At 62.7% G+C, this 114,397-nt stretch carries 103 protein-coding genes, 3 tRNA genes and 4 pseudogenes (1 of these 110 cut by a window edge); 62 read left to right on the top strand and 48 right to left on the bottom strand.

Annotation, left to right across the window (positions count from 1 at the left end; genetic code table 11):
- On the top strand, positions 1–789 hold the end of the coding sequence (locus tag KBX07_RS07415) for an alkaline phosphatase (protein ID WP_255998177.1). It extends 909 nt beyond the left edge of the window; 789 of the gene's 1,698 nt are visible here — the last part of the coding sequence; its start codon lies off the left edge, out of view; the stop codon is at positions 787–789.
- A gap of 266 nt (positions 790–1,055) precedes the next feature.
- Positions 1,056–4,178 carry a translation initiation factor IF-2 N-terminal domain-containing protein gene (locus KBX07_RS07410; RefSeq protein WP_255998178.1) on the top strand — a complete coding sequence of 1,041 codons (3,123 nt, stop codon included), beginning with the start codon at positions 1,056–1,058 and terminating at the stop codon, positions 4,176–4,178.
- 116 nt (positions 4,179–4,294) lie between these two features.
- On the opposite strand, the gene KBX07_RS07405 is transcribed toward KBX07_RS07410, so the two are convergent.
- Positions 4,295–5,548: a hypothetical protein gene (locus KBX07_RS07405; protein ID WP_255998180.1), complete on the bottom strand. Its 1,254-nt coding sequence runs from the start codon at positions 5,546–5,548 to the stop codon at positions 4,295–4,297.
- 254 nt (positions 5,549–5,802) lie between these two features.
- On the opposite strand from KBX07_RS07405, the gene KBX07_RS07400 reads away from it, so the two are divergent.
- From KBX07_RS07400 to KBX07_RS07390, 3 genes are read left to right on the top strand one after another with little or no spacing between them, the layout of a single operon-like run.
- Positions 5,803–7,647: a dynamin family protein gene (locus tag KBX07_RS07400; protein WP_256023600.1), complete on the top strand. Its 1,845-nt coding sequence runs from the start codon at positions 5,803–5,805 to the stop codon at positions 7,645–7,647.
- Between the two features lie 10 nt (positions 7,648–7,657).
- Entirely contained in the window at positions 7,658–9,106 is a 1,449-nt protein-coding gene (locus tag KBX07_RS07395) for a dynamin family protein (RefSeq protein ID WP_256023598.1), read from the top strand.
- A 50-nt stretch (positions 9,107–9,156) separates the two neighbouring features.
- Positions 9,157–11,241 (top strand): Hsp70 family protein, encoded by a 2,085-nt coding sequence (locus tag KBX07_RS07390; RefSeq protein ID WP_256023596.1) that lies wholly within the window; start codon positions 9,157–9,159, stop codon positions 11,239–11,241.
- Between the two features lie 50 nt (positions 11,242–11,291).
- On the opposite strand, the gene KBX07_RS07385 is transcribed toward KBX07_RS07390, so the two are convergent.
- Positions 11,292–11,831 (bottom strand): sigma-70 family RNA polymerase sigma factor, encoded by a 540-nt coding sequence (locus KBX07_RS07385; protein WP_256023595.1) that lies wholly within the window; start codon positions 11,829–11,831, stop codon positions 11,292–11,294.
- Between the two features lie 9 nt (positions 11,832–11,840).
- Entirely contained in the window at positions 11,841–12,260 is a 420-nt protein-coding gene (locus KBX07_RS07380; protein WP_256023593.1) for a hypothetical protein, read from the bottom strand.
- A 281-nt stretch (positions 12,261–12,541) separates the two neighbouring features.
- On the opposite strand from KBX07_RS07380, the gene rplU reads away from it, so the two are divergent.
- The 16 genes from rplU (at position 12,542) to KBX07_RS07300 (ending at position 26,406) form a co-directional block, all read left to right on the top strand.
- Positions 12,542–12,847 (top strand): 50S ribosomal protein L21, encoded by a 306-nt coding sequence (gene rplU / locus KBX07_RS07375; RefSeq protein WP_005289184.1) that lies wholly within the window; start codon positions 12,542–12,544, stop codon positions 12,845–12,847.
- 12 nt (positions 12,848–12,859) lie between these two features.
- Entirely contained in the window at positions 12,860–13,210 is a 351-nt protein-coding gene (rpmA, locus tag KBX07_RS07370; protein WP_256023591.1) for a 50S ribosomal protein L27, read from the top strand.
- 108 nt (positions 13,211–13,318) lie between these two features.
- A complete protein-coding gene (obgE, locus tag KBX07_RS07365; RefSeq protein WP_256023590.1) occupies positions 13,319–14,839 on the top strand; it encodes a GTPase ObgE in 1,521 nt (506 codons plus the stop codon).
- Positions 14,840–15,952 carry a glutamate 5-kinase gene (gene proB, locus KBX07_RS07360; RefSeq protein ID WP_256023588.1) on the top strand — a complete coding sequence of 371 codons (1,113 nt, stop codon included), beginning with the start codon at positions 14,840–14,842 and terminating at the stop codon, positions 15,950–15,952.
- A gap of 246 nt (positions 15,953–16,198) precedes the next feature.
- Complete coding sequence (locus KBX07_RS07355) at positions 16,199–17,113, top strand: D-isomer specific 2-hydroxyacid dehydrogenase family protein (protein WP_256023586.1); 915 nt, start codon at positions 16,199–16,201, stop codon at positions 17,111–17,113.
- 17 nt (positions 17,114–17,130) lie between these two features.
- Positions 17,131–18,414 carry a glutamate-5-semialdehyde dehydrogenase gene (locus tag KBX07_RS07350; RefSeq protein ID WP_256023585.1) on the top strand — a complete coding sequence of 428 codons (1,284 nt, stop codon included), beginning with the start codon at positions 17,131–17,133 and terminating at the stop codon, positions 18,412–18,414.
- A gap of 206 nt (positions 18,415–18,620) precedes the next feature.
- Positions 18,621–19,187 (top strand): hypothetical protein, encoded by a 567-nt coding sequence (locus tag KBX07_RS07345; RefSeq protein WP_256023583.1) that lies wholly within the window; start codon positions 18,621–18,623, stop codon positions 19,185–19,187.
- Between the two features lie 30 nt (positions 19,188–19,217).
- Positions 19,218–19,910 (top strand): nicotinate-nucleotide adenylyltransferase, encoded by a 693-nt coding sequence (gene nadD, locus KBX07_RS07340; RefSeq protein WP_255998193.1) that lies wholly within the window; start codon positions 19,218–19,220, stop codon positions 19,908–19,910.
- Between the two features lie 58 nt (positions 19,911–19,968).
- Positions 19,969–20,436 carry a ribosome silencing factor gene (gene rsfS / locus KBX07_RS07335; RefSeq protein WP_256023581.1) on the top strand — a complete coding sequence of 156 codons (468 nt, stop codon included), beginning with the start codon at positions 19,969–19,971 and terminating at the stop codon, positions 20,434–20,436.
- A 10-nt stretch (positions 20,437–20,446) separates the two neighbouring features.
- Complete coding sequence (locus tag KBX07_RS07330) at positions 20,447–21,130, top strand: histidine phosphatase family protein (RefSeq protein WP_256023580.1); 684 nt, start codon at positions 20,447–20,449, stop codon at positions 21,128–21,130.
- Positions 21,130–21,933, top strand: coding sequence for a DegV family protein (locus tag KBX07_RS07325; protein WP_256023578.1), 804 nt, complete (start codon positions 21,130–21,132; stop codon positions 21,931–21,933). The genes KBX07_RS07330 and KBX07_RS07325 overlap by 1 nt, the downstream gene beginning before the upstream one ends.
- 139 nt (positions 21,934–22,072) lie before the next feature.
- Positions 22,073–22,765: a ComEA family DNA-binding protein gene (locus KBX07_RS07320; protein WP_256023576.1), complete on the top strand. Its 693-nt coding sequence runs from the start codon at positions 22,073–22,075 to the stop codon at positions 22,763–22,765.
- 29 nt (positions 22,766–22,794) lie between these two features.
- Complete coding sequence (locus tag KBX07_RS07315) at positions 22,795–24,402, top strand: ComEC/Rec2 family competence protein (RefSeq protein WP_256023575.1); 1,608 nt, start codon at positions 22,795–22,797, stop codon at positions 24,400–24,402.
- Positions 24,399–25,355, top strand: coding sequence for a DNA polymerase III subunit delta (holA, locus tag KBX07_RS07310; RefSeq protein ID WP_256023573.1), 957 nt, complete (start codon positions 24,399–24,401; stop codon positions 25,353–25,355). The genes KBX07_RS07315 and holA overlap by 4 nt, the downstream gene beginning before the upstream one ends.
- Positions 25,356–25,438: 83 nt before the next feature.
- Entirely contained in the window at positions 25,439–25,771 is a 333-nt protein-coding gene (locus KBX07_RS07305) for an ankyrin repeat domain-containing protein (RefSeq protein ID WP_050748870.1), read from the top strand.
- Complete coding sequence (locus KBX07_RS07300) at positions 25,768–26,406, top strand: LysE family translocator (protein ID WP_256019333.1); 639 nt, start codon at positions 25,768–25,770, stop codon at positions 26,404–26,406. The genes KBX07_RS07305 and KBX07_RS07300 overlap by 4 nt, the downstream gene beginning before the upstream one ends.
- Here the strand turns inward: KBX07_RS07300 and KBX07_RS07295 are convergent.
- From KBX07_RS07295 to KBX07_RS07285, 3 genes are all read right to left on the bottom strand, one after another.
- Positions 26,403–27,341, bottom strand: a complete 939-nt coding sequence (locus KBX07_RS07295; RefSeq protein ID WP_256023571.1) for a PHB depolymerase family esterase — start codon at positions 27,339–27,341, stop codon at positions 26,403–26,405. The two genes, KBX07_RS07300 and KBX07_RS07295, sit on opposite strands and share 4 nt — an antisense overlap.
- A 123-nt stretch (positions 27,342–27,464) precedes the next feature.
- On the bottom strand, positions 27,465–27,728 hold the full coding sequence (gene rpsT / locus KBX07_RS07290) for a 30S ribosomal protein S20 (protein WP_005289234.1): 264 nt from the start codon (positions 27,726–27,728) through the stop codon (positions 27,465–27,467).
- A 166-nt stretch (positions 27,729–27,894) separates the two neighbouring features.
- Positions 27,895–28,449: a type II toxin-antitoxin system PemK/MazF family toxin gene (locus KBX07_RS07285; RefSeq protein ID WP_005289238.1), complete on the bottom strand. Its 555-nt coding sequence runs from the start codon at positions 28,447–28,449 to the stop codon at positions 27,895–27,897.
- Between the two features lie 135 nt (positions 28,450–28,584).
- On the opposite strand from KBX07_RS07285, the gene lepA reads away from it, so the two are divergent.
- Both lepA and thpR read left to right on the top strand, forming a co-directional pair.
- Positions 28,585–30,456, top strand: coding sequence for a translation elongation factor 4 (gene lepA / locus KBX07_RS07280; RefSeq protein ID WP_005289240.1), 1,872 nt, complete (start codon positions 28,585–28,587; stop codon positions 30,454–30,456).
- Positions 30,456–30,986, top strand: a complete 531-nt coding sequence (gene thpR, locus KBX07_RS07275; RefSeq protein WP_005289244.1) for an RNA 2',3'-cyclic phosphodiesterase — start codon at positions 30,456–30,458, stop codon at positions 30,984–30,986. The genes lepA and thpR overlap by 1 nt, the downstream gene beginning before the upstream one ends.
- On the opposite strand, the gene KBX07_RS07270 is transcribed toward thpR, so the two are convergent.
- Both KBX07_RS07270 and KBX07_RS07265 read right to left on the bottom strand, forming a co-directional pair.
- The gene (locus KBX07_RS07270) at positions 30,977–32,080 is read right to left on the bottom strand and encodes a CPBP family intramembrane glutamic endopeptidase (RefSeq protein WP_256023569.1); all 1,104 of its coding nucleotides are present in this window, start codon (positions 32,078–32,080) and stop codon (positions 30,977–30,979) included. The two genes, thpR and KBX07_RS07270, sit on opposite strands and share 10 nt — an antisense overlap.
- A 6-nt stretch (positions 32,081–32,086) precedes the next feature.
- Positions 32,087–34,009 (bottom strand): BCCT family transporter, encoded by a 1,923-nt coding sequence (locus KBX07_RS07265; RefSeq protein ID WP_256023644.1) that lies wholly within the window; start codon positions 34,007–34,009, stop codon positions 32,087–32,089.
- Positions 34,010–34,137: 128 nt separating this feature from the next.
- On the opposite strand from KBX07_RS07265, the gene KBX07_RS07260 reads away from it, so the two are divergent.
- Positions 34,138–35,427 carry an alpha/beta fold hydrolase gene (locus KBX07_RS07260; protein WP_256023568.1) on the top strand — a complete coding sequence of 430 codons (1,290 nt, stop codon included), beginning with the start codon at positions 34,138–34,140 and terminating at the stop codon, positions 35,425–35,427.
- 113 nt (positions 35,428–35,540) lie between these two features.
- Here the strand turns inward: KBX07_RS07260 and KBX07_RS07255 are convergent, their stop codons facing one another.
- On the bottom strand, positions 35,541–36,428 hold the full coding sequence (locus tag KBX07_RS07255; RefSeq protein ID WP_005289255.1) for a ribokinase: 888 nt from the start codon (positions 36,426–36,428) through the stop codon (positions 35,541–35,543).
- Between the two features lie 55 nt (positions 36,429–36,483).
- Here KBX07_RS07255 and KBX07_RS07250 point away from each other — a divergent pair, with 55 nt between their 5' ends.
- Positions 36,484–37,782, top strand: a complete 1,299-nt coding sequence (locus tag KBX07_RS07250) for a phosphatase PAP2 family protein (RefSeq protein WP_005289257.1) — start codon at positions 36,484–36,486, stop codon at positions 37,780–37,782.
- A gap of 27 nt (positions 37,783–37,809) precedes the next feature.
- On the opposite strand, the gene KBX07_RS07245 is transcribed toward KBX07_RS07250, so the two are convergent.
- From KBX07_RS07245 to KBX07_RS07200, 10 genes are all read right to left on the bottom strand, one after another.
- Complete coding sequence (locus KBX07_RS07245) at positions 37,810–39,201, bottom strand: ABC transporter ATP-binding protein (protein ID WP_255998208.1); 1,392 nt, start codon at positions 39,199–39,201, stop codon at positions 37,810–37,812.
- The gene (locus KBX07_RS07240) at positions 39,198–40,004 is read right to left on the bottom strand and encodes an ABC transporter permease (RefSeq protein ID WP_256003074.1); all 807 of its coding nucleotides are present in this window, start codon (positions 40,002–40,004) and stop codon (positions 39,198–39,200) included. The genes KBX07_RS07245 and KBX07_RS07240 overlap by 4 nt, the downstream gene beginning before the upstream one ends.
- Positions 40,001–40,933, bottom strand: a complete 933-nt coding sequence (locus tag KBX07_RS07235; protein ID WP_255995545.1) for an ABC transporter permease — start codon at positions 40,931–40,933, stop codon at positions 40,001–40,003. Before KBX07_RS07235 ends, KBX07_RS07240 begins: the two co-directional genes overlap by 4 nt.
- On the bottom strand, positions 40,930–42,411 hold the full coding sequence (locus KBX07_RS07230) for an ABC transporter substrate-binding protein (RefSeq protein WP_305083405.1): 1,482 nt from the start codon (positions 42,409–42,411) through the stop codon (positions 40,930–40,932). Before KBX07_RS07230 ends, KBX07_RS07235 begins: the two co-directional genes overlap by 4 nt.
- A gap of 43 nt (positions 42,412–42,454) precedes the next feature.
- Positions 42,455–43,249, bottom strand: coding sequence for a GntR family transcriptional regulator (locus KBX07_RS07225; RefSeq protein ID WP_256003070.1), 795 nt, complete (start codon positions 43,247–43,249; stop codon positions 42,455–42,457).
- A gap of 88 nt (positions 43,250–43,337) precedes the next feature.
- The gene (locus KBX07_RS07220; protein ID WP_255998213.1) at positions 43,338–44,345 is read right to left on the bottom strand and encodes an LLM class flavin-dependent oxidoreductase; all 1,008 of its coding nucleotides are present in this window, start codon (positions 44,343–44,345) and stop codon (positions 43,338–43,340) included.
- Between the two features lie 239 nt (positions 44,346–44,584).
- The gene (brnQ, locus tag KBX07_RS07215) at positions 44,585–46,015 is read right to left on the bottom strand and encodes a branched-chain amino acid transport system II carrier protein (RefSeq protein ID WP_256003069.1); all 1,431 of its coding nucleotides are present in this window, start codon (positions 46,013–46,015) and stop codon (positions 44,585–44,587) included.
- Positions 46,016–46,272: 257 nt separating this feature from the next.
- On the bottom strand, positions 46,273–47,343 hold the full coding sequence (locus KBX07_RS07210) for a phosphotransferase (protein WP_256023566.1): 1,071 nt from the start codon (positions 47,341–47,343) through the stop codon (positions 46,273–46,275).
- Between the two features lie 4 nt (positions 47,344–47,347).
- Complete coding sequence (gene treS, locus KBX07_RS07205; protein WP_255998229.1) at positions 47,348–49,105, bottom strand: maltose alpha-D-glucosyltransferase; 1,758 nt, start codon at positions 49,103–49,105, stop codon at positions 47,348–47,350.
- Between the two features lie 17 nt (positions 49,106–49,122).
- Positions 49,123–50,274, bottom strand: a complete 1,152-nt coding sequence (locus KBX07_RS07200; protein ID WP_256023564.1) for a MalY/PatB family protein — start codon at positions 50,272–50,274, stop codon at positions 49,123–49,125.
- A 1,026-nt stretch (positions 50,275–51,300) separates the two neighbouring features.
- Here KBX07_RS07200 and KBX07_RS07195 point away from each other — a divergent pair.
- Positions 51,301–51,729 (top strand): VOC family protein, encoded by a 429-nt coding sequence (locus KBX07_RS07195; protein ID WP_256023562.1) that lies wholly within the window; start codon positions 51,301–51,303, stop codon positions 51,727–51,729.
- 3 nt (positions 51,730–51,732) lie between these two features.
- On the opposite strand, the gene KBX07_RS07190 is transcribed toward KBX07_RS07195, so the two are convergent.
- Positions 51,733–53,595: an ABC transporter ATP-binding protein gene (locus tag KBX07_RS07190; protein ID WP_256023561.1), complete on the bottom strand. Its 1,863-nt coding sequence runs from the start codon at positions 53,593–53,595 to the stop codon at positions 51,733–51,735.
- A 105-nt stretch (positions 53,596–53,700) separates the two neighbouring features.
- Between KBX07_RS07190 and KBX07_RS07185 the strand changes: the two genes are divergently transcribed.
- Both KBX07_RS07185 and idi read left to right on the top strand, forming a co-directional pair.
- Positions 53,701–54,237 carry a hypothetical protein gene (locus KBX07_RS07185; RefSeq protein ID WP_256023559.1) on the top strand — a complete coding sequence of 179 codons (537 nt, stop codon included), beginning with the start codon at positions 53,701–53,703 and terminating at the stop codon, positions 54,235–54,237.
- Positions 54,237–54,782, top strand: a complete 546-nt coding sequence (idi, locus tag KBX07_RS07180; RefSeq protein WP_256023558.1) for an isopentenyl-diphosphate Delta-isomerase — start codon at positions 54,237–54,239, stop codon at positions 54,780–54,782. The genes KBX07_RS07185 and idi overlap by 1 nt, the downstream gene beginning before the upstream one ends.
- 22 nt (positions 54,783–54,804) lie before the next feature.
- Here the strand turns inward: idi and KBX07_RS07175 are convergent, their stop codons facing one another.
- Positions 54,805–56,076, bottom strand: coding sequence for a carboxylesterase family protein (locus KBX07_RS07175; RefSeq protein ID WP_256023556.1), 1,272 nt, complete (start codon positions 56,074–56,076; stop codon positions 54,805–54,807).
- A 21-nt stretch (positions 56,077–56,097) separates the two neighbouring features.
- Here KBX07_RS07175 and KBX07_RS07170 point away from each other — a divergent pair, with 21 nt between their 5' ends.
- Positions 56,098–56,262 carry a hypothetical protein gene (locus KBX07_RS07170; RefSeq protein ID WP_005289311.1) on the top strand — a complete coding sequence of 55 codons (165 nt, stop codon included), beginning with the start codon at positions 56,098–56,100 and terminating at the stop codon, positions 56,260–56,262.
- A 6-nt stretch (positions 56,263–56,268) separates the two neighbouring features.
- Positions 56,269–56,409 carry a hypothetical protein gene (locus KBX07_RS07165; protein WP_005289314.1) on the top strand — a complete coding sequence of 47 codons (141 nt, stop codon included), beginning with the start codon at positions 56,269–56,271 and terminating at the stop codon, positions 56,407–56,409.
- Between the two features lie 19 nt (positions 56,410–56,428).
- On the opposite strand, the gene malQ is transcribed toward KBX07_RS07165, so the two are convergent.
- Positions 56,429–58,576: a 4-alpha-glucanotransferase gene (gene malQ / locus KBX07_RS07160; RefSeq protein ID WP_256023554.1), complete on the bottom strand. Its 2,148-nt coding sequence runs from the start codon at positions 58,574–58,576 to the stop codon at positions 56,429–56,431.
- Between the two features lie 79 nt (positions 58,577–58,655).
- Between malQ and KBX07_RS07155 the strand changes: the two genes are divergently transcribed.
- From KBX07_RS07155 to KBX07_RS07090, 14 genes are all read left to right on the top strand, one after another.
- Positions 58,656–60,509 (top strand): long-chain fatty acid--CoA ligase, encoded by a 1,854-nt coding sequence (locus tag KBX07_RS07155; RefSeq protein WP_256023553.1) that lies wholly within the window; start codon positions 58,656–58,658, stop codon positions 60,507–60,509.
- A gap of 94 nt (positions 60,510–60,603) precedes the next feature.
- Complete coding sequence (locus KBX07_RS07150; protein WP_256023551.1) at positions 60,604–62,400, top strand: long-chain fatty acid--CoA ligase; 1,797 nt, start codon at positions 60,604–60,606, stop codon at positions 62,398–62,400.
- 98 nt (positions 62,401–62,498) lie between these two features.
- Positions 62,499–63,167: a hypothetical protein gene (locus KBX07_RS07145; RefSeq protein ID WP_005289323.1), complete on the top strand. Its 669-nt coding sequence runs from the start codon at positions 62,499–62,501 to the stop codon at positions 63,165–63,167.
- A gap of 310 nt (positions 63,168–63,477) precedes the next feature.
- Positions 63,478–64,641, top strand: coding sequence for a radical SAM family heme chaperone HemW (gene hemW / locus KBX07_RS07140; RefSeq protein ID WP_256023643.1), 1,164 nt, complete (start codon positions 63,478–63,480; stop codon positions 64,639–64,641).
- Between the two features lie 47 nt (positions 64,642–64,688).
- Positions 64,689–65,702 carry a heat-inducible transcriptional repressor HrcA gene (hrcA, locus tag KBX07_RS07135; protein ID WP_005289329.1) on the top strand — a complete coding sequence of 338 codons (1,014 nt, stop codon included), beginning with the start codon at positions 64,689–64,691 and terminating at the stop codon, positions 65,700–65,702.
- The gene (gene dnaJ, locus KBX07_RS07130) at positions 65,703–66,833 is read left to right on the top strand and encodes a molecular chaperone DnaJ (protein ID WP_256019307.1); all 1,131 of its coding nucleotides are present in this window, start codon (positions 65,703–65,705) and stop codon (positions 66,831–66,833) included.
- Between the two features lie 3 nt (positions 66,834–66,836).
- Entirely contained in the window at positions 66,837–67,544 is a 708-nt protein-coding gene (locus KBX07_RS07125; protein WP_256023549.1) for a 16S rRNA (uracil(1498)-N(3))-methyltransferase, read from the top strand.
- A 10-nt stretch (positions 67,545–67,554) separates the two neighbouring features.
- A complete protein-coding gene (locus tag KBX07_RS07120) occupies positions 67,555–68,610 on the top strand; it encodes a PhoH family protein (protein WP_256023547.1) in 1,056 nt (351 codons plus the stop codon).
- The gene (gene ybeY / locus KBX07_RS07115; protein WP_256003049.1) at positions 68,607–69,194 is read left to right on the top strand and encodes an rRNA maturation RNase YbeY; all 588 of its coding nucleotides are present in this window, start codon (positions 68,607–68,609) and stop codon (positions 69,192–69,194) included. The genes KBX07_RS07120 and ybeY overlap by 4 nt, the downstream gene beginning before the upstream one ends.
- Positions 69,195–69,200: 6 nt before the next feature.
- Positions 69,201–70,691, top strand: coding sequence for a hemolysin family protein (locus KBX07_RS07110; protein ID WP_256023546.1), 1,491 nt, complete (start codon positions 69,201–69,203; stop codon positions 70,689–70,691).
- Between the two features lie 55 nt (positions 70,692–70,746).
- The gene (gene pdxY / locus KBX07_RS07105; protein WP_255995566.1) at positions 70,747–71,619 is read left to right on the top strand and encodes a pyridoxal kinase PdxY; all 873 of its coding nucleotides are present in this window, start codon (positions 70,747–70,749) and stop codon (positions 71,617–71,619) included.
- A gap of 201 nt (positions 71,620–71,820) precedes the next feature.
- Positions 71,821–72,873, top strand: coding sequence for a GTPase Era (gene era, locus KBX07_RS07100; RefSeq protein WP_256003040.1), 1,053 nt, complete (start codon positions 71,821–71,823; stop codon positions 72,871–72,873).
- Positions 72,863–73,600: a DNA repair protein RecO gene (gene recO, locus KBX07_RS07095; protein ID WP_005289346.1), complete on the top strand. Its 738-nt coding sequence runs from the start codon at positions 72,863–72,865 to the stop codon at positions 73,598–73,600. Before era ends, recO begins: the two co-directional genes overlap by 11 nt.
- 7 nt (positions 73,601–73,607) lie before the next feature.
- Complete coding sequence (locus KBX07_RS07090; RefSeq protein WP_005289348.1) at positions 73,608–74,345, top strand: isoprenyl transferase; 738 nt, start codon at positions 73,608–73,610, stop codon at positions 74,343–74,345.
- Between the two features lie 37 nt (positions 74,346–74,382).
- Here KBX07_RS07090 and KBX07_RS07085 read toward each other — a convergent pair whose 3' ends face one another.
- Positions 74,383–74,805, bottom strand: a complete 423-nt coding sequence (locus KBX07_RS07085) for a Fur family transcriptional regulator (RefSeq protein WP_005289350.1) — start codon at positions 74,803–74,805, stop codon at positions 74,383–74,385.
- A gap of 3 nt (positions 74,806–74,808) precedes the next feature.
- Positions 74,809–75,279 (bottom strand): helix-turn-helix transcriptional regulator, encoded by a 471-nt coding sequence (locus KBX07_RS07080; RefSeq protein ID WP_256003035.1) that lies wholly within the window; start codon positions 75,277–75,279, stop codon positions 74,809–74,811.
- A 220-nt stretch (positions 75,280–75,499) separates the two neighbouring features.
- Between KBX07_RS07080 and KBX07_RS07075 the strand changes: the two genes are divergently transcribed.
- From KBX07_RS07075 to KBX07_RS07065, 3 genes are read left to right on the top strand one after another with little or no spacing between them, the layout of a single operon-like run.
- Positions 75,500–76,882: a glycine--tRNA ligase gene (locus tag KBX07_RS07075; RefSeq protein WP_256019298.1), complete on the top strand. Its 1,383-nt coding sequence runs from the start codon at positions 75,500–75,502 to the stop codon at positions 76,880–76,882.
- Positions 76,882–77,448, top strand: a complete 567-nt coding sequence (locus KBX07_RS07070; RefSeq protein ID WP_256023544.1) for a hypothetical protein — start codon at positions 76,882–76,884, stop codon at positions 77,446–77,448. Before KBX07_RS07075 ends, KBX07_RS07070 begins: the two co-directional genes overlap by 1 nt.
- Complete coding sequence (locus KBX07_RS07065) at positions 77,445–77,885, top strand: hypothetical protein (protein ID WP_256023542.1); 441 nt, start codon at positions 77,445–77,447, stop codon at positions 77,883–77,885. The genes KBX07_RS07070 and KBX07_RS07065 overlap by 4 nt, the downstream gene beginning before the upstream one ends.
- A 217-nt stretch (positions 77,886–78,102) precedes the next feature.
- On the opposite strand, the gene KBX07_RS07060 is transcribed toward KBX07_RS07065, so the two are convergent.
- On the bottom strand, positions 78,103–80,127 hold the full coding sequence (locus tag KBX07_RS07060; RefSeq protein ID WP_256023540.1) for a TPM domain-containing protein: 2,025 nt from the start codon (positions 80,125–80,127) through the stop codon (positions 78,103–78,105).
- Positions 80,128–80,209: 82 nt separating this feature from the next.
- On the opposite strand from KBX07_RS07060, the gene KBX07_RS07055 reads away from it, so the two are divergent.
- Positions 80,210–81,484: a deoxyguanosinetriphosphate triphosphohydrolase gene (locus tag KBX07_RS07055; protein ID WP_005289361.1), complete on the top strand. Its 1,275-nt coding sequence runs from the start codon at positions 80,210–80,212 to the stop codon at positions 81,482–81,484.
- Between the two features lie 92 nt (positions 81,485–81,576).
- On the opposite strand, the gene KBX07_RS07050 is transcribed toward KBX07_RS07055, so the two are convergent.
- The gene (locus KBX07_RS07050) at positions 81,577–82,554 is read right to left on the bottom strand and encodes a hypothetical protein (protein ID WP_256023539.1); all 978 of its coding nucleotides are present in this window, start codon (positions 82,552–82,554) and stop codon (positions 81,577–81,579) included.
- 283 nt (positions 82,555–82,837) lie between these two features.
- On the opposite strand from KBX07_RS07050, the gene dnaG reads away from it, so the two are divergent.
- The 7 genes from dnaG (at position 82,838) to KBX07_RS07015 (ending at position 90,051) form a co-directional block, all read left to right on the top strand.
- Entirely contained in the window at positions 82,838–84,757 is a 1,920-nt protein-coding gene (gene dnaG / locus KBX07_RS07045; RefSeq protein ID WP_255998265.1) for a DNA primase, read from the top strand.
- Positions 84,758–84,793: 36 nt separating this feature from the next.
- Positions 84,794–85,426, top strand: a complete 633-nt coding sequence (locus KBX07_RS07040; RefSeq protein ID WP_005289368.1) for a MazG nucleotide pyrophosphohydrolase domain-containing protein — start codon at positions 84,794–84,796, stop codon at positions 85,424–85,426.
- A gap of 243 nt (positions 85,427–85,669) precedes the next feature.
- Positions 85,670–86,413: a lytic transglycosylase domain-containing protein gene (locus KBX07_RS07035; protein ID WP_255995586.1), complete on the top strand. Its 744-nt coding sequence runs from the start codon at positions 85,670–85,672 to the stop codon at positions 86,411–86,413.
- 80 nt (positions 86,414–86,493) lie between these two features.
- Positions 86,494–87,771 carry a phosphopyruvate hydratase gene (eno, locus tag KBX07_RS07030; protein ID WP_005289372.1) on the top strand — a complete coding sequence of 426 codons (1,278 nt, stop codon included), beginning with the start codon at positions 86,494–86,496 and terminating at the stop codon, positions 87,769–87,771.
- Between the two features lie 89 nt (positions 87,772–87,860).
- The gene (locus tag KBX07_RS07025; RefSeq protein WP_005289373.1) at positions 87,861–88,559 is read left to right on the top strand and encodes a septum formation initiator family protein; all 699 of its coding nucleotides are present in this window, start codon (positions 87,861–87,863) and stop codon (positions 88,557–88,559) included.
- Positions 88,560–88,564: 5 nt separating this feature from the next.
- Positions 88,565–89,101 carry a DUF501 domain-containing protein gene (locus KBX07_RS07020; RefSeq protein WP_005289375.1) on the top strand — a complete coding sequence of 179 codons (537 nt, stop codon included), beginning with the start codon at positions 88,565–88,567 and terminating at the stop codon, positions 89,099–89,101.
- Positions 89,098–90,051 carry a Ppx/GppA phosphatase family protein gene (locus tag KBX07_RS07015; protein ID WP_005289377.1) on the top strand — a complete coding sequence of 318 codons (954 nt, stop codon included), beginning with the start codon at positions 89,098–89,100 and terminating at the stop codon, positions 90,049–90,051. Before KBX07_RS07020 ends, KBX07_RS07015 begins: the two co-directional genes overlap by 4 nt.
- A gap of 3 nt (positions 90,052–90,054) precedes the next feature.
- On the opposite strand, the gene KBX07_RS07010 is transcribed toward KBX07_RS07015, so the two are convergent.
- Complete coding sequence (locus KBX07_RS07010; protein ID WP_005289379.1) at positions 90,055–90,318, bottom strand: integrase domain-containing protein; 264 nt, start codon at positions 90,316–90,318, stop codon at positions 90,055–90,057.
- A gap of 92 nt (positions 90,319–90,410) precedes the next feature.
- Positions 90,411–90,483 (bottom strand) — tRNA-Asn (locus KBX07_RS07005).
- A 147-nt stretch (positions 90,484–90,630) separates the two neighbouring features.
- Here KBX07_RS07005 and KBX07_RS07000 point away from each other — a divergent pair.
- The 4 genes and pseudogenes from KBX07_RS07000 to KBX07_RS06985 all read left to right on the top strand — a co-directional run bounded on the left by KBX07_RS07000 (position 90,631) and on the right by KBX07_RS06985 (position 93,071).
- Positions 90,631–90,704, top strand: a tRNA-Ile gene (locus KBX07_RS07000).
- Between the two features lie 207 nt (positions 90,705–90,911).
- Positions 90,912–91,391, top strand: coding sequence for a hypothetical protein (locus KBX07_RS06995; RefSeq protein WP_256019289.1), 480 nt, complete (start codon positions 90,912–90,914; stop codon positions 91,389–91,391).
- A 64-nt stretch (positions 91,392–91,455) separates the two neighbouring features.
- Positions 91,456–92,649: pseudogene (locus KBX07_RS06990) on the top strand (IS3 family transposase).
- A 185-nt stretch (positions 92,650–92,834) separates the two neighbouring features.
- Positions 92,835–93,071 (top strand): antitoxin, encoded by a 237-nt coding sequence (locus KBX07_RS06985; RefSeq protein WP_144691027.1) that lies wholly within the window; start codon positions 92,835–92,837, stop codon positions 93,069–93,071.
- 205 nt (positions 93,072–93,276) lie between these two features.
- Here KBX07_RS06985 and KBX07_RS06980 read toward each other — a convergent pair whose 3' ends face one another.
- The 20 genes and pseudogenes from KBX07_RS06980 to KBX07_RS06885 all read right to left on the bottom strand — a co-directional run bounded on the left by KBX07_RS06980 (position 93,277) and on the right by KBX07_RS06885 (position 111,125).
- Positions 93,277–94,485, bottom strand: coding sequence for an IS110 family transposase (locus KBX07_RS06980; RefSeq protein WP_256023537.1), 1,209 nt, complete (start codon positions 94,483–94,485; stop codon positions 93,277–93,279).
- Positions 94,486–95,301: 816 nt separating this feature from the next.
- Positions 95,302–96,252 carry a replication protein RepA gene (locus tag KBX07_RS06975; RefSeq protein WP_099299418.1) on the bottom strand — a complete coding sequence of 317 codons (951 nt, stop codon included), beginning with the start codon at positions 96,250–96,252 and terminating at the stop codon, positions 95,302–95,304.
- A gap of 320 nt (positions 96,253–96,572) precedes the next feature.
- Positions 96,573–96,896 (bottom strand): thioredoxin, encoded by a 324-nt coding sequence (gene trxA / locus KBX07_RS06970; protein WP_099299417.1) that lies wholly within the window; start codon positions 96,894–96,896, stop codon positions 96,573–96,575.
- A gap of 94 nt (positions 96,897–96,990) precedes the next feature.
- Positions 96,991–97,605 carry a CueP family metal-binding protein gene (locus KBX07_RS06965; RefSeq protein WP_180965366.1) on the bottom strand — a complete coding sequence of 205 codons (615 nt, stop codon included), beginning with the start codon at positions 97,603–97,605 and terminating at the stop codon, positions 96,991–96,993.
- Between the two features lie 120 nt (positions 97,606–97,725).
- The gene (locus KBX07_RS06960; protein ID WP_070478530.1) at positions 97,726–98,667 is read right to left on the bottom strand and encodes a cation diffusion facilitator family transporter; all 942 of its coding nucleotides are present in this window, start codon (positions 98,665–98,667) and stop codon (positions 97,726–97,728) included.
- Between the two features lie 2 nt (positions 98,668–98,669).
- The gene (locus KBX07_RS06955) at positions 98,670–99,059 is read right to left on the bottom strand and encodes a helix-turn-helix transcriptional regulator (protein ID WP_070478528.1); all 390 of its coding nucleotides are present in this window, start codon (positions 99,057–99,059) and stop codon (positions 98,670–98,672) included.
- A gap of 140 nt (positions 99,060–99,199) precedes the next feature.
- A tRNA-Cys gene (locus tag KBX07_RS06950) sits at positions 99,200–99,273 on the bottom strand.
- A 15-nt stretch (positions 99,274–99,288) separates the two neighbouring features.
- Entirely contained in the window at positions 99,289–99,807 is a 519-nt protein-coding gene (locus tag KBX07_RS06945) for a carboxymuconolactone decarboxylase family protein (RefSeq protein WP_070478526.1), read from the bottom strand.
- 234 nt (positions 99,808–100,041) lie between these two features.
- The gene (locus KBX07_RS06940; protein WP_099299415.1) at positions 100,042–100,386 is read right to left on the bottom strand and encodes a hypothetical protein; all 345 of its coding nucleotides are present in this window, start codon (positions 100,384–100,386) and stop codon (positions 100,042–100,044) included.
- Positions 100,387–100,779: 393 nt separating this feature from the next.
- Complete coding sequence (locus tag KBX07_RS06935) at positions 100,780–101,085, bottom strand: metal-sensitive transcriptional regulator (protein ID WP_070478524.1); 306 nt, start codon at positions 101,083–101,085, stop codon at positions 100,780–100,782.
- 10 nt (positions 101,086–101,095) lie between these two features.
- Positions 101,096–103,183, bottom strand: a complete 2,088-nt coding sequence (locus KBX07_RS06930; protein WP_202032245.1) for a heavy metal translocating P-type ATPase — start codon at positions 103,181–103,183, stop codon at positions 101,096–101,098.
- Positions 103,184–103,396: 213 nt separating this feature from the next.
- Positions 103,397–104,005, bottom strand: a complete 609-nt coding sequence (locus tag KBX07_RS06925) for a YdhK family protein (RefSeq protein WP_070478521.1) — start codon at positions 104,003–104,005, stop codon at positions 103,397–103,399.
- A gap of 97 nt (positions 104,006–104,102) precedes the next feature.
- The gene (fdxA, locus tag KBX07_RS06920) at positions 104,103–104,432 is read right to left on the bottom strand and encodes a ferredoxin (protein WP_070478519.1); all 330 of its coding nucleotides are present in this window, start codon (positions 104,430–104,432) and stop codon (positions 104,103–104,105) included.
- An 89-nt stretch (positions 104,433–104,521) separates the two neighbouring features.
- A complete protein-coding gene (locus tag KBX07_RS06915; protein ID WP_070478517.1) occupies positions 104,522–105,706 on the bottom strand; it encodes an MFS transporter in 1,185 nt (394 codons plus the stop codon).
- A gap of 3 nt (positions 105,707–105,709) precedes the next feature.
- Complete coding sequence (locus tag KBX07_RS06910; protein WP_070478515.1) at positions 105,710–106,855, bottom strand: FAD-dependent oxidoreductase; 1,146 nt, start codon at positions 106,853–106,855, stop codon at positions 105,710–105,712.
- Positions 106,856–106,902: 47 nt separating this feature from the next.
- On the bottom strand, positions 106,903–107,256 hold the full coding sequence (locus tag KBX07_RS06905) for a metal-sensitive transcriptional regulator (protein WP_083290896.1): 354 nt from the start codon (positions 107,254–107,256) through the stop codon (positions 106,903–106,905).
- 67 nt (positions 107,257–107,323) lie between these two features.
- On the bottom strand, positions 107,324–107,575 hold the full coding sequence (locus tag KBX07_RS06900) for a YHS domain-containing protein (protein ID WP_070478513.1): 252 nt from the start codon (positions 107,573–107,575) through the stop codon (positions 107,324–107,326).
- An 83-nt stretch (positions 107,576–107,658) separates the two neighbouring features.
- Positions 107,659–109,927 (bottom strand): annotated as a pseudogene (locus KBX07_RS06895) (heavy metal translocating P-type ATPase).
- Between the two features lie 47 nt (positions 109,928–109,974).
- Entirely contained in the window at positions 109,975–110,916 is a 942-nt protein-coding gene (locus tag KBX07_RS06890) for a hypothetical protein (RefSeq protein WP_070478510.1), read from the bottom strand.
- Positions 110,916–111,125: a heavy-metal-associated domain-containing protein gene (locus KBX07_RS06885; protein ID WP_070478508.1), complete on the bottom strand. Its 210-nt coding sequence runs from the start codon at positions 111,123–111,125 to the stop codon at positions 110,916–110,918. The genes KBX07_RS06890 and KBX07_RS06885 overlap by 1 nt, the downstream gene beginning before the upstream one ends.
- A 434-nt stretch (positions 111,126–111,559) precedes the next feature.
- Here KBX07_RS06885 and KBX07_RS06880 point away from each other — a divergent pair, with 434 nt between their 5' ends.
- The 3 genes and pseudogenes from KBX07_RS06880 to KBX07_RS06870 form a co-directional block, all read left to right on the top strand.
- Positions 111,560–111,769 (top strand): hypothetical protein, encoded by a 210-nt coding sequence (locus KBX07_RS06880; protein ID WP_070478506.1) that lies wholly within the window; start codon positions 111,560–111,562, stop codon positions 111,767–111,769.
- A 676-nt stretch (positions 111,770–112,445) separates the two neighbouring features.
- A pseudogene (locus tag KBX07_RS11440) lies at positions 112,446–113,120 on the top strand (replication initiation protein); the annotation flags it as partial.
- 497 nt (positions 113,121–113,617) lie between these two features.
- A pseudogene (locus KBX07_RS06870) lies at positions 113,618–114,397 on the top strand (hypothetical protein); the annotation flags it as partial.

Below are 114,397 nucleotides of genomic sequence, written 5' to 3'. Positions count from 1 at the left end.
CCGGTGCGCGCCACCCGCCCGTCGCAAGACGGTCACATCTATCGTTCGTACCGCTTCGGTAACCTGCTGCAGCTGACGATGATGGACCTGCGCTCCTACCGCGATGAGCAGGCGAAAACGTTCAGCAAGAAGATTGACGCGCCGGAGCGCACCATGCTCGGCTCGGAGCAGTTCAACTGGCTCAAGGGTCAGGTCGAATCCGCCGACACCACATGGAATGTGCTGGGTAACTCGGTGATGATTTCCCGCATGGAGATCGGCCACCTGCCGAACACGACTGAGCAGAACCGTACCGCGAACTACGCCATCGACGAGTTCACCCAGTCCGCCGGCCTGGCTGTGAACACTGACCAGTGGGACGGCTACCGCGCTGAGCGCGCCAAGCTGTTCAACATTCTCACCAACACCAAGGCGCACACGCTGTTCCTCACCGGCGACATTCACTCTGAGTGGGCGCACTCCGTGCAGCACAACGGGCTGGAAATCGGCGCGGAGATGGTGTGCTCTTCGATCACCGCGCCCAATGTGGACGAGATTGTCACGCAGTACACCCGCACGTACACGCCTGAGGACAACCCGGTCACCCACCTGGTGGAGCAGGTCATGTACTCGGCGAACCCGTGGGTAAACCACGTCGACTTCGATTCGCACGGTTACGGCATTGCGCGCGTGCAGAAGGACCGTGTGATCATGGATTTCTACCGCGTGTCCAACGTCGAAGACCCGGGCGCGTCGGCGCGTCTCGCGGTTTCGCGGACATGGGTGCCGGGTCAGGGCTTCCAGCAATAAGCTTATCGACGTCTCTACCCCGCCCGGCTTCCCACCACACCCAGCTCCGTATGCCACAATGGTTGCTGAACTATATGCCTTTCGTGGCATATGAATGTTCATCAAGCTTTGTACGAGAATCGTTCACTGCGCGGAGCTGACTGTCGGCTAGAAGCTAGCAGCGCTGTGCGGCGGCGGTGGGAGAGAACCTGCTATTGGTTGTTCCCACCAGCGCCCGGCGGGGATAGTCGCTCACGCGCGGCAATTCAATAGGAGATGTTCTTTCCGTGGCTGACAGCGACGAAAACACCACCACTGAGGTGTCCTCCGCGGCGCCGGCGCAGAAAAAGACAACGAAAAAATCTGCGGTAAAATCCACCAAGAAAACAGCAAAGAAGTCGACTAAGACGGCGAGAAAGACGGCCAAGAAATCATCACGGCGTGCTGCTAAGAAGTCGACATCGAGTTCAGAGCAGCATAACGAAACGCAGGCAGCTGAACAGTCCGCTACTCCGCTGTACGACCGTTCCCGTCTCGGTGAGAAGACCCGAGTCTTCGCCTTGGCGAAAGAGCTGGGCATGTCCTCGAAGGACCTGGTCGTCGCGCTCAACGAGCTGGGCATGGTGAAGGTGGCGCAGTCCTCGTTGACACGCGCGGAAACCGAGCAGCTTCTTGACGCTTTGGAGTCCCAGCCCAGCTCCTCCGACGACAAGATCCGCGAGCGCGTCCGCAAGGATGTGGCCCACGAGATCAACCAGATCGAGGAGAAGGTCGAGGCTGATCTCGAGTCTGCCGGGGTTGCGGAACCCGCTGACGAAGACAGCGACGACACCGACGAGACGGATGACGCTGAAGTCTTGTACGACGTCGAACCTGACGTGACCCCGGCCCCGGAGGATGATGACGAAGATTCCGCCACGGGCCTCTACGCGCCGGTGTTCAAGGCGGCGCCGCGGTCGTCGCGGAGGAGGGCGAGTCGCTCGTCGGAAAGCGATGCGAAGGGCACCGAGCAGACGCAGGACGCCCCGGGCGACGCTGCCGACGCAGGATCCAGCGAGGCGAGCGAGGACAGCGAGGACTCCGGGTCCAAATCGAAGCGTCGTAGTTCGCGCAAGACCAGCCGCAAGCGCACCGAGAAGCAGGACAATGCCGAGCCCGAGCAGATCGACGAGCCGAAGGCCATCAAGGGGTCTTCGCGTCTAGAAGCGCAGCGCCGCCGTCGCACTGAGCGCCGCGAAGAAGATCGCAACCGTTCGCGCGTGGTGTCCCAGGCGGAATTCCTTGCGCGCCGCGAGTCGGTCGAGCGCACCATGGTCGTGCGGGAGCGTTCGCGTCACGACGGCCCCGGCAAAATCACCGAAGTCGGCGTCCTGGAAGATGGCCTGTTGGTGGAGCACTTCGTTGACTCCGACGACAGTGCTTCGATGATCGGCAACATTTACCTGGGGCGTGTGCAGAACGTACTGCCCAGCATGGAAGCTGCGTTCATCGATATCGGCCAGGGCCGCAACGGCGTGCTCTACGCTGGCGAAGTCGACTGGAAGGCTGCCGGCCTCGGCGGTCGCGCGCGCCGCATCGAGCAGGCGCTCAAGTCCGGTGACCAGGTGTTGGTGCAGGTGACCAAGGACCCAGTCGGCCACAAGGGCGCGCGCCTGACTACGCAGATCTCCTTGGCGGGCCGCTACTTGGTCTACGTGCCGGGCGGGCACAGTGCCGGAATTTCGCGCAAGCTTCCGGCCCCGGAGCGCAAGCGGTTGAAGGACATTCTGGTCAAGGTCGTTCCGGGTAAGGGCGGGGCGATCATCCGCACGGCCGCTGAAGGCGTGCCAGAAGAGGCCATTGCCGCGGACGTGAAGCGTCTGCACACCCAATGGCAGACCATTAGGCAGCAGTCGGAGCAGGAGAAGAAGTCGAAGGGTTCCAAACCGGTCACGTTGTACGAGGAGCCGCGTCTGCTGGTCAAGGTCGTCCGCGACCTGTTCAACGAGGACTTCCAAAAGCTTGTTGTCGACGGCAAGAAGCCGTGGAACGTGGTGAGCAACTATGTCGAGTCCGTCGCCCCGGATCTCGCTGACAGGCTCGAGCTGTTCGACCGGGGCGACCACGACGGCCAGGACGTATTCGAGGTCTACCGTGTCGACGAGCAGATTCAGAAGGCTCTGTCGCGCACTGTGTGGCTGCCGTCCGGCGGCACCTTGGTGATCGACCGGACCGAGGCCATGACTGTTATCGACGTCAACACCGGCAAGTTCACCGGTTCCGGCGGTTCGCTGGAGGAGACGGTCACGTCGAACAATATGGAGGCGGCCGAGGAAATTGTCCGCCAGCTGCGTCTGCGCGACATCGGCGGCATGATCATCATCGACTTCATCGACATGATCTTGCCCGAGAACCAGGAACTGGTGCTGCGCCGCTTCAAGGAGGCGCTCGGCCGCGACCGCACGCGCCACCAGGTCTCCGAGGTCACCTCGTTGGGCCTGGTTCAGCTCACGCGCAAGCGCTTGGGCACAGGGCTTGTGGAGACGTTCTCGACGAAGTGCGAGTGCTGCGACGGCCGGGGCATTGTGCTTTCCGACGATCCCGTCAGAGCAACCGATTCACGCGACGACACTCCGGGTCGTGGCGGCCGCCGCGGGAACCAATCCCGCCGCCGCAAGCCGGCGCAGGATCCGGCGGGCCACCCGGCAGCTCTGGCCATGCAGGGCCGTGACGATGATCCTTCTCAGGAGTCCGGGCGGGACACCGAGAATGACGTAGAGAAGGACGTGGAGCAGCTCGAAGAGCTTGCCGACGCTGTCGTGATCACCAACGACCCAGTCGAACCCATTGACACGAGCGACACAAGCGATACCGACGATTCCTCCGATGAGGACCGGCCGAAGCGACGCTCCTCCCGCCGCCGCGGTCGACGCGGCAGCGGCCGCGGCAAGGGTCGCCCGCAGCAGGAGACCACCGACACCCAGGACACGCCCGAGGATTCTTCCGGTCGGGACGACGAGGACGCGTCCGAACCGGCGAAGACGTACGAGGAAGCTGTCGAGGAATTCGAGCGCTCGCCGCGCCGCAAGCGCAACACTCGCGGCAACTCCACGTCGGATCACCGCCCGCGCCGGGAGGACTACGAGCAGGCTGAAGCGGAAGATGACCAACCGGACGATTCCGCTGAAAGCGCGCAGCCCCGCACGTCTGATCCGGGCCGTGCGCCGGAGCGCGGCTCCCGCGGTCGTCGCCGGGCGACCCGTCGCACCACGGCTGGGCGCGATACGGCACGGCAGCCGGTGAACGAGAAGCCGATGCAGCGCCAGGATCCGGCCAAGAAGTCGAGTGGCAAGGCTGCGCCGCAGCAAAGCGACCAGCCGGCCCAAACCCGCTCCCGCGGGCGTCGGCGCGCTACCCGTCGCACCAGCTAGTTGAACCGAGGAGAACCGGTGGGGGCCGTTAAATCGCGGCTCCCACTAAACGCCCGCCAATGACTGAAGCCCCCTTCCCAGCGGGAGGGGGCTTAGCCGTTAGCTAGCGGTCGTGCTTAGGCCATGTCGGTCGGTGCGTCGAAGTCGATGCCCTCGGAGTCCGGGAACTCCGGTGCTTCGTTGTAGGTGTCGATGGCTTCCTCGGTGTCGTAGTAGCCGTCGCCGGTGGTGTCGGTCAGCAGGGAGTCGCCGTAGCCGTCGCCGTCGACATCGATGATGGCCTCGTCGGTGATGCCGTCGCCGTCGGTGTCGGAGTGCTGCTCGTCGACCTTGCCGTCGAAGTCGGAGTCGACGAACAGGGTGTCGGTGATGCCGTCGCCGTCGGAGTCAACCTCCATGGCGTCGATCTCGCCATCGTTGTTGGTGTCGTAGACGATAGCGTCTGCGTAGCCGTCGCCGTCCAGGTCGACGACCACGCCGCCCTCCGGGTGAGCCTCGCTGGACATTGCCGGGTCGGTTTCGGTGGCGCGCTCCGGAGCAGCCTCCTCGTCCTCGAGGTCATCGAGGGCGATGTCGTCGGAGTCAGACGGTGCCGGTGCTGGTGCGGCAGCGCCAGGTGCCTCCTCAGCCGGTGCCTCCTCAGCGGGAGCCTCCGGAGCCGGAGCTGGTGCTTCCTCAGCCGGAGCTTCCGGAGCCGGAGCCGGTGCGCCCTGCTCAGCCGGTGCGCCCTCCGCCATGTTCTCGAAGAACTCGCGCTGCTCCTGGTTCGGGCCGGACGGGGTGCCGTCAGTGGAGTCGATCTGGCCGTCACCGTCGAAGTCGTACTCGCGGTAGTCCATCTGGCCGTCGCCGTCGGTGTCGAAGGCGAAGGAGTCGAGCTTGCCGTCCTTGTCGGTGTCGGAGAAGCGGGTGTCCATCTCGCCGTCGCCGTCGGTGTCGAACTCGACGCTGTCAGCCTGGTGGTCGTAGTTCACGTCGCGGACGGTGGTGTCCATGATGCCGTCGCCGTCGGTGTCGAAGTGCTCGACGTCGGTCTGGCCGTCTCGGTTGGTGTCCTGCGCGGCGTAGTCCGGAGCGCCGTCGCCGTCGAAGTCAACCTCGACGCGCTCGACGTTGCCGTCACCGTCGCGGTCGAAGATGCGGGTCTCTGCGACGCCGTCGCCGTCCATGTCGGCGTGGAAGGTGTCCAGGTTGCCGTCGCCGGTGGTGTCCTGGCCGCCCTGGATGTCACCGGTGTGGACGTTGCCCTCGGCGTCGGTGTATTCGAACTGGGTGGGGACACCGGTCTGCTCTTCAGCGCCAGCGTTCTGGGGTGCGTTCTGGTTCTGGGTGTTCGGGGTGTTGTTCTGAGCGTTTCCCTGGTCGGACATTGTTCGTTCCTCTCGTGTGTTGTGTGTAGTTTCGGTGGTCTTGCGGTCCGGGCTTCCCGGGCTGTTGTGACCTGACGTTCTGTCCAGTCACCTGTGTAATGCGCAGCCTATGCCCAAGGTTCCCGGAAGGTTTGAAGTTTTTCTCAAACTTTCCACCAAAAATGTCAAAACACCAGGTTAAGATCTGCTTATACCTGAGAAGATACTTCTTCTCTCCGCTGAATAATGCGCAGCAAGAGATAATCTGGGCTTAAATGGCCGTCATGGAACCGACCACTTCTCAGGCTGCTCAGCACACTGCTCAGCAGGCATCGCCGCAGCGACGAAGTCCGCGGGAATCGCTCGACCGAGCGATGGACATTGCACGTCGCTACGGCCAGAATTCTGCCGTCGATGTGGCTGAGAACCTCTTGGACGCACCTTTCCGCACGGGCACAGTCGTTGTCGTCGGCGAGATCAAGCGAGGCAAGTCCTCCCTTGTCAACGCGCTTGTGGGGCAGCGGGAGCTGTTGCCGGTGGACGTGTTGACGTCGACAAGCGCCCCGATCCGCGTCAGTGTCGCCCCGGCAGGGGAGGGGCCGATCTCCCCGCGCGTCGAACTCAACCGCGGCGACGGGCGCCAGCCCATTGACATCGCCGATTTGCCGCGCTACGTCACCATCGACGGCATGGAGGGCTCACGTAGCGGCAGCGACGACGATGAGCTGGCTACGGCAGCGTCGATCGAGTTGGAATGGCCCGCACTTGCAGGCACGACCATCGTCGATACGCCTGGCGTGGGTGGTCTTGACGAGCACGCGGTGAAGGCGTCCTTCAGCGAAGCTCACCGTGCGGGCGTGTTGCTCATGGTGTGCGATGCGTCGACGCCGATCACGAAGCCGGAGATGGACATTCTCGCCGAAGCGCGCCAGGAGGTCGGCGCCGTGATCGTCGCTGTGACCAAGACGGATAAGAACATCCGCAGGTGGCGGGCGATTGTGGAGGACAACCGCAGGCTCATCCGCGAGCACCTCGGTGCCGATGTCCCGGTGATCGGGGTTTCTAGCCTGCGCGCTATGGATTCGGTGGATATGACAGCCACGGACCCGGAGCGTGCGGAGGCGATTGCCCAGCGTAGCGGCATCGTGGACCTCCGCAACGAGATCCACCGCATGTTGAAAGACCCGAAGGCGCTGGGTCTGCGCAGCTCCATCGAATCCATCATGACCACGCTGAACGGTATTCAGAAGCAGATCGCCCGTGAGATCGAACTGAACGCGAAGCCCACGCAGGGAGTGGCCAAGCTGGAGGAGGAGCAAAAAGAGCTTGAGGAGCTCAAAGAGCACGCCTCCGAGTGGGAGCAGTTGCTCGCCCGCGATATTCAGCTCATGCGTAACCGCATCACCGACGAGCTGGATCAGGACATCGAAGCGCTGCGCAACGGATGGACGCAGCGCATCAACAAAGAGGGCATGCGCGTCCTGCGCTCGAAGCCGCAGGTGTTCACCAGCCAGATTGAGGCGGAGCTGACGGAACTGATCAGCAGCACCCTGGACAAGCAGCTCGACGGCATCAAGGAACGGGCAGAGCAGTTGTTTCCGGACCGGCCGGAAATTGTCCACTCGGTGCTCAGCGCTGCGGTCAGCTCTATTGCCCCGGAGGCCGTGAAAGGCCGTCAGGTGGACAAGAAGACGAAGGACCTGATGGATCCCTCGATGCTCACCATGGGTGCGATCGGTGCCGGCGCGTTGTCGTTCATCATTCCGTTCGCGCCGCTGGCAGGTGTGGTCTGGGTCGGTGTGAACATGAGCTTCCGTGCTCTGCGCAACGGCAAGACCCACTTGATCCAGTGGTTGCGCGAGATCACGCAGACGACGCGCATGTCCATTACCCGCCTGTTGGACACGATGATCGCGTCCGCCCGCACCGAAATGGTTCTGCGGTACCGCTCTCACCTGCGTCACCGGCAGAAAGAGGTGCAAGAGCACATTACGCAAGCCCGTAACGCCGCCCGCGAGACGGAGACGGAGCGCAAAGAGAAGATCACGCGTCTGTCCAAGAACCAGAAGATCATCGCGGGCACGATCAACGAGCTGAAGACCCACCTCCAGACTCTCTAAGGAGACCACTATGAGCCAGCCCCACCAGAACGGCGCTGAGGCGCTCAACGTTCTTCTCCGCCAGAGCATCGAGGCGCTTGGACAGGGAGGACCGCACCTCGAGCAGCCTGCAGCCGAGCTGCGCGAGTTGGTCTCGCGTCCGCCACGAGTCGCGGTCATCGGACGCTTGAAGTCGGGCAAGTCCACACTGGTCAACGCGTTGACAGAGAGCCGCATCGCGGCGACCGGGTCGTTGGAGTGCACGATGGCGGTCAGCGTCTACGACGAAGGCGCGCCGGCTCGCGCGGAGGTCATCGGTCTCGATGGCAAGGTGCAGAGCGTTCCGCTCGCCGGGGAGCCGTTGGCGGACCTGGGCCGCCCACTCGACGAAATTGATTTTGTCCGCCAGTTCATCCCGATTGCGCGTTTGGCCACGCTCGGCATCATCGACACCCCGGGTACAGCGACGCTCACCGTCGAAAACGAGGCGCGCACGCGGCGCATGCTTATCGACGGCTCCCAGGACACCAAACGAGCCTCCTCCTGGGCCGACTGCGTGGTCTTCTTGTCTGACTCCGCCCCCCGCGACGACGAACGCGCGTTCGTGGCTGATCTGGGAATGACCCCGTTGACGGTGGTGGGTGTGGTCTCCAGGGCCGACTCATTCGGCGCGGGCGCATTCGGTCAGAAGGACCCGCTGGAAGTCGCGCAGGCGTACGCGGGACGTATCGCAGAGCAAATGGGCGGCACGGTCGGCGCGATGGTCCCGTTGTCGGGTTTGCTGGCTGAATCTGCCTTGACGGGTCGGGTCACTGGTGCGGTGGTCCGCGATGTCGCAGCGCTGGCCGGCCTGGACCGCGATGCGATGCTGGAGTTTGTTGAGGCGGAGGATCCGTCGACAAGCGTGGAAGGCTTCACCGCGGACGAGCGCGACCATCTCTTGGACGTCATGGGCGAGTACGGGCTCATGTATGGCCGCACGGTGGCTGCAGAGCAGGGGCCGGCAGGGCTGCTGGAGTGGATGAAGCGAACATCGGGAATTGAGCGCTTGACCACGATCATCACCGAAGAAATGCCATATTTTGCCACTCTGCAGCGCGCAGTACGCGTTGTCGATGCCCTGGACACGCTGTCCAATGCGCCGGAGTCGCGCGACCATGCGCTGTGGGTGCAGTCCGTGCTGGAATCGCAGCCGGCGATGAAGGATGTCATGCTCTACCGCAGTTTCAAGAACACGGCGGCGGATTCGCCGAACTCAACGCTCATCCCGCGGCTGCGGGCAGCAATCCAAGGTTCCACCCCGGCACAGAAAGTCGGCTTGCGTGCCGACGCCCCACCTGAGCGCGTCATTGACGTCCTCCGCAGCGAACTCGGCGAGCTACGTGAGCTTGCTATGACCCCGCTGTCCGCCGCGGAAGATGACGCGCGCGAACGCCTGATTGTGGCCTACCAATCAGCTTGGAAACAGATGACCAGATAGCCAGCACGGGTTAGACTAATGCCCGTCTTTGTGTTTAAGGAGGAAACGGCATGGCCGGTTCGTGGAATTTAGCAATTGACTTCGGTACTTCTAACTCGGCGGCCGCCCACACGAGTCCGGCGGGCGGGGCGATCGAAGCTGTGGCGTTGAGCCACCGCTCCAACCTGATGCCATCGGCCATCTATGTCGATTCTGACAGTAAAAACGTGGTCAGCGGCGACTCGGCGCTGCTCGCCGGGCGGCGCGACCCTTCGCGCCTGGTGCTGTCCCCGAAGCGGTTTATTGATCACGAGACGATTGAATTGGAGGGTGATGATGTCCAGGCGCAGTTGGTTTTTGCTGCGCTGATCGGCGACATTGTGGACCGCGCGAAGTCTCAGCACGCTGGCGTGGATCCGGATACGGTGACGTTGACGCATCCGGAGCGGTGGTCGCACAATGCGGTGGGGAATTTGGTGGATGCGGCAGAGCGCGCCGGAATTCCGTCATCGAAGCTGCGCATGATCTCCGAGCCCCGCGCCGCAGCCATCCACTATGCCGCTCAGCAGCAAGTCCCCGCAGGCCAGCACGTGGCTGTGTTCGACTTCGGCGGCGGTACCTTGGACATCGCGGTGCTGCGCGCGGAGCACAACGGCGACTACCGCGTCGTTGCCGCGAAGGGCGACAACAGTCTCGGCGGCAGGACGATCGACAACCTTGTCTACCGCTGGGTCATTGAGCAGATCGACCACGACGACCCCGACCTGGCCGATTCCTTGCGCACCGCGCCCACGTCCGTGATGAACGCTCTGCAGGAGAACATCCGCGAAGCGAAGGAGATGCTCTCCGACACCTCGTCTGCAACCGTCACCATTTCTTCGCCGTCGGGGGAGAGGGATGTGTTGATTACTCGTGATGAGTTTAATCGTGTGATTTCTGCTCCGATTGGGCGTGCGGCTGAGATGACGCGTGCTGTGTTGGGTGAGGCTGGGGTGACGTCTGCGGATACGCCGATTTATTTGACGGGTGGGTCGTCGCGGATTCCGTTTGTTCAGGATGAGTTGGGTCGTGTTGGGCGTGTGATGCGTCTTGATGATCCGAAGACGGTTGTGTGTCGTGGTGCGTTGGTGGCGACGTTGCGTGGGTTTACGCAGCCGGCTCAGGGTGGGGGTCAGCGTTTTGTTGCTGCGGGTGCGAATCCGTTTGGCGGCCCAGCCCAACCCCCGCAAGCTGCGCAAAGCCCGCAGCGTCCCCAGGGGCAGCCTGCCCCGGGTGGTGTGAGCCGGCCGATTGGGCAAAGTGAGACGGCGCAACTTCCGCAGTCCCCGCGCCCCGGCCAGCGAGGCCAGGCTGGCGTGCCTGGTCAGCCGGGCCAGTTTGCTGGGGCCGGTGCTGCCGGTGGCGGTGGCCCGTACGGTCAGGGTCCGAGTCAGGCATCTGGGTTTGCGTCGGTGCCGTCAAGTGGTGCGGGGCAGAACAAGGGTGGCAAGGGTCCGTTGATTGCTGCTGGTGCGTTGGGTGCCGTTGCGCTGTTGGGTATTGGTGGCTGGGCGGTGACTCGTGGTGGGGATGACACTGACGGGTCGACCGAGGCCTCGTCGACAGCGCCGGGTGTCAGCGAGTCCGAGACTGAGCCCGCAGATAGTGCCACGTCATCAGCGGCGACATCAGCAACAAGCTCAACGTCTTCCGCACCCGGCTCTAAGTACATTCCAATGGGTGAGCTCATCGGTGATGATGGCTTCCTCCCTCAGCAATTCAAAGATCTGGTGAAAACGTGCCAAGTGGAGGAAGATGCAGCTGAAGAGTGGATTCGATGGATCGAAGATACCTCGGTGAAATCGCATTGGTGCAACATTCCACGGGACGGCGATACAGAAAGCATCTCGTACGCCACAATTCTCAGGGACGACAACGCCACCGCGGCCATCGACATCATGAAGCGTATGGATGGCAAAGACGACTTCACAGTCGAAGAAGATAAGGGCGGAGGGCCTGTCGTCTACATGGTCAAACCCGACAAGTACTCGGGTCCTAATGCCATCATTTACTATCCGGATAAGAAGTTCGCTGTGCATCTCTCGAGCAGAGGCGACGATGATGCGCAGAAGAATGCGTTCATCCAAGACTCACTGAAGGAACTCGGATTCCGCTAATGGCCCAGCGAGCACATTTGCTCGCGGCGGTACCGTAAATAAGAAACGCCCTACGGGCCAGCGCCGCTGGCCACGAGGGCTTCTTTTAGTTTGCCGCGCGCACGGTTAAGGCGGCTTTTCACTGTTGCGACTGGGATGCCCTGGTGCGCGGCGATCTCGTCGTACGACAGGCTCGCGTATTCACGCAACACCAAGACTTCCTTGAAGTCCGGGTCCAACGACTCGAGGGCCTCACGCACCACCATCGTGGTGGTCACGCGCTGCTGGATGGGGGCAGCGCTATCAGCTTCCTCCGCACCGGCCTCATCGTCGGGAAGCTCGCGCTTTTTGCGCATGATGTCCAACGCAGCGTTGGACGTGATGCGGTAGAGCCACGTGGAGAACCTCGCCTCCGGTTTGAACCGTTCGATGTTCTTCCACGCGGAAATCATGGCGTTCTGCATGGCGTCCTCGGCGTCGTGCTGATTGCCCGTCACCGACATCGCCACCGCCCACATGCGTCGGTTCGCGTCGCGGACAAGTTCAGCGAATGCTTTCTCATCGCCGTTTTGCGCGCGAGCGACCAACTGCTTTTCTGCGTCCCTATCCACGCGCCCTCCTTAAAGCCCTGCCAACGGGTCGTCAGCGCCGAAGTCGTCGAAGTCATCGGAACCGAACTGGTCGAGATCATCGGAGCCGAGATCGCCGGAATCAGCCGAGCTGTCAGCGAACTCCTCCGGCTGGTCGGGCTCCGGCCAGTCGATCTCGTCGGCGTCGTCAGCTGCGCCGGCGTCGGATGGGAGGGGGGCTTGTGCGCCGTCGTCAAGCGAGGACTCGTCGAAATCCGCCAGGTCGATGTCGCCCTCCTCCTCGTACGGCACGAGACTGTCGGAGTCGGGAACGAGATCGCCGTCGGGTTCGGGTGTAGCGGGGTCGACCGCGATGTCGAGCATGCGCGCAAGCGCATCTTCGGATGGGGCACTCTCAGCGAAAAGGGAGCTGAAGGGCGGAAGATTCATGGTTTCAGTAGACTCAGTCATCGTCGGGACCTCCTTTCTTGAACAGGTGAGCGCGAAAAAACCGCGTGTGTCTTCCGCCAGTGTAATGCTCCGAACACAAGAAAGGTTCCCGGGGCTGTTTGGTTTTTGTCCTGGGTGCGGTGTAGTCTTTGACAGTCGCTGTTTTGGGGCGCGCCCTGCTGTATTGGAGCATGCGGGCAGGGCTGCCTGGTAAAAACCCCAAAACGCTCAAAGAATCTCACATGATATTCGGTGCTGTGGCATGCCGGCGCCGGACGAGTAGAAGAAAGGGGTAACCCGCTATGTACGCTATCGTCAAAACCGGTGGTAAGCAGCACAAGGTTGCCGAAGGCGACCTCATTCGGGTCGAGAAGATCGAGGGTGAAGCTGGCGATTCTGTGGCACTCACCCCGGTTCTCCTCGTCGACGGCGCCAACGTGACCTCCACCGCCGATGACCTTGCAAAGGTCAGCGTCTCCGCTGAGATCGTGGAGCACGGCAAGGGCCCGAAGATCGACATTCTCAAGTACAAGAACAAGACCGGTTACAAGCGTCGCATGGGCCACCGTCAGCCCAACACGACGCTGAAGATCACTGGCATCAAGTAGGGAGATACACACATGGCAACCAAGAAGGGTGCATCCAGCTCCGCGAACGGTCGTGACTCCGAGTCCAAGCGCCTCGGCGTCAAGCGCTTCGGCGGCCAGCAGGTCAAGGCCGGCGAGATCCTCGTCCGTCAGCGCGGCACCAAGTTCCACCCGGGCGACAACGTCGGCCGCGGCGGCGACGACACGCTGTTCGCTCTGACCGAGGGTTCCGTCCAGTTCGGCATCAAGCGCAAGCGCCGCATTGTCAACATCGTCCCCGCTGACGGTGAGGGCGTGTCCTCCGAGGTCCTCGAGGCCGCAACCGAGGCCAACCTTGTTGAGAATGAGGTCGTTGAGGAGAAGTCCGCTTCCGCAACCGCTTAAACGAGGCTTGAGCGTCATGCGCCGGTGAACCCAGCTGGGTTTTCCCGGCGCTTTTCGCTTAATGCTAACAAGAGAACACGTGCAGCACCGTGCGAAAGGAGCACCACCATGGCACAGTTCGTTGATCAAGCTGTCCTGCACCTGCAGGCCGGCGACGGCGGTCACGGCTGTGTTTCCGTGCACCGCGAGAAGTTCAAACCGCTCGGCGGACCCGATGGTGGCAACGGCGGGCACGGCGGCGACATTATTCTGGTGGTGTCCCCGCAGGTGCACACCCTCTTGGACTTCCAGTACCGCCCGCACTTGAAGGCAAAGCGCGGCGGCAACGGCGAGGGCGACAACCGCAACGGCGCCCGCGGTGAGGACTTGGTGCTCGAAGTACCGGTGGGCACCGTCGTGCGCGATGCGGACGGAGAGATCCTGGCTGACTTGAATGCGCCGGGCATGCGGTTCATCGCCGCTGAGGGCGGCTATGGCGGACTGGGCAACGCCGCGCTAGCGACCGCCAAGCGCAAAGCGCCCGGGTTCGCGCTCAAAGGTGAGCCGGGCCAAGCCCACGATCTCATTCTGGAACTGAAGTCCATGGCCGATGTCGGCCTGGTCGGCTTCCCGTCGGCGGGCAAGTCTTCGCTCATCTCCACTCTGTCGGCGGCGAAGCCAAAGATCGCGGACTATCCGTTCACCACGCTGCAGCCGAACCTGGGCGTGGTGGATGTCGGACACGACACCTTCACCATTGCTGATGTGCCGGGTCTGATCCCCGGCGCGAGCCAAGGCAAGGGCCTGGGCTTGGACTTCTTGCGCCACATCGAGCGCACCGCCGTGCTCGTCCACGTCGTCGACTGCGCCACGCTCGAGCCAGGCCGTGACCCGCAGTCCGATATCGAAGCGCTTGAGGCAGAGCTGGATTCCTACGCCGAACTCATCGAGGCCGAGAGCCACGAATCGGGCCTGGGGGATTTGCGGGAACGCCCCCGCATCATTGTCCTCAACAAGATCGACATTCCGGACGCCCGCGAACTGGCCGAGTTCCTCCATGACGACCTCGCAGAGCGCTTCAGCTGGCCGATCTACACCATCTCCACGGCTACTCATGAGGGGTTGGAGGAGCTGAAGTGGGCGCTGTGGGACGTTGTCAAGCAATCGCGCGCTACCCGCCCCAAGGTCGAAACGGCGACGCACCGTGAGGTCATCCGCCCGCGCGCTGTGGACCACCGTGACGAGATCACCGTCGTCCCAGACCCCGAGTTCCCGGGTGCGTGGATGGTGGTCGGTGACAAGGTCGACCGGTGGATCCGCCAGACCGACTTCGAGAACGATGAGGCTGTGGGCTACCTGTCGGACCGCCTCAACAAGGCCGGTGTCGAGGACCAGCTGCGTGAGCTCGGTGCGAACGAGGGCGACACCGTGACCATCGGCGACATTTCCTTCGACTGGGAGCCGTCCATCGGTGGCGATCCGACGCTCGCAGGCCGTGGCCAGGACGCGCGTTTGGGTGGTACGCAGCGTGCGTCGGCAGCCGAACGCAAGCGCGCATCCCAGGCTCGCCGCGGACTCATCGACGAGTACGACTTCGGCGATGACCTGCTTGACCGCCGCGAAGCCGACCGCGAGCGCTGGCAGGGCTAAATGAATCTTCGCCGTGACATCGCCACAGCCAAGCGCATCGTGGTCAAGCTGGGCACGAGCTCGCTTGTCGACGAATCATCGGCCGTCTCCCAAGCCAAGATCGACCGCATTGTCGACGCGATCGAATCCCGCATTGCCTGCGGCAGCGACGTTATTGTTGTCTCTTCGGGTGCGATTGCGGCGGGCATGACGCCACTCGGGCTGAAAACCCGCCCGCAGGACTTGGCGACAAAGCAGGCCGCTGCCGCCGCCGGCCAGATCCACTTGGCGCAGTCGTGGGGCCAATCGTTCGCCCGCTATGGCCGGACGATTGGCCAGGTGCTGCTCACCCAGTCCGACGCCGGTGTGCGTGAACGCGCCCGCAACGCCCAGCGCACCATCGACCGGCTGCGGCAGCTGGGATCGGTGCCGATTGTGAATGAGAACGACACGGTGGCGACGTCGGAAATGCGCTTCGGCGACAATGACCGGCTCTCCGCGATCGTGGCCACGCTGATCTCCGCCGACGCACTGATTTTGCTTTCCGACGTCGACGGCCTCTACGACCGCAACCCCGCCGACCCAGCCGCGAACTTCATCGATGAGGTCCGCAGCGGCAAAGCCCTAGACGGGGTCGTCGCAGGAGACGGCGGGCGCTTCGGCACCGGCGGCATGGCCTCGAAGGTCTCGGCAGCCCGCTTAGCTACTCGTGGGGGAGTTCCGGTTCTGCTCACCTCCGCGGAGAAGATCGAAGAGGCGCTGAGCGATGCCCAGGTAGGGACCGTGTTCCACACCCGGCCCGATTCGCGCCTGTCCGCGTGGAAGTTCTGGGCACTCTACGCCGCTGACGCCGAGGGCATCCTGCGCCTGGACGAAGGCGCGGTCAAAGCTGTCACACGTGGCGGAACGTCGCTGCTCGCAGTCGGCATCACTGGTGTCGAAGGCGAGTTCCACGCCGGGAACATCGTGGAGATTCTCGGGCCGGACGGCCAAGCAATTGGCCGTGGTGAAGTCGCCTACGGTGCGGCCGAGCTGCAAACGATGCTGGGCAAGCACACCGACGAGCTGCCTGCGCACCAGCGGCGGGCTGTTGTTCACGCGGACTATCTGTCCAACTACGCGTCGCGCCTATAGCGAGGTACGTTCAGGCCGTAAATCACTGCCGCCGAAACAGCAATGGGCGGTGTAAGGACGGAGCTAGATTTTTATTATCGCCTTTCGCTGCGCTGGCGCAGCGTTTCCGCAGGTCAGATTTCAGCGGCGGGGTCAGAAGGCGATACTAAAAATGTAGATTCGCCCCCAACCGGGCCGCCCGCAGCTATCCGCCGGCGTCCACTCGCCGCGCTACCTGCGCCCGAAAACTCTTATAGGCTCGAATCCATGAAGTTCGCTATGCTGCCGAAACCGTGGCCCCGTGCCGTTGCCGAGCTTGAGGCTGCCGGTCACGAGCACGTCGATATCGGTTCCGCACCGGACGTGCTCGTCTATCACGGGGGAGCGGACGGTTTCCCGGAGCAGCTGCCGGAGAGTGTGCAGTTCGTGCAGTTCGCGTGGGCGGGTGTTGATGCCCTCGATGAGGCCGGGGTGATGCGCAATTCTGGTGTGCGCTGGGCCAATGCCGCGGGGCTGTATGACGATACGGTCGCCGAAACCACCCTCGCGCTTATCCTGGGCATCTTGCACCAGTTCCCGCGCGTGAAATCCGACGGGTCGACCACTCGCGACATCGCCTACGAGACGCGCTACCTTATCGAGGACATGACAGTGGCGGTCATTGGTGCCGGTGGAATCGGTAAGAAACTCATTGAATTCCTCTGTCCATTCCGCCCGCATGTGGTTGCAGTGAACCGCTCCGGCCGTCCTGTTGACGGCGCCGACGAGACTATCGCCATGGCCGATGCTGGCGACGTGTGGGGCCGCGCTGACGTGGTGGTTCTGCTCGCCCCACTGACGAAGGACACCCGCGGCATGGTGGACGCTGACGTGTTGGCGCAGATGAAGGACACCGCTGTGCTGGTGAATGTGGGCCGTGGGCCGCTCGTGGTCACCGATGACCTTGTGGAGGCACTACAAAACGGCAGGATTGGCGGTGCGGCGCTGGATGTCACTGATCCGGAACCGCTGCCGGCCGATCACCCGCTGTGGGAGCTGGACAACTGCCTGATCACGCCGCATGTGGCGAATATTCCGCGCGTGGGCAAGGAGCGCATCGGTGGGTTGACATTGTCCAACTGGGAAGCGCTCGAACGCGGTGACGAGATGCCGACCGAAGTCGACGTGGAGGCTGGGTACTAGCGCTAGTCTTGGTCAGCATGACTATTACGCCTGAGCGCGCCGCCGAGCGCGACGATGTCCTCGCGAAAGCCCGCGCCGCGAAGGCCGTCGCACCCAGGCTGGCCACTTTGCCAACGCCGGAGAAGGACGCGCTGCTCCACGCCGCGGCCGACGAGTTGATTGCGCGCACCGACGACATTCTTGCGGCGAACCAGCGCGACATCGAAGCTGGCCGCGAGGAGGGCTTGGATGAGGCGCTCATCGACCGGCTGGCCGTGAGCGCGGAACGCATCGAAGGCATCGCCAGCGGCCTGCGCCAGGTCGCAGGTTTGAAGGATCCGGTGGGGGAGGTGCTGCGCGGCGGCATCATGCCCAACGGCATCACGATGAAGCAGGTCCGCGTGCCGCTCGGTGTGATGGGCATGGTGTATGAGGCGCGCCCCAACGTCACTGTCGATGCCTTCGGCTTGGCGCTGAAATCCGGGAATGTGGCGCTGCTGCGCGGGTCGAAGTCGGCGCGCCAGTCTAACGCCGCACTGGTCGGCATCCTCCAGGACGTCGCGGCATCCCGCGGCTTGCCGCGTGAGATCGTTCAGCTTTTGCCGTGCGATACGCACGATTCGGTTCAGGACCTCATCACCGCTCGCGGGCTTGTGGACGTGGTCATTCCCCGCGGCGGCGCTCGGCTCATCGAAGCTGTGGTGACTAATGCGACTGTCCCTGCCATTGAGACCGGCACCGGCAACTGCCACTTCTACATCGACCGCGACGCGGATCTGGATTCTGCCATCGAGATGCTGCTCAACGGCAAGACGCGGCGTGTTTCGGTGTGCAATGCCACAGAGACGGCGCTTATCGACGCTGCCTTGCCCGCTACCGACCAACTCCGCATCATTACTGCGCTGCAGGAGGCTGGGGTGAGGGTGCACGGAGACGTCGACAAGCTCTCAGCGCTGGGTGCGTGCGACATTGCTCCGGCGACGGACGCTGACTGGGCGGATGAGTACCTCTCGATGGACATTGCCGTGCAGATTGTGGACGGTGTCGGCGGCGCGATCGAGCACATCGCGCGCTTTTCGACGATGCACACCGAAGCCATCGCGTCTCTGAATGCGATTACTTTGCAGAAGTTCGCTGCGGAGGTGGATGCAGCGGCCGTCATGCTCAACGCGTCCACCGCGTTCACTGACGGGGAGCAATACGGAATGGGGGCAGAAATTGGAATCTCCACCCAGAAGCTGCACGCCCGCGGACCGATGGCGTTACCAGAGCTGACCAGCACAAAGTGGATCCTCGAGGGGGCTGGGCACACGCGAGTCTGACTGGAGTTTTGCCCCCGCGGGGGTAACGGCGCGACGTGCTTCGCAGGGCCGCAGGGGGCGGTAACCACGGCCGTTACTGCATCAGCCCGTCCCAATGGGGCAATTTAATTTCAGGCCGTTTCGGATCTTGGGTTGGTCGAGTAAGATACCGGTAGGTTCACCGCACTTGGTTATCCGTACGCACCCCCTGAATAGAAGGAATTTGTATGCGATCTGCACGTAAGCTTGCAGTGGCGACAGTTGCGCTAGTAACGAGCATGTCGCTGATGTCGGTTGCACAGGCTGAGGAGGCTACGGACACCTCGGAGGGTCTCTCCGTCGCCCCGTCTAGCTTGGCCCCGTCTAGCTCCGTCTCGTCCAGCTCCGCTAAGCGGAACGCTGACTCGTCTTCGGTGTCTTCGTCAGGCTCGTCTCAGTCGGAGCCGGAGCCGGAGTCGGATTCGCCGGATAAGGACACGCCTGCACCCGCAGTTTTGGTCATTGAGGATGAGGTGTACGGAAAGGTGGGCAACGAGTACAAGAAAGGAATACCCGTTGAGTCCCCGGGCATGATTTCCATGCCGACCCCGGCACCGGGCATCGCAAAGAAACCAGCACCGGATGCCGTAAAGAAACCAGCACCGGACCCGGCACCGATTGTTGTCACGGCTGTCGCCTCTGTGCTGCTGGTCTTCGGCGGTATGATGGCAGTCTTCAAATCGATGTTCCCCACCGCCAAATTTACGGTGTACGGGATGCCGGATGGCACCTTAGAGCCCTACCAGAAGAAGTAACCTACGTACAGCCTGGTTAGATTGGCCTCAATGAACCCAGAAGCCTTTCCTACCGAGAACTCCCACCACCCCAACATTTCAGAGACAAGCAACTCTGGTGCGGGTGGTGGGAGTGGTGTTTCCGGCCCGCGCCGGATTGGAATCATGGGCGGGACTTTCGATCCGATCCATAACGGCCACCTCGTAGCGGCCAGTGAAGTCGCCGACATCTTCGACCTTGAAGAAGTGGTGTTCGTGCCTACGGGCGAGCCGTGGCAGAAGGCTGACAGGAATGTCTCCGACGCGGAGGACCGCTACTTGATGACGGTCATCGCGACTGCGTCGAACCCCCGCTTTCACGTCTCCCGTGTGGATGTGGATCGGCCGGGGCCGACATACACCGTCGATACGCTGCGCGATTTGGCCCAGCTCTACCCGGGCGATGACTTGTTCTTCATTACGGGAGCTGACGCGTTGGCTTCCATTATGTCGTGGCGTGACTGGGAGCAGATGTTTGATCTCGCCGAGTTTGTCGGCGTCACCCGCCCGGGATACGAGCTGGCGGAGGACATGCTGCCGGAGGTGCACCAAGAGCGCACGCATCTCATCGAGATCCCCGCGATGGCTATCTCCTCGACGGACTGCCGTGAACGCGCCGCTGACGGACGCCCGGTGTGGTACTTGGTGCCGGACGGGGTTGTCCAGTACATCGCGAAGAACAACATGTACGTCGGGTGGAAATGACCACCTGCCACATGGGAGAATACACACTGCCCATCACCGCACGTAAGGACCTGAACGTTTGACTGCTTCGGATACTGCCCGCGAACTTGCCGTCGTCGCCGCAAAGGCGGCGGATGAGAAGCTCGGCCGAGACATCGCCGTCATCGATGTCTCGAATGTCTTGGCCATCACCGATGTTTTCGTGATCGTCTCGGCTGACAATGAGCGCCAGGTCGCCGCGATTGTCGACGAGATTGAAGATGCGCTGACTAAAGCTGGTGCCGAGCCAAAGCGTCGCGAAGGTAACCGCGAGTTCCGCTGGGTACTGCTAGATTACGGTTTGTTTGTGGTGCACGTGCAGCGCGATGCAGAGCGTGAGTTTTACGGCTTGGACCGCCTGTACACGGACTGCCCGCTCATTGAGGTCGAAGGCATCGATCCGCCGCAGCGCCCCGGCGCGTTCACCGATGACGCGGGGGTGCGCAACCTCGAATCCATCGAGGACCTTCCGCTCGCCGGCGAGGGCCCTGCCAGCGACGATCTGTAGGAACCCCGCTATGACCCCCACGCGACGCCTGATCATGCTGCGCCACGGCCAGACCACGTATAACGCTGGTCGGCGCATGCAGGGGCAGCTGGACACGCCGCTGTCGGAGATCGGCATTGAGCAGGCGCGTGCGGCCGCGAGGTGGGTCAAAGACCATGAGCACCCGGTGGTCAAAATCGTCTCGTCTGATTTGATTCGCGCTCGCGACACCGCAGAGATCATCGCGGAACAGCTCGGCATTGACGTGGAGCTGGATCCGCGCCTGCGTGAGACGCACTTGGGTTCGTGGCAGGGGATGACGCACCACGACGTCGACGCGGAGTTCGCTGGTGCCCGCGCGTCATGGCGCAACAATCCAGGCTGGGCTCCGCCGGGCGGCGAGTCGCGTCTCGACGTTGCGGCGCGTGCGCGCCCGCTTATCGACGATCTGATGAACACCTTCCAGGACTGGGACGGCAACACAGTTCTTTTTGTTGCCCACGGCGGCACGATCTCGGCGTTGACGTCGAACCTGCTCGGTTTCGACGTCTCCCAGTATCCGCTGCTCAAAGGGTTGAACAACACCAACACCTCCCAGTTGATGGCCCGGCCCCGCTTCGAGGGCGCCCAGACTGCCGGTGGCTTCGTCTCTCCCGTTAACCTTGATGACGTGCAGTGGTACCTGGAGGCCTGGAACCAGGGGTTGGCGCGCTGATGGCTATCCGGGTGGTCACTGACAGCGCGTCCGGTATCCCGCAGGACATGGCAGACGAGCTGGATATCACGGTTCTTGACCTGCACGTCATGAATGACGATGAGGACAAGGAAGACACCACGTCCGGGCTGAGCTCCCTGGAGCTCGCTGCCGCGTATGCCCGCCAGTTGGAACGTGGCGGGGACGACGGGATTGTCGCGTTGCATTTGTCGAAGCGTCTGTCCTCGACATGGTCGGCGGCGGTGAGTGCCTCAGCTGTCTTCGGCGACCTCGTACGCGTGGTGGACACTAATTCTGCTGGCATGGGCGTGGGGACGGCCGCTGTCATCGCCGCGGCCTTTGCCCGTGCGGGCGCGGAACTCGACGGGTGTGTGGCCGCCGCCGAAGGGACACTCGCCTTGACCGAGACGTGGCTCTACCTGCCGCAGCTCGATGAAATCCGCCGCTCCGGCCGCATCTCCGCCACCACAGCTGTCCTGTCTGCGGCGCTGCTGGCCACGAAGCCGATTCTGCGGCTGAACGACGGCAAGCTGGAGCTGGCTATAAAGACGCGCACGCAGTCGAAGGCGTTCAGCAAACTCGTCGGCCATGTGGCGCAGCGCGCTGACGACATGGCTGTCTGGGCTGCAGTCCAATACAGCGGTGATAAGGAGGCTGCCGACACGCTGCGCGATGCGCTCGAGGAGGCTCTTCCGGAAGGCTCCACGGTAGGGGTGTACCCGATGACCGATGTGATCACCGCGCACACAGGTGAGGGTGCGATCGGGTTGACGGTCCTGTTTGCCACACCTGCCGTCGATTAGCGCTCAGGGGCCCTCAGAGCTGTGGCGTTCTTGGGCTTTGTGGATAACCTCAGCGGTTCGGTGACGTGTCATCACGGTTATCCACAGGAGAAACAATGGGGGCTTCACGCGGCGCTGACACGCGCATACCTTGAGCGGCATGACCACGACGAAGGCAGCTGAACGCCTCAAAGAACTAGCGCGGCCGACGGGGGAAGAAGACGTCATGCGCGTCGAGTACCCCGAAGCGCGCCTGACCGTCACGCCCCGGCAGGCCGGGGTAGCGGTGGCTGTCGTGGCCGCCCTTGTCATCGGCTGGTTCTTGCTGCGCGACGGGCCATCGTCAGCAGAATCGTTGGAACCGCAGTGGTCAGCGTCCGAAACCGAAGACGCAGCCAGTCCCGAAATCATCGTCGTGTCGGTGGTGGGTGCTGTGGAGAATCCAGGGTTGGTCACGCTCGACAACGGAGCACGCGTGGCAGATGCACTGGAGCAGGCATCCCCACTCCCCGAGGCGGACACGATGACGCTCAACTTGGCCCAGTTGCTTGTCGACGGTCAACAAATCCACGTCCTTGCGCACGGGGAATCCCCACCGCCCCCGCCTGCAGGCGACCCAGCGGGAGGCCCCGGGGGAGCCGGAAGCGGGGGTGCTTCAGGCGGTGGGATCTCATTGAATTCCGCTTCTGCCGGTGAACTGACTGAGTTGCCCGGGGTTGGTGAAGCTACTGCCGCGGCCATCGTCGCTCATAGGGAAGCTAACGGGCCTTTCACGGCTGTGGAGCAGTTGATGGATGTCAAGGGCATCGGCCCGGCGAAGTTCGACGCGGTCAAGGACCTAGTGACCCTCTAACGAGAACCGGGCAAGAGGGGGAGGGGAGAATGTCCGAGCTGCGTCTTGTGCCCGCCGCCGCGGCAGTGTGGGCCGTGACTCTCGTGGCCATTATGTTCGGGATCCAGGCTGGGGCGCTGCTGGTGGTTGCCATCGCGCTGGCAGCTCTCGCGCTCCGACAACCAGGGCATGCCATGCTCACTGCTGGGTTAGGCGCGTGCGCACTGGCGGTGACATGGGCGCGGATTGTCGCGGCCCAGGCGTATGAGATCGGGCACACTGTCGTCGGGACCATCAGTGGCACACCACGGGAAGTGACCGGCGGGGGTTGGCTGATGAAGTTGTCCGTGAACGGGTATCCCGCGGCGATTCCGGTGTTCACGGAGACGGTGCCGGATGGCGCTGCTGCTGGATCCCTCGTGGAGGTGTCGGGCCAGGTGGGGGAGAGCAGCCGACCCGGGGTGGGGACGGTTGTCATCAACGGGGACGTGGCCGTGCTCGGGCCACCAACAGGGTTCGCCGCCTGGGCGGATGACGTGCGGGAGAAGTTCGCGGCCGCTGTCGAGAACGCTGTAGGCGAGCATGCCCAAGGCCTCATCCCCGGCATGGTTCTCGGAGATGTCTCACTGCAATCCGCCACAGAGCAGCAAGCGTATGTCGATACGGGCCTGAGCCACTTGAGCGCGGTGAGCGGAGCGAACTGCATGTACGTCGCTACATCGGCTTTATTGGCGGCGCGGATGATGCGGGCGGGTTTGCGCGTGCAGCTCGTCGCCGCTGGGGGTGCGCTGCTCGTCTACGCGGGACTGGTCGGACCGGAACCGAGCGTGTTGCGCGCGTCTGTGTCGGGCTTGGTCGGGTTTGTGGCGGTGATTAGTTCAACCCGGGCCGAGCCCATCCACGCACTGTGCCTGTCCGTCATCGGTCTAGTGTTGGTCGACTCGGATCTCGCCGTGGACTTCGCTTTTGCTCTTTCGGTGGCGGCGACAGCCGGCATCGTCGCGGTATCACCGCTCTTCTACCGGATGCTCGCACCCCTTGGATGGCCGGACATTCTCAACCGGGCACTATCGGTAGCGTTGGCAGCCGATTTGGCTACCGCCCCAATCATCGCGGGGATGGTGGGACGGGTCTCCGTGGTGTCTGTGATATCCAACGTTGTGGTCAGCCCCGTCACGGGGGCGGTGACGGTGCTGGGCATGGCGGCAGCGATCCTCGCACAGATTCATCCTTCCCTCGCGGCACCGGTGCTGTGGGTCATCGCGCCTATGGCGGGGTGGATCCGCGCTGTGGCCGAGATCGGTGCGGGGCTACCGGGCGCGACTGCCCGCGCCGCGCCACTGGTGGTGGTTGTGTGTTACGGATGGATCATCGCGGGCTTTTGGGCCAGGCGGCCGAGACTGACCGTGGCGTGCGGGGCGGTAGTTCTCACCATCGCAGTAGCCGGAGGAACCACGAACTCCCCGGGGTGGCACGATCCAGGGGATGTTGACGCAGAACAGGCACATGTCGTGAACACAGAAGAGGACGTGGAGCCGGTTCCACCCGGCACGACATTGGTGGTCGTGCTTGATCGGGAAGCTGGCCAACAGTCACGGCCGGTGTTCACCCGCAGCGGCATTCCGGTCATCTACACAGGACGGGAGGGCATACAATGACGGTCATGCTCCACCCGGTCCACTTCGTCGTCGGCGAGGATGACTTCCTCGCTGAGCGCGCGACGCAGAACATCATCGCCCAGGTCAGCCCAGCCGCCGAGGTGACCACTCTGCGCGCCGGGGACGTCACCGAGGGTGAGTTGCTGCAGGCGACCAGCCCCTCGTTGTTCGCCGAAGAGCGCGTCGTAGTCATCAAAGACACCGACCTCGCCGGCAAAGAGCCCACCGAGCTGTTACTCCAAGCGGCCGTGGATCCCGCGCCGGGCATGACATTGATCATCGTGCACAGCGGCAAGGGGCGTAATAAGTCCTACGTGCAGAAGTTCCGCAAGGCGGCGGAAGTCCACGCTGCGGACTCGCTGAATCAGCGCGACCGCCAAGGTTGGGTGATGAATGAATTCCGCAGCCATGGCATCCGCCCCACCCCCGACGTCGTCGGGGCGCTGCTCGAATCGGTCGGCTCGGATCTACGTGAGCTCGCCTCTGCGATCGCGCAGTTGGTGGCCGACACCAAAGACGCGAGCGGCACCAACAGTGAGATCACAGTCGCCGACGTGCGGGCCTACTACACCGGCGTGGCCGAGGTGTCCGGCTTCGATATCGCCGACCAAGCCGTTGCCGGGCGCACAGACCGCGCACTGGCGAGCACTCGGCGCGCGCTGCAATTGGGCATAAGCCCGGTAGCGATCGCGGCAGCGTTGGCGCACAAGGTGGGCGACATCGCCAAGCTCTACCAGACTCGCGGCAACCCGGACCAGGTCGCGCGCACCATCGGCATGAACCCGTATGTGGCCAAGAAGACAATGCAGATTGCCCGCGGCTGGTCGGGGGACGCGGTGAGCCGGGCGGTCATCATCGTCGCGGAACTCGACGCGGAGGTCAAAGGCCAGGGTGGTGACCCGGACTTCGCCATCGAGGACGCAGTGCGCCGCATCGCCCAGCTCGCCGCCTAACGGTGCGTGCTATTCTGCGGACCGTGACCGACAACCAGCAGATCCCAGACGATGTTCAAGAGTTCGCCACCCGCCTGTTCAACATGGCGCGTACCGGCGACATGACACTGCTGGACTACGTTAACCAGGGCGTTGACCCGGATTTGAGCAACCAGGATGGCAATAGTTTGCTCATGCTCGCCGCCTACGCGGGCCAGCTGGAGGTGGTGCGCGGGTTGATTGCGTGCGGGGCGGACGTCGATAAGCAAAATGCGCGTGGGCAGTCTCCGCTCGCAGGCGTTGTGTTCAAGAAGGAGGACGCGATCGTGCAGGTGCTTATCGACGCTGGAGCTGACCCGCACGCTGGCGCCCCCTCCGCCATCGACACCGCTCGGATGTTTGGCCGCGACGACTTGGTGGAGTTGATGGGCGGGTGAATCCCGCCGACTTCGCGGTCCTCTTCCTGCTCAATCTCGCCGGGGTGATCACCCCGGGGCCGGATGTCGTCCTGATCACGCGGCTGGCCACTCGGTCGCGCAAGCACGCCGCGGCGGCATCGCTCGGTACCTCGCTGGGCGCGTTGATGTGGATCACTCTCACTGTGCTTGGCGCGGCGGCGGTGTTGACGGCGTTTCCGCGCGTGCTGGTGCTGCTGCAGGTCATCGGCGGAGCCTGGATTGTGCTCATGGGGGTAACGATGCTGCGGCAGGGCATGCGTGACCGCGGCCAACCGCCTGCAGATCTTCAGGACGCCGTAGATCGTCTCGGATCAGTTCGCGCGGCATTCTTTACAGGGCTGGCCACGAACTTGTCCAACCCGAAAATCGTCCTGTTTCTCGCAGCGCTGATTGCCCCGCTTCTGCCGCCGAGCCCGTCGCTTGGCACGGCGCTGCCGGTGATCGTGGCGCTGTGGCTGCCCGCACTGCTGATTTTCCTGCTCATCAGCGTCGTGGTGTCTACCGAACGGGTGCGACGCAGGCTGCTCGGCGCCGGGCCCTCCATAGACATCGGAGCCGGTGCGTTCTTCATCGCGGCCGGCTCCGGATTAGTCATCCGTGGGGTAACGGGTTAGCCCAAGAAGAAGTTCACCGTCTCGCGGGTGGCGCTCGGGTTGGTGAACCAGGTGTGGCCGCCGCCGCTGACCTTCTGCACCTGGGTCTTCGCCTTGCACCCCTGCGGGTCGAAGACAGTGGTGTTGCCAACCCGGCGGTTGTTCACGCTGTTCATGTTGCAGCCGTTCTTCCCGCCGAAGTCCCAGAAGACACTGCGCACGTCGCGGTACTGCCCGCCGTGGCGGTTTCCGCCGTTGTAGGAGACTATGTCGTCATTGTCGGCGTGCATGATGAGTGTTTTCACACGGCCCGAGGCGCAGTTGGTCACCGTCGGGTTGTAGTACGCGCCGGAGACACCGGCCACGCCGTCGACCAGGTCAGGGGCATGGCACGCCAGAGCGAGCGCCATGCCACCGCCATTAGACAAGCCCGCCGCGTAAACACGGCTACGGTCGACGTTGTGGGTGCGCGCCAGGTCGTTGACCACCGCGCGGGTGTAAGTGACGTCGGTATTCACGGACGTGTTGGCGTACGGTGCACCGCCCCAGGCGTTGTTGACGCCCTGGGCGTAGACGATGATGGCGCGGCTGCCGGCCGCAGACTCGAACTTCTCATAGCCGCGGGCCTGGTCGGCGCTGTGCTGCCATCCGCCGAAACCGATGATGACGGGGTAAGCCTGGCCCGGGTTGTATCCCTGGGGAACGACCACGGTGTAGTGGCGCTGCATTCCCCCCACCTGGACGGTGCGCTTGATCGTCTGCGAGCCGGCCCCGGCACCCGCCTTGGGCAGGAAATCCAACAGGTCAGAAGACATCTGCGTCAGCTGGTTCAGGTTCGTCTGGGAGGACAGGTTAGGGATGTCCGAAGAGCTTTGCGTACCCGCTGCGGGCACCCCTGCTGCGACGCTGAGTGCAGCCGCCATGAGTGCTGCTGCACCCCGTCGTTTAAAATTCATGAGGGGATCATACGACGGGGCCCCCGGGCTGTCACTTTAACCCCCGCGAATTCATCAAACTTTCAGCAAAAACCCGCCCACCGCAGTTGCGGAGGGCGGGTAAGCGGTGAACGCAGCCGGAGCTTAACCGAGCTTGTTCAGGGCGCGGGCCATGTTGGACTTCTTGTTGGCAGCGTTGTTGCGGTGGAAGACACCCTTGGACACTGCCTTGTCCAGCTTGCGGGAAGCAACACGCAGCTGCTCTTCAGCGCCTGCCTTGTCGCCGGCCTCAACAGTCTCGTTGAACTTGCGGATCTCGGTGCGCACTGCGGAACGGACTGCCTTGTTGCGCTGGCGGCGCTTCTCGTTGGTGAGAACGCGCTTCTTCTGCTGCTTGATGTTAGCCATGAAAAATACCTCTTAGCTTTGTGATGATCTTGTGCGATTCTGTACGCACCTCACGCGAACCCAAGGTCCTGCCCGCGGTCCATGCCGACGTGAAACGGCAAACGGTGCAAACAACGTGAACACCCTAGCAGTGCGACCCCCGCGCACCCAAAACGGTGAAGACGAGCTATGCCCAGTCGAAGCGCTTGCGCAAGTGCTCAGCCACGCGCTCGAAGCGCCGCGCCGGGAATAGGGCACCGCGACGGCGCAGGTCTGTTTCCGGAATGGACAGCGTCTTATCCATGCGCACCCAGCACGGCTCGCCGGAGGGTTTCCACTCGCCGGAACCGATGGGCATCCAGTCTTTTTCGTCAGCGTGGTTCTCGTCGGCGGAGATGAGCAGGCCCAGCACGTCGTGGCGGTCGCGGCCGACAACGAGCATGGAGCGCTCCTTCGGTGGGGTGGTGGGCACGTTGAACCACACGACCTCCCCGGGCTCGGCTTGGCCGTCCATGTCGGGAGCGTAGAAAATGCTGCGGGCAATGTCGCCGGTGGGCACGACACGGGTGCGGGCTGCGCGGCGGTGCTGGTTCGCCTCGGTGTACCCGAGGCGCTCATTGATCAAGTCCAGACCTTGATCCAGCGGCGAGGCCTCTTTATCCCGTTTGTCCCGGTTTTTCACCCACCGGAGAAGGCCGCGTTCGTCCGCGGAATCTGCCGATTCGCGGCGCCACAACTTCATAGCCACCTAGCCTAATGCCCGACAGATTCCGGAACAAGCATTTATGCGTCGGTGAATCATGGTGTCCGTGGCAGAGCTCTCGGGCCGGGTAGGCGCTGAGTCTGTGGTTGCCGGCACTGCGGTAAGGTGACCTGCGTGGCTAGGGCAACAAATTTCGCGTTGGAGACGTTCACGGATCCGTCCAAGATCCGCAACTTCTGCATTATCGCGCACATCGACCACGGCAAGTCGACGTTGGCGGACCGCATCCTGCAGCTGTCCAATGTTGTCGACGCGCGCGATATGCGCGACCAATACCTCGACAACATGGATATCGAGCGCGAACGCGGCATCACCATCAAGGCGCAGAACGTCCGCCTGCCGTGGATCCCAACCAGCGGACCCCACGAAGGGGAACAGGTCATCCTGCAGATGATCGATACCCCGGGCCACGTGGACTTTTCCTACGAAGTCTCTCGTTCGCTCGATGCGTGCGAGGGCGCCATTTTGCTTGTCGACGCAGCCCAAGGCATTGAAGCCCAGACCCTGGCCAACCTCTACATGGCCATGGAGAACGATCTGGAGATCATCCCGGTCCTGAACAAGATCGACTTGCCGGCCGCTGACCCGGAAAAGTACGCCGAGGAAATCGCCCACATCATCGGCTGCGAACCGGATGAGGTGCTGCGCGTTTCAGGAAAGACCGGCATGGGTGTGCCGGAGTTGCTGGATAAGGTCGTGGAACTGATTCCGCCACCGTCCTCACGGAGTGAAGACGGTGAAACTAACGACGCCGACGCGCCCGCCCGCGCGCTGGTTTTCGACTCTGTCTACGACACCTACCGCGGTGTGGTCACCTACATCCGCATGATGGACGGCAAGCTCGAGTCCGGCCAAAAGGTGAAGATGATGAACACCGGGGTCCAGCACGAGATCCTGGAAATCGGCATTGTCTCGCCGACCATGCAAAAGGCAAAGGGGCTCGGCCCGGGCGAGGTCGGCTACCTCATCACCGGCGTGAAAGACGTCCGCGAGACCCGTGTGGGCGATACTGTCACCTGGGCGAACAAGGGTGCCGACGAGCCGCTCGAGGGCTTCGAAGACGTCAAGCCCATGGTCTACTCGGGGCTGTTCCCCGTGTCCCAGGAAGACTTCCCCACGTTGCGCGAGAGCCTGGAAAAGCTGCAGCTTAACGACGCTTCTTTGACCTGGGAGCCCGAGACCTCCGTCGCCCTCGGCTTCGGTTTCCGCTGCGGATTCCTGGGCCTGCTGCACATGGAAATCACCCGCGACCGCCTCGAGCGCGAATTCGACCTAGACCTGATCTCCACCGCGCCGAGCGTGACCTACCGCGTGGTGGCGGAAGACGGCACCGAGCAGCTCGTGCACAACCCCTCCGACTGGCCCGGCGGCAAGTTGCAGGAGGTCTACGAGCCCGTTGTCAACATGACCATCATCGTCCCGCAGGAATTCGTGGGCACGACGATGGAGCTGTGCCAGTCCAAGCGCGGCACCATGAAGAACATGGAGTTCCTCTCCGAGGAGCGTGTGGAGCTGCGCTACATCATGCCGCTCGGTGAGATCATCTTCGACTTCTTCGACATGCTCAAGTCCCGCACGAAGGGCTACGCCTCCCTCAACTACGAGGATGCCGGCGAGCAGGAAGCAGACCTGGTGAAGGTCGACATTCTCCTCCAGGGCGAGCCGGTGGATGCGTTCTCTGCGATTGTCCACCGCGACTCCGCGCAGTGGTACGGCAACAAGATGACCAAGAAGCTCAAAGAGCTCATTCCGCGCCAGCAGTTCGAGGTGCCCGTCCAGGCCGCCATCGGCTCGAAGATCATCGCCCGCGAGAACATCCGTGCGCTGCGCAAGGACGTTTTGTCCAAGTGCTACGGCGGTGACATCTCCCGTAAGCGCAAGCTGCTGGAGAAGCAGAAGGCCGGTAAGAAGCGCATGAAGAACATCGGCTCGGTCACCGTGCCGCAAGAAGCGTTCGTCGCGGCGCTGTCGACCGACGAGGAATAGTGATCCGGCTCTTCGCTGCACTGTTTCCTTCGGAGGAAGCGCGCGAGCACCTCGTTGCGGCGCTGCGTCCAATCAGGAAATTCTCCCGGCAGGAGATCCGCTGGACCGACCCCGACAACTGGCACGTGACCCTGGCGTTCTACGGCGATCAGCCGAACGATGGAGCTCAGATTAGTGAGCACCTCGCACAGGTGAGCGCTTTCCATACCGCGCCGACGTTGCACGTCTCCGGCGCCGGGGCGTTTGAGCAGAGGACATTGTGGATGGGGCTCGGGGGCGACCCGATCAAAGAGCTCATGGCCGAGTGCGCCCTGCCGGATATGGATGTGAGACAGCGGCCGCACATGACGGTCGGCAGGGCCGGGAAACGCTCCCGCGACCCTTACGCCATCCCGGACATCGTCCGCGCATTGTCTGTCTACCGCGGCCCGGAATTCACCTGCGATGAACTGTGTCTTGTCCAATCCCACCTCGGGGAAGGTCGCGGCGGAGGGCCCCGCTACGAGGTCCTTGAGCGCTTTCACCTGTAGTACGGCGGCACAGGCGGGTACTGCGCAGGCGGGGGATACTGTGGCTGCTGGTACTGCACCGGTAGAGGATTCCGCGATGGGGGATACTGCAGGGGCTGCGGAACCGGTTGTTGGGGGTGTTGCGGTTGCGGCATCTGGTGCGGCGGAACGTGGCCTTGCAGTGCAGGGTGCGGCGGGTACGGAGGTGGCGCAACGGCGGGGTAGTGCACACCGGGCTGGGGCCGGGCCGGGGCGGGTTCGCGGGCTGGCGGCGAGAAATTCCAGAACACGATGAGCAGAATGGCGAACAGGACCCACGTGGACAGTTCGGAAATGAAGATCAGCGAGGGGCGCTCCGTGATGTCGGCGTCGATTCCCATCAGGGCGTACCACTCGACGGAGATGTTGTTGCCCGCGTGGAAGGCGATGGCCACCTCCAAGCCGCCGGTGCGGTGGACCAGGATGGACGCGAAGACGGCGAAGATGGCGACGAAGAACAGGCCGGCAGGGTCGTAATCGTGGGCTAACACGAAGAAGGGAATGGGCAGCAGGTACGCCAACCAGGGTTTGCGGATCCATGCCCCGACGATCTGCGGTAATGCCCCGCGGTAGATGATCTCCTCCGCGGCGCACTGCAACGGGGTGTAGGCGGCCACGATGAGCAGGATGATGAGGGAACGCTCGTCAAAATCGGGCAAGAAGGTGCCGGTGGAGGCGAAAACGGCATCCAGGAGCGATGTGACGATGTGAAAGGCCGCGACAACGAGCGCGGCCCGCCCGAACAAGCCCCACCGGAATCGGTTGTCCACCGACCACAGTGCACGCGGGCGGCGCCCAGTGATACGCGCCGCGAGAAACGGAGCTGGGATCATCGCAGCCAGGCTGCCGTAGAGCAGGAACTTCACTGCCGGGTCGGATTCGTCGAGTTCTTCGAAGGTACCCCTCAGTGGAAGCGGATAATCGACAGCCACCAGTGCGAACCCGACGACAAGGATGAACGCGAGCATCAAGGCGAAACTAAAGGCTGTCAGCAGGATCAGCTCGATGAACGGGTGCCACGGCGTGTACTTTCCCAGCCGGTGTGTCCGCGCGAGCCGGTGGTAAGGCAAGCTCATGCCTGTCTAACGTTCGGAGTCTGCCGTTTGTTCGCCCGTTTCGGATTCGACATCGGAATCAGGGTCGTCCTCGTCGACTCGGTCGTCGACTTCCTCGCGGGTGTAGCCGTCTTCCCATGTGTCGGTTTCGTAGTCGTAGCCGACGCGGTTGCCGTCTTCGTCATAACGCTCGTACCAGCTGGTGTACTTGTCATCGGAGGAGTCAAAGTCCTTGCCTGCACCGTCACCGTAGCGCGACTCCTTGATTACCAGCTCGAAGTTGTCGCCATAATCCTCAAGGCCGTGCCACACCGCGTACTGCAGCGCGGACTCCGCGTAACGGTCACGGATGGTGTGCGGATCAGTGGTCAGGTCGCGGACGAAGGAGAACAACAGGCCCAACACCACCAGCGAGAAGGGCAGGGCGATCAGCACCGTCAGCGACTGCAGGCCGCTTAGGGCATCCTCGCCGCCGGCCAGCAGCATCACCACGGCCACGCCCATCATGCACAGGCCCCAGAAGATGGAGACCATCTTGTTGGATTCCGGGTCGCCCTTCGAGGACATGGTGCCCATGACCACGGAAGCAGAGTCTGCGGTGGTGATGAAGAAGACGGCCAGGATAGCGATGAGCAGGTAGGGGGTGAAGTTGGATAGCGGAAGCGCGTCGAAAAGCGAGAAAAGCACTTGTTCTGGCGTGGACTCGCCGTCGAACCCGGGGACGCCCTCGCGTGAGAAGGAGATCGCAGTGCCGCCGAAGATGCTGAATGCCAGGATGAGGATGCCGGTAGGCACGGCCACGGTCATGAGGATGAATTCGCGCAGGGTGCGGCCGCGGGAAATTTTTGCCAGGAACGTGCCGACGAACGGCGCCCAGGAGATCCACCATGCCCAGTAGAACGCAGTCCACTCGGATTGGAACGCCAGCGTCTCTTCGCCCCAGGACAGCGAGCGCGACGCCATGTTGAAGAACTCGTGGAAGTAGTACAGCGTGCCCGAGGGGATCAGGTTGATCAGCAACAGGGTGGGGCCGGTGAGGAAGATGAAGAGTATTGACGCGAAAGTCAGCGTGATGTTGGTGTTCGACAGGATGCGGATGCCCTTGGACACACCAGAGACCGCGGAGATGACAAAGCCCAAGGTGAGGGCCCCGATGATGGTCAGCAGGATCGGGTTGCCCACTTCGAGGTCGGTGACAATGCCGAGACCTTCCCCGATTTGCAGGGCGGCGATACCGAGCGATGCCGCGGTTCCGAACAGGGTGGCGGCCACAGCCATGATGTCGATGGTGCGGCTGAGGATGGTGCCGTTGTTCGACTCGCCCATCAGCGGCGCGAAGAGTGAGGACATCAACAGCGGGCGGCCGCGGCGGTAGGTGGAATAGGCGATGGCCGCGCCCACGAGGGAGTAGATCGCCCACGGGTTCAAACCCCAGTGAAAGTTGGACTGGGCGAGCGCTTGGTGCATGGCGGTCTCGGTGCCGGCCTCGTTTGTCAGCGGTGGTGGATCGAGGAAGAATTGCAGCGGTTCAGACGGGCCGAAGAAGAAGATGCCCACGCCGATGCCTGCGGCAAACATCATGGCCACCCACGAGAAGCGGCCGAACTCCGGTTCCTCGTCGTCCTTGCCCAGACGGATCTGGCCCATGCGGCTGAGCGCAATCACCGCAACGAGAAGCACGCAGACGAACATCACGATGTTGAACAGCCATCCGGCGTGCTCCATGCCCCAGGCGAATGCTTCACCTGCTTTCTCCGAAACCGATTCCGGGCTGTAGACACCCCACGCGATGAATCCCACGATGAGCGCTGCCGCGACACCGAAGACGACCTTGTCCACTCCGAATTCGTAGCGCTGCTCTTCAACGCTGATGCCGCGGATCAGACCGGGGTGCATCCCGTCGGGGTACTTGTCTTTGTCGCGGGCCTTCAGGCTGGCGTCGGGGTGCATCACCGAGCGGATCGGCTTCGGCAGGGGGCTGCCGGAGGGCCGTGTGCTTCTCGTGCTGGACATGAAGTATCGCCTTCCTGGGTTTTAGGTGTGCTCAAGATTCAACCAGGTTCTGGCATACTTATCTGATGATCTCCACAATCATCCCCCCGAACGCGCGTACGCGGGAACATACGCTTCAGGTCCCGTGGGACCGCGAGCGCCCGGAGTTGGGCACCTTCGAGCTGTTCGCGCGCGAGCTCTACGCGCACGGGGACGGAGAGAGCCTTCCGCCACTGTTGTTTCTCCAAGGCGGCCCCGGCAACCCCGCACCGCGCTTCATGCAGGGCTGGATTCCGGAGGCGTTGCAGCACTACCGCATCTTCCTCATGGATGAACGCGGCACGGGTCGTTCCGGCAAGATCGACCGCGGCACGCCGGAGCTTATCGACGAACGCATCTTGTCCAAACTCCGCTGTCCCGATGTCGTCGCTGACGCGGAGGATTTGCGCCGGCACCTGGGGTTTGCGAAGTGGGACGTGCTGGGCAACTCGTTCGGCGCGTTGTGCACTGGAAGTTACCTCTCGTGGGCACCGGGCGGCATCGGCCACGCGTATCTCACCGGAGCATTGCCGCAGCTGGGCTGGTCGCCCGAGGTGTACAACGAGGTCACACTCGGCCTTTTCCACGCGCGCATCGAGGACTTCTACGCCACGGTGCCGAATGCGCAAGAGCGCGTCCGGGAGATCTGCGACCATTTGAACAACGTCGAGGAATTCCTGCCCACGGGAGAGCGGCTCACCGCGAACCGTTTCCGTTTCGTCGGTGTTGCGCTCGGCGAGGAGCAGGGTTTTCATTCGTTGGCGATTTTGTTGGAGGAGCCGTTTGACCGCCGTCAAGCGGACAAGCGGTTGCGCAAAGACTTCCTGGCGATGGTCAACGACTTTGTCTCGCTGGAACGCAACCCGCTGTGGGCGGTGCTGCACGAAACGCTCTTTGGCGGGCCGGGGCAGGCGCCGAACTGGGCGGCGGAACGCACGATGGCCGGACGCCCAGGCTTTCGGCTTGACGCAGACCCGACGAACCTGGGCGAGCCGTACTATCTGCTGGGCAACTACTTCTTCAAACACCACTTCGACGAAGATCCGGCACTGATCCCGTTCCGCGAGGAGGTGCACAAGCTCGCGCAGAAGACGGACTTCCCACGCGTGTTCAACGAGGAGCAGCTCTACGTCAACGAGGTCCCGGCAGTAGTTGCTCTATACGAGCAAGACATGTACATTCCCTTCGAGATGGCCTGCGAAAACGCAGCGAAGATTGGGAACATGAAGGTCTGGTCGCACCCCGATTGGGCCCATGACGCGATCTATGCCCACGGCGCAGAACTGTTCCGCGGGATTTATGACGCAATGCACGGCGAGGGTGCTTCGCAGCGTTAGACTATCCGGCATGGACACCATGTTCGAGACTTTGGATGCCATGTTTGAGTACACCGAAGAGCATGTCCTCGACCCTGCGCTGTTGTTCTACATCTGCCGCTAGCCGGGGCTTGCTAGAGCTCTCCTGCTAGCGGGTAGGAGGCTTGGGCTCCGTGCCGGGTCACGGAGAATGCGCCGACCTTCGCGGCGAAGCGCGCGGCGTCCACGATGTCTGCGCCGTGGACGAGCTGGTGGCACAGCGCACCCGTGAACGCGTCGCCCGCCCCGACCGTGTCCACCGCCTGCACACGCGGAGAGTCGATCTTCTCGCTCATGCCGTCGGCTGCGACGAGTGCACCGTCTGCGCCGAGCGTGATCACCACGGAAGCAAAGCCAGCCTGCATCAACGCGTCCAGCTGCTTCTGCGGGTCGTCTGGGGAGGCGTGGCCGAGCATCTCCAGCACGCCGGCAGCCTCATGCTCGTTCACCACGAGCGGATCGGCCCGCAGGAGAACGTCTTGGTCGACGTCGATGACCGGCGCTAGATTGATCACCACGCGCCCACGGCTCAGCTCGACCGAGCGCTTGAAACCGTCAGCAGGGATTTCGCCTTGCAGCAGGACAAGTTCCGCTGTCTCGATGAGAGCTTTTTGCTTCTCGACGGCACCAGCCCCCATCTCCCCATTCGCCCCCGGCACCACGATGATCGTGTTCTCTCCGTCCTCAGCGACGGTGATCACGGCTAAGCCAGTGACTTCCGTGCCGATGATAACTCCACTGAGATCTACCCCCGCTTCTTTCAGTAGAGCGGTCGCGTCCTCGGCGTTGGTGTCGTCGCCGACAGCGCCGACCATGGCGACGGAACTGCCCAGCCGCGCGGCGGCAACGGCCTGGTTCGCGCCCTTGCCGCCAGCGGAGATGCCCCCGCCAGTGCCCAGAAGAGTCTCGCCCGGATGGGGGTGGCGCGCGACACCCACGGTCAGGTCTGCGTTGATGGAACCGACCACAACAATCTCTGCCATACCCCCAGGGTAGGGAAGTACTGCAGGGTGTGCGGGGCCGGGTTACTCTCATCGCATGAAGCGTCTCCTCCCTGCCATTTTCTCCACCGCACTGGCCGTTGCCGTTCCTGCTGTTTCGCTCACCGCCGCCCCGGCTCACGCTCAGCCGTTGGGTCACGTGAACTTCAACCTCCCGCCGAACTCCAAGGTCACAGTGCCGCAGCTGCGCGATCCGAACACCGGATCCTCGACCGGACAGGTTCCCCGCGAGGCCAGCGGCGCCCCGCAACCGGTGCCGTTCAGCCCGGATTACCTGGCCGGCTACATTTCCGATATCTCGCCTTACCAGTACGGCATTTACGCCGAGGTCAACCGCCTCTTCCCGTCCCTGCGCGACAACCGCCCCGACGTGATGGACTCCAACCTGCAGCAGGTCATCGCCATCAACAATGCTGCATCCTCCGACCCGGAGCTGGTGCGCCGCGCTCAGGTCGACGCTGTCGCCTCCTCCGACGAGCTGCTGGTGACGCTGTCGGAGGGTCTTGGCGAGGAATTCGGCAAGCAGTTCCGCGACGCCCTGCGCGAAGGCCGCCTACCCAAGACGCAGTACCTGCTGGGTAACGGCTACCTGGCCCGCTCCGGCGGCATCGCCAGCTCCACCTTCGCCGAGAAGCAGATCTTCAACTACAACCGCCCGCACGTGGTCGCCCCGGATCGCATCAAGCGCTACAACCCGCCGGGGGAGGACCTGTACCTGACCTCGAAGTCTTTCCCGTCCGGCCACACCAACCAGGCTGCGCTGGTCACTTCGCTGCTGGCGTACATGGTCCCGGAGGCTGCCCCGCAGCTCCACTACCGTGGTGCTGAAGCCGGTCACAGCCGGATCGTGCTGGGGGTGCACTACCCGCTCGATGTCATCGGCGGGCGCATGTCCGGCCAGGCTGCTGCTGCGGATCGTCTGAATGACCCGAAGATGCGCAACGCGTTCGACCAGGCTGCCGCTGAGCTGCGCGCCGAGATGCAGTGGCGCACCGGCAAGTCCATTCCGGAGCTGGTGGCATCCGATAAACCGTATGTGCCCACCGCGACGGCCGTGGAGCAGACCACGAAGTGGAACACCTACGACTTCAAGCCGATCTACCGCACCGACGCCCCGATGATCGTCCCGCAGGCAGCGCCGACGCTCATCGCGGCGAGCTTCCCCGAGCTCAACTACCACCAGCGCGCGCAGGTCATTGCGCAGACCGCCACCGCGCCGGGCAACCCGCTGGACTGGCAAGCGGAGGGCGGTTCCTGGCAGCGCGTCAACCTGGCCGCGGCGACGTCTGCGAAGGTCAACGTCAACCAGGACGGATCGGTCACCGTTCTGCGTTAGCGGCGATCTCCTTCCTGCGTTTGAGCGCTAATACTCGAACGCAGGGATGGAGGCCAGCAGCTTGCGCGTGTACTCGTGCTGCGGGTTCGCCCACACGTCTTCGGTCGGGCCGGTCTCCACGATGCGGCCCTTGTGCAGCACCGCGATCGTGGGGCACACCTGCCGTACGACGGACAGGTCGTGGGAAACGAAGATGAGGGTGAGTTTGTCGTGGACCACAAGGTCGTCGAGAAGCTCGAGCACCTGAGCCCGCACTGACACGTCGAGCGCCGAAACTGGCTCGTCGGCAATGAGGATTTCCGGGCGCGGGGCAGCGGCGCGCGCAATGGAGATGCGTTGGCGCTGCCCGCCGGAGAACTCGTTGGGAAGACGATCGCCCGTGCCCTCCAGGCCGACTTGGGCCAGCACCTCATCCGCGCGTTGCTTATCGGTGCCGGATTCGCGGATCGAATCGCGCACTTTCCGGCGCGGATTCAGCGAGGAGTAGGGGTCTTGGAAGACCATCTGCAAGCCGCCGTCGACACGCACGGTGCCACTATCTGGCTCACCTAGACCTGCGATGAGTCGCAGCAACGAAGTCTTGCCCGAGCCCGATCCACCGACGATGCCGAGGCGCTCGCCTTTGCGGACGGTCAAAGAGACGTCATCAAGCGCGAGCGTGTCACCGCGGCGCCAGGTGACGTGGTCAAGTTCAACGATCGGCTTATCCGCGTCGCGCACCAGCGCCGGTTCCCCCGGCCGCGACGCCGCGACCAACTGTGCTGTGTAGTCCACCTGCGGATTCTTCAGGTCCGCGTCGGGGTCAACGATGCGTCCGTCCTTGAGCACGATGATCCGGTCCGTCATCCGGGAGATGACGCCAAGGTCGTGGGTGATGAACAGCAGCGCCATGTTGCGCTCCCGGACCAGGCGGTCGAGCAGATCGAGGATCTGCGCCTGAACGGTCACGTCGAGGGCTGTGGTTGGCTCGTCGCAAATGAGCAGGTCCGGGTCGCCGGCAATAGCTAGGGCGATGAGCACGCGCTGGCGCTGGCCGCCGGAGAGCTCGTGCGGATAGGCGGCGGTGCGCTCAATGCCGACCTCGCGCAGGAGTTCGCGCGCGCGATCTAGCGAGCTGGCCTCAGCGACTTGGCGCTCGACCGTCATGAGCGGGTCAAGTGCGGTCATCGGTTCCTGGAAGACCATGGCCACGGTGGTGCCGCGCATGCTGCGGGTCACTTCTTGGCCATGCACGGTGATCGAACCGGAGACCTTCAGCCGCGGGTCGACCAAGCCCATGATGGACATGGCGGTCATGGATTTGCCGGAGCCGGACTCACCGATCAGGCCCACGCGCTCACCGGGGGAGATGTCGAAGGAAATGTCCTCCAGGATCCGGGGGATCGAGAGGCTTTCTACATGCACCAAGGGAGTTGTCATCGTTTCACCTTCCAGGCGGTCTGGAGGCCGTCGCTCAGCAGATTGAGCCCAAGGACTGTCGCCGCGATAGCCAGCCCAGGCCATAGCGCAAGGTGGGGTGCGGTGGCCAGATAGGCCTGGGAAGCCTGCAGCATCCTGCCCCAGGAAGCGTACGGGGCGGGCGTGCCCAATCCGAGGAAGGACAAACCGGCCTCAGCGAGGATGGCCAGCGCGAGCGCGACGGAGACCTGAACAATGAGGATCGCAGCGATATTGGGCAGCACGTGCCGCCACGCGATGACCGGGCCGGGCACGCGAGAGACCCGGGCGGAGAGAATGTAGTCCTGCGCCATGACCTGCAGTGTGCCTACCCGCGCCACGCGTGCGAAGCCGGGGATGCCCGCGATGCCGATCGCCAGCACCACGATCCACATTGACGCGCCGAACACCGCGGTGAACACGATGGCCAACAGCAAAGCGGGGAAGGCCAACAGCAGGTCGTTGGAGCGCATGATGAGTGTCTCAATCCAGCCGCGGGACATGCCCGCCCACATGCCCAGCGGCACTCCGATCAGTGCTGACAACGCGACCGAGCCGAACGCGACCAGCAGCGAGATGCGGGCACCGTCCATGATGCGGCTGAGCATGTCGCGGCCGTACTGGTCCGTGCCCATCCAATGGGTGGCGGAAAGCGCCTCCAGTCGCTGTTCGGGGTTCGCTTGGACAGGGTTGTACGGCGTCCACACCAGCGCGATGAGCCCCAGCGTGACGACGATACCGACCAGCACCGCGCCCACCCAGAAGGTCGCAGGGAACCGTCTCATGCTTGCCTCCTCAAACGCGGGTCGACCAGCCGGTAGAGCAGGTCCACCAAGAGAGTCACGGCCAGGGTGAACACGACCAGCAGCATCATGATGGTTTGAACGGTAGTCAGGTCGCGGGTGGCTACAGCGTCGAGAAGCATCGAGCCGACACCCGGAATGACGAAGACTCTTTCAATGACGACGGCGCCCACAATGAGCGTGCTCATCTGGAGACCAGCGACGGTGAGCACCGGCAAGAGCGCGTTTTTCAGTGCGTGCCGGTAAAGCGCTTCGCGCGTGGACAGCCCGATGGAACGTGCTGTGCGCACGTAGTCTTTATCCATTTCTTCTGCGACGGCAGAGCGGACGTATCGGGTGAGGATGGCCGCTTGCACGAGCGTCAAAGACACCACTGGCAGTACGAGGTGGGAGAGGAATTTCCCGAATCCCGCATTCGGCGGCGACCAGCCGTTCGCCGGGAGCCAACCGAGCCACACGGAAAACACCGCGATCGCGAGGATGCCGGCAAGGAAGCTGGGCACAGCAATGCCAATCTGCGTCAGAGCCCCGAGCATCGCTGAGTTCCGCCGCGCCAACAATGTGCCCAGCGGGATGGCGATGAGCAAAGAGAGCACCATGGCGGATACCGTCAGGATCAGCGAGACCTGCACCCGGTCCCACACCAGGGGAGTGATCTCCTGCTGGCTGGACAGTGAGACGCCGAAGTCGCCGGTGAGCAGGCTGCCGATCCAGTCGAAGTACTGCACCACAAGCGGCCGGTCGGTGCCGAGCTGCGCCGCCAACGCCGCGACATCCTCGTCCGTTGCGGTCACGCCGAGCGCGATGCGCGCCGGGTCGCCCGGAACTGCGCGCAGCAGCACGAAGATGATCACGCTGGCGGCGAACAGCATGAGCACGAACCGCAACAGAGCGAGTCCGATCTGCTTCATTTCTTCTTCACCCCCGCTAGGTCGAGACCGTCAGTGACCACGTTCGGGTCCACACCGGTCACTCCGGGTGCAGTGACCACGATGTTCGGGGCATTGGCCAACGTCAGGGCGCCCACGTCCGCCATGATGGTGTTCACCGCTGCTTGCATCCCTGCGACCTGCTCTTGCTGGTCACCGGCGTCGGCGAGGGCGAAATCCTCGCGTACCTTTTCAGAGTCGTAGCCGAGGTAATACTCCGGATTGCCGAACAAGTTCTGCATGTCCCGCGGCTCCACGTGCGCGATGAGCGAGGCCTGGTAATCCGCCTGTTTGAGCACTTGACCCAACCACACGGCGGGGAACTCGACGGTCTCCAGCTTCACGTGAAAGCCGACATCGGATAGCTGCGAGAAAATCAGCTCCGCCGCGTCCTGGGCGTAGGGCAGCGAGGGGATGGTCAGTGTGATCTCGGGTTCGCGGCCGGCAAGAAGCTCGCGGGCTTTGTCCGGATCAAAGGGATAGTAATCCTGCCCCGTGAACCACGGGTCTGTCGGCGGTACGGGTGCGCCACCGGTGTCGGTGGCCATCCCAGACCAGACGACGTCATTGAGTGCGCGTCGATCGATCGCGTAGGCTACCGCGCGGCGCACAGCCGGGTCGTCGAAGGGGGCGCGCCGGTTGTTGAGGCTCAGTACTACTTCGCCGTTGGTGGTGCCCACCTGAACATCGAAATCGTCGGGAAGCGTCTGCAGCAGCTCAGGGGCCTGCAGCGACCACACCACATCCACATCGCCGACGCGCAGTGCGTTGACCGAGGAGACCGCGTCGGAGAAGTACCTGATCGCAGCGTCCTGCTGTGCGCCTTCACCCCAGTAGTCTTCGCGCGCGTCGAAGGAGATCGACTCGCCCACCGCGAAGTGCTTCACGGTGTACGGGCCCGTGCCTACAGGTGTCGTGGCCAGCGCGTCAACACCGCTCGGCGTCATCATGGCGCCCGTGAGCGTGCCCATGGACCACAGCCAGCTATTCGACGGCGCGTCGAGTGTCACCTTCAGCGTGTGCTTATCCGCAGCCTCTGCCCCCACCACCGGGTCCATCTGCGCCTTCAAACCGTTGGTCCAGGAGTCCTTGACGTAGTTGATGGAGAACGCGGCCGTTTCAGCAGTGAACTCGTCCCCGTTGGAAAAGGTCACCCCCTCTTTGAGGTGGAAGGTGTATTCGGTCCGGTCGTCGCTGATGTCCCAGCTCTCGGCGAGGAACGGGGCGGGGTTGCCGGATTCGTCGATACGCACGAGCGTTTCGTAGACATTGTTCATGAGCGCCTGCGGAATCGCCGCGCCTGACGTAGTGGTGAAATCGAGCGACTCGGGCGCGGACGTGGTGCCCACGACGACGCTGCCGGGCTCGATCCGCCCCACGTTTGTGGCTGTGCTGCCTGCGGAACACCCTGCTAGTGCCCCTGCTAGGGCAAGAGCAGCAGCGCACATGACTGGTTTCATAGGCGCTGAGGTTACCAAAAAGTTAACAGGGGGTCTTGTTCGGCTAATTGTTATATTCACCGTAGTCACCAGGCTGCGTGCCCGGATCGATGATGCTGAACTTCACCGGCACCGGCCCGCCGCGGACATTCGACATGACCAAGCGCATCATGTCGCCGCGGAAGTCATACTCCGCATACTCGATGTGCTCGCCCTGAAACGTCGACGCGCGCAGTTCCACGTGCCACAGCGGAGCGCCTTCTTCGATTTCCAGCAACGTTGCCTGCTCCGCAGTCGCTGTGGTGATCTGGCCGATGCGCACAGCGTTGTCGGCGTTGATCCCGTGCTGCGCCAAGATCTCGTGCACAGACTCGTTGTCTTCCGACATCGCGAGCAGTCGCTCACCGATCTTGAACGGAAACACCAGACGCTCGATCACGGCGGGCACACCGTCTGCGGAACGCACCCGTTCGACCTCGACAACCGGGTCGCCCTGCTCAAGCTGGAGGGCCCGAGCTGTACGGTCATCAGCCGGTTCGCGAGCTATCCGCAGGATTTTCCCGCCGGATGTGCGGCCTTGCTCCTTCATCAGGGCAGAGACGGATAGGAGAGCGTCGAAGCTGCTTGTCGACGGCGCGAGCAGAACAATGGAGCGGCGTCCGCGGCCGGAGGAGATCAGGCCGTCGGCACGCAAGGTGGCCACCGCTTGGCGCACCGGGCCGCGGGAAGAATCGAACTTCTCGCACAGCTCAGCTTCGGAGGGAAGCGGATCGCCGGGGGCAAGTTCGCCGCTTTGGATCAAATCTTGGAGGTACTCGGCGATTTCCTCGTGCTGCTGCCGGCGTGAAATGATCCCCACTCCTCTTGATATGCGTTCATCCGAATGTGTTCAGCGGCCTTTACTTTAATGAACTGCCCATGAGCGTTGTCGACAGGGTCAGTGCCCGCTAAGCCCACGCATCCGAGAGGATCTCCATCGAGCGCAGCGACTCTTCGTGGGTGGGGGACTGCAGGGAAATCATCAGCTCATCGGCTCCAGAAAGCTCCTGGAACTGCTCCAGATAATCGGTGATCTGCTCGCTTGTGCCCTGGGCCGTGTAGCGCAGCATGCCCACGATCTGCTGGCCCTGCGGCGCGTTCATCACAGCGTCAAGCTGTTCCTCGCTCAGCACGCGCCCCTGGCGACCCAGCAGCGCGCGGACACGAGCACGATGCACTAACTCCGTTTGCCGCGCAGCGTCCTCTTCGCTGTCCGACGCCGTCACGTTCACCGCCGCAATCACATACGGCTCCTCGCAGTACTCGGAGGGTTGGAAGTTCTCGCGGTAGTACTTCGTCGCCTCCACCAGGTGGGTCGGCGCAAAGTGCGAAGCGAACGAGTAGGGCAGACCGATCTTCGCCGCCAACGAGGCACCGAACATCGATGAGCCGAGAATGTACAGCGGCACGTTCGTCCCAGCCCCCGGGACCGCAGTCACGCCCGGGATGACGGGTTTGCCGGCCAAGTAACCCTGCAGCTCCAAGACGTCGTTGGGGAAGTTGTCGGCGGCGCGAGGGTCACGCCGCAAAGCAGCGCCCAGCGTCTGCTGATCCGTGCCGGGCGCGCGGCCCAGGCCAAGGTCAATGCGGTCCGGGTAGAGCTCGGCGAGGGTGCCGAACTGTTCTGCAATGACGTACGGCGAGTGATTCGGCAGCATGACACCGCCAGCGCCGAGCCGGATCTTCTCCGTCTTAGCAGCGATGTGGGAGATCAGCACTGCCGGAGAGGACGAGGCGATCGACGGCATGTTGTGGTGCTCGGAGTACCAGACACGATCATAGCCCAACCGTTCACCCGTCTGGGCCAATTCGACCGACCGCTGCATGGATTCACCTGCGGTCTCGTTGTCGCGCACGGTGCAAAAGTCGAGGAGGGACAGGGTTGCTCGCGTGGAAGAAGAAGTTGACTGATCCATGCTTGGTACAACGCCATGCATCGCCGATCATTCCCAACCTTGCGGACGGTTGTGAGGTCAGTTTTGCGGAGGGCCCGGGTGACCGATCAGGGGAATTCTGTGCTGAGCATGGACAGTGGAACTGGGTTGCTGCGCGAAGTGGTGACCGCGAAACGGGCTTTGTCGAAGAGGTAGCGGTCATCGGAAGATTCAATCCGCCGACATCTGACGAAGATGCCGGCCGACGAAGTGTTGGCTTGCTAAACGCGCTCGGCGTCTGTCGATTCAGTCACCGCGTACGGCTCGTCACCATCGACGGTTCGCTGCGTGCCGATCTCCATCGGTGCAGCCGGACGTGCCAGGTCGATGATCACGCCGATGACGAAGGCGACAGCGGTCGGCAGCAGCCAGCCGAGGTCGTACGCCTGCATCGGGGACCAGCTGACCAGCGGGGTCAGGGCGTCAGCACCCCAGCCCAAGCTGATGAAGGTGGAGATCAGGGACCACGCGACAGCAACCCAGATGGGCAGGAAGAAGCCCCAGCGCAAGCGCGTGCGGGAGCGGAAGAGCGGCTCGATGAGCGTCACGAAGATCAGCGCAATGGCAGGCGGGTAGAGGAACCCGATCACCGGAGCCGCGACAGCCATGACGAAGTTCAGGCCTTGGGTGGCCATGATCGCAGAGGCGACAGCGAAGATGATGGCCCAGGTGCGGTAGGAGCCAGCGACCTGCTCGGAGAAGTACTCTGCGGTGGCGGTGATCAGGCCGATCGCGGTGGTCATGCAGGCCAGCACAACGATCAGGGCGAAGATGATCTGGCCGGGCTTGCCCATTATCTGCAGGGCGGCGTCAGAAAGCAGTGGTGCGCCGTTGTCGTACTGCTCGGCGTTCGGCATTGCGCGGCCGATCAGACCCAGGCCGAGGTAAATGAGCGCGAGCATAATGCCGGCGCCGAGACCTGCGAAGATGGTGCCGCGGACCAGCGGCTTGCCCTCGCCCAGGCCCTTGAAGCGCAGGGAGGAGATGATCACGATGGAAAACGCCAGGGCAGCGATGGAGTCCATCGTCAGGTAGCCCTCGAGGACACCGGTGGTGTAGGCGTTATTCGCGTAATCCTCGCTCGGAGTGTAACCCTGGTTGGTCATGGTGAAGATCGCGGTGCCGATCATGATGATCAGCAGGATCACCAGCGCCGGGGTGAGGAACTTGCCCAGAGTGTCGGTGATCCGGGTGGGGTTCCAGGACAATGCCAGAGCAATGCCGAAGAACACGATGTTGAACAGCGCACGCGGAACAGTGCCCTCCAAGCCGAACACCGGTGTCATGGCCACCTCGAAGGAGACGGCACCGGTACGCGGCAGAGCGTAAAAGGCGCCGATGGACAGGTAGGCCAGGATCGGGAAGATGACGCCGAAGAACGTGCCGGCGCGCTGCGCGAGGTCACGGACGTTTGAGCCGGACAAGGCAATGGCGATCACAGCCAGCACCGGCAGCAGAGCACCGGTGGTGAGGAAGCCGAGGACCGCTGGCCAGAAATTATCGCCGGCCTGAACGGCCAACATCGGCGGGAAAATCAGGTTGCCCGCGCCGAAGAACATGGAGAACAGCGCCAGCGCGGTGACCACAACAGCGGTCTTCGAAGCACCGCCCTGTTCTGAGCCCTTCGCTGTGCCGGTAACAGCAGTAGACATAACGCCTCCCGGGGGAAATGAACGAATTAGTAGGGGTTACCCTAGCATTCCGCCGGCTGGGATCAAGATCCTATTGCATGAAAATCCTCGTGGGTGCCCCTGTTCGTACCCGTTCTCACACATGCGAAAGACCGCATTTTCGTGCCGTCGAAAACCGCGTTCCGTTACCCCAGGTCGAATGTGACGCAGGTGAAACCAGTTACTTGACACGTGGACGGCACGAAAGTGACTGAGCTAATGCTTTTCGACGCCTCCGTCTAACCCAGCTCCCTGATCGCCTTCAGCGGGATATCCACCCAGTCGGGGCGGTTGTTGGCTTCGTACACGACCTCGTACGCGGCCTTGTCCGCGACATAGGCCGCCAGCACCGCGTCCATGTCCGTGCCGTACCCCGCGAGGAGATTGTCCGTGTTTCCAAGCTCCGCGTACCCGAAGGATCGCACCATTCCCGCCACGTCGCGCAACGCGTGGTCCGGTTGGCGGCGCTGCTCCAAAGGGCGAGCGGGCTCGCCCTCGAAGTCGATGAGGTACCAGTGCCCGGTGCCGGTATCCGGCTCCGAGGCAGGAACGTACAGTGTCTGGCCGAGGTGAAGGTCGCCGTGGATGCGTTGGACGGGCAGGTCACCGTCGGGAATGCGGGAGTAGATCTCACGCAGCGTTCCCTCGTGCGCACGGAGCTGTTCGGCCTGGTCGACCAGCTCGTCGAGGTGCGCGTTAAGGGAGTCCCGAATCTGGCTGGCCGGGACGTTGTCCACGGCGAAGGCCGATGCGAGAGCGTCGTGCACGGTGCGGATCGCCGCGCCAAGGGCGTGGGCGTCCGAGTCGCTGAGTCCGTTGGTGGTGGCGAGTTGGAAGCCGTCGCGTCCGCCGTCGATAAGCTCCTGCGTCATGGCTAGCGTGCGACCGTCGCGCACGAGGTGGCCGCGCACCCCGGCGACGTGCGGGCAGTCCGCGATGCCGGTGAGCAACTCGACATCGGGGTTGAGACCGTCTTCGAGTTTGCGGAAGACTTTGAGGATCCAGCGCTCGTCGACCACGAGCGACGTATTGGACTGGTCCGCGCCGAGCGGGCGGGCGGAGCTGCCGGACATGTCGCCGTGGACCTCGCCGAACTCGCAGAGCCCTTCGAGGTACGCCTGTGCACCGGCGTCGGTGTGCAACGCGTCCTCGTCATCGGCCACGAGGACCTGGTAGAAGTCCGTGGTGGCGCCGTGCTGAACGTCCAGGATCTGCCACTCGTAAGAGCCCAAAGGCACCGAGGCGGAGACGGTCTGGGAATCGATCGGTTCCGATTTCGCGCCGTAGAAACGGGCCGCGTGCAAGTCCATGCAACTACCTCCAGGAGACGTCGAACCAGAAGTGGCCGTGCGGGGCGAGGGTGACCAGCCAGGGGAGTTCACCGATCGCGGGGAACTCGACGTTGCCGGACAGCTCGCGCGGCACCACACCGTTCAAGTGCGACAGGCGCATTTCCACTGGCTGCGGGCGGGAACTCAAGTTGTTCACGCACAGGATGCGCTCGTTGCGGCCGGTCTCATCGTTGTATTCGCGGATGAAAGCGAGGACCTGCTCGTTGTCGTGCTGGACCTCCTGGTAGTCGCCGCGGCCGAAAGCCCGGTACTGCTTGCGGATGTGCACGTGGTCGCGCACCCAGTGCAGCAGCGAGTTCTCGCGGCCCATCTGGGATTCAACGTTGATGGCTTGGTAGCCGTAGGTGTCGTTGCGGATCGCAGGTAGGTAGAGACGCTCCGGATCGGCGCGGGAAAAGCCGCCGTTGCGGTCAGCGTTCCATTGCATGGGGGTGCGCACGCCGTCGCGGTCAGGCAGCCAAATGTTATCGCCCATGCCGATTTCATCGCCGTAGTACAGGAACGGCGAGCCCGGCAGTGACAGTAACAGGGCATGCGCCAGCTCGAGGCGGTCGCGGTGGCCGCCCAACAGCGGGGCGAGGCGACGGCGAATGCCCACGTTGGCGCGCATGCGCGGGTCGGTGGCGAAGTTGGTGTACATGAAGTCGCGCTCGTCGTCGCTGACCATCTCGAGGGTGAGCTCGTCGTGGTTGCGCAGGAAGATGCCCCACTGAGCGGTCTCGGGAATGTCCGGGGTTTCGCGCAGGATGTCGATGATCGGTTGGGCCCGCTCTTGCCTGATGCCCATGAAGATGCGCGGCATGACGGGGAAGTGGAACGCCATCTGGCACTCGTCACCTGTGCTGTCCTCGCCGGAACCGAAGTACTGCACCACTTCGTTCGGCATTTGGTTGGCTTCGGCGAGGAGGAACCGTCCCGGGTATTCCTCGTCGAAAATCTTGCGGACGCGTTTGATGAACTGGTGGGTCTCCGGCAGGTTCTCGCAGTTCGTGCCCTCGCGCTCGTAGAGGTAGGGGATGGCGTCCAGGCGGATGCCGTCCATGCCCAGATCCAGCCAAAAGCGGATCACGTCGATCACAGCATCCTGCACCGCCGGGTTGTCGTAGTTCAGGTCCGGTTGGTGGGAGAAGAAACGGTGCCAGAAGTACTGCCCGCGCACCGGGTCGTAGGTCCAGTTGGATTCTTCGGTGTCGATGAAGATGATGCGGGCTTCGTTGTACTTCTCCGGGTCATCCGTCCACACGAAAAAGTCGCCGTAGGGCCCGTCTGGGTCGCGGCGGGACTCCTGGAACCACGGGTGAGTATCGGAGGTGTGGTTGATGGGGAAGTCGGTGATGATGCGTATGCCGCGTTTATGTGCAGCGTCGACAAGCGAGACGAAATCGTCCACCGTGCCGAACTCCGGCAGCACCTTGCGGAAGTCGCGGATGTCGTAGCCGCCGTCACGTAGCGGCGAATCATAAAACGGCGGCAGCCACAGGCAGTCCACGCCGAGCCATTGCAGGTAATCGAGTTTTTCCTCGACACCGCGCAGCGTGCCCGAGCCCGAGTCATCCGGGTCGAAAAAGGCGCGCACGAGCACCTCATAGAACACTGCGTCCTTGTACCACTCCGGATCTGGCCGTTGCCACGGTTCATTACCGGGGGCGGGAGCCGGCGAGGCGTACTCGCTGGCATCAGTTTCAATGAGGTACCCCTGGGCGTCCATCTGTTCGTCCATGAGCTCCGAGGTTAGCGTCAGGGGCGGATCGCTGCAGACATGCGATCAACGGCCTCGGCGAGGATCTCCGGGCTGGTGGCAAAGTTGAGGCGTGCGTGGTGCTCACCGCCGGAGCCGAATGTCGCGCCTTCATTGAGCGCCACCTTCGCTTTTCGACGCAACCAGCCCGCCGGCTCCTTCTCATCCCCAATCGCCGTGCCCGCGAAGTTTAGGAACATGAGATACGTCGCTTCTGGGCGGGTGAACTCAATGCCGGGGATGGCCTCGGGCAGAGTCTCAATGAGCCAGTCGCGGTTGTGTTCAAGCGCCGCCAATTGGTCCTCCAGCGCGGGCGTGCCGTAGCGGTAGCATGCCTCCGCTGCGACAATGCCCAGCGTGCCGGTGCCGTCTTTGGCCACACCGGTCAGGCTGTGCCAGGTTTTCACGTCCTCGTCGTTGGAGAAGATCATCTGGGCGCACTTCAGGCCGGCAATGTTCCACGCCTTCGATGTGGCCGTCACAGTGATACAGACGTTCGCTGTGGTCTCGTTGATGCCGGCGGCGCAGATGTGTCCGCTTTGGCCGTTTATTCCGCTTGCGGAATAAACGATGGGGGCGTGAATCTCGTCGACAAGCACTCGCGCGCCGTACTTATCCGCGATGGCGCACAGCTGGGTGAGCTCTTCTTCGTCGAACGTGTAGCCCCACGGGTTGTTCGGGGCGGCTAGCAGGATCGAGCCTGCGCCATTGCGGAACGCGGCATCGATCTCCATGAAGTCTAGGCCGCCCTTCGCACCGACCTCGACCATTTCACGGCCGGCCGTCGCCGGGATCTCCAGAAACGGCGGGTAGGAGGGCACCGGAACGATGACGGGAGAGTCCGGCTTGGTGAAGTACTGAACACCCAGCAGCATCCCACGCACAACATCGGCAACTGGAAAGACCCGCGCCGGGTCAGGCCGCCAGCCGTAGCGTGCAGCGTAGAAGTCGCTCAACGCGTCGCCGAGCCTGTGGTGTGCCGGGGTGTAACCAAGGGTCTCGTGCTCCACGGCGTCCTGGATTGCGCGCTTGACCGGCTCAGCGGTGGGGAAGTCGGATTCCGCCACCCACAGCGGCAAAACGTCGTCGTCGAACTGGGTCCACTTGCGGGTACCGCGGGTGCGGAGGGTCTCAAGGCTAGGGAATTTCATAAGGTCCAACTTACGCCTTCCAACATTGGCTGGAAATACAACAACCCGGTCACGAGGACCGGGTTGTGAGAAGATGCGACGATCTACATCGCCGCCCGTGGCCCCAATTCTATATACTCGCCACGAACTACTGCAAGGGGGAATTGTGGGTGAGTTGCCGGCTTGGGGCCAACTTCTTGGTGAAGCACGATTTCACACTTACATGTCCGAGTCAGGTGAAGATACTCACAGGGCGATCGAACTCTATCAGTGGAGTACTGCCCTGGCTGGAGCTTTCGTACCTCAGCTCGCACATTTCGAGGTTCTTACCCGCAATTCCCTGAACTCAGCATTACGCGTGTGGAACAGCCGACAACCCGGATACCTCAACGTATTCGACTGGGCTTTAGACGATCAAACAGCACCCCGCTTGTACTCGCTTATTGGCAAGGATCTGGGCCGTGCGCGTGTGTGGGCACGACAGCAAGCTTCAGACCGCGAAGTTGGACATCCTCGAAGGAATGCGGCCATTACTCATGACGACGTGCTCGCCCAGCTGACTATGGGAACGTGGGTCAAGCTTCTTGGGGCAGGTGCGAAGCAAGATGCTGCCGCGAAGCAGACATCGAAGGACATCTGGGTGGAACATCTGCACGTGGCTTTTCCGAACGCAGGGAGCGTGAACATTGCCGATTCGGGGCGGAGGAGAAGCCTCGGGGCAAGATATGCTCGCATTGCTAAATTGAGAAACAGGATCTCCCATCACGAGCACTTACTCCACGTAGACGTTCGACGTCGCGTCAACGACCTGTTGTCCGTGTTGGGTGAGATCAATCCGGACCTTCCAGCGTGGGTTATGGAAGGGAGCCGTATCCGGCAAGTCAACTCCCAGGACCCTCGAAAAACGCGCTGAATCGGGCTCAGATCTCACCGAACTGGGTCCACTTGCGGGTACCGCGGGCGCGGAGGGTCTCAAGACTAGGGAATTTCATAGCTTCCACGCTAGCGCTTGACCTTGCCCTAACGGCAAACTTTATTCTCGCGGACATGATTGATCGTTCTATCTACCCGATGCCCATGTTCGTGACTTTGCCTGTGACTGATCTCGGTGCTGCGGAGGAGTTCTACCACGCCGCCGGCTTCATTTCCCTGGCCACCATTCCAGGTGAGGACGGCAGCCCGGCTCTGATCCACTTCCGGCGTCAGCGCTACCAAGACATCCTCGCAGTCCCCTCCGGCGACATCACGCCGGGCTCATCCTCGGTGACGTTCGCCGCCCACGACGATGACCTAGGTGCCATCGCCGAGGCAATCCGGGCGACCGGAGCCGCCGTGGAGGGACCGGTAGACACTCCGTGGTACACCACCGATGTCAGCGCCACCGACCCAGACGGGCACACCATCGTGTTCACCAAGCAGCGGCCGCAGGAGGCTGCGCAAGCTCAGGAGTGGGCGGACACCTTCGAGAGGCAGTAGTGGCTAGTCGTCGGCGCCGTCTGTGCCGTCAGTGTCATCTGTGTCGGCGGCATCTTGAAACCCGAACGCCTTGAGCCGCTCCCTGTCAGCGGCCGAGCTGGACGCAGTGAGTGCCAGTAGCTCCGAGTAAATGCCCCCGGAGGCTGCCAGCTCGGCGGGTGAGCCCATCTCGTCGATCCGTCCGTCCTTGAAGGTGATGATGGTGTCGACGTCGGCGATCGTCGATAAGCGGTGGGCGATCATGATGGTGGTGCGATCCTTCATCAACTCGTCCAGGCCGGCTTGAACGGCGCGCTCGGATTTGGTGTCCAACGCCGATGTCGCCTCGTCGAGCACCAGCACTGGCGCGTCCTTGAGCATCGCGCGGGCAACCGCGACGCGCTGCTTCTGGCCGCCGGACAACCGCAGACCGCGCTCGCCGATGACCGTGGCGTAGCCGTCCTTGAAGGACGAGATGAAGCCGTGCGCGTTGGCGCGCTTAGCCACGTCCTCAATCTCGGCATCGCCGGCATCCGGCTTGCCGTACGCGATGTTCTCCCGGATCGTGCCGGAGAACAACGCCGGCTCCTGAAACACCACGCCGGTGGAAGCGCGGACGCGCTCAATATCGGCGGTGTCGATGTCTTTGCCGCAGACTTTCAAGCGGCCCTGCGTAATGGGGTACAGCCCCAGCAAGAGGTTGACCAGCGTGGACTTGCCGCCACCGGACTCTCCGACAAGCGCGATCTTCTCTCCGTGGCGGGCTGTGAAGCTGACGTCCTCGAGCACAGGCTCACCGGGCGTGTAAGCGAAGGAAACGTTGTCGAAGGCGACCATCGGCTCGCCCTCCTGCAGGGCGGGCACCGCTGCGGTGTCCACCTCCGGAACATCAGACGCCTCTGTGGCAGCGACGATCTGGGAGTTGGCGGCTTCCTCGATCGGCTCGTCCATGACCTTGAAGTAGTCGCGCGAGCCGGCGATGGCGCGCTGAGCGGAGTCCACCAGGAAGCTCATCATTTGCACCGGCTGCTGGGCCATCGTGACCATTTGAACCAGCATGACCATGTCGCCGATGGAAAAGCGGCCGTTCAAGGTCTCGCGGAACAGCACAAGATAAATGAAGAAGAAGATGACGTTCATGGCCATGCTGCGCCCAACGTCCATTGAATGCCACCAACGGGACTGCGGCCGGGTCAGGTTGATCGTCTCGCCGTAGCGGGTGCCAAAGGAATCCAGCTCACGGGCTTCCGCGACGAAAGACTTGGTCACCTTCACCTGGCCAACGACCTCCGCGAAGCGGCCGTTGGCCAGGTCGATCTCTTCGTTCTTGGCCTGCTCGAACTTCTGCCAGCGTTTTGAGGTCAACGCCGTAAGCACCAAGTAGATCGGGAAGAGCATGAGCAGCAGCACGGTCAGCGGCCAGTAGTAGAAGGCTGTGATGCACAGAATCGCAATGAGCTGGAGGAACATCGGCAGCAGCGAGTTGGAGAAGCTCTGGATCGTCTGCGTGATGTTCATGATCGAGCGGTCCAGCCGAGCGATGATCGTTCCTGTCACCTGGCCGTCGAAGTAGCTTTGCGGCAACGACAACAGTTTGGCGTAGTAGCGGGTGGACAGCACCTGCCGGATGCGCGCGGAAACAACATCGCCCAAGTAGCCGCCAATGTTGCGGCCTAACGTCCACAACGATTGGGTCAGGAGGAGGGCGGCGGCCAGCCAGGTCAACGTCGATAAGCTTCCACCGTCGACAATGGTGTCCGTCGCTTCGCGAAGAATGAATGGGGTGAGCAAGTTCAGCGCGACCGTCAGTGAGGAAATCACCACGATGCCGAGGTAGTACGGCCACAGGGCGGAGGCGCTCTTCATGACGCGGAAAAGAGGTTGCACGTGTCCACAACATACACCTGGGTGCGCGTGTGTTCGGATCCGTGCCATCGGCGCTGTACAGTGAGGGGACCTGATGGTTTGAAACTTTTCGCAGAAAGGTGCCCCATGGCCCGTACCCCACTACGCATTGCCGCTGTCCTCGCGGCGAGCTCCCTTGCGCTCGTCGCCTGCGTCGACGACGAAGGCATCGTGGACCAGGAAGGCACCCTGACCCCGACGACGGGTGTGGCCACGCCGACCGAAGAGCCGGAGGCGTTTGAAACCAACGACGTATCACCGGAGGAGACTGACGAGACCAGCGGTGAGATCGTGGAAGATCCGGGCATGAGTGTCCATTACAAGTGGCAGGGCACCAAGTCCGCCCCGAACGGTGGCACCGTGGTCACCATCGCTGTGACAAACACTGCCGACGCGATCATGCCGCCCGAAGCACTCGGTGAGCCCCGTCTGACGTACTCCGGCGACAACGCCAGCCGCCTCAGCGCCGAGGAAGCAGGCATTGAGATTGAAGGCCTGGACATGCCGCTGGGCAAGGGCGCCACCGCCAATCTCCAGTTCGCGTTCGACGTGAGCACGGGCAACCTTTACGATGCTGAGTTCCAGATCGGCAACGTCGTCTTCACCGGGAACCTGAACAACTAATGGAACAGATAGTTCTGTGCGACGATGACGGCCGCCCCACCGGCACCGCCGACAAATTCGAGGTCCACACGACGGACACGCCGTTGCACTTGGCGTTTTCCGCTTGGCTTTTCGACGCCTCCGGCCACCTCCTCATCTCCCGCCGCGCGTTAGGGAAGAAAACCTGGCCGGGTGTGTGGACGAACAGCTTTTGCGGTCACCCCGCCCCAGGCGAAGCTACCGAGGATGCCGTTGTCCGCCGCGCCCAGCAAGAGCTCGGCCTGCCGGCGTCCGCTCTGGCCGATCTGCGCTGCGTTCTGCCGGACTTCCGCTACCGGGCTGTCGACTCCTCTGGGATCGTGGAGCACGAGATCTGCCCCGTCTATGTCGTGCGCCTTGCCGGCGGTGCCGAAGCTGCCCCGAATCCCGATGAGGTGGACAGCACTGAGTGGGTCAATCCCGCCGATCTCATCACCGCCGCTGAGGCGATGCCGGCGGTCTTCTCCCCGTGGTTGGTGGAAGAACTGGCCCGCCCCGAACTGCGCTCCGTGCTCGAGGGGCAGTAGTCCGCACACTGGGGTTGGCGGGCTAGACCTCCCGGAACACGCCGCGCAGGTAGCCGAGCGGGTCGGTGACCAGCTCCGCGTTCTCCCCAGAGAGGTCAACCCGCAGGACGGTCCGGTCGGGTTTGTACTCCGGCCAGCCAGGCTCGCCGGTGTGGGCGTAGCGGATGAGCCAGCCATTGAGGCCTTCGCCCGCACGGTACGGCGGGGCGCCGAACAGCGGTGCCAAATCGGCGGAGTGGCGGGCACGGGTGCGGGCGTCGGAGGTCAGCTCGGCCTGCCACACTCGGCCCGGCGCACCCTCGGCAACCTGGTCGACCCAGCGGCGGATCAGGTTGGCGGAAAAGAACTCCCCGTTGATGTGCTTCGGGTTGCGGGCTTTGAGCGCTTTGAAGAAAGGGACGTACTGCTCCCGTTTGAGGCCCATGCCGATGCCGGGCACAGCCATGTTGAGCCGCGCGGTCTTCAAGGTGTCGTGGATGGCACTGGAATTGAACATCTCCTCATCGACGGAGGAGATCACCAAGTCCACCTCGGCCATCTCTGCGGTATCCAGTGGAGCGGGACCAAGCGCCATATCGGTGATATACCGGGTGCGCACTGCGTTGTATCCGCGCCTGAGCTGCTTCGGGCTCGCAGCGTTGAGGGAACCGCGGGTCAGAGGGATCCCCGCACCGGCACGAATGAACTTCTTCCGCTGCTCGAAGGTCAGGCGGGGGAAGGCAGGGGAGAGGGCCACAGCGCGCCGAAACGCGCCGCGGTAATGGTCGCGCCGCATCAGCCACAGCACCACATTCGCGCCGGCGGACTGGCCGGTCAGCGTCACGTTAGTAGGGTCACCACCGAACGCCTCAATGTTCTTCTGCACCCATTCCAGTCCCAGGGACACGTCGTCGACGGCGCGGAAGTGCGCGATCCTGTCGTCGTAGAAGGGGACCAGCCCCTCCAATTTCAGGCGGTATCCGATCCGGACCAGGATCACGCCGTTTGAGGCCAAGGCGCCACCGGGGGTTGCTGCATCCTCATGGTTGCCCATTTCAAAGCGACCACCATGAATGTGGACCACCACGGGCAGGTCATCAGTGTCTGTCGCCCCGAGCGGGGCCGTGATGGTCAGGGCGGTGCGTTCGGGGTGGGGCGTAGATGCGTCGATAAGCTTGCCCGTTGGCGCTGGTTCCGCATCGTCGAAGGGGGCCGGAATGCGCGAGTACTCAATCGAATGGAAGTGGGCGATGCGGCCGTCGGCGCGGCCGATGACCGTCCCGGCGGGGCAGGTCACCTCAACAGGGTTGCTCATGCGGTCTAAGCTTAGTGATCAATGATTGACATCGGGTTCAGCTTGACGCAGTCCAGCCCATGGGTGCAGGTGCCCATGGTGCTGGCGTTCGCGCTGCCCGCGGCCGGCATCGCGGCGGTGGGAATGGTGCGCGCGGTGGACTGGGTGGCAGCAGTTTTGGGCGATAAGGAACCGAAGGTAGATTAAGGCGCTATGGCCAACCCGGAAGACCTGCGCAAAGAGGACATGCGTCTGCCTAAGGAGCGCAGGAAGTACCCCCGCAGCCGCGTCACGCAGGCGCTGTGGATACTCATTGCCCTGGTGCTCGTGGCGGGGATCGTCGGGTTGTTCTAACCCGTTGCTCTAGCCCGGGTTAGCGCCGCGCAGATGCCTCCGCCACCCGGGCGAACAGGTCGATGCTGGTGAGGTCCTCGATCAGCACCGGTTCGCCGTCGGAGTTGGAGAGCGGGACGCACCAGTTCTTGTACTGCTCGGCATTGGTGCCCGGCTGGTTCTGGATCCGCACATCACCCACCATGTCCACGAGGTTGGTGCAGGTCAAAGCCGACCCGGTACCGGCGATGAAGCGCGTCAGGCCGAGCACGAGCTCTTCGGTGTCGCCGCGCTCGTCGCGGCCGAGGTTGTCGAAGTCGTAGTCGGCCAGCGGGGTGCCCGCGAACGCGCCGTGATCTCGGGCGTTTGCCAAGACGTGGCCCTGCCAAGCGACATCCTTCGCGTCGAGCTCTTCAAAGGAGTCCTCAACAATGCCGAGGGCGTCGCGCAGCTCGTTGTGCGCGCCCTTGAGGTAGCCGGCGGTCGGCGGCAGGTCGTGCGTGCCGACGGAGCTCATCGACAGGTTGCGGTACTCCTCCGGGTTCATCGGGCGATCGCCGGCGGGGGAGTGCTCGAACCAGATCACAGACGTGCCCAGCACGCCGCGGTCACGCAGCACGTCCTGCACCCACGGCTCGAAGGTGCCCAGGTCCTCACCGACCACGACGGCCCCGGCGCGCTCCGCCTCGAGGGCGAGAATGCCCAGCATCGCCTCGTGGTCGTAGTTCATGTACACGCCGTCCAGCGGGGACTCCATCCGCGGAATCCAGAACAGGCGGAACAGGCCGAGGATGTGGTCGACGCGGATGCCGCCGGAGTTCTTCAGCACGGTCCGCAGCAGGTCACGCCACGGCTTGTATCCCGCTTCGGCCAGCTTGAAGGGGTGCCACGGCGGCTGGGACCAGTCCTGGCCCTGCTGGGAGTACCCATCCGGCGGGGCACCCACGGATGCGTCCTGGACAAGCACGTCGGCCAACGTGTTGGCGTCTGCTCCGCCAGGGTGAACACCGACAGCCAGGTCTGTCATGATGCCAATGCGCATCCCGGCATCCTTGGCGCGACGCTGCGCCTGCGCCAGCTGAGTGTCGGCGAGGAACTGCAGCCACATGTAGAACTGTGCGAGGTCGTCGTACTCCTCGGTGATGATGACCGCGTGGCGCCGCTCGTCCTCACGGGTCAGCTCGGTGTAGGCGCACCAGCGGGCGAAGTTGACCAGGCCCTCGCCCTGGTTCTCCACATACTCGTCGAAGGCTGATTGGTCAGATTCCTCGAAGATGTAGAACATTTCGTTGAGGATGGCCAGTTTGGTGTCGAAGATCGTGTCGCGGTCAATGAACTCCGGCGAGCGGTTCATCGCGCGCAGCTCAGCTGAGAGCTCGGCGATCTCCTCGCGGGTCTCCTCATCCAGCTGCGCGAACTCAGGCACGTCTTCCGCCGCGATGTAGATCGGGTTGACAAAGCGCCGTGAGGTGGGCAGATACGGCGAATCCTCCACCGGCGGGAACGGTTCTGCGGCGTGCACCGGGTTGATCAGCAGGTAGTCCGCGCCTTGCGCCGCGACGACCTCCGCGAGCTCAGCCAGATCGTGGAAATCGCCGATTCCCCACGAATTCTCCGAGCGCACGGAGTACAGCTGCGCCATCACACCCCACACCGGGTCCTTCAGCAGCTCCAGGTTGGTCGTCAGCACACGTGGAGTCACCACCAGCGTGCAGGTTTCCTCAATCTCGCGCTCATCGCTTTTCGACGACAAATGGATCGTATGCCACCCCATCGGCACATCCCCGCGCGTGTGGAATGTGGCCTCGCCCCAGTTCACACCGTCATGGAACGTCGGAGCTGCCCAGTTCTCGTCCTGGTAGACCTCGGAGGTGGAGCCGTCTTCCAGGGTGATCCACACATCGGCCGGAGCGCCCTCCGGCACGTGCACGTTGAAGTGGGTCTCTTCGCCCTCGCGGGCGATGACAACGGGAGGTAGGGGGCGGGTATCCCAGTGCACACGCCACGCACCGAGGGCTTCGTGGAGTTCCTCGTCTGCAGGATCGTCGGAAAGCGGAACGTCGAGCGCGCGCAGCAATTTCACCATGGATGAATGGGGCGAAGACACAATTTCGTTGTTCATGCCCCGGTAGGTCAGGCCGAAACCATAGGCGGTTGCTAGTTTCTCGAGGAGTTCCGTGTTAGCCACACTGAGCCATTCTGCCAAAGAACGCAATTTTTGGCTGGGAAAGAATTGTCGCAGGTCACAGTGGGAGTATTGTGTGACTATGACTTCTCCCGAGACCAAAATCTACAGCACCCCGGCGGGGTTCGAACTCGCGCCGGACGACAACTGCCTCACCCTGGCCGTCAAGACCATTGAGAAGCGCCCGAGCGCGCCGATCTTCTCCCGCCCCTCCGGGCATGACTGGGAGGAAGTGAGCGGAAAAGAGTTCATCGCTCAGTTCCGCGCAGTGGCGAAGGGCCTGGTGGCGAACGGCGTTGAGCAGGGTGACCGCGTGGTCCTCATGGCAGACTCCAGCTACGAATGGGCGCCGATGGACTTCGCCATCATGGCGGCCGGAGCGGTGAGTGTTCCGGTGTACCCGTCGTCGTCGGCAAGCCAGGTGCAGTGGATTGTCGAGGACTCGGGCGCGAAAATCGTAGTCTGCGACACGGAAGCGAACCGTGCGCTGTACAACAACCTCGTGCTGCGTGAAGACGGTACGGCCCCGCTGGTCGATTCTCCGACGCAGCTGAAGCGCTCGCTTGCCTTCGCTACCGGCGGTGTGGGCCTGCTCGTGGAGGACGGCCGCGGCATCGGCGATGACGTCATCGACGAGCGCATTGCCAACATCTCCCACGACGACCTGATGTCCATCGTGTACACCTCGGGCACCACCGGCCGCCCGAAGGGCTGCCTGCTGACCCACCTGGTGTGGGCATCCCAGGCAATGGCCCTGTTGCACAATCCGATCGGCTCCGGACTGGCCGCGAAGCCGGGCACCCGCTACGTGACCATCCTCCCGCTGGCGCACGTTCTCGCGCGTGCCGTGCACCTTGCCGCCACCATCGGCGGTGCCCACCAGACACACTGGTCTGACACCCGCACCATTCCGATGGCGCTGCAGCGGTTCGAGCCGTACATGATTCTCGCTGTCCCGCGCGTGTACGAAAAAGTCCGCGATGGCGCGTACAACAAGGCGGCGGATTCCTCGCCGATCGCCGCTCGTCTCTTCCTGCAGGCGGAAAAGGCTGCGATCGCATACTCCAAGGCCATGGACACCCCCGAGGGGCCGTCCAAGCTGCAGGAGGCGAAGCACAAGGTCTTTGACAAGCTCGTGTACAAGAAGCTGCGCGACGCTGTCGGCGGCAAGGCCGTGATCACCATTTCCGGCGGCTCCGCGATTTCTGCGCAGCTGCTGCACTTCTTCCGCGGCCTGGGCTTGACCATCTACGAAGGCTACGGCCTGACCGAGACCGCCGCTGCTGCGACGGTGAACAACCCGGAGCACATCCGTATTGGCACTGTGGGCCAGCCCAACAACGGCTACTCCGTCAAGATCAATGAAGACGGTGAGATCTGCTTCAAGGGTGACGGCGTGATCAAGGGCTACTGGAACAACCAGAAAGCCACCGACGAAGCGATTATCGACGGCTGGTTTGTCACCGGTGACCTCGGCGAGATCGACGAAGACGGATACGTGAAGATCACCGGGCGCAAGAAGGACCTGATTGTCACCGCCGGCGGCAAGAACGTCTCCCCGGGACCGATGGAGGACATCCTGCGTTCCCACCCGCTGATCTCCCAGGCGCTCGTCGTCGGCGACGGCAAGCCCTTCGTCGGTGTGCTGGTCACCCTCGACGACCAAGAGGTGGCGCGCTGGAAGAAGGAGCACAGCATCCCCGAGGACATGGAAATCGGCGAGCTGGTGAGGAAGAGTGCCGAGTTGCGCGCTGAAGTCCAGGACGCCGTCAACGAGGTCAACCGCAGTGTTAGCCAGGCAGAGCAAATCAAGAAGTTCCGGATCCTCGACCAGGATCTGACCGAGGAGTCCGGCGAGATGACAGCCACGATGAAGATCAAGCGCAACGTCGTCTTCGAGCGGTACAAGAAGCAGATCGATAGACTTTACCGCTAAAACTTCACACGGGGAACAGATTCCTGTTATTTTGGCCACACAAAACTGTTTGTGTGGCCAAACTTATGGCCTAGGAGTGCCAAAGGAGCTCCCCATGACCTTGAAGACCTTCACTGTTGATGCCCCGTTCACCGTCGCCCCCGACGAAAACTGCTTTTCGGCATTAGTAGCTAATGCTGAGAAGCGGCCGGACATTGTCTTGTTCACCAAGCCCGAAGCCCACGAGTGGGTGGACGTGACCGCCGCCGAGTTCGTCGCGGAGGTCCGTGAAGCGGCCAAGGGTCTCATTGCTCTCGGTGCCCAGAAGGGCGACCGCATCGCGCTGCTCTCCGGCGCGCGCTACGAGTGGCCGGTCGCTGACTTCGCCATCATGGCCGCCGGGCTGACCACCGCAGCGATCTACCCGTCCAGTTCGCTCGAGCAGGTGCAGTGGATCGTCGAAGACTCCGGCGCGGTCATCGCCCTTGGCGAGACCCACGACCACGGTGTGCTCTTCGAGCACGTCACCAACTCTCATCTGCGCGAAATCCTGCTTTTCGACGACGGCGGCATGGACAAGCTCAAAGAAGCCGGCCGCTCCGTTTCTGACGAGGAACTCGACGAGCGCATCGCGGGCATCTCCCACGATGACATCGCCTCCCTCGTCTACACCTCCGGCACCACCGGCCGCGCCAAGGGGTGCATGATCACCCACCTGAACTGGATCTTCCAGGTCCGCGGTCTGTTGGCTCACCCGGCCGGCCAGGTAGCCCACCGCGGCAACAAGGTGGTCACTTACCTTCCGCTCGCGCACGTCATGGCGCGCTCGGTCCACCTCGCCGCCACCCTCGGCGAGACCACCCAGTCCCACTGGCAGGACGTGTCCACCATCGCGGCCGAGTTCCAGCGGGTCAAGCCCGATCTGGTTCTAGGCGTCCCGCGCGTGTATGAGAAGGTGCGCGATGCTGCTCGTCGTAAAGCATCGGATGGCTCCGCGATCGGTGCGAAGATCTTCGCCGAGGCCGAAAAGACCGCCATCGCATACTCCGAATCGCTCGATGCGGGCGGGCCGTCACTGGTGCTCAAGCTCAAGCGCGCCGTCTTTGACAAGCTGGTCTACTCCAAGATCCGCGAAGCGCTCGGTGGCAAGATGGAATACGGCATCTCCGGCGGTTCCGCACTCGGCGTGCCGCTCGGCCACTTCTACCGCGGCGCTGGCCTGCCGGTGTACGAGGGCTACGGCCTGACCGAAACCTCCTCCGCCGCCGCCTTGAGCTTCGGCGACGACCGCAAGATCGGCTCCGTGGGCAAACCGATGATGGGCTACACGGCGAAAATCAGCGACGAGGGCGAGATCTGCTTCGCCGGCCCGGGCGTGTTCACCGGGTACTGGGGCAATGAGGAGGCCACGAAAGAAGCGCTTATCGACGGCTATTTTCACACCGGCGACCTCGGCGAAATCGACGAGAAGGGAAACATTTCGATCACCGGCCGCAAGAAGGATCTGCTGGTCACATCCGGCGGCAAGAACGTCGCCCCGCAGCCGCTCGAGGAGCTGCTGCGCCAGGATCCGCTGATCTCCCAGGCAGTCGTCGTCGGGGACGGAAAGCCCTTCATCGGTGCGCTCATCGCGCTCGACGAGGACGCCCTGACATCCTGGAAGGAAGCCCGCGGCATCGACCCAGACGCCCCCACCTACAAGCTGGCGAAACGCAACGACCTGCGCATGGAAATCCAAGACGCCGTCAACCGCACCAACCACGCTGTTTCGAAGGCTGAGGCGATCAAGAAATTCCGCATCCTCCCGCGCGACCTCACCGAGGCAGACGGCGAACTCACCCCGTCCCTGAAAGTCAAGCGTCCGGCCGTGTTGGAGAGCTTCGCGCACCAGATGCGGAAGCTCTACGGATAACTTCTCGGCGTGCCGTACGGGTACCTGTGAACTTCTGGCATAGAGTCAACCACCGACACTGACGGTGTGTCAGCCAGGGAAGCCAGAAGGAGGCGAGTGTGCACCGGACTGCTGCGACGCTACGCCACCGCGAGCTCACTCAAGAGGTCTACAATATCGGCGATGAAGTGGTCGAATACATCGAGCACATCGCCGAGGCGATCGCCGACTACGACGGCGAACTGACCGACGACTGCCTCGCCGAATTCGCCGAGATCGTCGACGACGCCCGCACCGATGCGCGCCGCGTGGTCGGTGAGCTGATCGGCCTGCGCCAGGCGCTCGTCTCCGGTGTGCGGGCGGGCTCTATCTCCGCCGCACTGCCGTTGGAGGAGCGCATCCCGGAGCCGGAAACTCTCGACGCCTCCGCGCTGTACGAGCTGTTCCCGCTCAGCTCGCCCGCCCCGGTCAAAGACATGTCTGAGGCGTGCACCCAGCGCACCGACCTGATCGTCCAGCACCTGGGTGAAGTCGTCGAGTACACCCTCGAGCAGACGGACATGGTCGCCCAGAACCTCGCGGCGGTGTCCCTGCCGCAGCTTTACTTCCGTGTCGGTGAACTCGTTGAGTCTGCCGTCGACGGCTGGCTCGACTCCGTCGTGGCTGAGCACCCGGGTTTCACCCGTGCCATGCGCGGCTGTAACCCGCCGGCGTTCCTGGAGGAGCGCGCGCGTGTCGACGCCATCGTCGCCAAGGTCGCGGCGAAGCGCTCCCGCCGCGGCGCGTAGGCCCCACAGGGCGCGCGTAGGGCGCGCCGCGGCGCTAGAGCTCAACCCGAACTCAACCTCACCAACCCCACTGGCCACATCGGCCTCATTGGCCCCGCCGGAACCGCCCATGGGCACCGTCCTGGCCCGCCTCCAGATATAGTTTGCATCCTTGTCGGGGAAGCTAAATCTGACCTGCGCTTTTAGAGCTTGAACCGGCAAGGATGCAAACGATATCTTGGCGGGCTTTAGAGTTGACCCCATGGCCAATTCTGATGGTTCTACTTCCAGCCGCGGCAGGGGCGCGAACGGTGTGCGCGTCTTAGAGGTGATGGGCGCGGACGGTGGGCGCGGCGCGGACAGGGACCACTCGAGCGGGTTCGGCGTGTACGTCCACGTCCCGTTCTGTGCGACACGGTGCGGGTACTGCGACTTCAACACCTATACACCGTCGGAAACGGAGACTTCCTACGCGGCCTACCTGGACGCGTTGGAGCGTGAGTTGGAAATGGGCGCGGCCAGTACAGACCTCACCGGTGGGGTCGACACGGTCTTCATCGGCGGCGGCACGCCGTCGCTGCTAGGGGCGGACGGGCTGGGCAGGATCCTGGACACTATCAAAAGAACCTTCGGGTTGAAACCGGATGCGGAGGTGACTACGGAGTCGAATCCGGAGTCGACAAGCCCGGAATATTTCGAGGGTCTCAAAAGGGCGGGGTTCACGCGGGTGTCGTTGGGGATGCAGTCTGCAAGCACGCCGGTGCTGAAGATCCTGGACCGCCAGCACACCCCCGGCCGTGCTGTCGCCGCGGCAAAGGATGCGCAACGGGCCGGGTTTGAACACGTCAATCTCGACCTGATCTACGGCACCCCGACAGAGACGGAAGATGATGTGAAGAAGAGCCTCGACCACGTCCTCGACGCCGGGGTGGATCACGTGTCCGCCTACTCACTCATTGTGGAGGACGGCACCGCGATGGCCCGGAAGATCAACAAGGGCCAGCTGCCGGCCCCGGACGAGGATACCTACGCGGACCGCTACGAACTCATCGCCAGCACGCTGGAAGAAGCTGGGTTCGGCTGGTACGAGGTGTCCAACTGGGCTAAGCCGGGCGGGGAGTGCCAGCACAACTTGATCTATTGGCGCGGCGGGAACTGGTGGGGTGCCGGCCCGGGCGCGCACGGGTATGTCGGCCGGACGCGGTTCATGAACGTCAAGCGGCCGGAAACATACAACCAGAAACTGGCGACGGGTCAGCTGCCCATCGCCAGTGAGGAAACCATCACGGATGCCGAGCACCACTTCGAGCAGATCATGCTCGGCCTCCGCCTCAAAGAGGGCATCCCGCGCAGCTGGATCCAGCCAGGCGCTGAAGCGGTGCTCCGCAAGCACCGTGACGCCGGTCTTCTCACGACAGGTGAGCGCATTGCGGTCACGGATAAGGGCCGTTTGCTTGCCGACGGCATCGTCACCGACATCTTGGCCGCCGAGTAAGTCAGCGCTACACTCGGTTTAGCAGTCAACAAAGGAGAGTGCTAAACATGGCGGGTCCCGCACGCGACCGTAGGCAGGCGGTGCTGCGCGCGATCGTCGCGGACTACATCGCGTCGCAGGAGCCGGTCGGGTCGAAGACCCTGGTGGAGCGGCACAAACTGAACGTCAGTTCCGCCACGATCCGCAACGACATGGCGGTGCTGGAGGCGGAGGGCTTCATCGCCCAGCCGCACGCGAGCTCGGGGCGTGTACCCACGGAGAAGGGCTACCGCGCCTTCGTCGATGCCATTAACGACGTCAAGCCCCTCTCGCTGCCGGAGCGCCGCGCGATCTCCGACTTCCTCGAGTCCTCTGTGGACTTGGAGGACATCATGCGCCGTTCGGCCCACCTGCTCGCGCAGCTGACCCGCCAAGCGGCTGTGGTGCAGCTGCCGACCCTCAGTGTCTCCCGAGTGAAGCACTGCGAGGTCGTGGCACTCACCCCCACGAGGTTGCTGCTCGTGCTCATTACTGACACCGGCCGCGTGGACCAGCGCAACGTCGAGCTCGCCGGTCCGATCAGTGATGAGGAGACCGCGCAGCTGCGGGATCTACTCAACCGCGTCTTGGAGGGCAAGACGATGTCGGATGCGTCGACTGCCCTGGCGACGATTGCCCAAGACGCCCCGGATCATGTGACCAGGGCGATTGCTGTGGTGATTGATACGCTCGTCGAAAAGCCAAGCGACCGTGTGCTTATCGCAGGCGCGGCGAACCTTGTCCCGATGACCACGGATCTGCTTAGCGTGGTCGAGGCACTCGAGGAGCAGGTTGTCGTACTCAAGCTGCTGGCAAACCTGCCTGAGCTGGGCAATGTGTCGGTGGTGATCGGGCAGGAGAATGAGGATGAGGAGCTGAGCAAGGCCAGCATCGTGACCACGGGTTACGGTGCGGCGGGCGAGACGCTGGGTGGTCTGGGGGTCCTCGGCCCGACGTACATGGACTACCCCGGTACGATTCAAAAGGTTGCGGCGGTGGCACAGTACATTAGCCACATTCTCGCCGGAGAGGAAAGGATTTAGATGGCCCGCGATTACTACGGCATCCTCGGGGTTGACCAGAACGCGTCGGATGCGGAGATCAAGAAAGCTTATCGACGTCTCGCACGCAAGTACCACCCCGACGTGAACGACACGGATGAAGCCGCGGAGAAGTTCCGCGAAATCTCCGTGGCGCAGGAGGTGCTGCTGGATCCGCAGAAGCGGGCGATCGTCGACCGTGGCGGGGACCCGATGGAGCAGGGGGCCGCCGCGCCGGGCGGTGGCGGCTTCGGCTTCGGTGACATTTTCGAGGCGTTCTTCGGTGACGCTGGCGCAGGCGGCGGCCGCGGCCCGCGCTCGCGCGTCCAGCCGGGCAACGACGCACTGTTGCGCACCAGCATTTCGCTGGCGGAGGCGTACTCCGGAACCCGCAAGGACGTCACCGTCGACACCGCAGTGGTGTGCGAGCACTGCCGCGGCACTGGATCCGAGTCTGAATCCAAGCCCGTCACCTGTGATAACTGTGGCGGGCAAGGCCAGGTTCAGCAGGTGCAGCAGTCCTTCCTGGGCAACATCATGACAACATCGAGCTGCCCTAAGTGCCAGGGCTTCGGCGAGATCATCACCGACCCGTGCCAGAAGTGCGGCGGTCAGGGGCGCGTGCGTTCCCGCCGCGACATCACGGTGAATATTCCAGCCGGCATTGTCTCCGGAATGCGCATCCGTATGGCGGGCCAGGGTGAGGTCGGCCATGGCGGCGGCGCTGCCGGCGACCTGTACGTGGAGGTCGCCACCGAGGACCACCCGGTGTTCGTCCGCGACGGGGAGAACTTGCACTTGAAGGTCTCCATGCCGATGTATGACGCCGCTTTGGGCACGAGCCTCGAGGTCGAGGATCTCGCTGGGGAGACCACCACGATCGAGATCCCGGCAGGCACGCAGCCGAATGAGCAGATCGTCCTCGAGGGCGAGGGCATGCCGCGTCTGCGCGCCGAGGGCGCCGGCGACTTGATCGCCCACGTCGAGGTCGTCGTGCCGGAGACGCTGACCAAGGATGAGCGCCGCGCGCTCGAGGATCTGCGCGCCGGGTGCAAGGAATCCGCCCACGTCCAAGAGGAAGCTCCCGGTGAGGAGAGCTTCTTCGGCCGGCTCCGGGACCGTTTCCGCCGCTAAGCTATGAGCCTGCCGTATTTTCTCTGCGACGACCCGGCCGCGGGCCGCCTCGACGGCCCAGAAGGACGCCACGCCGTCACGGTCAAACGCATTGAAACCGGCGAGCACATCATGCTTATCGACGGCTCCGGCCGCACCGCCGAAATCTCCGTCACCGAGATCACTGGCAAGGATTCTCTGGTGGGAGAGGTCCTGCGGGTGGACGACGTTCCACAGCCGCGGCCGCAGGTGACGGTGGTGCAGGCCATTCCGAAATCGGAACGCGCCGAACTCGCCGTCGATCTGGCCGTCCAGGGTGGAGCAGACGAGATCATCCCGTGGATCTCCCACCGCACCATCGCACGGTGGCAGGGCCCGAAGGTGGCCAAGAACGTAGAGAAGTGGCAGGCCACTGCCCGGGAGGCGGCCAAGCAGTCCCGCCGTGCCTGGGTGCCGGAGGTCCGTGAGCCGGTGACCACGAACCAGCTCGCGGAACTCGTACGCGGCCACGCCGCCTACGTCCTGCACGAAGATGCCAGCACCAGCATCAAAGACATAGACCTTGACGTCGACCACCTGTATCTCATTGTCGGTCCCGAAGGCGGGATCGGGCAGGAGGAACTTGCGGGGATCCCTGCGGCGTCGATAAGCATGGGGCCGGAAGTACTGCGCACCGCGAGTGCCGCGCTGGCCGCGTTGAGCGCGATCGGTGCGTTGACGCACCGCTGGTAGTGTGAACCGCATGGCAGAACTGGTCACACGCTCGCACGAGCTCGACCCTGAACACGCCCAGGCGATCTTGGGCGTTAATGATGAGAACCTGCGCACCCTCAACGACCTGCTTGGTGCGGACGTTTTCGCGCGCGGCACGAACGTCACGCTGCGCGGGCCGGTCGAGGATGTCGCCTACGCTGCCCGCGTGTTGGATGAGGTGGAGGCGATGGCGCGCCGCGGCATCGTCATCACAGTCGACGCGGTGACGCACGCAGTGGACATCATGGCCTCGGATGCGCCGGAGTCCGTCGCGGACATTCTCGGCCAGGAGATCATTGCCCGGCGCGGCAAGGTGATTCGCCCCAAGACCGCAGGTCAGCGCGAGTACGTCGATGCGATCGACGAGAACACGATCGTGTTCGGTATCGGCCCCGCTGGTTCCGGTAAGACCTACCTGGCGGTGGCGAAGGCAGTGCAGGCGCTGCAATCCAAGCAGGTCAAACGCATCATCCTCACCCGCCCCGCTGTGGAGGCAGGGGAGAAGCTGGGCTTTTTGCCCGGCACCCTGAACGACAAAATCGACCCGTACCTGCGGCCGCTGTACGACGCGTTGCGCGACATGCTCGACCCCGAGATGATCCCGAAACTCATGGAAGCCGGCATCATCGAGGTCGCCCCGCTTGCGTACATGCGCGGACGCACGCTTAACGACGCTTTTGTCATCCTCGACGAGGCGCAAAACACCACCCCTGCTCAGATGAAAATGTTCCTCACCCGCTTGGGCTTCGGGTCCAAAATGGTGGTCACCGGCGACATTTCCCAGGTTGACCTGCCCCGCGGCGTGGTCTCCGGCCTGCGGGTTGTGCGCCAGATCCTACGCGGGATCAAAGAGATCCACTTCCAAGAGTTCGACGCCAACGATGTGGTGCGCCACCAGCTGGTCGGGCGCATCGTCGCCGCCTACGACTCGTACGACGCGCAGCGCGCTGAGCGCTGGGATGCCGAGGCTGCAGCACCCGCTGGGCCGACCGGCAAGCATGCTGCCTCGCAGGCTCGGCAGCAGGATCAGGAGGAGAAAGAGTGAGCATCGAAGTCCTCAACGAATCCGGTGAGACCGACGTCAACGAGGAAATGCTTGTCGACGTCGCATCCTTCGCCCTCACCGCCCTTGATGTCCACCCCGACACCGAGGTGACCATCACCTGCGTCGACTCATCGACCATGGCGGATCTGCACATGCGCTGGATGGATTTGCCCGGCCCCACCGACGTGATGAGCTTCCCGATGGACGAGCTCAGCCCCGGCTCCGGGCGCCCCGACGCAGCCGCGATCGGCCCGGCGATGCTCGGCGACATTATCCTCTGCCCGGACTACGACCGGAAACAAGCCGAGGCTGCGGGCCACCCGCTGGGCCACGAGATGGCGCTGCTCACTGTCCACGGAGTGTTGCACCTGCTCGGATACGACCACGCGACACCCGCCGACGAGCGGGAAATGTTCGGCCTGCAGAACGAGATCCTCGCCGACTGGTACGACGACCTTTCAGCCCGCGGTATCGAGTACCAGCCCAAACCTGACGGCCGGCATGCCTTCCCCTCGGGAGCGGACCGGCAAGAGCTGGACGGGCTTGTCGAGGAACAGGACAACAACCGCGGCGGGGAGCAGTAACCACCTGTGAACCCCTGGATCACTTTCGGCCTGATTTCGATCATCTCGCTGCTGGCAGCGGGCGTGATCAAAATGCTCGAGTCCGCCCTGGTACCCATTTCGCGCGCCCGCGTGGAGACGATGGCCAAGGACGACGTCTCCGGTTCCGCGGCCCTGTTGCGGGTGGTCGACTCGAAGCCGAATCACTTGAGTCTGTTGGCGCTGATCCAGATGGTGCTGGACACAGTCGCCGCCGTGTTCGCTTTGTTGGCGGCCTTTGAGCTCATTCCGTCGCGCGGCTGGGCCATTGCTGCCGCCATCCTCGCGGTGACGTTGCTGCGCTTCGGCATCGTCGGCATGAATGCCCGCCGTGCCGGCAAACTCAATCCGTACGCGATCTCGCTGCGGGCAGCGCAAATCCTCACCGTTGTCTACACAGTGCTCGGCCCGCTGTCGAAGCTGCTCATCTGGGTGAGCAACGTGATCACCCCTGGCGACGAGGACCTAGAGAACCCCTACGCCACCGATGTGGAACTGCGCGAAGCCGTCGACATCGCCCAAGAGCAAGGCGTGGTGGAAACGACCGAGCGGCGCATGATCCAGAACATCTTCGACCTGGCCGACACCCACGCGCGCCAAGTCATGGTGCCGCGCCCGGACATCGTGTGGATCGAGTCGGAGAAGTCCGCCGGCCAGGCTGCGAACCTGCTGATCCGCTCCGGCCACTCACGTGTCCCGGTCATCGGGGAGAGCGTCGACGACATTGTGGGCATCATCTACCTTAAAGACGTCATCGAAAAGACCTACAACCGCACCGACAGCGGCACCGGCGTGCCCGTGACTGATCTGATGCGCGAGCCGATGTTCATGCCGGATTCCAAGCCGCTCGACGATCTGCTTCAAGAGATGCAGCAGGAGCAGACTCACATTGCAGTGCTTGTCGACGAATACGGCGGCATCGCCGGCCTCATCACCATGGAAGACATTCTCGAGGAGATTGTCGGTGAGATCGCTGACGAGTACGACGAGGATGAGGAAGCACCCATCAAGCCGGTCGACTCGGCAGAACTTGTCGACACCACGGAAGTCGAAGGGTCCACCCTGATCACGGACCCGCGGGACACCCTCGCCCAGGCGGCCGCTACGTCGCGGGCTTTCCGCGCCCAAGCACGCCTCCCGCTCGATGACCTTGTGGATTACTTTTCCGACGAGCTCGGCTTCACGCTTGAATTCACCGAGGAAATCACAGACAACGTCGAAACGGTCGCCGGTCTGCTGTCCTATGAGCTCGGCCGTGTCCCCCTGCCAGGTTCTTCTGTTGAGGTTTCTGAGCTGCTCTTCACCGCCGAAGGCGGACGCGACCGTCGCGGCCGCATCAAAGTCCGCACCGTGCTGATCGAGGTCCCTGAACGGCTCATCCCGGAGCGTGAGGACACTGAGTCCGACGAGCGTCAGGACCATCCCGAACTGAGTAACTCAGGCACCTCACGCACCTACCGTCCCGCACCGGGGGAGTAGCGGAGAAGAAGGCCGGATTGTTCGCTTTTGTGTAGCAGCTACCTCGGCGCGCACAATGGAACGCATGAAGAACATTTTGTCGATCCAGTCTGCGGTTTCCTACGGCCACGTTGGCAACTCCGCTGCGGTGTTCCCGCTCCAGCGCATCGGCCATGAGGTCTGGCCGGTCTACACCGTCAACTTCTCCAACCACACCGGTTATGGCGAGTGGAAAGGCCCGATGATTCCCGCGGAGGAGGTCCGCTCCATCGTCGACGGCATCGAAGCCCGTGGTGCCCTTGCCCGTGTCGACGCCGTGCTGTCCGGCTACCAGGGTGGTGACGATATCGCCGACGTGATCGTCGACACCGTCGCTCGCGTCAAAGCGCTGAACCCCAACGCGGTCTACTCCTGCGACCCGGTGATGGGCAACGAGAAGTCCGGTTGTTTCGTCTCCGACAACATCCCGCCACTGCTGCGGGACAAGGTGGTTCCGGTGGCGGACATCATCACCCCGAACCAATTCGAGCTGGGCTACCTGACCGGTAAAGAGGCTTCGGACATCGATTCCACACTCGACGCCGTCGAAGCTGCTCGTGCCATGGGGCCTGATACCGTCCTGGTCACCTCGGTCAACCGGCCCGACCAGCCGGAAGACACCATCGAAATGCTCGTCGTGGACAATCACGGCCGCTGGCTGGTGCAGACTCCGCGCCTGCCGTTCAAGCGCAATGGTTCCGGTGACGTCACCTGCGCGCTGTTCACCGGCCACTACATTGAGGCTGCAGGCGCGCCTGACGCTGCGAAGCAGGCCCTGGCCAAGACGGCTTCTTCCGTTTTCGATCTGCTGGAGAACACCTACAAGGCAGACTCGCCTGAGCTCCTCTTGATCGAGTCCCAGGACGCTTACGCCAACCCGCGTCTACAGTTCGAGGTCACCGAAATCTAGTTCTGGGGGAAGATCTAGATTCTCAGTATCGCCTTCTAGCCATCCCGTCGAAATCCCACCTGCGAAAACGCTGCGGGCGAAGCGCGAAAGGCGATACTGAAAAAGTATTTAGCCCGAGCCCGAAGTCCCGCGCGCCGTCTCGTGGCGGCCAAACCGCGCCCTAACCGGTGAACCCCCTGCCGGCCCGTACGATTGGAAAATATGACCTCCCAGCCCACTGACAACCAGCACGACCCGGCAGACTTCTTCGATCAAGCGATCGCTGGCCCAGAAACAGGTCCGGCAGCACAAGCAGATGTCGACGCGCTGCCGAACGAGTTCACGGACACGCCCGAGGGTTTCCGCTCCGGGTTCGTCAGCTTTGTGGGCCGCCCGAATACGGGCAAGTCGACGCTGACGAATGCGCTGGTGGGGGAGAAGATCGCCATTATGGCGGATCAGCCGGAAACGACGCGTCATCCGATTCGCGGCATCGTGAATAGGCCGGACGCGCAGATCGTGCTGGTAGATACTCCCGGGCTGCACCGCCCGCGCACGCTGCTGGGTGAGCGTCTCAATGACGTGGTCAAGGACACGTTCGCGGACGTAGACGTGGTCGGCCTGACAGTCCCGGCGAACGAGAAAATCGGCCCGGGCGACCGCTGGATCTTGGACGCGGTGAAGGAGACGAAGCCGAACACGCCGATTGTCGGGATCGTGACCAAGCTCGATGCGGCGGGCAAGGATCAGGTCGGCGAGCAGCTGTTGAAACTCCACGACCTGCTCACCGAGGTCACTGGCCGTGACGACGTTGACGTTGTCCCAGTGTCCGCGACGGAACAGATTCAGTTGGATGTGCTGATGGACGTCCTGACGAAGCACCTCCCCGAAGGCCCGCGCTTCTACCCGGAGGGCCACGTCACGGATGAGGACACCGAGACCCGTATCGCAGAGCTCATCAGGGAAGAGGCTCTGAAGGGACTGCGCGACGAACTGCCGCACTCTGTCGCCGTCCAGATCGACGAAATGTACGAGGACCCCGACGACGGCAATACCCCGAAGCGGGCCATGATCTACGCGGTGATGTACCTTGAGCGCCCTGGCCAGAAGACGATCATCGAGGGCCGTGACGGCCGTCGCCTGAGCGGGATCATCCAGCGATCGCGGAAGCAGATCATTGATCTGCTCGGCCGCAATGTCTACCTCGATCTGAGGATCAAGGTGTTGAAGAACTGGCAGTCGGACCCAAAGCATTTGGGGCGCCTTGGCTTCTAAACCCAGTTTCCGCGACCGCGCCTTCGTCGTGCGCACCTACGATTTCGGTGAGGCTGATCGCGTGGTTGTCTTGCTCACCCAGAACCACGGGCTGGTCCGCAGCGTGGCTAAAGGGGTGCGGAAAACAAAGTCCCGTTTCGGTTCGCGCGTGCAACCGTTCGTCGATCTTGATGTGCAGCTGTACCCGGGCCGCAACCTCGCCACGATCACGCAGGCGGACACGGTCGCCTATTACGGCAGCGGCATCATTGAGGATTTCGACCGGTACACAGCAGCCTGCGCCGTGCTGGAGTCGGCGGAACGACTCTCTTATGCGGGCGAGGCAGATCCAGCCTTGTTCGCGGAGGTCAGCACGGCTATTAAGCGGCTCCAGGATGCGCAGCAGGCGACGATGGTGCTCGACGCGTTCATCCTCCGCGCCGCCGCCCACGCTGGCTGGGGTTTGAGTTTGTTCGACTGCGCGAACTGCGGCAAACCCGGCCCCCACCACGCGTTTCACCCGGCACTCGGCGGGGCCACGTGTTTGAACTGCCGGCCTCCCGGTGCGTTCGATGTGGAGGAGGACACGCTCCACATCATGTGGCTACTCACCAACGGCCACGACGCAGCCGCCGCGGACCGCCTCACCGAAACGACGGCAGCGCAAACGCACCGCCTTGCTACCGCTCACCTGCAGTATCACCTGGAGGCGGCAGTGTCTTCGTTGAAGATCATGGAGCAGGCATAATGAATCCGTGACTCAGAACGCCATCCCCGATATCCCGGCAGAACTCTTTCCGCGCCACATTGCGCTCGTCATGGACGGCAACGGCCGGTGGGCGCAGGAGCGCGGCATGCCCCGCACGGAGGGCCACCGCGTCGGTGAGAAGGTTCTCATGGACATGGTCGATGCGTGCATTGAGATGGGCGGGGTGGAGTGGTTGTCGGCGTACACGTTCTCGACGGAGAATTGGCGCCGCTCGCGTGAGGAGGTCCGCTTCCTCATGGGGTTCTCGCGCGAGGTAATGCGCGCCGAGCGCGACCAGCTGCATGCGAAGAACGTGCGCATTGTGTGGGTTGGCCGCCGCCCGCGCCTGTGGCGCTCGGTGATCCGCGAGCTTGAGGCTGCGGAGGAAATGACGAAGAACAACACCGGCCTCACGCTCGCGATGTGCATTAACTACGGCGGTAGAGCAGAGCTTATCGACGCCACTCGCACCATCGCCCAGCTCGCCTCCGAAGGAAAACTCGCACCGGGGGAGATCTCAGAGGAGACGCTGGCGAGGTTCATGTACCGCCCGGACATGCCGGACGTGGACATGTTCCTCCGCCCCTCGGGGGAGCAGCGGACGTCGAACTTCCTGTTGTGGCAGTCGGCGTATGCGGAGATGGTGTACCGGGACATTCTCTTCCCGGATTTCACCAAGGAAGACCTCTACGATGCCGTGCTGGAGTACGCGAAGCGGGACCGCCGTTTCGGCGGCACGAAATAGCGGCACGAAATAGCCGCACGTAGATCTTTGCCGCGAACTAGCGGCAGGCGGGGCAGAGGCCGAAGACCTCGGCGTCGTGGCCGGAGATCTCAAAGTCGTACTGGCGGGCCACGTGCTGGGCCCATTGCTCAACAGGCCCGCCTTCGATTTCTTCGCTGCGCCCGCAGGAAGTGCACACCAAGTGGTGGTGGTGCCGGTCGGTGAGGCAGTGGCGGTAGAGAGTTTCGCCGGAGTTGGAGTTCAGGGCGTCGACGGCACCGATGTCGGCGAGGGTTTGCAGGGTGCGGTAGACCGTCGTTAAGCCGACCTTTTGTCCGCGGTCGCTGAGCTCTCGGTGGATTGCTTGGGCCGACGCGAAGCGGTCGATGTCGCGCAGTACGTCGATGACCGCGCTGCGCTGGCGGGTGTTGCGGGCACCGATCTTCGGCGCCGGTTCGCGGCGGGATGGGCGAGAGTTCATGCTCTATAGGCTCGGCGACGGACCGTCAGGAATCAAGCCCGGGTCCGCGTCAGGGGTGTGGTCGCCGATCGGCCCGAAAGCGCTCGCCGATCCGACGCTGCCAGTGGCATCAACGAAGTCCGGGCCCTTGCGAGCTGCGCGGCGGGCGGCCAGGTCGTCGCGGGAATCCTGCTCGGTCAAGCCGGAAATGGACTCGATGATGCTCATGACGGATGGAATGGCCAGCCGGTAGACCATTTCGCGCCCAGTTCGAGTCGCACTGACCAGGCCAGCATTCTTCAACACCCGCAGGTGCTGGCTCACCAACGGCTGGGACTTCTCCAGTTCGGTGACCAGCTCGTGGACGACATGGGGCTGCTGATTGAGGAGCAGAATAATCTGCAACCGCAACGGCGAATCGAGAGCCCCAATGATCTCGGAGGTGCGGGCCAGCTTGTCCTCCGGCCACTGCGGCAATAGCTGCGGCTCGACCATGTGCACCCCTCCTTTTCGTGCTCGACTTCAAGACATCCTTATGTTTATACATCAACAAACGCCTTATTTTATTCCAGTCTAATAACAAAATGGTCTCATTTTCACTTCTTTAGCCTATCGTCGTGCCCCTACTGCACCGGGCCAGTCCGGTGTTCGGGGCACCGGCTACACTTGGACCAGATATTTCCAAGCACCCTGTAAGAGGAGAGTTGAACTGCCCATGGCAACAACTGCGATCGATACCGTCGTCAATCTGTGCAAGCGCCGCGGGTTGGTGTATCCGGCTGGTGAAATTTACGGCGGTACCCGTTCTGCTTGGGATTACGGTCCGCTCGGCGTGGAGCTGAAGGAGAACCTGAAGCGCCAGTGGTGGAAGACGATGGTGCAATCTCGCGCGGATGTTGTCGGCGTGGATACCTCGATCATCCTGCCGCCGCAGGTGTGGGTCGCCTCCGGCCACGTCGAGGTCTTCACGGACCCGTTGGTGGAGTCGCTGCACACGCACAAGCGTTACCGCGCAGACCACTTGCTGGAGGCCTACGAAGAGAAGCACGGCCACCCGCCGGCTAACGGCCTGGCTGACATCAACGATCCGGAGACGGGCCAGCCCGGCAACTGGACGGAGCCGCGCGCGTTCTCCGGTCTGATGAAGACCTACCTTGGACCCGTCGACGACAAAGAGGGCCTGCACTACATGCGCCCAGAGACAGCTCAGGGCATCTTTGTGAACTTCAAGAACGTCATGACGTCGGCACGCATGAAGCCGCCGTTCGGCATTGCCAACGTGGGTAAGTCCTTCCGCAACGAGATCACCCCGGGCAACTTCATCTTCCGCACCCGCGAGTTCGAGCAGATGGAGATGGAGTTCTTCGTCAAACCGGGCGAAGACGAGCAGTGGCACCAGTACTGGATCGATACCCGCCACCAGTGGTACATCGACCTGGGCATCAACCCGGAGAACCTGCGCCTGTACGAGCACCCGCAGGAGAAGCTGTCCCACTACTCCAAGCGCACGGTCGACTTGGAGTACGCATTCGGTTTCCAGGGCTCTAAGTGGGGCGAGCTTGAAGGTGTGGCCAACCGCACCGACTACGACCTGAAGACGCACGCGGAAGCATCGGGCGAAGACCTGTCCTTCTTCGACCAGGAATCCGGCGAGCGGTGGATCCCGTACTGCATCGAGCCCGCTGCTGGTTTGGGCCGCGCAATGATGGCCTTCCTGATTGATGCCTACCACGAGGATGAGGCACCGAACGCGAAAGGGGGCGTCGATAAGCGTGTCGTTCTGAAGCTCGACCGGCGCTTGTCGCCGATCAAGGTCGCAGTGCTGCCGCTGTCGAAGAAGCCGGAGCTTTCCGGCCCGGCAGAGGAACTCGCGGCGGCGCTGCGCCAGCACTGGAGCATTGATTACGACACCTCCGGTGCGATTGGCCGCCGCTACCGCCGTCAAGATGAGATCGGTACCCCGTTCTGCGTCACGTTCGACTTCGATTCGCTCGAGGACAAGGCCGTGACAGTGCGCGAGCGCGACACGATGGAGCAGGAGCGCGTGCCGCTCGACGAGCTGGAAAGCTACCTCGCCGCCCGCCTGGTGGGGTGCTAATGCACTACGTCAGCTGGGATCGCACGGACAGGGACGCCCCGAAGCTACTCGCAGAGGCAGGCCCGGAGACGCTCGCGGAGTTCAGGCACGACAGCGCCACGCTTTCCGACGGCTCCACCTGGACCCTCATCTCCACCCCCGAAGCAGGAGCTAAGGCGACCGTCGCGGAGACTGGCCAAGAGATCGTGTCGGCCCCGGCGTCGCTCAAGCGCGATAAGCAGATCCCGGTGATGATCGGCGGCGAGCCGTACACGCTCATTGCCGAGTCGTCGAAGAACTGGATCATCGACGACGCAAACGGCAACAAGGTCGCCCAATTCACCTCCGATCACAATGGCGTGCGCCGGTCGGTGTTGGAGTTCGACACCTCGAGCGAACTTGCCCACCCGTCGAGCCCAGCTGACCCGGACAGCCAAACGGCTTTGCCGCTGGACCACATCGTCGGGCTGGCATGGGTGTCGCGCCTGGTGCTTGAGTATCGGAAAATGGTCAACACGACGGCGCTGATCGGGCTCATGGTGTTCTTGAGCGTCTTCGTCGTCGCAGTCTGGCTGCTCATTCCATGATCACTGCAACGTGGCGTGGGGATTCGCTGCTCAGCGAAACCGGTGCGCCCCTGGCCCTCTACGATCCCGGGACTGGCACCTTGTCTGCTGACGACGTCAGCATCGAAGTCAAGCACTCGGCCGGGGCAGTGAGCTGGAAGGTCACCGGTGAGGTGCGCGACACGGGGGAGAAGTTCTCGGTCCGCACGCGGGGTATCGGCGTGGGAACCCTGACCGCGCGCTGCGGTTCACGCACGTACACGCTCGAGCGGGGCGGTGCGTTCTCTAAAACCCGCACGCTTATCGACGTCTCTGGCGCCCCCTGCGCCACCACCTCACCGAAGAATGGCCTCGACCTCGCCGTCACTCAGACCCGTGACATGCCGTTTGCGGATCTGGTGTTTCTCACGTGGGCGTTGACGCTGATAGACACGCCAGCCCGCCGCACGCTGTACTGAGTCAGCGAAAGCTAGCGTTCATCCCGAACTCAGTCACAAGAGCACCACCTGACACACTTGCCCCGGGCTTTTAGCGCTTCACGGGGCGTGCAGCTGGCGTGGCCTAAGTGTCTGGTGAGGTTGAGTTCGGGATGGATCCGAGTCCTTCCCCGCTCACCATGCCCCTGCTCTGAAGCGGGGCTGTCGTACAAGCTTCGGCTTCGGTCGTTGCAGCGAGCTAGAAGCTGCCGCCGCGACCGCCCATGCCGCCGGCAAAACCGCCGCCTCCGCCTCCGGAGAAGCCACCGCCGCCACCGCCGAAGCCTCCTCCACCGAAGCCGCCACCGCCGCCTCCACCGAGGATGGACCCCCAGATGATTGCGTTGGCCATGGTGTTCATGGACTGGGTGGTCTGCTGGTTGCGGTAGGAGGTGATGTCGTCGTTCGCGGCGTTGACGGCCCGGCGAGCGGAGTCGGTTGCGGCGCGCGCAAACTCGATCGCGTTCTTCGTGTCCTGAGTGCGGCGGTTGAGTGCCTCGGCGTACTGGCGCTTTGCCTCCGCAAGCAAGGTGCGGGCACGGGAGCGAATGATGCGTCCGCGGGAGTTGATCAGGTCTTCCGCACCTTGGATTTGCGCGCTGGCTACCTGGAGCTGCTGGTCCAGAAGCTGCAGGCGGCGCTGCTGGTCGGAGGCGACACCACGGGCCTGGTCGATCTGCTCGTCAATGTCGGCGTCGAGGTGGGTGAGCTCGGTGTACAGCGCCAACGGGTCTGTCTCGGGGCGGTTGCCCATCTGGGAGAGTGCTTCGCGGGCGCGGGAGGAGACGGCGTCGAGGGCGCGGACGTCGATACGCGCGCCCTGATTCGTCTGCTGCTTGAGTCGCTCAATCTCCTGCAGCTCGTCTTGGATCTCCTGGATCAGTGCGGGAAGGTTCGTGCGGGCGGTGGAGATATTTGCCTCTGCGTGCTCGATGGCCCGCAGGTTGGTGTCGGCGACCTCGACCGCGTGCTGGGCGCCGCGAAAGATGTCAATGAGCGCGCCTTGCTGGCCGGCAGGCTGCGCGGCAAGTCCACGCGCCTGCTCGAGCTGCCCCTCCGCTTCCTGGATCGAACCTTGGGCGATGTCGACGTTCTGGGTGATGGAGGAGAGCAGTTGCTCGTCGTAACGCGACTGCAGGTCGCTCAGCGTCGCACGGGCCGGCTCAATGCGGGCGCGCAAATCGACAGTGCGCTGGAAGATCGCGTCCACTTCCTCATTGGCCTTCATGAGCACGCCGCGCATTTCCTGGAACTCCTCCGCCTTGGCCTTGAGCGCTTCTTCGGCTTGGCCGCAGGAGGAGATGATGTCGATGAGCATCGCGCGCTTTTCCGGCTCGGTCTCCGGGATAGCGTCGCCAAGCCGCTGGTGGGTGTTGAACGCGCGCTGCAGCTCAGACGTGGCCTGGTTCATGGCGGAAGTGAAGGGGCGAACACGGTCGGCGCCGAACTCTGCGGAAGCGATCTCGAGCTCTTCCTTGCCCAAGCGAATGGACTCGTCGGTCTGGACGAGCGCATCGTGCGCGAGTTCCTCCAGGGTGTGCGTAGGTAAGCGGCCGAGCGATTCGGTGTCGCCCGGGGCCAGGGCCCTAGCGGACTCAAGCTGCTTCCGGTCGCGCTTGTTGTTCTTGTTGCGGCCGTACATGTAGAAGCCGCCGCCGGCGAGAGCTGCCGCACCCAGGCCACCAGCAACGAGCGCTGCGCCCTCGCCGTCGGAGGAGCCGTTCACGGCATTGATCGCGTCCAAACCGGCCGCGCCGTAGTTCTTGCTGGTGAGCTGGCTGTAGGCGGCATCGTACATGGCGTCGATATCACTGCTGTCCCACTGGCTGCCCCCGTTGACGTTGAACTTGCCGTCGGTGGCGATCGCCAAAACGGCCGTGTTCGGGCCCTTGTCCGTGATGGCTTCGCGCACCCACTCGGCGGGGTCCTGGCCACCGAAGGAGTCCATGTAGACGACATACGCGTTGAGCTGCTTGTCCTGCTTCAACTGCTGGATCGCCGATTCGATCTGCTGCTTCTCGGCGCCGCTGAGCACCCCGGCGTCGTCAGTGACGTTCTCGGACAAACCGGTCGGGGACAGCGCAGTCGCTGTCTGCGCGAGCACCTGCTCGTCACCGCTGAACGCAGCGTACGCCAGCGGTGCAGCAGAGAAAGCGGCGGCGCCGGCAAGCGCAGGCACAGCAAGGGCGATGCGGATGGAACGCGGGAAGTTACGCGGAGTCATGCCCACTAGGGTAGCGCGGTTGGTGCCAGACACGCCGTTGTCCGTCCGCGAAAGCGTAAGACCGCGTCTAGGCTCGTGAGCGATGGCTTACCAGTATGAATCTGCCGACACCGCCAGGCGCGTCACGGAGGGGGAGAAAGGCTCGCAGCTCGCCGAGAGTGTGGACTCTCGCGACGCGTTCTCGCGGGACCGGGCCCGTGTGCTTCACTCCGCGGCCCTGCGCCGGCTCGCTGACAAGACGCAGGTTGTCGGCCCGCGTGACGGCGACACCCCACGTACCCGGCTGACGCACTCGCTTGAAGTCGCGCAGATCGCCCGCGGAATCGGCTCCGGCTTGGGCCTCAACCCAGACCTGTGCGAAATGGCGGGACTCACGCACGACATCGGCCACCCGCCGTACGGGCACAACGGCGAAGTCGCGCTCAACGCGCTCGCGCACGGCTGCGGCGGTTTTGAGGGCAACGCACAAACGCTGCGCATTCTCACGCGCCTTGAGCCCAAATTGCTTATCGACGGCACATCCCACGGCCTCAACCTCACCCGCGCCGCCCTAGATGCAGCCTGCAAGTACCCGCGCACGCGGACCAACCCGGACGGCACCGTGAACAGGAAGTACGGGGCCTACGACGAGGACGCGGAGATCCTCGCGTGGCTGCGTGAAGGCCACGTCGACGACCGCCCGCCGATGGAAGCGCAGGTCATGGACTGCTCCGATGACATCGCCTACAGCGTCCACGATGTCGAAGACGGCATCCTGTCCGGCCGCATCACGCTCAAGGTGCTGTGGGATCTCGTGGAGCTGGCCGCGCTCGCGCAGAAGGGCGCGGCGGCGTTTGGCGGTACGGCCGAGGAGCTTATCGACGCCGCAGCCCGCCTCCGATCGCTCCCCACCGTCTGCGAAGCTGCCGACTTCGACTACTCACTCCAGGGGTACGTGAATTTGAAGCGGATGACATCGGAGCTGGTCGGCCGCTATGTCGGTGCGGTGGTTTCCGCGACGCTCGCGGCGAAGCCCGAGGGCGCGAAACTGGGGCGCATGCACGGGGAATTGGTCATCCCGCCTGAACCGGAGGCAGAGGTCCGTCTGCTCAAGACCGTCGCCGTGCTCTACGTGATGGATATGCCCGCCCACATTGCGCGGCAGGACAGGCAGCGCGACCGCATCACCCGCGTTTATGACTACCTGCTGGCGGGCGCGCCGGGCACCCTGGACACGATGTTCGCCGCTTGGTGGGCTGACGCCTCCACCGATGCGCAGCGCCAGCGCGTCATCATCGACCAGATCGCCTCGATGACGGAGTCGCGTTTGGAGCGCACAGCAAAGAAGGCCGACGGCCTCGCCGGCTTCTTCACCTAGGCATGGGTCGGTGGGGGGCAGCGGTAGGACCCATCCCGAACTGGATCACTCCTTTAACACTGGTCCCGCCTACGGCTGCCCACGAATCGCATTTAGGGTGTGCCACCTCCGTACCTGAGCTTTTCACTACGAATCCGGCTGATAAACCGTGTCTTGCTGCGCGTGACTTGGTCAGTGGTAAAGAAGATGATCCGATAGCCCCGTTCGGTAGCGCATAGATGGGGTTCCTGGGGTGAGGGGATGTCCGCAGGGGTCCAGTTGCTGGCGGGTATGCGGAGGGGATCGTCGTCGATAAGCACAATGAGGCGGCTATCAACGACGATGGGCGCGGTCCACCCCTCTCCCAGATCAACGTTGCCCCGCACCCACATGCCGTCCTCGGCTATCCACGCGTAGGCCAGGCAGGTTCCAAAGTCGGAGAACCGCGGTGGATCCCAGTCTGCGGAGACAGGGAGGTGGTGGTTTCGGGGGAGGGGATCCTCGAAAGATTGGTTGTAAGCGACGATCTCCTTGAGAGGGATGCCGCTATTGAGCAGGGCAGTGACGGCAAGAAACCCTCCCACCCGGCCTTCGAGACGGCGGAGATCAATGCTCGTGCGTAGAGGTGTGGTTGTGCGGACACCGTCAAGCTCGACAATGTCGTCGTCTTTGATCGGGAACTGGTGGTAGCGGGTCAACTGTGGCCATTTGGATTTCGGAGGCACCGAGCCAGAAGGGAGCACAAGGTCCACGGGCCCGCCGCCGGGCGTCGGAGTCCACATACCGTGTTGTGCTGCGGCCCACCGGCCGACCAAGACGGCTTTCCGCGTCGCCAGAACAGCAGCGGCGCCGCGCACGGTTTCCTTCTCATGGGTTGGTAAACCGCGAAACCAGGCCTGATCAACGAGTGCTTTATCCGCGACGAGGGACAGTGGCCGATTCGCTACAGCGTCTTGATGGGCCCCGTTGCCTGACCAATAGAGACTCGTGGCACTGAGCTCTTGGTAGAGACGGTGGCGTAGCTCAGCCGCTCGATCGGCGCGCTCAGAACCGAGAAGATTGCGCGGCTGTTCATCCCCGATGTTCCCCATACATTGATTGTGAGTGTTCACGCCGCTCTCCGCTAGGCGCCCTGCCCGCATCCTGAGCAAGGTGGGGTGTCGGTTAGTGAGGGCTAGAGTTCATCCCGAACTCAACAACATGCGCCACTTGAGGCGTTTGAAACTTGTGGGATAAGAGCGACAGGTGCGACTCAGTTCGGGATGGGTCCTACGCACTCGTGTGCAGGATGCTCCGCATGCTTTACGACGGCGCATTGCCCCGCCCAATCCAGCGCTATTCCGCGTGTCCGGGTGCGCAGGTACTATATGCGCCATGGCTAGGGGCAGAATTCCGGATAGTGACATCGAGGCTATCCGTGAGCGCGCCAACATCGCGGACATCGTGGGGGAGTACGTTCAGCTCAAGCCTGCCGGGCATGACTCTCTGAAAGGCTTGTCGCCCTTCAAGGATGAGAAGACCCCGTCGTTCCATGTACGCCCCGCCCGCGGTTACTACCACTGTTTCTCCACGGGCAAAGGCGGCGATGTCTTCTCCTTCATGATGGAGATGGAGCAGCTCTCTTTCCCTGAAGCAGTCGAGGCGGTCGCGGAGGAGATCGGCTACCACATCAATTACCAGGGCGGATCCACCGGTGCGCGCGATGTGAAGCCCGGTACCCGCGCACGTTTGCTCGCCGCCAACAAGTCTGCGCACGAGTTCTACCGCGAGCAGTTGGAGACTCCGGAGGCTGAGCCTGGGCGACGGTTCCTGCTCGACCGCGGCTTCGACAAAGACACCATTTACCACTTCGAATGCGGCTACGCCCCGGACGGCTGGGACACGTTGACCAAGCACCTGCTGCGCAAGGGGTTTGACGCCCAGGAGTTGCAAGAGGCGGGCTTGTCCACGATGGGGCGCCGCGGTCCCATCGACAAGTTCCGCCGCCGCCTGCTGTGGCCGATCAAGGATGTCGCCGGTAACGTCATCGGTTTCGGTGCCCGCAAGTTGTTCGATGACGACAATATGGGCAAGTACATGAACACCCAGGACACGATGCTCTATCACAAGTCCAAGGTGCTTTTCGGCCTCGATTTAGCGAAAAAGAACATCGCACAAGGCCACCAGTGCGTCGTGGTCGAGGGCTACACCGATGTCATGGCGATGCACGCCGCCGGCATCACCACCGCTGTCGCTGCGTGCGGCACGGCCTTCGGTAAGGACCACATGAGCATCATCCGCCGTCTCATGCTGGACGACAATTACTTTCGTGGCGAGCTCATCTACACCTTCGACGGTGATGAGGCCGGCCAGAAAGCCGCCATGCGCGCCTTCGAGGGCGACCAACAGTTCACCGGCCAGTCCTTTGTCGCCGTCGCTCCGGAGGGCATGGACCCGTGCGATCTGCGCATGGCCAAGGGGGATTCCGCGGTGCGCAACCTGGTGGCCAGCCGCGTTCCCATGTTCGAGTTCGTCATTGAATCGCTGCTCAAGGACTACTCGCTGGATACTCCGGAGGGGCGCCTGCAAGCTTTGCGGCGTACCGTCCCCGTCGTCGCCCAGATCCGCGACACCCCACTACAAACCGAGTACGCCCGCCAGCTCGCAGGATGGGTCGGTTGGCCGGACCCGAATGAAGTGATCCGCCAGGTCCGCCAGGAAGCGAAGAACCCGTCGAATAAGGGCAACAAGCGTTCTGCGTGGGAGAACGCGACCCCCGCAGCTTCCGATGGCGGCTCCGGCGCGCCGGGTGCTCCCGCCTTCCAGGTGCCTAACCCGGAGGACCCGCGCCTGTGGGCACAGCGTGAGGCTATCAAGGTGGCGCTGCAGTATCCGGGTGCTGCCGGCAGCTACTTCGACGGCATCAACCCAGACGCATTCACCGATCCGGCGTACCGGGCCGTCCGCGACGCCATGGCCAAGGTGGGCGGAGCGGCCAATGCTGGCGCTTCAGAGAGTGCCGGCCCAGCGTGGATCGCGAATGTCGCCGCAGAAATGGCCGATGTGACCGGCCGAAACTTCGTCTCTGAGCTCGCGGTCGAAGAAATTCATGCGGCGGACCCGAGCGCTTACGCCGACTCTGTGCTCTCCCGTCTCCAGGAGGTCAGGGTGGGTAACCAGATCGCGCAGCTGAAGTCGCAGCTGCAGCGTATGCGGCCGAGCGATGATGAGATGGCGTACAACGCCTTGTTCTCTGACCTGGTCGCGCTGGAGCAAGCGCGCCGGGAGCTCAACGACCGCGCCTTCCGCGGATGAGTCTGAAAACGTCTCTCCCCGCTAATATATAGCCTTATGAGCGTTCTGGTTTTGGATCCTCGATGGCCGGACATGATCTCCATCGGTGTCGCCGGCCGGGTGAAGGGTCCTGTCATCTTCACTGACGAGGTGCCCATTGCGGCCCGGTGGAACTTCGGTGACCTCGTTCGCGGGGAGGATGCCGAGGGGCAAGGGTGGCTGGTCACGACCGATCTCCACGATCCCGTTGTGCAAGAACGCGTGGAGGCGGGCGAGGAACTCGTGCAGGTGTCCTCGCTGTTGGATCCGGTGTATCAGGCGCAGCGGGTCATGCGCGCGGCGCGCACCCGCGGAGAGTGGGAAATGGGCCAAACCCATGAGTCGTTGCTGGAGTACCTTGAGCAGGAATCGGCCGAGTTCGCGGATGCTGTACGCACAGAGCAGGGTGACGAGGAGATGAAGAAGGAGCTCTCTGACCTGCTTCTACAGGTGCTCTTCCACGCTGAGATCGCAAACCAGCGTGGAGCTTTCTCTTTCGCTGATGTCGCGCAGGCGTTCGTGGACAAGATGAAGAGCCGTGCGCCCTATCTGTTCAACGGCAGCACCGGCACCGTGGCTAAAGCTGAACAGGTCCGGTTGTGGGCCGAAGGAAAGAAGCGAGAGATTACGGGCGGGGGTAGCCGTCGTTAAGCGATGCGCTAGCGGCTGGTCACCAATGCGGCCGTTGGAGGGACGTCGCGCGCAGTGACGGAAGAGGAAACTGTTGCTGCAGGGGCACTTTTCTTGGCAGTTCTTTGGGGATGCAAGGATTGGTGAGCCCGCGCGGTAGAGTGTTCGATCGTGACTGCGCCCCGCTACTACGCCCCGAAATCCCCGCCGCCGAGTCGGCAAAACGGGCGTGCCGGAGGGTGCGGTGCGGTTCTGGGCGTGGTGATGGCGATTGTACTCATCATCGCGATCGTTTTCTGGCTGTTCAGCAGCATGGGCAACCCGGTGTCCCAGCAGCAACGTCAACCGGTGCCTACGGACCTCCCGCCCGCAGCAGCGCAATCGCCGCCGCTTATCGACGTCCACGGCCCCGGCCGAACCTCTGACCTCCTCGCTGAGTGGGCCGCCCCGATTGCCGAGTCCACCGGCATCGACCCCCAGGCAGTGCGCGCTTACGGCAACGCTGAACTTATTGCCCGTGAGTCGTGGCCGAGCTGCAACCTGCACTGGAACACCCTTGCCGGTATCGGCTGGGTGGAAACGCGCCATGGCACCTATACGGGCCGGATGTTCGACCCGGCCCGGCTAAACGAGAGCGGTGTCGCCGACCCCGCCATCATCGGTCCCGCCTTGGACGGTAGCGAAGGCTTCGCGCGTATTGACGACACTGACGGTGGCCACTACGACAACGACACTGAGTATGACCGTGCGGTCGGCCCGATGCAGTTCATTCCCGAGTCCTGGTCCCGCTATAGCCGCGATGCCAACGGCGACGGCTACGCCGACCCGCAACAGATCGACGATGCAGCGCTGACCGCCGCCAACCTGCTCTGCTTTGGCGGGCGCGACCTGTCTGCGCCGGAGGACTGGCAGGCGGCGATCTTGGGGTACAACCACTCCAACGATTACGTCATCCGCGTCCGCGACGCCGCCGCGAACTACGCGCTGGACCAGCCCGCGCACCGATAGTCGCGAGCGCAGACGGCGGGGCAGTTTTTCTGGAAGAATCGGGGGCGGACAATCCCACCTCTGATCAAAGGAGATTTTCAGTGGCTGACATCATGCTGACGTACGCACGTGAAATCATGGACTCGCGCGGTAACCCGACCGTTGAGGTTGAGGTCTTCCTCGACGACGGTTCCCACGGCATTGCTGCGGTGCCCTCCGGCGCGTCCACCGGCGAGCACGAGGCGCACGAGCTTCGCGACGGCGGCGACCGCTACGGCGGCAAGGGCGTCCAGAACGCCGTGACCAACGTCAACGAAACCATCGCGGATGCCATTGCCGGCATTGAGGCGGATGACCAGCGTGTCCTTGACTTGGCCATGATTGAGCTGGACGGCTCCGACAACAAGAAGAACCTCGGTGCTAACGCGATCCTGGGTGTCTCCATGGCGAATGCCAAGGCTGCTGCTGACTCCGCTGGCCTGCCGCTGTACCGCTACATCGGCGGCCCGAACGCGCACGTCCTGCCGGTGCCGATGATGAACATCCTCAACGGTGGCGCACACGCAGACTCTGGCGTGGATGTCCAAGAGTTCATGATCGCCCCGATCGGTGCCGACACCTTCACCGAGGCGCTGCGTCAGGGTGCAGAGGTCTACCACGCTCTGAAGTCCGTGATTAAGGACAAGGGCCTGTCCACCGGCCTGGGCGATGAGGGCGGCTTCGCCCCCTCGGTCGACTCCACCCGCGCTGCACTTGATCTGATCGTTGAGGCCATCGAGAAGGCTGGCTACAAGCCGGGCGCCGACATCGCCCTGGCTCTCGATGTGGCTTCCTCCGAGTTCTTCGAGAACGGCTCCTACAACTTCGAGGGCGGTCAGCACTCCGCAGAGGAAATGGCCAAGGTCTACGCCGAGCTCGTTGAGGCGTACCCGATCGTCTCCATTGAGGATCCGCTGGATGAGAATGACTGGGGCGGCTACGTCAAGCTCACCGAGGAGCTGGGCGACAAGGTGCAGATCGTTGGCGATGACTTCTTTGTCACCAACCCGGACCGCCTGGCCAAGGGCATCGAGCAGAACGCTGCGAACGCTCTGCTGGTGAAGGTCAACCAGATCGGCACCCTGACCGAGACCTTCGACGCTGTCGAGCTGGCGCACCGCAACCGCTACGCCACCATGATGTCCCACCGCTCCGGCGAGACCGAGGACACCACCATCGCCGACCTGGCTGTCGCGCTGTCTTGCGGCCAGATCAAGACTGGTGCTCCGGCCCGCTCTGAGCGTGTGGCGAAGTACAACCGCCTCATCCGCATTGAGGAAGAGCTCGGCCCGGCTGCTGTGTACGCCGGCCGCAACGCTTTCCCGCGCTACAACAAGTAGCGTTCGTTTCCGGGGCAATGTTCTGAGCGTTGCCCCGCAGCGCGTCGCGCGGGGTCGTGGGGTGGGCGCGAGTACACTTCGTATTCACTATGGCCACACGATCCCCACGCGACTCAGGGCGCGACGCGGCGCAGCGTAACGCACGCGGCGGTAGAACGCAGCGTGACCCGCAGCGCACCCCTGAACGCGCGAACGAGCGCAGCGCACGCCGCGCCCCGCACCGTCTACCACGGACGGTGCCGGTTGCCAGCCGTGATGCCGCACGGGCCAAGGCGCGCGCGAAGAAACCGCGCCGCATGGAGATGCTCAAAGGCGACATTGTCGGCGTGGCCGTCCTGATCACCGTGGTGCTGATCGTGCTGATTGCTATCGCGGTGCCCCTGCGCAACTACTACAGCGGCCGCGAAGAGATCGCCCGGTTGGAAGCGTCGATCGAATCGAAGAAGCAGCAAAAAACTGAGCTCGAAGAGAAAATCGATCGTTACAACGATCCCGCTTACGTTGAACAGGAAGCCCGCCGACGCCTAGGCATGATGGCGCCCGGTGAGACGGCGTGGCGCATCATCGACCCGCGCATGCAGTCGGATGCAATCACAACGTCGCGCGGTGACGAGATTGACCCGGACACCCCGTGGCACACCGTGATATGGGATTCGCTCCGTGAGATCCCGGAAAAGCAACCCGAGACCGAGGGCGCGCCTGAAGAGCCTCCGGCACCCGAAGAGCCACCGGCACCTGCGCCCGAGGAACCACCGGCCGAGCCGGCTGAAGCACCTGTGGAACAATAGCGTCCATGAGGGAAGACCTAGAGATTGTCGCCCGCCAGCTCGGGCGCGAGCCGCGCGGCGTACTAGCCATCGCGTACCGCACGCCCGACGGCCAACCGGCTGTGGTCAAGACCGCGCCCAAGCTTGACGACGGCACCCCGTTCCCCACCCTGTACTACCTCACCGACCCACGCCTGACCGCTGAGGCTTCCCGCCTGGAGGTCGCGCAGGTGATGAAGTGGATGGAATCCCGTCTGGGCACCGACCCAGACCTCAAGGCGGACTACCGTGCCGCCCACGAGCACTACCTGGCCGAACGCAACGCCATCGAGGACCTCGGCACCGACTTCTCCGGTGGTGGCATGCCGGACCGGGTGAAGTGCCTGCACGTCCTGATCGCCTACGCGCTGGCAGAGGGGCCAGGCCGCGTCCGCCTGGGCACGGAAGCGGTCGCTCTCGCAGCCGAGCACGGCAACATGCGCGGCACCGCGATCCCGGAAGACTGGCCGACATTGGACGATCTCGGCATCACGCTCGAGGAAGCAGGGGAGGGCCTGGCATGACGGCCGGGAAAACCGTCGCGGCTGTGGACTGCGGCACGAACTCCATCCGTTTGCTTATCGGTGCCATCGAGGAGGACGGTGCGCTTCGGGAAATCACCCGCGAAAACACCATCGTCCGTCTCGGGCAGGGGGTGGACGCCACCGGTCGCCTCGCTCCCGAAGCCATTGAGCGCACGCGCGAGGCTCTCGCCGCGTACGTCGACCGCATGGAGGCTGAAGGCGTATCCGCCGTGCGTATGGTGGCCACCTCCGCGACCCGCGATGCGTCCAACCGTGACGACTTTTTCGGCATGACCGCCGAGCTTCTCGGCCGCATACAAGACGGCGCCCAAGCCGAAGTCATCAGCGGGGAAGAGGAAGCGGACCTGTCGTTCACGGGCGCGACCCTCGACATTGATTCTGACCGCGGCCCGTTCTGCGTCATCGACTTAGGCGGCGGTTCGACTGAGTTCATTGTCGGTACCGCAGCGGGGGAGATCCTCGGTGCTTACTCCACCCAAATGGGCTGCGTCAGGTTGACGGAGCGCATCCTGCGCAGTGATCCGCCGACGGGGGAGGAGACGAGTGAGGCGCGGGGGTACGTCGATAAGCAAATGGCGGAGGCCGCGGAGACCGTGCCTGTCGCGCAGGCTGCGACGTTTGTGGGGTGCGCGGGAACATTCACCACGCTCAGCGCGCTGGCGCAGGACCTTGATTCCTACGATCCCGAGCGGATCCACATGTCCGACATCCCGTTTGCGCGGATGCGGGAAGTCACCGGATGGCTGCGGTCAGTGACAGCGAAGGAACGTGCGGCGAACCCCGTGGTGCACCCCGGGCGTGCCGACGTCATCGGGTCCGGGTCTGTCATCGTCGAGCAGATGATGACCGCGTTCGAAGCGCACGGAGCCGTGTCTTTCGTGATCAGCGAAAAAGACATCCTCGACGGGATTGTCGCGGGGCTGGTTTAGGCTCTAATCCTCGTCGGGTTCGTAAATCTCGTGCTCGAGCTCCGGCCCGGTGCTCTTCTTGCCGCGCTTGAGATCCTTCACCTCGCGCATACGCGGCTCCGGGTCGAGCTGATTCGCGATGGCTTTGCGCGTCGAGCGGACAACCTGCTGCGTCACAGGCGAATTGACCACTTTCTGGGTGGTGTCGACGATCTGGTGGTATCGCTTGCGCCCCGCCTTCGTGCCAAACACGTACCCGGCTGCTGCTCCGACGACGAACTGAATCATGCGCCCGAGTCTACCTGCTCGCAGTTGTTCGTCGAGAGCGAGGCTTTCGCTTAACGACGAAACCCAGCGCATTCCTGTGCTGGGTTAATCTGCTCCCGCAACTGGGCTCGAACCAGTGACCCTTCGATTAACAGTCGAATGCTCTGCCAACTGAGCTATGCGGGAATGCTGCTGTGCAACGTTTTGCTACTTTAGCCCGTAGGTGTTCACAGTGACAAATCGCCAGTAAGTACGCGCTTTTCGGCTTCGTTCGGTAGTGTGGTGCCCGGTTTCATTGGGCTGAGCGCGCGCGGATATACTGACTCGCTGCGAGGGGCTATAGCTCAGTCGGTTAGAGCCGCGGACTCATAATCCGTTGGTCGCGGGTTCGAGCCCCGCTGGCCCCACTTATTAGGCATGGAACCCGTGTGTTCGGTGTCATGTGCCTGGTTTTCCGACTCGGCCAATTTAGTTTCCGTGTTGGTGATATAGTCAGGAAAGTCCTTGCGGTTAACTGTCAAACCGCTGTCTATGGACTGCCTGTCATTTTCCCGTTCGCCTCGCTCAACGCGGTCGTTGCGCCCGGCGTTCGCCTTTTCCCACATGGAGACACAATGAAGATGAACCTCCGCCGCGCGCTCGCCGGCTTCACCTCGGGAGCCATCGCGGTATCTGCGCTGGTTGTTCCCTCCGCCGTTGCTCAGGAGGCGACGACGACTGACGTTAATCTGCCGCTTGCTTGCTATGTTCAACCGAAGGGTAGCGCTGCATTTGCAAGAACCTCCCTTGATCTCGGTAATGACTTTGCACTCGCTTTCAAAGCAACCGCACCTGACACTGTGCAGGTTGGCGAGGAATTCGAGTACGTAATTGACCCCGGTTCAGTCGCTTTTCCCACTGTCATGAGTGCGCAAGGAAAAACGGTTGCCGTAAAGCGTTTATCCCAAGCCAATCTGTGGATCGATCTTCCGGACAACGTCGAGCTCACTTCTTTCGAATTTGATCAAAACACTCCTCGTAAATTCAGTGTTCTTGAAGAGGGGGGTCGTCTTCGTTTTGTCGGTGAGCAACAACGCAAAGACCCTGGGACCTGACCCCTTTTTGGTGGACACCTGATATCCAGCCCGGTTGGGCTGGGAAGAAAGGTAATCTACCACCATGTCCAGGTATTCCGAACAGTTCAAACGCGATGCCGTGGCCCTCTATGAAAACAATGAGGACCTCTCGTTGAACTCAGCATCAGCGGAGCTCGGTATTAATCGAGCCTCGCTGCATTCTTGGGTCAAAAAGTACGGCACCGGCAAACGTGCCCGCATTAAAGCCGTGCATGATAAAGCCCAAGCGACGAATGATTCTGAGCGAATCCGCCAGCTGGAAAAAGAGAACGCGAAGCTGCGCGAAGAACGCGATATCCTGCGCAAGGCCGCGAAATATTTTGCCGAAGAGACACGCTGGTGATCCGCTTCCAGTTTGTCTATGACCACCGAACCGAGTACTCGGTCAAGCGGATGTGCCACGTGTTAAAGCTCAATCGCTCCTCGTTCTACAAATGGGTGCAAACCCGCGAAAAACGCAGGTTAAAGACGTGTTCTGATGCTCTTATTGGCGCAAAAATCAAGACCATCTTCGATGACGAGCACGGGCTTTATGGTGCTAAACGCATCGCTGCAAGCCTCAACGACGATACAGACATTTCCCCGATCAATCACAAGAAAGTCGCACGCATCATGAAAAACATGGGGCTAAAAGGCTTTAGCAAACGGCGTCGATGCATCACCACCAGGCGCAAGCCTGGTCACCGTGTCATGCCAGATCTAGTAGGCCGTACATTCACAGCTGACGAGCCGAACCGTGTGTATGTCGGCGACATTACCTACCTGCCCTGTAAGGGGGGGCAAGAACATGTATTTGGCCACAGTCATTGACACCTATTCACGGAAACTTGCAGGTTATGCACTCGCAGACCACATGCGTGTCTCGTTGGTCATTGATGCTCTAGCCCACGCACATGGTGTGCGTGGAAGTCTTGACGGGGCCATTTTTCATTCCGATCACGGCAGCGTGTACACCTCACAAGCGTTTAGAAAATACTGCTCGTCGCTGGGTGTACGCCAATCCATGGGAGCGGTAGGAACGAGTGCCGATAATGCCCTGGCAGAATCATTTAACGCCACCCTAAAACGTGAAGTGCTGCGTGATCGGAAAATCTTTGACAATCCGATAACCTGCCGGCAGGAAGTCTTCCGGTGGTGCATGCGCTACAACACGCGCAGACGACACTCCTGGTGCAACCTTCTAGCCCCCGATGACTTCGAAGCACTCACATCAGCTACACTGACCCAAGCAGCATAGATAACCCCCGACGTGTCCACTTTCCGGGGGTCAGGCCCGTGCATGCGCTACAACACGCGCAGACGACACTCCTGGTGCAACCTTCTAGCCCCCGATGACTTCGAAGCACTCACATCAGCTACACTGACCCAAGCAGCATAGATAACCCCCGACGTGTCCACTTTCCGGGGGTCAGGCCCAACGTCATGACTCGCCCAATTGATGAGCTGTTGCGCCAAGCTGGTGTGCCGTCGTTAGGGTCAAACAACGGCACACTCAGTGGTGGAGAGATGGCAATCGCACGTATTGTCAGTGCTCTGCGAGCAGATTGGGACAGGCTCGATGGTCAACAACAACGTGCGCTTATTACAGCGCTGGAAGCGTCCACACAGGCCACCGAAGAAGCCGAAGCATTCGTGCTGAATCAACTCAAGAAGCACTAAATCGCTCAAGCCCTGCCTGAGGGGCTAGAGGCAGGGCTTGAGTGTGACAGTGACCGTCCGGGGGGGTGTTCCTATATAGGTTGTCAACCTCGCGGGTGGAGAAATCGGGGGCGGATTCTCTCTACGGGGTTGTTTGGTCGTGTGGTTTTCGGGCATGCCTGCTAGCCGACTGGGTTTTCCCAGTCGGCTGTTTCGTTCTTGGTGTTTAGGCTGCGATTCCTTCCTGTTGTAAGGCGGGATCGCGGTAGCACTCGTGGTTGCGCATCATGGCGTAGAGGACGTTGAGCCGTCTGCGGGCTAGTGCCACTACTGCGGCGTTGTGTCTCTTGCCATCACGGCGCTTTCGTTCATAGAATTGCCGGGAACGCTCGTGGAATCTGATGGATGCAAAAGATGATTGCCATAGGGCGTTCTTTAATTTTTTATTGCCGGCACGGTTCAGTGAGTTCGACATGATCGAGGTTCCGGACTGATTCGTTCGGGGCGACAAACCAGCGTAAGAGGCCAAGTGCCCAGCTGACGGAAAGTCGGACATGTCGCCCGCGGTCATGAGAATTTGTGCTGCCGTCTTTGGTCCGATTCCTGGCATGGATAGCAGGATTTGAGTGTGGGGGATGTCGTTGATGAGCTCGATGACTTCCTGCTCGATTTGTTTGCGATGTTCGAGTTTTAAGAGTGCGTCTTTCGCCGACATTGCTATGCCCATTTCGGCATAGTGCGCACCTGCAATGGTGACTGTTTGCTCAGAGATAGCAGCGAATATGGCATCGAGGACAGGTTCGGGATTGCGTGCCTTATATCGTCGAGCAAAGGCAGCTGCCTTGGCTTTTCCGAGGCGTTTTATCTTGGTCGGTCCGCCGTAGCGTGCAAGTAGGTGCAGAACCCACTTGCGGTGGATTATCTGACCGCGAAGGGCCTGTTCGAATTGCGGGTAGCAGCCTACTAGTGCACTTCGAATCTGATTGATGAGCCTGGTGTAGGACCGCGCTAAGTCTTCGTCGATGCCGTTGAGGACTTTCAATTGGAGGAAGGCTTCTTCGACACGGTCGACGCTGCGGAGGGACTCCGGAAGGTTCTTTGCAGCGTGGGCAATGATATAGGCGTCCCGGATATCAGTTTTGGCATTGCCAGCGTGGATGCGTGAGAGTTGACGCATAGCCAAACCGGGAAGGTAGCGCACGTCGATTCCGATATCTTGAGCAACTGCGACAGTTAGTCGACCAATGTTATTTGGCTGGTCCACGACGACAAGGACTTTGTGGTCGTGTGCGCTGAACGTTGAAAACAGTGTGCGCAGGGATTTTTCGTTTTGGTTGATGCGCTTAGATAGCACCTGGGTGCCGTCGATATCTAAGACGCAAGCGTGGTGAAAATATTTACCGACGTCCATGCCGATGACATAGTCGTAGGTCATGCTAGACCTCCTAGCGAATTGAATGAGTATGGGACTTATTTCATCGCTGGTGGTCGGACATACTTCACGCTGGCATCCACATTACTTTGAGACTTCGCACATTCTGTGCGGGTCAGGTTCCTATTAGCAGTCTGGAGTATGTCACTGCCTTCGGTGGCATCACCCCCCGGATCATTTTCAGACAGGGACGAAAACAAGCCATACCGAAGCCAGCGACTAGTTCCACTGCCACAAGGCAGAAGGAACGCAGATAAACATAACCTGCCCCAGCATGGGGCTAGGAGTACGAATCCTGGGCCCCTTCAAGCGGAACTGCCAACAACGTAATGGGGAGGGAGCGGTCTACAAACTATTCTGCGGAGCTTCGACAAAAGTAACAAGGGCGTGCCCACTCCAGTGAGCATTGACAGTAAGGATGAAATTATTGGGGTTCCTTTGTGAGAGTTCTCTTTAAAGATTCTTTGGTTATCTGTAGTCCTGGAGGCTGTGGTCAGTGAGTAGTCCAGGTTGTCTCGGTGGCAACCAAATCTTTGATTTGGGCGGCAGCACAACCGAACGTTAGTGAGGGCGTGAGCCACGATGGAATCTTATTTACTAGTTAGCGTTAGCGTTGACTGGTTGGTTTACCCCTGCTGGATATAGTTCTACAGTTTATAGTTATAAGCGACCAGGGGAAATAGATAAAATCCCAGTTCAAGCCCTGTGGATAACTGCTTGGATATTGGTAAATATGCGCAGCCGTATTGGTAAATATGCGCAGCCTGACCAGGGCATAAAGAAAGCGCCCACAAGGGGGCGCTCACTCGTTGATGAGTATTAATCCAGCTGCGGACGTGGCGGTTTTTTCTCAACTGAGGGAGATGTCTTAGTGACGGTGACTCCATCGAGGTCGGCTTTTATTCCACAATTACGCCATATCGCCTGAACATCGTGGATGGCTTTCTTGATTTCGTTGCGGAAGTTCACCCAGTCTTGCCCTGATACTAGCTCTTTGGTGGCGAAGCTTTGTGCCATCATGTCCCAGGTAAAAAGGTAGGAGTCTCGGTTGTTTTTGCTAAGCCAAAACTGCTTGACCGTTAGCCAGATATAAATGTCCATTGACCGTGGCTTGGTGAGCTGGCGTAGTACAGCAAGGTCGATAGGGATGGGGGCTTCGACAATGTGCTGGAAAAATTGTGGCGTGAGTTTGATGTAGGACTCGATGAAGCTTCCCTGATTAGGGTCGCGTGCATCAAACCATAAGTCCCATTCATCCATAATTTGAGTGTGTTTACCACGTGCGCGTACGCCATCGTCCTCTTTGACGGTCACGCGAGCATCAGCCAGGCGCAATAATTGCTCGCGGATATTGGCCAAGTTCCCTGTTGCGCCACCTGTGCCGCGTCCAGTTACTCCGATGGCTTGGAGGAAGTGGTTCATGGAGTGTCCGAGAGGGATGCGGACTGCTTGCTCAAGGTCTATTTTGCCTGCTTTGAGCTTTCCTGCGTTTTCCACGGCACGGGTGACGATGTAGGCCATGATTAGTCGGGGATATTTGCCGTAGGGCAATCCTCCATCGGCGTAGACAACGATTCGGCCTTGTGCTGTCTCTATGACTCGTTTTTCTTCGTCGGTCTTGCGGTATGGAAATAATGCTTGGACGAAGAGTTTGGATGTGTAGCCAATGTCTTGGGCGTTTATAAGTTCTTTTGCTTGATTAACTTCTCGGTCTTGGGCAGTCTTTTGGGCTGCTTGAAGCTGAGCAATTTTTTCTGGTGGCAGTGCCATGGAAGAATCCCTTTTCTGGTGACACTGCTTAACTTCTTGCAAACCGTGTATTTGGTGTATATGAACGAGGACAGAGGGCCACGCCCGTCGCCGGAGTTCGTGGAATGGCTTATGGATCTGCCAGTCAGATGGATTACCGACACGATGGGCGGACTGACTGCAAATCAGCAGAAGACCGCCTTCGGTAACGGGGTCCTGCCACTTCAAGCGCTCGTTGCACTGCGCAGTCTTGCATTACGTATGCAATCACGCTGAGTCGGGCGACCATCAACTGCCGCGCAACGGTCGGCGGAGTTCGGGAACGGTTCGACGGCCGAGCCTCAGATAATGCCTTCGAGGCGTTGCTCGATCTGCGGCTTCGGCATCGCCCCAATGATCTCGCGCACGATTTCACCCTTGTCGAAGACCTTCATCACAGGGATCGAACTGATGTTGTAGCGTGAGGCGATGTCGGGGTTCTCGTCGACATTGAGCTTGGCGATGAGGAGCTTTCCATCCTGCTCAGCTGCAATCTGGTCCAGGACCGGCGCGATCGCACGGCACGGGCCGCACCAGGCTGCCCAGAAGTCCACGAGAACGGGGACCTCGCTCTGGAGCACAACCTCTTCGAAGGCCTGGGTGTCGACGGTGGTGACTTCGCTCATGGGACTGCTTTCCTTCCTATTACACGTCGCGTGCGATAGACCGCGCGCACATCACAACACCCTACCCGGTGGGGGTATTCCCGTGGTGCTAGTTTTAGACCAGTCGCATCGTGGTCAGGCAGGTTTGCGCATCGTCGCCGACGGTCGAAAGTTCGGAGGTGACGGTCTGGCCGTCGTGGGTGATCGAGATCGATGTCTCGATGCCTCGGGGCAGCCAGATCCCGACGAAGCCGTTGTCGAGGGTTCTCAACTCCTCGTCGACGATCGTCTCGCCGGTCGTCGCATCCGTCACCGTTACGGCCACGTCTGCGTTGCGCAGCTCGCCCAGGCATCCGGTCGGGCTGTGGTAGTAGCAATCATGGGTCTGCGACCGATACGGGGCAACGGATACGTAGATCTCGTCACTGGGCAACCGCACCTCTGTCGCGTGCTCGTGCTGATCAGTGAGCGTGACCATCTCCGCAGTGATCGACGTGGTCAAGGTCTCCGTGCGATCGTCCAGCGGGATCGCATCGAGCGTTTCGACCAGCTCCCGCACGTCGAGGCCTTCGAGACCATTCTCGACAAGAATCTCGGCTCCGCTGGCCGAGGTGGCTGAGGGTGAGTCGTTGGCGGCCGCGCATCCGGTGAGCAGGAAAGCGCCGATCACGACGGTGGTTGCAGCGGTTTTCTTCCCGCCGTACTTCGGCAATGACCTGAGGTTTTTCATGGGATTCCTTCTCGTGCCTGCCCGTGGTGCCAATTGGCCATAGTACCCCATAGGGGTAGTGCCTACCTGTGTGATGCGGAAGCGCCCCGCCCGGTACGAGCCCGGGAGGGGGCGCTGCGTTCAGTCGTGCTTGCTGACTTCCGGTTCATGTTCGGCAATGTGCTCGGTCTCGATCTGGAAGGTTGCGTGATGGACGGAGACCTCGAAGTGTCCTGCGACGCAGTCTTTGATCTCTTGGAGCATCTGGGCGGCATGACCGTCGGTGAAGCATTCGTCGTCGACGACGACGTGGGCGGTCAGGGTCGGTAGGCCGGTCGCCACAGTGGAGGCGTGCAGATCATGAACATCCTGGACGTGGTCGAGTTCGAGGATGTGTGAGCGGACTTTGTCGAGGTCGAGGCCCTTAGGAGTGAACTCCATGAGGACGCCGGTGGTCTCGCGCATCAGCTTGAACGCGCGAGGCACGATCAGGGTGGCGATGAACAGTCCGGCGATGGCGTCGGCCTGCATGAACCCGGTCGTGGAGATCACGATCGCCGCGATGATCACTCCGAGTGAGCCGAGGGCGTCGTTGAGGACTTCGAGGAACGCGGCACGCATGTTGAAGTTCGAACCGCGGCTGGAGGCGAGGATGGTGATGGCGATGATGTTCGCGACCAGGCCGATGATGCCGAAGATCAGCAGTTCGCTTGCGGGCACCTCCGGCGGCTCGAACAGTCGCCGGATTCCTTCGATGGCGGCGTACGTGCCCACCACCAGCAGCAGTGCCGACTGTCCGAGGGCTGCGATCACCTCGATACGTCGGAACCCCCAGGTGCGCTTGGAGTTGGCGGGCTTGAGCATCAGCGTCCCGGCGATCAGTGCGACCAGTAGGCCGACGGCATCGGTGATGGCATGGGCGGTGTCGGTTAGCAGTGCGAGGCTGCCGGTGATGACCGAGCCGATGGCCTGGGCGACGACGATCGTCGCGGTGATCGAGAATGCGATCCAGAGTTTCTTGCGGAAATCTCCAGGGTGCCCGGTCTCGCTGGCTGCGGGGCCGTGATTGTGTCCTGCGCCCATGTCTACTTCTTCTCCGTATCTGTCGCGTGGTGGGTATGTGGGAGTCGCAGGTGCGTGCAGAGCAGGGCCTGCGTGCCGGTGGCATCGAGGAGGCATTCGGCAGCGGCGACGAGGGTACGCAGGAGTTCGGGCTGTGTCAGCGAGTACCAGGTGGAGCGCCCTTCCGGGCGCATCGTCGCCAGGCCGCACTCAACGAGAAAGCCGACATGTTTGCTTACCGTGGACTGGGCCAGGCCCATGTGCTCGACCAGATCGCGGACCCGGTGCTCGCCCGAGGCGAGGTGCTGCACGATCGCCAACCTCGTCGGTTCTGCAAATGCCTGGAACAGGTGGGCGTACGCTGCTGTCGCCACCTCGTCGAGGGTTGCCCCCTCTTGTTGATTCATAGTCATATAGCGATTATATCGCTCTATGACGATATTGTCGAGTGTGATCTGTCGCTCGATGCGAAATGAAGCTCAGAGGTTCCGGCGCGCCCGAGGGTGGACTGCCCGCTTCCTGCGACGCGTGCCTTATTGGATTCGGCGGAAAGTGGAGGTGCCTACGGGACTCGAACCCGTGTACAAGGTTTTGCAGACCGCTGCCTATCCTCTCGGCCAAGGCGCCAAGTCGCCGGCAAGATCAGTCGCCCGGCGTGAGGCCGGCAACCAGGTTGAAGGCGCCGGTGAGAATGTTCAGCGACACGACCCCGACGACATCAGAGATCTCACGGTCGCTGTACCCGAACCCCCGAAGCTCGTCGATCTGCTCGTCGGTGATCGACGCAGGCTCACGGTAGACCTGGAGGCCGAGCGCGATCATCGCCGCGACCGGGCCGGTCATCGCCGTACCCTGCTGGGCGAGTGCGATCTCGTTATCGCTGACCCCGAGTGATCGTGCCGCGCTGATGTGCGAGGCCAGGCACATTCCGCATCCTTGCTGCGACTGCACGGCGATCGAAACGAGCTCGCTGACCTTGCGGTCGAGCTTGGCGCGACGCATGGCTTTGCTCAGCTGGAGATAACCGCCGAGCACCGCCGGGGAATGCGCCATCGTCGAGACCATGTCTCCGACCTCGCCGTGCCGCTCGACGAGATCGCCGAGCAAGTCTCGTGAGCTCCCCACTGCGGTCTCAGGGGTCAATCGGGAAAAACGGGGCATAATGCCTCCTTAGTCAGTTTGGTCGCGAGTTCGAGGTTGAACCCGCAGGGATGCGTTCCTGCTGCTGATGCCCGGCATGTACACCGGTCAATAGGTAGAAGTCGCCGGACTCGCGTTGCTGCCGACTCACGATCCCGGCCGCATCCAGGTGCGGTGTGTCATACGTGGCGTGCGCGTGTTCAGCCTCTCTCATAGTCACCAATCCTACCCTTTACCCCTATGGGGTATCAAGTATTATCCGATTGGTTTGAAGGACTCGGAGACGCGTGGCCGGGTGCGGCGGATTGAGGTGAGGCCAGAGACGACGGGTCCGCGCAGGAGTACGTGTCCAGTCGGAAGGGTCAACCGCGTCCAGCGGCCGGCGGTGGAGATCGCGGCCTCTCCTTCGGAGCTGAGGAACCCGAAGACGTAGGCGGCGAACGCGACGCCTTGTGGCAGCGACGCGAGGGCTGTGTCCGGGGTGCCCCAGACCATGCCCCGGATCTTGCGGGCGACATCGTCGCCGGGTTTGTCGGGAAGTGCTTGGGCCACGGCCTCGATGCCGGCACGGACGCTACGCATCAGCGTCAGACTGGACACGTCCGCAATGTATCTCCACCCGTGTTGTGGGGGTTCGACGCTGGTCCAAGCGGGTGCCAGCGAGGTCTCCGGCAGTTCGAGGGACAGGGGGTCGACGGTCGCGGTCAGGGTTTCGACGGTGACGTCGCACTGCAGCTCGGGGTCGGAATGGAGCGTGCGAAGGACGAGGATCGTAGGGGTGCGGTCGAGCGGACCACGGGGCGTTGGTACACCGCACTCATGCGCAGCAGCCCGGCCGCGGCCTGCAAGCGCACGCCGTGGGCGCCGGCTCGCCTGGCCCGTTGAGCGAAAGTGGGCGCATCGCGGGCGGACGGCGTGTCGGTGAGGATCAGGCGTGGAGGGCGTCGTGAGGGCTTCCCGCCGTGTCCTGGAACGCGGCCTCGGGGTCCGGGATTAGGAGCGGACGAGTCGGTTGATGGCGTCGGTGGCTTCCTGTATCTTCTCGACGGCCGCCTCGTCGCTGAGCTTCGCTGCGTCGAGCACACAGTGCTTGAGATGATCGTCGAGTAGACCGGTCGCGACCCCCTGGAGGGCGCGGGTCAGGGCGGATACCTGGGTGAGGATGTCGATGCAGTATTTCTCTTCATCGATCATCTTCGCGATCCCTCGGGCTTGACCCTCAATGCGCTTCATACGGCCGAGGTAGCGCTCCTTGTCGTTGATGTATCCGTGCTGATGAGAATCGGTGTCGACAGACATGGGCATGTCCTTACTTCTGGCGTTCCAGGACGGAACGCGTGCTGGCTTCGGGTGTGAGGTCGATGCGCCGCAGGAGTTGGGCGTTGAGCGCGACGACCACGGTGGAGGCCGACATCAGGATCGCGCCGATCGACATTGGCAGGACGAATCCCACCGGTGCCAGGATGCCGGCCGCAAGCGGCACGGAGATGAGGTTGTATCCGGCGGCCCACCACAGGTTCTGCTTCATCTTACCGTATGCGCGTCGTGAGAGCTGGATGATGGAGAGCACCGACCGGGGGTCGGAGCTGGCCAGGATCACCCCGGCCGAGGCGATGGCGACATCGGTGCCGGCGCCGATCGCGATGCCGACGTCGGCCTGGGCCAGTGCCGGGGCGTCGTTGACGCCGTCGCCGACCATGGCGACCTTCTTGCCCTCGTGCTGCAGTTGGGCGACCTTGGCGGACTTGTCCTCGGGGCGGACGCCGGCGAAGACGCGGTCGATGCCGAGCTCCCGTCCGACCTCGTTCGCCACGGCCTCGGCGTCGCCGGTGATCATGACGACCTCGACGCTCAGGGCGTGGAGGGCGTCGACGGCGTTGCGGGATTCGGGGCGGATCTCGTCGGCGAGCTTGAGGCCGCCGACCACCTGGCCGTCGCGGAGGACGTGCAGGATGATCGCGCCCTCAGAACGCCATTCCTCGGCTGTGCCGACCTCGTGCTGGCCGGTCTCCTCAAGCAGCCGGGGGCCGCCGACGCGGACCTCCTGGCCGGCGACAGTCGCGGTGACTCCGACGGCGGGCGAGGATGAGAAGCCGCTGGCCTGCTGAAGGGCGAGGCCCTTGTCCTTGGCGGCGGCGACGATGGCCTTGGCGAGCGGGTGCTCGCTGTCGGCCTCGGCCGAGGCCGCGAGGGCGAGGACCTGGTCGGCGTCGAGGTCGCCGGTCGGTTCGACGCCGGTGACGGTGGGCTCGCCCTTGGTCAGTGTGCCGGTCTTGTCGAAGAGCACTGCGTCGACCTGCCGCATCGACTCCAGGGCGAGGCGGTCCTTGACCAGCACGCCGCCGCGGGCGGCGCGCTCGGTGGCGATGGAGACCACGAGCGGGATCGCCAGGCCGAGGGCGTGGGGGCAGGCGATGACGAGTACGGTGATGGTACGGACCACGGCCTCGTCGGGCATGCCGATGAGCGTCCAGACGACAGCGGTGACCAGCGCCGCGCCGAGAGCGAACCAGAACAGCCAGGCCGCGGCCTTGTCGGCGATCCGCTGGGCGCGGGAGGAGGAGTTCTGGGCCTCGGTGACGAGCCGGTTGATCCCGGCCAGGGCGGTGTCGTCGCCGGTGGCGGTGATTTTCACCCGCAGGCCGGAGTCGGTGGCGACGGTGCCGGCGGTAGCTGTCTCGCCCTCGCCCCGAGAGACCGGGCGGGACTCGCCGGTGATCATGGACTCGTCCATGTCGGCGCGGCCGTCGACGATGGTGCCGTCGGCCGGAACGCTGCCGCCGGGGCGCACGATCACGACGTCACCCACAACGAGGTCGGCTGGGGCCACCTTAACGACGTTCTCGCCCTCGACGCGCTCGGCCTCGTCGGGCAGCAGTGCAGCCAACGAGTCGAGCGCCGAGGTGGTCTGGGCCAGGGAGCGCATCTCGATCCAGTGGCCCAGCAGCATGATCACGATCAGCAGCGCCAGCTCCCACCAGAACTCCAGCTCGTGATGGACAAGCCCGAGGGTCGCGGCCCAGGAGGCGAAGAAGGCCACCGTGATCGCCAGAGCGATGAGCAGCATCATCCCGGGCTTGCGGGACTTCAACTCGCTGACGGCGCCGGTGAGGAAGGGCCTGCCGCCCCAGACGTACATGACGGTGCCCAGTACCGCGGCGACCCAGCCCGCCCAGCCGGGGACCTCGTAGCCCAGCAGCATGGAGAACATCGGCGAGAGGGTGACCGCGGGGATGGCGATGACGAGGTTGATCCAAAACAGCCGGCGGAACTGGCCAACGTGGTCCCCGTGGCCGCCATGGCCGCTGTGATCTCCGTGGCCGCCATGGCCGCTGTGATCTCCGTGGACACCGTTCTCATCGAGGCCCGTGTGGTCTGAGTGCTGCCCGTGGTTCATGGCGTGGCCCTGGTGTCCAGTGTGCTGGCCCTCGTGCGTGCCGTGCGCCTCCGCCGAGGCGTGCGCGGACACAGACCCGTGGTGATGCTCGCCGTGAGCGGGTGCATCGGTTCCGTGACCGTGGTGCTGGTGTGAGTTCGGGTCCGTCATCGTTCTTCTCCTTCGTCATCGAGCCATGCCGCTCACCCGGTCGCCGGGCAAGCGAACGTCGGCTCAGGGCGCTGGTTGGATCTCGCTCTCGACGACCCACTTGTGGTTCGTCATCTTCATGCCGTCCGTCTCGTAGTCGACCATGTAGACCGTCTCATCGGTGGACGAAGCGATGGTGGCCCTCGCGCCCTCCATGCCCTCCATGTGCTTGGCGAGCAGCGTCACCGCTGTGCCATCGGTCAGGCGCTCGTCGCCGGCATCCTCGATTTCTTCCTGCACGACCCACTTGTGGTCCGTGACGGGGTCGCCGCCACCTGCGTTAGTGTAGTTCACGGAGTACGTGTACGTGTCGAATGCGCCGGAGATCGTCGCTGTCGCACCGTCCATGCCTTCCATGTGGTCGGCCGTGAGCTGTACCTCTGTGCCGACCGGGTATGTGGGGTCACTGGCTTCGGCGATACCCTCGGGTGCCGGTCCGCCGTCCATCGGGTGCTCCATCGAGTGATCCATTTCCTCATCTCCGCTTTCTGCATTGTCGCCGCCGTGGCCCTGCTCCTCAGTAGCCGAAGGGTCGGTCTGCTGGTCTTCGTCTGCTCCGCTGCTGCAACCGGCGAGCACGAGTGTCACTCCGAGCACTCCTGCTGCCAGCCCTGCTCGCAGTCTCCTCTGCATGTCAGCTCCTTTCATCATGACACCTACCCTATACCCCCCAGGGGTACTAGTCAAGGATTGCGCGTTGTACCGGCGTGAATCGATCGAATTGTCCTTCTCAGAGGGACTGCTCATGTTGGATGGGCAATGCGGCGATGAGGGGATGGTCGAAGCCCGCCGGTCCGATCTTCGCGGCTCCACCGGGAGAACCAAATTCGTCGAAGAACTCGACGTTGGCCTTGTAGTAGTCAGACCATTCGTCGGGCAGGTCGTCTTCGTAGTAGATGGCCTCGACGGGACAAACCGGTTCGCAGGCTCCGCAGTCAACGCATTCGTCGGGATGGATGTAGAGCGAGCGTTCGCCCTCGTAGATGCAGTCGACAGGACATTCGTCGATGCAGGCGCGGTCCTTGACGTCCGCGCAGGGAAGCGCGATCGCATAGGTCATGGCTGCTCTTCTTGGTCGGGTGCGGTTCGGCGGCGAGAGTCGGTGGGGAGTTCGGAGAAGTCGTCAGTCTCTGCCGGATCTGCGGCCGGCTAAGGAATGCGCAGGCGTAGGACGGTGGCTGCAAGGCTGAGGGCGATGATGATCGCACCGAGGACTGTCATCGTTCCTGACAGGGTGAGTACCGGCACGAGCAACCCGGCGACGATGGTGGGCACGCCGAATGCCAGGTAGGCGACCGTGTAGATCACAGCCATCACGGCGGCGCGTTCCGACGATGCCGTGTGGGGCATGAGTGTGCGCAGCACCCCGAGGAACGCTGTGCCGAACCCGGAACCGACGATCGCGACCGACACGACGTAGGCCGGGTAGGAACCGAGTGCGAGGGCGACGATGCTCGCTGCGGTGCCGAATGCCAGGGCGCTGGTCGCATACAGGCTGATGGTGCGGGCGGAACGCCGCTGCAGGACGGACGAGGCGGTGATTCCGGAGATCGCCAGTGCGAAGATGACGATGCCCGCGTGGGTGTGCGTGGAGCCCCCGAGCTCACTGCCGACGAGGCCGGCTCCGAGCGCGAGGAAGAGTCCGTTGGTCGCCCACCCGGCGATAATCGCGGGCACACCGGCGGTGAACATGCGGCGCAGGTGCAGTGGCACCATAAACCGCGGGCGGAGGTCGCCACGTCGTATCCGGGTCTTGGGGACCAGTTCCGGTGTGCTCCACACCGTCGCTGCCACGGTGAGGAAGGCGAGCACGAGCGGGCCGAAGACCGCAGTTGTCGGTTCGGGGGTGAGATCGAGGAGCAGCGCAGCACCGAGTGCCCCGGTCCCGAGACCGATCATCGGCCCGATCGTGTTCCACAGGGCTGCGATGTTCGGATGCGACGGCGGCTCGAAGTCGATCATCATCGCCGACAGGGCCGGGATGAGCAGACCCGCTGCGAGTCCTTGCAGAGCGCGGGCGACCAGGAGTGTCGCGAGGCTGTCGGCGAACCAGAACATGGCCAGGCTGAGTGCCAGCGCCAGGGAACCGGCGGTTACGACCGGACGTCGGCCGATGTGATCGGAGAGCGGTCCGAGGTAGAGCAGCGCGGCCAGGAGGGTGAAGGTGTAGACCGCGAATACGAGTGTGGTGGCGACGGGGACGAGTCCGAGCTGTTCTGCGATCTGGGGGTAGAACAACGACGGCGCGCTGGCAGCCGCCATCATGAGAATGGTCGCTGCCATCGCGAGCGCGAAACCCCGCCGCGGGATCTGCCTCGTATAGTCGCCCGCCATCGTCTATGCCTGCAGGCCGTGGAGCTGCTGACCCCACTGGTAGACGGTGCCGACCGCGTCGATGCCGGTGACGCCGACGACGGTGCCGTCGGTCTCGTGGCGCACGATGAACTCCTCGCCGGCTTCCACCTGGGCGTCTGCACCAGCGGTGTACCCGACTCCGGAGATCATCTGACCGTAGACCAGCGCCATGTAGGGGCTGCGCGGCAGGTAGGTGCCCGGATCGTCGCTGATGTCGAGGTCGTGCAGTGCGGCCTGTGCGGCGTGCGTGCCCTGCGCGGCGGCGTCTTCCCAATGGTCGATGCGCCAGACGCCCAGTGCTTCGTCGTGATGCGTAGCTACACCTCCGGCGGCGTAGACGTGGTCTGCTGCGGCACGGAGGCGATCATCGACGTCGATGCCGTTCGTCCACGGCGACGGGGCTGCGGGCGTCGTGCCGAGCGCAACGAGGAGTAAGTCGGCCACGATGCGTTGATCGTCGTCGAGGGTGATGGCAACACCGGATTCTGTTTCGTCGACATGCTGGAGAGTGCGACCGAATCGAGTCTGCACCTTGGCGGCATGGTCAGCGGCGAGGCGCTCAGCCACCGGCGCCCCAAACGCTCCGATGCCGGGAACAGAACTGCGAGAGACCAGCATGACCATGTGTCCGTCGGCTTGCAGCGACGAAGCGGTCTCGGCTGCGATGATTCCGCCGCCATAGATCGTCACTCGCGCCGGCCGTGCCAGGCTGGTCAGCAGATCGCGGATACCCATGGCATCTTCCAAGGAGTGCAGAGCAGTGACCCGGCCTTGTCCGACGTCGTCGCCTTCGAGTACACCCGCGGGCAGAGAGCGGGGCACGCTCCCTGTCGCGACAATGAGCGCGTCGTAGGAGACCTGCGCGCCGGAGGTCAGTTGGACCCGCTTCGCCGTAGTATCGACATCGAGCACGGTGTCGGCGATGACCTCAATCTGAGGTAGCGGGAGCTTGATCATCTCCGGCGGGGTCGGGCCGAACGCGATTCCTTTGATGAGCATTCGCGTGTAAGGCGTCTCCCCGGTGCGGGTCACCATCGTCACCCGGACGTCGTCACGTGTGGCGAGAGTGCGGGCGGCTGCGGCTCCGGCTGCTCCTGAACCGAGGATGAGGACGTGTTGTGTGGTCATAGGGAAACTCCTGGGCTGCAGGTCGTGATCGATTTGGTGTGCGGGCGTCAGGAGCGAACGAGACGGGCGATGGCCTCGGATGCCTCGCCGAGCCTCTGCTCGCTGACTGGTCCACCGGCGAGGGCGGCGTCGAGGACGCAATGCTTGAGGTGATCGTCGAGCAGTCCGAGGGCGACGTTTTCGAGTGCCCTGGTGGCTGCGGAGATCTGGGTGAAGATGTCGATGCAGTAGCGGTCCTCATCGATCATCCGATCGATGCCGCGGATTTGGCCTTCGAGGCGCCGCAGGCGATTGCGGTACGTCGCCTTGTCGCTGATGTATCCGTGGACGGACGGATCGCCGTCGCCTCCCGCCGGGCAGGTGTCGATGTGAGGTTCGGTCATTGAGGTCGGGGTGGTCATGTCGGTTCGCTCCGATCAGGTGCCGGGGTGCCGCAGCGGTGCCGCGGCACCCCGGCACGCTGGTGGATTACGCCATGTTGGCGGCGTATTTGGCGGGGTCCGAATCAAATGCGGGGCCGCAGCCGGCGCAGCAGAAGTAGTAGCGCTCGCCCTTGAAGTCGCGGTAGAGGCCGGCGGCCTCGGCGGTCTTCTTGCTGACCGGGGTGCCGACCATGACCGGGCAGGTGGTCATGTCATCGGCGCCCCCGCCGAGCAGGTTCTCGCGTCCACCGTTCTCGGCGGCGGGGTTAGTCTCGTTCGTGCTACAGCAGTTGCTCATTTTCTGGTGTTCCTTCTGTATCGGATTCGTATGGATGGGTGGGTTCTGTATCGGATTGGTATGGATGGGTGGGTTCTCGTTCGTCACTTCGTGGCGACGCTCTTGAACCCGCGCAGGCGGAGGCTGTTGCCGACGACGAAGACGCTGGAGAACGCCATCGCCGCGCCTGCGAGCATGGGGTTGAGCATGCCCAGCGCTGCGACTGGGATCGCGGCGGTGTTATAGGCGAATGCCCAGAACAGGTTGGTCTTGATCGTCGAAAGTGTCTTCCGAGACAGACGGATCGCGTCGACCGCGGCCCGCAGGTCGCCGCGGACCAGGGTGATGTCGGAGGCCTCGATCGCGACGTCCGTGCCGGTGCCCATCGCCAGGCCCAGATCGGCCTGCGCGAGCGCGGGGGCGTCGTTGACGCCGTCGCCGACCATCGCGACGATCTTGCCCTCGCCCTGGAGACGGGTGACGACGTCGACCTTGTCCTTGGGCAGCACCTCGGCGATGACCTCCTCGATGCCGACCTCGGCGGCGATCTGGCGGGCCACGGCCTCATTGTCACCGGTGAGCAGCACCGGGGTCAGGCCGATCTCCTTGAGCCCGCGGATCGCCTCCGCGCTCGTGGGCTTGACGGTGTCGGCGACGACGAGGATGCCGCGCGCAGCACCGTCCCAGCCGATCGCGACGACCGTCTTGCCTTCACCCTCAGCTTGAGCCTTCGCCCGTGCGACCTCCGGAGAGAGCTTCTGTGACCAGTCGGCCAGCAGCGACTCGCGTCCGACGACGACCGGGGTGCCCTCGACGATGCCCTGCACGCCCTTGCCTTCAACATTGGCGAAGTCCTCGGGCGTGGGCAACTGGCCGACTTCCTGGGTGGCGCCCTTGGCGATCGCCTGCGCGATCGGGTGCTCCGAGGAGTCCTCCAACGCACCCGCGAAGCGCAGCAGCTCGGCACGGTCCACACCGGATTCGGTGATCACATCTGTCAGGGTCATCTTGCCGCTGGTGACGGTACCGGTCTTGTCGAGCACGACGGTATCGACCTTGCGGGTGGACTCCAGCACCTCTGGGCCCTTGATGAGGATGCCCATCTGCGCCCCGCGGCCGGTGCCGACCAGCAGCGCGGTCGGAGTCGCGAGTCCCAGCGCGCAGGGGCAGGCGATAACGAGCACGGCGACCGCTGCGGTGAACGCGGCGGCGACGGGGAATCCGGCTCCCAGCCAGGCGCCGAGGGTGATGAACGCGACGACGATGACGATCGGCACGAACACGCCGGAGATCGTGTCAGCCAGACGCTGCACCTCGGCCTTGCCAGTCTGCGCATCCTCGACGAGCTTCGCCATCTGCGCAAGCTGCGTGTCCGAACCGACACGGGTCGCCCGCACGACAAGGCGGCCGCCCGCGTTGACGGTGGCACCGGTGACCGAGTCGCCCTCGCGGACCTCGACCGGTACGGACTCGCCGGTGAGCATGGAGGCGTCCACCGCGGAGGAGCCGGAGACCACGATGCCGTCGGTGGCGATCTTCTCACCCGGACGAACGATGAACTCGTCGCCGACCTGGAGGTCAGAGGTGGGGATCTTCACCTCAACGCCGTCGCGGAGCACGGCGACTTCCTTCGCGCCGAGCTCCAGGAGGGCGCGCAGCGCGGCCCCGGCCTGGCGTTTGGAGCGCTTCTCGAAGTAGCGGCCGGCGAGGATGAACATCGTCACGCCCGCGCCAACTTCGAGATAGATGTTCGCCGCGCCATCCGAGGGAGCGATCGTGAACTCGAACGGGTGCGTCATCCCGGGTGTGCCAGCGGTTCCGAAGAATAGTGCGTAGACGGACCACAGCAGTGCGACCGAGGTGCCCATCGAGATGAGTGTGTCCATCGTCGCGGTACCGTGCTTGAGGTTCGTCCATGCGGCCTTATGGAACGGCCAGGCTGCCCAGATGATCACCGGGGCGGCAAGCGCGAGTGAGGCCCACTGCCAATATACGAACTGCAGTGCGGGGATCATGGCCATGGCGATCACGGGAACCGTGAGCACAATGGCGCCGACTAGCCGATGGCGCAGCGAGGTGAGCTCAGTGTCTTCCTCCTCCCCGGCCTCGGTCTCCGACGTGTTCGCCGTGGTGCCCTTGGGCTTGGGCAGCGCAGCCGTGTAGCCGGTCTTCTCGACCGGCGACCAGCAGGCCCGGATCGTAGCCGGCAGGCACGGTGACCTTGGCCTTCTCGGTGGCGTAGTTGACCGTGGCCGCGACGCCCTCGAGCTTGTTCAGCTTCTTCTCGATCCGGTTCGCACAGGAGGCGCAGGTCATCCCGCCGATCTCCAGCTCGATGTCCGGCCCACCGATGGGGGGCGCTAATGTACTCATCCTCTTCCTTCTCTCTTCATCTCTCGTGCGACGCCAGGCCCTGCGGGTCAGTGGCCGCCGGTATGCGAATCGTCTGTCTGCGAGCCGTCACCATGCTCGGCGTCGATCACGAACTCGGCGGTGTGCACCTGCCCATCGACCTGGAAGTCCAGGTAGAGCAGGTAACGGTCGGCGGTCGGGGCCTCCGCTGCGAATCCGATCTCGGGTCCGGCCGTGTCCCTGGCCTGGGGCTCGTCGCCCTCGGCGTGGACGTGCAAGTAGGCGAGGTCGCCTTCGCGCAGCGCCACCAGGTGGCCAAACGCGCCCAGGTAGGGCTCCAGCGTGGTCACCGGCTGACCGTCGCGCTCGACCGAGATGGTGAGCTCGCTTGAGGTGCCGGCGGTAAGGTCGCCATTCAGGGAGACGGTGTATCCGTCGACCTCGTCGGTGGTCTGTGACTCGGTCTCAACAGGGGCGAAGTCGCCCGCCACCTCGACGGCGCGAGTCAGGGTGATCCCTTCGGCTCCCTCGCCCTCGGGTGTGAAGTCGGCGTACACGCGGTAGGTGCCCGCCTCGTCCCAGGTCCACGGCACCGACCAAGTGCCTGTGCTCGTGTCAAGCTCGGGGTGCACGTGCTGGAAACCAGTACCATCGGTGCGAACGGCGATCAGATGCAGGTCCTTCTCGTGCGCGGTAGTGTACTCGGTCACCGCTTCGCCGGACTCGTCGAGGATCTGGAAACTCAGGTCTCCATCCTCGCCTGCAGCCGTGGGAGCCTGGACTGGGGAAAGTACGAAGCCGTCCGCGCTTGCGGAGACCCCGTTCAGAGTGGGCTCCGCAGTTTCTTGCGCAGCGCCGCCGTGTCCTTCACCGTGTGTGTTCACGTCACTTCCTTCTGCCCATGCTGCTACGAAGCTGTCAGGAATGACGGCGCCGGCAAGGCCGAAGGCCCCGCCGAACGCCACCACCAGCCCGGCCCCGTAGAGCGCAAGCCGTCCTCCGGCCTTCATCAGACACGCACCGCCGAGTAGCCGGCCTCCTCGACCGCCGCGAGGACCTTGGCATCGTCAATCTCGCCCTCGGCGGTGACGTTAAGCTTGCCGGTCTGCGCGCTGACCTGGATGTCCTGGACGCCGGGGATCTCACCGACTTCCTCGCGGACCGACATCTCGCAGTGCCCGCAGGTCATGCCCGTCACCTGGTAATTGTTCGAAGCCATTATGTATCCTCCTTGTGTCTCTGTAGTACCCCTACCGGGTACCTGTACAAGTCAACAGTATACCCCTGGCAGGTATTCCGCAAGAAGGGGGTGGTCGTATGAGCCACATCGCACGCGTGCTGCAGACGATGGCTGGAGCGTCCGACATGCGCCTCGTGGCGAAACGATGCTGCGGGGCGACCCGCTGGACGGTGTCGCTGCGCGTCGGAGAGTAGTGGTCCCGGTCTAATGAGAACCGTGGACTTCCTTGCCACGTCGGCGAAGGCAGTGACGACCGGTACGGGCCGGACACCACCAAACACCGATCAGTCGCTGGTGCTCATGGTACGAAGCCGGCCATGTCAACTGGATTCGCAGGCGTTCGAGATTGGTGAGTGGAACAGACGAATCCCAGCTGGAGTGCTCAGTTACGCCGGAGACAGTTAGCAGCCCCTGTGCAGGCATTAGTCAGGAAAAATAACCCCTCACAGGTTGCTGGCACTGACGCTTTTAAAAACAAAGGGTTCGGCGCACTCGTGCAGGCGGCCCGGGAGTCTCAGGAAGTCTTCGAAACCATCACGGCAGATCCAGGCAACCTCAATAAGTTCCTGGAGGTGCTAGCGCACATGATTGTCGCCGCCAAGGACGAGCAGCAGTCAAAGTAATCATCACGATAGGCACCCTGTATTAGTGATTACCGGTAGGGGTGCCCTCATCTAGTAGTTACGTGGCGAGAACGGATGATTACCGTAGGAGTTGCACTCTTAGTACTCTGAAGTGTTCGTATTCGATTGACTCAGAAATCATTAACGAGTTCTAGCCCTGCCTGAGGGGCGAGAGGCAGGGCTAGAACTTATACATAGTGGCCGTTCGGGGGGAAGCAGCCTATAACCATTGTGCGGAGCTTCGACAAAAGTCACAAGGGATTGTTCACTCCAGTGAGCATTGGCAGTGAGGAAGAAAGTACTGGGGTTTATCTATGTGGTTTCTCTTTAAAGGCTCTTTGGTTATCTGTAGTCCTGGAGGCTGTGGTGCTTGGAGTAGTCCTGGTTGCCTCGGTGACAACCAAGCCTTTGATTTGGACGGCAGTACACATGAGTACCGCTAACCCCTATGATCCATAGTCGATGTCTTGTATCTATGCAGGATACTCTGCGGTTTTAGCATTTGTTGCAATATATTTCAAACACTGTTACTGCAGGTAAAACATATCTTTATGTGTGTCTCGCACAAAATGACAGTCATGTGTTTTACAGTTGAGAGATACTAAAGACGAAAGAAGGCCACTCGGCGGCAACCAAGTGACCTTCGCTTATCACCCAGTAGTAGCTGGGGGAAAGCATGTGCATGATTCTATCTAATGATTCCTCTCCGGGCACTTTGACCGGTGCGCGTGTTGGTACGCCATCTAGAGTGCGCCAGGATTGCGCAGGTCTAGATGATACTCCGGCAAGTCAGCTTGACCGGGAAAAACTTCTCCAGCATCTTGGGCGTGATGCGCTACACGGTTCTATCAGCCGTGACTTTCAAAGTGCTTACCGTGTCGTGGTAGATGAAGAAACCGGTAAGAAGCGCAGCGTTCCGAGACTTTATCGCACTGATTCGGAGAAACTCGGTCGATGTGAATACGTCATGCTGACGAATAAGCAATATTCTGCGGTTATGGTTATTGATGTTGACCAGCCCGGAGAATCTGGAGGCCATCCAGTTCATCTCAATGCTTATGTTAAAAGCGTTATCTTCGCCCTTGTCCAGCGAGGCATTGGGCCAGCATGGGCCGGGATTAATCCGCTAAGTGGTAAAGCTCAGTTTATTTGGCTGATTGACCCGGTGTATACCGGCAAAAATAAGCATTCCAGCAATATGGAGCTGCTAAAAGCTACGAGCCAGGAGTTAGGCGCTCTTCTCGCACATGACCCGCACTTTGCGCACCGTTTTAGTCGTAGTCCTTTTTATACTGGTAAGTCAGTAGAGGCATATCGCTGGTATCACCAACACGATCGCGTCATTCGCCTCCAGGACTTTCTAAGGCAGGTGCGTGAGATGGCTGGACACCCTCAGTACGGTAAAAACATGCGTCAGCAATTTAGCTCTGGTCGTGAACTCATCAATGCAGTGAAGGCTCGTCGAGAAGAAGCCCAAGCCTTCAAAGCTCTTGCAGAAGATGTTGAAAACGAAATAGGCGCAGGACTTGATCAATATGACCCAGAACTGATCGACGGCGTCCGTGTCCTTTGGATTAGTCAAGGGTGCGCGGCCCGTGATGAAACGGCGTTCCGCCATGCTTTAAAGACCGGACACCGGCTCCGTGCTGCTGGACAACGCCTCACCGATGCGGCCATCATCGATGCCTATGAGCATGCGCTACAACACGCGCAGACGACACTCCTGGTGCAACCTTCTAGCCCCCGATGACTTCGAAGCACTCACATCAGCTACACTGACCCAAGCAGCATAGATAACCCCCGACGTGTCCACTTTCCGGGGGTCAGGCCCCTGTCGAGGTCGGTCCGGTGGGGTTTACCGGGAAGAACGTTGGCGATAACCCCGCCGAGTGGGTAGCTAGTAACGAGGGACGCTGGTTCTACGGTGGTGCAGAGATTTTGAAGCCGGGCGACGAGAAGCTGCCTAAGGTGACGCTGAAGCTCAAGGCGACTGGTGAGCCTGGCTCTACCGTACAACCATCCATCCGGAAGACGGATGCTACAACGCTCAACCCCGACGCATTCGTACAGGGCTTGGTCCAGGGGAGCACGAAGGTGTTTTTCTCAGAGAAAAACATCAACGCGTTGGTTCGCTGCGGTCTCTCTGAGGATTACACCGCCCCTGGCGGTAAGAAAGCAGCTGCAACTCCGTTTCCGGCTGTAAAGATCGTTGAAAAAGAGGAGTCGACTGAAGAACAGTCGGTTCCGGTCTCCCCTACAACCCAGGAATCGTCTGCACCGGTGACGTCTGAGGAGGAGAAGTTGACTCCGAAAACGACAACGTCCGCTTCGGAGGAGGCCGAGCCGACGACACCAACCGATGCTTCGGCGACGTCTGAAACGAACGACGAGGAGTCGAGCACTACTTCGACCACGTCCGAGAAGGACGACAAGGAATCCAGCAAGCCGGCTGAGCCGACTGATAAGCAGGACGAGAAGCCGACGACGACGACCACCGAACAGGCTGAGCCGACTGACGAGCAGAGCGAGAAGCCAACGACTACTACCTTGACGACGTCTGAAACGAACGACGAGGAGTCGAGCACTACTTCGACCACGTCCGAGAAGGACGACAAGGAATCCAGCAAG

Source organism: Corynebacterium sp. CCUG 70398 (assembly GCF_024454055.1).
Lineage (GTDB): Bacteria > Actinomycetota > Actinomycetes > Mycobacteriales > Mycobacteriaceae > Corynebacterium > Corynebacterium genitalium.
This window is presented reverse-complemented; position numbering and strand designations above follow the sequence as displayed.

Bases quoted from the DNA above. Each gene is read 5' to 3' on its own strand.
- KBX07_RS07405 (WP_255998180.1), bottom strand. From the start codon at position 5,548: ATGTCCGACCAGGGAAACGCTCAGAACAACACCCCGAACACCCAGAAC.
- KBX07_RS07400 (WP_256023600.1), top strand. From the start codon at position 5,803: ATGGCCGTCATGGAACCGACCACTTCTCAGGCTGCTCAGCACACTGCT.
- KBX07_RS07395 (WP_256023598.1), top strand. From the start codon at position 7,658: ATGAGCCAGCCCCACCAGAACGGCGCTGAGGCGCTCAACGTTCTTCTC.
- KBX07_RS07390 (WP_256023596.1), top strand. From the start codon at position 9,157: ATGGCCGGTTCGTGGAATTTAGCAATTGACTTCGGTACTTCTAACTCG.
- KBX07_RS07380 (WP_256023593.1), bottom strand. From the start codon at position 12,260: ATGACTGAGTCTACTGAAACCATGAATCTTCCGCCCTTCAGCTCCCTT.
- rplU (WP_005289184.1), top strand. From the start codon at position 12,542: ATGTACGCTATCGTCAAAACCGGTGGTAAGCAGCACAAGGTTGCCGAA.
- rpmA (WP_256023591.1), top strand. From the start codon at position 12,860: ATGGCAACCAAGAAGGGTGCATCCAGCTCCGCGAACGGTCGTGACTCC.
- obgE (WP_256023590.1), top strand. From the start codon at position 13,319: ATGGCACAGTTCGTTGATCAAGCTGTCCTGCACCTGCAGGCCGGCGAC.
- proB (WP_256023588.1), top strand. From the start codon at position 14,840: ATGAATCTTCGCCGTGACATCGCCACAGCCAAGCGCATCGTGGTCAAG.
- KBX07_RS07355 (WP_256023586.1), top strand. From the start codon at position 16,199: ATGAAGTTCGCTATGCTGCCGAAACCGTGGCCCCGTGCCGTTGCCGAG.
- KBX07_RS07350 (WP_256023585.1), top strand. From the start codon at position 17,131: ATGACTATTACGCCTGAGCGCGCCGCCGAGCGCGACGATGTCCTCGCG.
- KBX07_RS07345 (WP_256023583.1), top strand. From the start codon at position 18,621: ATGCGATCTGCACGTAAGCTTGCAGTGGCGACAGTTGCGCTAGTAACG.
- nadD (WP_255998193.1), top strand. From the start codon at position 19,218: ATGAACCCAGAAGCCTTTCCTACCGAGAACTCCCACCACCCCAACATT.
- KBX07_RS07330 (WP_256023580.1), top strand. From the start codon at position 20,447: ATGACCCCCACGCGACGCCTGATCATGCTGCGCCACGGCCAGACCACG.
- KBX07_RS07325 (WP_256023578.1), top strand. From the start codon at position 21,130: ATGGCTATCCGGGTGGTCACTGACAGCGCGTCCGGTATCCCGCAGGAC.
- KBX07_RS07320 (WP_256023576.1), top strand. From the start codon at position 22,073: ATGACCACGACGAAGGCAGCTGAACGCCTCAAAGAACTAGCGCGGCCG.
- KBX07_RS07315 (WP_256023575.1), top strand. From the start codon at position 22,795: ATGTCCGAGCTGCGTCTTGTGCCCGCCGCCGCGGCAGTGTGGGCCGTG.
- holA (WP_256023573.1), top strand. From the start codon at position 24,399: ATGACGGTCATGCTCCACCCGGTCCACTTCGTCGTCGGCGAGGATGAC.
- KBX07_RS07305 (WP_050748870.1), top strand. From the start codon at position 25,439: ATGGCGCGTACCGGCGACATGACACTGCTGGACTACGTTAACCAGGGC.
- KBX07_RS07295 (WP_256023571.1), bottom strand. From the start codon at position 27,341: ATGAATTTTAAACGACGGGGTGCAGCAGCACTCATGGCGGCTGCACTC.
- rpsT (WP_005289234.1), bottom strand. From the start codon at position 27,728: ATGGCTAACATCAAGCAGCAGAAGAAGCGCGTTCTCACCAACGAGAAG.
- KBX07_RS07285 (WP_005289238.1), bottom strand. From the start codon at position 28,449: ATGAAGTTGTGGCGCCGCGAATCGGCAGATTCCGCGGACGAACGCGGC.
- KBX07_RS07270 (WP_256023569.1), bottom strand. From the start codon at position 32,080: ATGAGCTTGCCTTACCACCGGCTCGCGCGGACACACCGGCTGGGAAAG.
- KBX07_RS07265 (WP_256023644.1), bottom strand. From the start codon at position 34,009: ATGCACCCCGACGCCAGCCTGAAGGCCCGCGACAAAGACAAGTACCCC.
- KBX07_RS07260 (WP_256023568.1), top strand. From the start codon at position 34,138: ATGATCTCCACAATCATCCCCCCGAACGCGCGTACGCGGGAACATACG.
- KBX07_RS07255 (WP_005289255.1), bottom strand. From the start codon at position 36,428: ATGGCAGAGATTGTTGTGGTCGGTTCCATCAACGCAGACCTGACCGTG.
- KBX07_RS07250 (WP_005289257.1), top strand. From the start codon at position 36,484: ATGAAGCGTCTCCTCCCTGCCATTTTCTCCACCGCACTGGCCGTTGCC.
- KBX07_RS07245 (WP_255998208.1), bottom strand. From the start codon at position 39,201: ATGACAACTCCCTTGGTGCATGTAGAAAGCCTCTCGATCCCCCGGATC.
- KBX07_RS07240 (WP_256003074.1), bottom strand. From the start codon at position 40,004: ATGAGACGGTTCCCTGCGACCTTCTGGGTGGGCGCGGTGCTGGTCGGT.
- KBX07_RS07235 (WP_255995545.1), bottom strand. From the start codon at position 40,933: ATGAAGCAGATCGGACTCGCTCTGTTGCGGTTCGTGCTCATGCTGTTC.
- KBX07_RS07230 (WP_305083405.1), bottom strand. From the start codon at position 42,411: ATGAAACCAGTCATGTGCGCTGCTGCTCTTGCCCTAGCAGGGGCACTA.
- KBX07_RS07220 (WP_255998213.1), bottom strand. From the start codon at position 44,345: ATGGATCAGTCAACTTCTTCTTCCACGCGAGCAACCCTGTCCCTCCTC.
- brnQ (WP_256003069.1), bottom strand. From the start codon at position 46,015: ATGTCTACTGCTGTTACCGGCACAGCGAAGGGCTCAGAACAGGGCGGT.
- KBX07_RS07210 (WP_256023566.1), bottom strand. From the start codon at position 47,343: ATGGACTTGCACGCGGCCCGTTTCTACGGCGCGAAATCGGAACCGATC.
- treS (WP_255998229.1), bottom strand. From the start codon at position 49,105: ATGGACGAACAGATGGACGCCCAGGGGTACCTCATTGAAACTGATGCC.
- KBX07_RS07200 (WP_256023564.1), bottom strand. From the start codon at position 50,274: ATGAAATTCCCTAGCCTTGAGACCCTCCGCACCCGCGGTACCCGCAAG.
- KBX07_RS07195 (WP_256023562.1), top strand. From the start codon at position 51,301: ATGATTGATCGTTCTATCTACCCGATGCCCATGTTCGTGACTTTGCCT.
- KBX07_RS07185 (WP_256023559.1), top strand. From the start codon at position 53,701: ATGGCCCGTACCCCACTACGCATTGCCGCTGTCCTCGCGGCGAGCTCC.
- idi (WP_256023558.1), top strand. From the start codon at position 54,237: ATGGAACAGATAGTTCTGTGCGACGATGACGGCCGCCCCACCGGCACC.
- KBX07_RS07175 (WP_256023556.1), bottom strand. From the start codon at position 56,076: ATGAGCAACCCTGTTGAGGTGACCTGCCCCGCCGGGACGGTCATCGGC.
- KBX07_RS07170 (WP_005289311.1), top strand. From the start codon at position 56,098: ATGATTGACATCGGGTTCAGCTTGACGCAGTCCAGCCCATGGGTGCAG.
- KBX07_RS07165 (WP_005289314.1), top strand. From the start codon at position 56,269: ATGGCCAACCCGGAAGACCTGCGCAAAGAGGACATGCGTCTGCCTAAG.
- KBX07_RS07155 (WP_256023553.1), top strand. From the start codon at position 58,656: ATGACTTCTCCCGAGACCAAAATCTACAGCACCCCGGCGGGGTTCGAA.
- KBX07_RS07150 (WP_256023551.1), top strand. From the start codon at position 60,604: ATGACCTTGAAGACCTTCACTGTTGATGCCCCGTTCACCGTCGCCCCC.
- hemW (WP_256023643.1), top strand. From the start codon at position 63,478: ATGGGCGCGGACGGTGGGCGCGGCGCGGACAGGGACCACTCGAGCGGG.
- hrcA (WP_005289329.1), top strand. From the start codon at position 64,689: ATGGCGGGTCCCGCACGCGACCGTAGGCAGGCGGTGCTGCGCGCGATC.
- dnaJ (WP_256019307.1), top strand. From the start codon at position 65,703: ATGGCCCGCGATTACTACGGCATCCTCGGGGTTGACCAGAACGCGTCG.
- KBX07_RS07125 (WP_256023549.1), top strand. From the start codon at position 66,837: ATGAGCCTGCCGTATTTTCTCTGCGACGACCCGGCCGCGGGCCGCCTC.
- KBX07_RS07120 (WP_256023547.1), top strand. From the start codon at position 67,555: ATGGCAGAACTGGTCACACGCTCGCACGAGCTCGACCCTGAACACGCC.
- pdxY (WP_255995566.1), top strand. From the start codon at position 70,747: ATGGAACGCATGAAGAACATTTTGTCGATCCAGTCTGCGGTTTCCTAC.
- era (WP_256003040.1), top strand. From the start codon at position 71,821: ATGACCTCCCAGCCCACTGACAACCAGCACGACCCGGCAGACTTCTTC.
- KBX07_RS07085 (WP_005289350.1), bottom strand. From the start codon at position 74,805: ATGAACTCTCGCCCATCCCGCCGCGAACCGGCGCCGAAGATCGGTGCC.
- KBX07_RS07080 (WP_256003035.1), bottom strand. From the start codon at position 75,279: ATGGTCGAGCCGCAGCTATTGCCGCAGTGGCCGGAGGACAAGCTGGCC.
- KBX07_RS07075 (WP_256019298.1), top strand. From the start codon at position 75,500: ATGGCAACAACTGCGATCGATACCGTCGTCAATCTGTGCAAGCGCCGC.
- KBX07_RS07070 (WP_256023544.1), top strand. From the start codon at position 76,882: ATGCACTACGTCAGCTGGGATCGCACGGACAGGGACGCCCCGAAGCTA.
- KBX07_RS07065 (WP_256023542.1), top strand. From the start codon at position 77,445: ATGATCACTGCAACGTGGCGTGGGGATTCGCTGCTCAGCGAAACCGGT.
- KBX07_RS07060 (WP_256023540.1), bottom strand. From the start codon at position 80,127: ATGACTCCGCGTAACTTCCCGCGTTCCATCCGCATCGCCCTTGCTGTG.
- KBX07_RS07055 (WP_005289361.1), top strand. From the start codon at position 80,210: ATGGCTTACCAGTATGAATCTGCCGACACCGCCAGGCGCGTCACGGAG.
- KBX07_RS07050 (WP_256023539.1), bottom strand. From the start codon at position 82,554: ATGGGGAACATCGGGGATGAACAGCCGCGCAATCTTCTCGGTTCTGAG.
- dnaG (WP_255998265.1), top strand. From the start codon at position 82,838: ATGGCTAGGGGCAGAATTCCGGATAGTGACATCGAGGCTATCCGTGAG.
- KBX07_RS07040 (WP_005289368.1), top strand. From the start codon at position 84,794: ATGAGCGTTCTGGTTTTGGATCCTCGATGGCCGGACATGATCTCCATC.
- KBX07_RS07035 (WP_255995586.1), top strand. From the start codon at position 85,670: ATGGCGATTGTACTCATCATCGCGATCGTTTTCTGGCTGTTCAGCAGC.
- KBX07_RS07025 (WP_005289373.1), top strand. From the start codon at position 87,861: ATGGCCACACGATCCCCACGCGACTCAGGGCGCGACGCGGCGCAGCGT.
- KBX07_RS07020 (WP_005289375.1), top strand. From the start codon at position 88,565: ATGAGGGAAGACCTAGAGATTGTCGCCCGCCAGCTCGGGCGCGAGCCG.
- KBX07_RS07015 (WP_005289377.1), top strand. From the start codon at position 89,098: ATGACGGCCGGGAAAACCGTCGCGGCTGTGGACTGCGGCACGAACTCC.
- KBX07_RS07010 (WP_005289379.1), bottom strand. From the start codon at position 90,318: ATGATTCAGTTCGTCGTCGGAGCAGCAGCCGGGTACGTGTTTGGCACG.
- KBX07_RS06995 (WP_256019289.1), top strand. From the start codon at position 90,912: ATGAAGATGAACCTCCGCCGCGCGCTCGCCGGCTTCACCTCGGGAGCC.
- KBX07_RS06985 (WP_144691027.1), top strand. From the start codon at position 92,835: ATGACTCGCCCAATTGATGAGCTGTTGCGCCAAGCTGGTGTGCCGTCG.
- KBX07_RS06980 (WP_256023537.1), bottom strand. From the start codon at position 94,485: ATGACCTACGACTATGTCATCGGCATGGACGTCGGTAAATATTTTCAC.
- KBX07_RS06975 (WP_099299418.1), bottom strand. From the start codon at position 96,252: ATGGCACTGCCACCAGAAAAAATTGCTCAGCTTCAAGCAGCCCAAAAG.
- trxA (WP_099299417.1), bottom strand. From the start codon at position 96,896: ATGAGCGAAGTCACCACCGTCGACACCCAGGCCTTCGAAGAGGTTGTG.
- KBX07_RS06965 (WP_180965366.1), bottom strand. From the start codon at position 97,605: ATGAAAAACCTCAGGTCATTGCCGAAGTACGGCGGGAAGAAAACCGCT.
- KBX07_RS06960 (WP_070478530.1), bottom strand. From the start codon at position 98,667: ATGGGCGCAGGACACAATCACGGCCCCGCAGCCAGCGAGACCGGGCAC.
- KBX07_RS06955 (WP_070478528.1), bottom strand. From the start codon at position 99,059: ATGACTATGAATCAACAAGAGGGGGCAACCCTCGACGAGGTGGCGACA.
- KBX07_RS06945 (WP_070478526.1), bottom strand. From the start codon at position 99,807: ATGCCCCGTTTTTCCCGATTGACCCCTGAGACCGCAGTGGGGAGCTCA.
- KBX07_RS06935 (WP_070478524.1), bottom strand. From the start codon at position 101,085: ATGTCTGTCGACACCGATTCTCATCAGCACGGATACATCAACGACAAG.
- KBX07_RS06930 (WP_202032245.1), bottom strand. From the start codon at position 103,183: ATGAACCACGGGCAGCACTCAGACCACACGGGCCTCGATGAGAACGGT.
- KBX07_RS06925 (WP_070478521.1), bottom strand. From the start codon at position 104,005: ATGCAGAGGAGACTGCGAGCAGGGCTGGCAGCAGGAGTGCTCGGAGTG.
- fdxA (WP_070478519.1), bottom strand. From the start codon at position 104,432: ATGACCTATGCGATCGCGCTTCCCTGCGCGGACGTCAAGGACCGCGCC.
- KBX07_RS06915 (WP_070478517.1), bottom strand. From the start codon at position 105,706: ATGGCGGGCGACTATACGAGGCAGATCCCGCGGCGGGGTTTCGCGCTC.
- KBX07_RS06910 (WP_070478515.1), bottom strand. From the start codon at position 106,855: ATGACCACACAACACGTCCTCATCCTCGGTTCAGGAGCAGCCGGAGCC.
- KBX07_RS06905 (WP_083290896.1), bottom strand. From the start codon at position 107,256: ATGACCACCCCGACCTCAATGACCGAACCTCACATCGACACCTGCCCG.
- KBX07_RS06900 (WP_070478513.1), bottom strand. From the start codon at position 107,575: ATGAGCAACTGCTGTAGCACGAACGAGACTAACCCCGCCGCCGAGAAC.
- KBX07_RS06890 (WP_070478510.1), bottom strand. From the start codon at position 110,916: ATGAAGGCCGGAGGACGGCTTGCGCTCTACGGGGCCGGGCTGGTGGTG.
- KBX07_RS06885 (WP_070478508.1), bottom strand. From the start codon at position 111,125: ATGGCTTCGAACAATTACCAGGTGACGGGCATGACCTGCGGGCACTGC.